Source organism: Kocuria sp. CPCC 205235 (assembly GCF_040980905.1).
Taxonomy (GTDB): Bacteria; Actinomycetota; Actinomycetes; order Actinomycetales; family Micrococcaceae; genus Kocuria; species Kocuria carniphila.
Genome location: NZ_JAVKPR010000001.1, coordinates 57,672 through 173,014, shown reverse-complemented (window position 1 = coordinate 173,014; position 115,343 = coordinate 57,672). Strand labels below are relative to the sequence as shown.

Below are 115,343 nucleotides of genomic sequence, written 5' to 3'. Positions count from 1 at the left end.
CCGAACTTTGCGCTGGATCCGTTCCACAAGGTGCTCCTTGCGGTCAGCATGATCGCGGCCGTGGCGCTGCCGGTGTACTTCTTCCTGCGGTCCTTCGGAGCCCAGGGCGACTTCGCCCTCCATTACGACTTCACCGGCGACGTGACCCGCGAAGGATCTCTCCAGGAAGCCGCCGTCATCCTCGTACTGCTGAGTCTGCTGACGATCGGTTGCGGAGTGCTGACGCGATACCCGCGGATCTTCAACTTCCCTGTGACCCTCACCCGGGAGAACGTGCAGCGCCAGTACAAGAACGCCGTCCAGATGCTGGTGTGGATCGTGGCCGGCATGGCGGCCATTTTGGCCATCATGGTGGGCGGCTGGCTCGGGATCCTCAGCGTGGACCTGATGTGGTTACCGCTCGCGGCCATGGGGATCGTCCTGATCGTGTTCATCCGGAGGATGATCTTGCTCCGCTGAAATCGTCGGGCCGGTTCAACCCCTCCGGCCCGACGACGCCGCTCAGCGCTTTTCCTTGCTCAGCCCACGTTTATTCGCGCGTCGCCAGGACCTCGGCGATCGCGTCAAGCGCTTCCTCATTCTGCAAGGAGGAGCGGTCGCCCAAGGTCTGCCCCTCGTAGAGCTGGGTCAAGAGGCGACGAGTAATCTTACCCGAACGAGTCTTGGGCAGATCCGGCACGGCGATGACCTCGCGGGGTTTGGCGATCGGGCCGATTTCCTGCGCCACATGGGCGCGGAGTTCTTCTCGAACCTCATCCGCGGACAGAGACTGCGCGTCCGCCGTGAGCACCACGTAGGCCAGAACGGCGTGTCCGGTGACGGGATCCTTGATGGGGGTCGCGCCGGCCTCGACCACGTGCGGGTGAGTCACCAGCGCGGACTCGATCTCGATGGTCGACAACCGGTGCCCGGACACGTTGATCACATCATCCACGCGACCCAGGATGTACAGGTCGCCCTCGTCATCGGTGCGCGCGCCGTCACCGGCGAGGAACCAGCCGCGCTCGCCGTAGGCCGACCAGTACGAGGACAGATAGCGCTGCGGATCGCCCCACACCGTGCGGGCCATGGACGGGCCGATCTTGTCGACCACGGCGAAGCCCTGCAGGTTGGGACCCACCTGCTCGCCGGACTCGTCGAGCACGCGCACCGAGATACCCGGGACGGCGCGCGTAGCACTTCCGGGCTTCAGGGAGGTGTGCGGAGCGGCGTCGTCGAACGTGCCGGGAGGCGCGAATTGCGGGTCGTGCGGACGCGGTGAGGCCACGCACGAGCCCGTCTCGGACTGCCACCACGTGTCCACGAACGGGACCTCGTCGCGGCCGACCTGTGCGCGCAGCCAACGCCACGCCTCGGGATTGATGGATTCGCCCACCGACCCGAGCAGGCGGATGGAGGAGAGGTTGTAGACCTGCGGCAGGCCCTTGGGGAAAGCGCCCATGAGCGAGCGGATCAGCGTGGGGGCGGTGTAGTAATTGGTCACGCCGTAGCGTTCGATGACCTCGAAATGGCGCCCGTAATCCGGGGTGTTGGGGGTGCCCTCGTAAATCACTTCGGACACGCCGTTGGCCAGCGGGCCGTAGATCTCGTAGGTGTGCGCGGTGACCCACGCGAGGTCGGCGGTGCACCAGTGAACGGTCGAATCCACCTTGGCCGGATCATTCACGGCGGAGAGCTCGTCCGGGCGTAGCGCGCCGTTGGCATCGGGCACGTCCGGGAGCAGATCGAACATCAGGGCGTGCGTGTACGCGGTCTGCACCAAGTACCCGCCCATCGTGTGCACCAGGCCCTTGGGCTTACCCGTGGTGCCGGAGGTGTAGATGATGAACAGGGGAGTCTCCGCGTCGAAGGCCTCGGGCTCGTGCACGTCCGAAACGTCCGCGGTCAGCTCGTGCCACCACACATCGCGGCCGCGAGTCCACGGCACGGTGTCCTCCTGCTTGGAACGCAGCCCGCGGGTTCCGCGCGGCAGATCCATGCGGCCGGGTCGCGAGGTGCGGCGCACCACGATCACGTGCTCGATGTCGTTCTTGCCGCTGCACGCCTGGTCCGCGTTGGTCTTCACGGGGACGACGGCGCCGCGCCGGTTCTGCCCGTCCGTGGTCACCAGCACCTTGGCGCCGGTGTCCTCCACGCGGAACTTGAGGGCCTCGGCGGAGAAGCCTCCGAACACGAGGGAGTGGATCGCGCCGATGCGCGCGCACGCGAGCGTGATGATGACCGTCTCGGGAATCACCGGGAGGTAGATGACCACGCGGTCGCCCTTCACTACACCGAGTTTCAGCAGCGCGTTGGCGGCCTTGGAGACCTCACGCTGCAGGTCCGCGTAGGTGTAGACCAGGCGATCCCCGGGTTCCCCCTCGAAGTACAGGGCCACGTGATTGCCGCGGCCGGCCTCCACATGGCGGTCCACGCAGTTATAGGAAACGTTGAGTTTGCCGCCCTCGAACCATGCGATCTCCGGGACGGAGAGGATGTCGTTGCCGTCATCGTCCGTGCCGATTTTCTGTGGCTTGTCGAAGCGGTGAGTCGTGTGCCACGGCTCCGCCCAGTCCAGACGGGTCGCCTGCTTGGCCCAGAACTCCTCGCGCGCCTCATCCGAGATCAGCGCGGGATTGGGCGTGGGCGAGTAAGGGTCTGAGAAGGAAGTAATCTCGATCAACTCCATCGTCTCCTGGCATTAGCACCTTGCACCGCACGGGTACCGGTTGCTGCGACGTCAACGAGCCAGGTCTCTCGGCCGCTCCGGATGGGAACCGTTCCATTCAACGTCTCTGGGGGGTGCGCTCGCAAATTGAGTCCGCGAGCGGTGCCTGAACATTTTTGGCAGAGGTTCGCACGTCAAAGGCGGCAATGAACATTCCTGGCAGAGGTTCGCACGTCAAAGGAGACCATGGACATTTTTGGCAGGGGGTCGCACTAAACACCGGGGTCCGGGCGTGAACCTCTGCCCCTAATGTCGACGGCCCGTGGGGAATGCCGGCCGCGCTCTCGATTACAGGACCAGTGCGACTACGGAACCAGTGCGACTACGGAACCATCGCGCTTACGGAAACACTGCGCCTACGGAACCACCGCACCTACGGAAACACCGCGCTTACAGAACCACCGCACCTACAGAACCCGAGGGCCCTACAGAACCCGCGGGGCCTCGATCAGCGGGCAGGTGTTCATGACCACTTTCACCCCGGCGGCCTTCGCCCGTTCGGCAGCGGCCTGATCGGTCACACCCAGCTGCATCCACACCGCTCCGGCACCAATGTCGATCGCCTGATCCACCACTTCACCCACGCGGCTGGAGTTCACGAAACAGTCGACCACGTCCACGTGCCCCGGGATGTCCTCGAGCGATCGATAGCCCGTCTCGCCATGTACGTCCTCGCCCGCCAGATTGACCGGGATGATCTGCTGCCCGAACTCGTCACGGATCCGGCGGGACACCGCAAACGCGGGTCGCGTGCGGTTGGTGGACAGCCCAACAATGGCCCACCGCCCCGGGGTCGCGAGTAGCTCGCGAATCAGGTCCGGATCGTTGACGTGGCGATCACTCATATGACCATCGTCTCACTGTGAATCAGCTCGGTCATTATGTTTCACGAGCCGCCGGAGGGGCCACGGAAACGGTACAGTGGGGCGCAGAACGATCATGAGTTCCGACGCACAGCCCTGGCTTGTCGGACGGCAACCCTCTCCCGTAGCGGGGTGCCCCAGGTGAGGATCGGGCCGCATGGCACACCGCATGTGGCAAGTACGGCGCCACACAAGCGCGCTGGACCCGCAGAGTAGGCCGCCGCAGGTGGTGCACGGGGCGCGGGTCGAGTTCGACCCAAAGGGGCACACATGAGCAAAAAGCGGATTTCCGTGAACGCCTTCGACATGACGTGCGTGGACCACCAGAGTTTCGGTCTGTGGCGTCATCCGCGGTCCAAGGCCACCGAGTACAACACCATCGAGTACTGGACCAACCTGGCCAAGACGCTGGAGAAGGGCAAATTCGACGCCCTGTTCCTGGCGGACGTGGTGGGTATCTACGACATCTACAAGAACTCCGCCGCGCCCTCCGTGTCGGACGGCGCGCAGGTTCCCGTGAACGATCCGTTCATGCAGATCTCCGCCATGGCCGCCGTGACCGAGCACCTGGGCTTCGGTGTGACCAGCGCGGTGACCTACGAGCAGCCCTACACCCTGGCCCGCAAGTACGCGACGCTCGATCACCTGACCAAGGGCCGCGTGGGCTTCAACGTGGTGACCTCGTACCTGCCCTCTGCCGCGGAGAACCAGGGTTTGCCGCGCCAGATCGAGCACGATACCCGCTACGAGATCGCCGAGGAATTCCTCGACGTCTGCTACAAGCTCTGGGAGGGTTCCTGGGAAGACGGCGCCGTGGTCAAGGACCGCGAGGCCGGCGTCTACGCTGACACCCAGAAGGTCCACCCGATTCAGCACTCGGGCAAGTACTTCACCGTTCCGGGTGCCGCGCTCACCGAGCCGTCCCCGCAGCGCACCCCGCTGATCTTCCAGGCCGGTGCGTCCTCGCGGGGCCAGGCGTTCGCCGGACGTCACGCGGAGGCCGTGTTCATCGGCGGCTTGCGTCCGGATCTCACCCGCTACGTCACGGACAAGATCCGCGAGCAGGCCGAGGAGCAGGGCCGCCACCGCGACGACGTCAAGATCTACGCGATGCTCTCCGTGGTCGTGGACGAGACCGAGGAGAAGGCCCAAGAGAAGTACCGGGAGTACCTCTCCTACGTGAACCTGGAGGCATCCCAGGCGATCATCGGCGGTTGGTCCGGCGTGGACCTGAGCCAGTTCGACGAGGACGAGGCCCTGAACTACATCAAGACCGACTCCATCCAGTCCTTCCTGACCCCGTTCACCCTGCAGTCCAAGGACAAGAAGTGGACCCGCGAGGAGATCGCCAAGCACTGTGCCCTGGGCGGCATGGGTGACGTGATCGTGGGATCGCCGGAATCCGTGGCCGATCAGCTCGAGACCTGGGTCGACGAGGGCGGCCTGGACGGCATCAACCTGGCCTACCACGTGAGCCCCGGGTCCTTCGAGGACTTCGTGGAGTACGTGGTTCCCGAGCTGCAGAAGCGCGGCCGCTACCGCACCGAGTACGAAGGCTCCACCCTGCGCGAGTCCCTCTACGGCGCCGGCCAGCCCCAGGTCATGGACACCCACCCCGCCGCGCAGTACCGCGGTGCGTACGCCGACAAGCCGTCCGTGGCGGACACCGCCGCTCGCGAGCTGGTGGGCTAACAGCCTCAAGAACGACGACGCCGCTGTCGCGACCTTTCGCTCGAAAAGGTCGCGGCAGCGGTGTCGTCGGTGTTAGAGCAAAGCCGACGTGAGGCGGCAGACGTTCTCGACGTACTTCTGCCGCATGGGGCGTTTGTTCCAGAGATCGAGGTCGAGCAGCGTGGAGGAGGCCTTGAACTCCTCTACCACTTCCTCCATGCGGTCGTGGAAACCCTGGTCCACGATCATCACGGACACCTCGAGGTCCAGGGCGAAGGACCGCTCGTCCATGTTGGAGGAACCGATCACGCTGATCAGGTCGTCCACGAGCACGAACTTGGCGTGCAGCACCGTGGGGGAGCTGTAGCGGTAAATCTTGACCCCGGCTTCGGCGAGCTCGGAGTAATAGGAGTTCTGGGCGTGGTGGGCCAAGAAATGATCCGAGGATTCACCCACGAAGATCTCCACGTCCACCCCGGACTGCGCCTCGGTGGTGAGCGCGTGCAGCAGGGATTCGTCCGGTACGAAGTACGGGCTGGAGATCACCACGCGCCGGTTGGCGTTGTAAATGAGGTGGTTGAACAGGCGCAAGTTGTTCTCGGTCTCGAACCCGGGTCCTGAGGGGACCACTTGCGCATACACGGGGCCTTCGACGTCCGTGAGGACCTCGGTGGCCTCGTCCAGGAGCAGGTCGTCGGTCTCCGAATACCAGTCGGAAACGAATACCGCGTTGAGCTCGGCAACCACGGGGCCGGAGCAGCGGATCATCAGATCCTTCCACTCCAGGCCGCGGCGGACGTTCTTCTTCTTGTTGTACGAGCGATGAATGATGTTCTGCGAACCCGTGTAGGCGATCGAACCGTCCACCACCAGGATCTTGCGGTGATTGCGCAGGTCGGGGCGCTGCCACTCACCTCGCCACGGGCGGATCGGCAGCATGCGTCGCCAGGGGATGCCGGAGGCGTTGAAACGGCGGACCAGTTCCGCGTAGCCGGGGTAGCCCAGCGAACCCACGTGATCGATCAGGATGCGCACCCTCACACCGCGTTCGTGGGCCCGAACGAGCGAATCCAGCAAGACCTGGGACACCCGATCCGTGGCCACGATGTAGAACTCGAAGTGCACGTAATCCGTGGCGCGGTCCACGTCACGGGCCATCTGCGCCATGGATTCATGGTTGTCCGTGAGGATGTCGAAGCCGTTGCCGCCCACCATGGGCAGTGCGCCCAACTGGTAGTTCAGCTTGGCGGTCGTGGTGACCCACTCGGGCAGGTGATGGAACTCCTCGCCCAGGGCGAAGTCCTCCGGGGTGTTCTCCCGAATGATGTCGTTCATCTTGGCCTGCTTCTCCATCCGCTTTCGCGGTAGACGGGAGGAACCAACGACCAGGAACAACAACAGCCCCGCGTAGGGCAGGAGGAAGATGGCCAGCAGCCACGCCAAGGCGACGGAGGGCCTGCGGTTATGCGGGATCCAGCCGAGCGCAACGATTCGGACCAGCAGGTCGATGACACCCAGGATCACCAGGATCCACTCTGGGACAGTGTCCGGGGAGAACAGTTCGTAGGGGGTCCAGGGGAACATCAGCCGGCTAACTCAGTTGCTTCAATGCGTCTCCGGGCGGACATGCACATACGTGGATTCGGAGCCGCCGCTCGGGCGCTCCTCAAAACCGTGCGTGAGAAGCAGCCGACATGCGGGCTGATTACCCCACGGCACGGAAGCGTTCACCGCGTTGACCTGGGAATTCTGGAAGGCCAGCTCGACCAAGTAGGGGAGCACCTCGCCCGCGTACCCCTGATTCTGTCGGTTCGGCACAACGGACCCGACGACCTCGAGTTCGTTGTCGATGGGCGGGCCCACAAAACCTGCCATGCCGATTATCTGACCCGATGCCGCGTCCACCATGGCAAACATCGAGTACATGGTCTCGGTGAAGAAATAGCTGCCGGCATCCAACGCGGTCTGAGCCCAGTCCTGATCCTCGGGAGTCGGAAACCCCTGGGCGAACTGTGGCAAGTCTGTTGATTCTGCGATCGACTCAAGCTCGTCCTGGGTGAACGGACGCAGCAAGAGACGCTCGGTACGAATCGATCGTTCCGGGCTGAGCTCTTCAAGAACCTCAGTCATGGTGTCTGTCCTTATGATCAACCGAAATACTTGGGCAGGGTGGCACTGTGGGCCTCTCGCAAGGCCTCCAGATCAACGGAGAACTCACCCTGGACGTCCAGGGCTCCGGACTCCGCGTCCACCACGCCGATGCGCGCGAACGGGTAGTTGCGCACGGTGCACATGTCCTTGAAGCGCACCTCTTCCGAACGCGGAACGGCCACTACGGTCCGCCCCTGGGACTCGGAGAACAGCAGCGTGAACGTGTCCACGCCGTCCCGATCGGCAACTTCCCCCAGGCCGATCCGTGCGCCCACGCCAAAGCGCAGGGCCATCTCCGACAGGGTCGCGGCCAAGCCACCCTCGGAAACATCGTGTGCTGCGTCAATCATGCCGTCCCGCGACATATTGACGAGCATGTCCCCCAGGATACGCTCCTGCTTCAGATCAACCGCGGGCGGTTGTCCGCCCAGGTGACCCCGCACGCGGGCCCACTCGGAACCGTCCAGTTCGTCAGCGGTCTCACCGAGCAGATAAATGGCCTGACCGTCCTCACGCCACCCGGACGGGGTGCGGCGAGCGACGTCGTCGAGCACGCCCAGCAAGGCGACCACCGGGGTGGGATTAATGGCGACGCCGCCGGTCTGGTTGTAGAGCGAGACGTTACCGCCCGTGACGGGCACGCCCAGTTCTTGGCAACCGTCGGACAGGCCACGCACGGCTTCGGCGAACTGCCACATGATGTCCGGGTCCTCGGGGGAGCCGAAGTTCAGGCAGTCCGAGACGGCCGCGGGGCGAGCTCCCGCGGTGGTCACGTTGCGGTAGGCCTGGGCGAGCGCGAGCTGCGCACCGGCGTACGGGTCCAGGCGGGTGTAGCGGCCGTTGCAGTCGGTGGACAGGGCCACGCCCAGGCCGGTTTCCTGATCAACGCGGATCACGCCGGCGTCATCGGGCATGGCCATGGCGGTGTTGCCCTGTACATAGCGGTCGTACTGGCTGGTGACCCAGTCCTTGGAGCACAGGTTGGGTGAGGCCATCAGTTCCAACACGGCCTGGCGCAGCTCCGCACCGGAGGGGCGGGAGGCGTCTTCGGGAGAGCCGGTGAAGTGGTTGGCCTGCAGCTGGTCCTGGGAGTCAGGGCGAGCGTAGGGACGTTCGTAGACCGGGCCGTCGTGGGCCACGGTGCGCGGATCCACATCAACGATCACTTCGCCCTGGTAGTCGATGATCAACCGGCCGGTGTCGGTGACCTCACCGATCCACGAGTACTCCACGTCCCACTTGGCCATGACCGCTTCGAAGACCTCGACCTTCTCCGGGGTCACCACGGCCATCATGCGTTCCTGCGATTCGGACATCAGGATCTCGCCCGGCGTCAGGGTGGGGTCGCGCAACAACACCTTGGTCAGGTCCACGCGCATGCCGCCGTCACCATTGGAGGCCAGCTCGGAGGTCGCGCAGGAAATACCCGCGGCACCGAGGTCCTGGATGCCCTCCACCAGGGAGCTCTTGAACAGCTCCAGGCAGCACTCGATCAGGACCTTCTCCGCGAACGGGTCCCCCACCTGCACAGCGGGGCGCTTGGAGGGCTTGGAATCGTCGAAGGACTCGGAAGCCAGCACGGAGGCGCCACCAATGCCGTCGCCGCCCGTGCGTGCACCGAACAGCACCACCTTGTTGCCCGTACCCGAGGCGTTGGCCAGGCGGATGTCCTCGTGGCGCATGACGCCCACGGCCAGGGCATTGACCAGCGGGTTGCCCTGGTAGCAGGGATCGAACTCCACCTCACCGCCGATATTGGGCAGACCCAGCGAGTTGCCGTAGCCGCCCACACCGGCCACCACGCCGTGCACCACGCGCTGGGTGTCCGGGTGGTCGATGGCGCCAAAGCGCAGCGGATCCATCACGGCCACCGGGCGGGCACCCATGGAAATGATGTCGCGGACAATGCCACCCACGCCGGTCGCTGCACCCTGGTACGGCTCCACGAAGGACGGGTGGTTGTGGGACTCGATCTTGAAGGTCACGGCCCAACCGTCACCGATGTCCGTGACGCCGGCGTTCTCGCCGATGCCCACCATGAGGTCCTTGCGCATCTCTTCCGTGACCTTGTCGCCGAACTGGCGCAGGTGCACCTTGGTGGACTTGTACGAGCAGTGCTCGGACCACATGACCGAGTACATGGCCAATTCGGCGGCGGTTGGGCGGCGGCCCAGGATCTCCTTGACCCGATCGAACTCGGATTCGGTCAACCCCAGCTCGGCCCAGGGCAGCTCGGTGTTCGGGGTGGCGGCGGCGTGCTCAACAGTGTCCAGATTGAAGTGAGTTTCGCTCATGTCGGTTACGAGAATCCCTTGCCGTGGTGGTGGGCGCGTACGGTGCGTTCCCGGCGCTCACACGAAGAATGTCTGATGAAGTTGGGGCCAGCCGGTCAGCGGGTCAGTGAACCATGAGGTCCACAGAAGGGCCGCCCGGTTGGCGGACGCTAGCGGGTCAGGCGCTCCAGAGCGGACACGAAGATGTCCAGGCCGTCGGTGCCGTGGCGCATGTCCACATCACCGGAACCGGAGAAGTCCGCACCGAAGCCGGGTTCCACGGCGTGCTCCGGGTGGGGCATGAGACCCACCACGTTGCCGCGTGCGTTGGTGATTCCCGCAATGTCGTTGCGTGAGCCGTTGGGGTTGCCGCCCACGTAGCGGAAAGCAACGCGGTTCTCGGCCTCGAGCTCGTCCAGGGTGCGTTGATCGGCCACGTACTGGCCGTCCTGGTTCTTGAGCGGTACCACGATGGTCTGACCCTGCTCGTAACGGCCGGTCCAGGCAGTATCCGCGTTCTCGATGCGCAGCGCCTGATCACGGCAGAGGAACTTCAACTGCTCGTTCTTGATCATGGAACCGGGCAGCAGGTGCGATTCGGTGAGTACCTGGAAACCGTTGCAAATGCCGAGGACGGGCAGAGCGGCGTCGGAATTGGCGGCGTCGATGATCTTGTCCATGAGCGGCGCGAAGCGCGCGATGGCGCCGGCGCGCAAGTAGTCCCCGTAGGAGAAGCCACCCGGCAGGATCACGGCGTCCACGTTCTGCAGGTCTTCGTCCGCGTACCAGAGCGGAACCGCGGTGCCGCCGGCGATCTGCACGGCGCGCATGGCGTCGCGGTCGTCCAGGGTGCCCGGGAAGGTGACCACGCCCACGCGGATGTCCTTCAACGCGGCGTTCGGCGCCGGCTGGGACAGATCCGCGATCAGGGGGGTCTGGTCGGCGGTCAGATTCTGGGCCACGATCAGTTCTCCTGGTCCAGCACCGACACGTTCACGACGTCCTCGATGACCGGGTTGGACAGCAGCTTCTCGGCGGCCTCGCGGGCCTGGGCGAGTACCTCGTCCGTTGCCTCACCGTCCACGGTGAGTTCGAAGCGGCGGCCCTGGCGGACCTCGCTGAATCCGTCCAGCCCAATGCGGGGCAGTTCGTTGGCGATCGCCTTGCCCTGCGGGTCAAGGATTTCCGGCTTGGGCATAACATCAACCACGATACGGGCCATTTCAACTCCTGAGATTCGAGCTAATCCTTGCCCATCCTATCGGTCTGCAAGCTCGACCATGGCAGCGTGTGAAGTGACGGGTCCCCGGACCGGTGACTGTTGGGTGCGGGGCCGTGTGACTCCGTCTCGTTCCGGGCTGATGGAGGTGCCGAAGTGGCCCGGCGGTCGGGGCTCTCCTACGATGGTCAGCACACTGATGTATGTGATGAGCGCGATGTGAGGAGCAGTCGGATGAATGCAATGCGGTGCAACGCGGTGTCGGTTAACGAGCTGTCACCCCGGTGCAATGGGTACGTGGATCTGCGCTCCTATGCGGTGGTCGGTGATGGTCGCACGGTTGCTCTGATCTCCCATGACGGATCCGTGGACTGGTACCCGATTCCTGATTTGGATTCGGCCCCCACTTTCGCGCGATTGCTGGATGCAGAGCACGGCGGATGTATCGAACTATGTCCGGACGAACGGTTCGAGGTCGAACGTGAGTATCTCTCGGGCACCAATATTCTGCAGACCACGTACACCACTCCCTCGGGGAGGGTGCAGGTCACCGACTCGTTGAACGTTGGTTCGACCGGGCGACTGCCCTGGAACGAACTCGCGCGGGCGGTGCAAGGCCTGGAGGGAACTGTTCCCATGCGATGGCGTGTGGCCCCGGGAACCATGCTCAACACGGTCTCTCCCTGGGTTGATGTCACAGCGGGCAAGCCCGTGCTGCGCACCAATCAGGTCTCGGTGGGGGTGTGCGGTGAACACGTGGGTGAGAGCACGATCGAGGAACAGCAGATGTCGGGATCCTTCCGAACCACCCCTGGTTCGCAGCACTTGCTCGCGGTGGTGGCCACGCACGGCGAACCCCTACGGCTACCGGCTCCACGTGAGATCCGCAAGAACCTTGACATGACTCGGGACACGTGGCGGCGGTGGGGGGATCTGCTCGACTACGACGGACCCTACGGTGAGGAAGTCCAACGCAGTGCCCTGGTGCTCAAATTATTGAGCCACAGTCCTTCAGGGTCCGTGGCAGCGGCCGCGACCACATCCCTGCCCGAGAACATGGCGGGCACCAAGAATTACGACTACCGCTTTGCCTGGATTCGTGACGCCACCTATTCCTTGCAATCTTTGTTGCAGCTCGGGGAGCAGGAGGACGTGCACGCCCAAGTGTCCTGGCTGCTTCGGCTGGTACGGGCCCAGGTGCCCCACCTACACGTGCTCAACCGTCTGGACGGCGAAGTCCCCGAAGCGCGCATGGAAGAGTACGACGTTCCAGGTTGGCGCGGTATCGGCCCGGTCGTGGCGGGCAATGAAGCGGCCGACCAACTACAACTGGGTGTCTACGGGGACGTGTTCGACGTGGCGCACCGCTACGTGGCAGGCGGTAACGTGCTGGACACGGCCACTGCCCGTATGTTGGCCGATCTCGCGGACGCGATCTGCGACGTGTGGCGGCGCCCCGATTCGGGGATGTGGGAACTGCCCGAACACCGCCATTACACAAGCTCCAAAATGGGGTGCTGGCACGGGTTGGATTGTGCCGTGCGGCTGGCGGAGGACGGTCACATCTCCGGCTGTGTGGATCGCTGGCGGGCCGAACAACAGCGCATCAGGACGTGGATCGACACCAAATGTTGGAATCCGGAACGGGGAGCATACGTCTGGTACCCGGGGACCGACGAGCTCGATGCGTCAGTACTGTTACACGCAATGACCGGCTTCGACCGCGGCCCGAAGATGGAATCGACCATTGCCGCACTCCGGCAAGAACTTGGTCGAGGGCCGTTGATGTACCGCTACAGCGGGATGGAGGCCGAGGAAGGCGCATTTGTCGCGTGTTCGTTCTGGACTGTCGCCGCGCTGACCGCCGTCGGTCAGCGCGAGCAGGCCGTGGAACTTATGGACCGCATGGTGGAGTTGTCCAACGATCTTGGTCTGTTCACGGAGATGATCGATCCCGAAGACTATTCGTTCCTGGGCAATTTTCCGCAGGCTTTGAGTCACCTGGCGGTGCTCAACGCGGCCCTTGCACTGCGTGACCAAGATGCAGAGTCCTGACCATCTCCCCGGGCCGTAGTTCTTGGCTGAACGGCAACCCCTGGCCAGACGGCGACCCCTGGTCGAGCCGCAATTATTGGTCGGGGCGGTGACGGCAGGCGATCCTCGATTCAGCTGAAACGGGCCATGACCCAGCCGTCGGTCACGGTGACCTCGGCCCGGGCCAGGTCCTTGGCCGGATCGTCAGCAATGCACCGCCCTGAGGCCAGGCTCAGTCGAGACCCCAGAAAACGGCCGTCCGGGGCGAACAGCCAATAGTGGTTGGGGCACTCAAAGCGTGTTGCACGGCCCGAGGACTCTCGACACACGGTGGCCCGTTGGTGAGGACACGTGTTGGACAGGACATGAAGGGCACCTGCGGCGTCACGGGTCACTAGAACAGGCCCTGTGCTGCAGCGAGCTGTCACGAAATCAAAGGATTGCGGTAGCGCCGACACCTCAACAATTCGTTCCCACGGCCCGGGTGACGTCGACTCGATCACTGTGAAACTCCCGGAGCGGCCGCGGGGCAGTCAGTAGGACGGGGTGGGGACTGGCTCTCGGCGGATTGAGAGGAGCAGGTTTCCGGGAGCAGGAGTTCGGTGACTACGAGTAACCGACGGCGCAGGTTGGCGGACCGCGCGGCAAAGTCCCGCTGGCGGCGTACGTACTCCGCCTTTCCTGCGGGAGTCTCGATGCGCACAGGCTCGTAACCCCACTCGCTCAGCTCGTACGGGGATGCCTCCATGTCCGTGCGGCGCACATCCCAGGCCAGCTCGAAGCAATCGGCCAACAGATCGGAATCCACGGCGGGCAGCAACTTGTACGCCCACTTGTAGAGGTCCATGTTGGCGTGCAGGCACCCGGGCTGTTCCATGCGGCGTTGCGTTTCGCGGGTTGGCTGCAGCTCGTTGCGGTCCACGGCCTGGGGCTGGAAGAACCGGAAGGCGTCGAAATGGGAGCAGCGGATCTTGTGCGATTCCACCACGTCGTTCGTGCCTTCCGCGCCCAGCCTCAGTCCCACGTACTCGTGACGCACACCGTTCTCCTGCGCCTTGTACGCCATGGCCCACTCGTGCAGACCGAAACAGTCGAACGTGCCGGTCTTGGCCACGGTGTTGGACAGCAGCTCTCGGGTGAAGCGAATGGCGGTCTCGCGCTTGGTCACAAAGCTTTCGCGATCCACGACGACGCCGCTCGCCCCCTCGGGTGCGCTCGCCTCCTGAAGTTCGGCCTTCGTGGCGGGGCGGTAGAACTTCCAATCCGCTCTGTCCTGGGCATCCAACAGGATGGTGCCGACCCCGGGGTGCCACCGCGTGAATTGGGCGGGGGAGAGGGTGTAGTACGTGAACAAGAAATCTTCCACGGGGTGCGCACGCCCCTCGTGCCGCCGGTTCAGAAACGGCTTGGTGAAACCGGAAATGCGCTGTTCGTGTGCTTGGGACGCCTCCAGCCATTCCTCACGGAACAGCGCTTTAGGCACGCGATGCTACTTCTGCCTGCGTGATCATGTACCGCATGGCTGTGTTGAGCTCGTGGACCTGTTCGGGCGTGATGCCCATGCGTTCCATCATGACTAGGGGTACTTCGGCAGCCTGGTCCTTGAGCGCCCGGCCTTCATCCGTGAGGGTCACGGCCAGCGCGCGCTCATTGTGGGGGTCGCGGCCGCGGCAGATCAATCCGCGAGCTTCCAATCGCTTCAGCAGCGGCGAGAGAGTGGCCGAATCCTGCATGAGTTCGGAACTCAGATCCTTCACGGTGCGGGGGCTGGAGCCCCACAAAGACAACATCACCAGGTACTGAGGATGGGTCAGTCCCAGGGGTTCGAGGATGGGGCGGTAACTCTGGACCACCATTCGAGATGCTACGGACAAGGAGAAACACAACTGGTTCCCCAGGGCCATCGGATCGTGCGGAGTGTTCTCGGAAAGGTTCTCACCAGGTTGGATGTCCATGTGTGCCTCTCCAGCGTTTACTTCTCTAGTCGATAGTTTGTGCACTAAAAGTGTAGGTCACGGGCCACTTGGATGGCAGCCCGTGACCTCAGTAAGTCTGAAGGTCTGAGAATCTCAGCGACCGGTTCCCCCGTACACGGTGGCCTCGTTATCCGCGTCCAAACCGAAAGCGGTGTGGATGGCGCGCACTGCGGTGTCCAACTTGCTGACATCGGTGATCACGGAGATCCGCACCTCAGAGGTCGAAATCATGTCCACGTTGATATCCGCGTTGGCCAGGGCCTCGAAGAACTTGAACGACACTCCGGTGTTCGTTTTCATTCCCGCGCCTACCAGGGAGATCTTACCCACCTGATCGTCATAATCGAGACTCGTGTAACCGATCTTTTCCTCTGCAGCGCGCAGAAGGTTCATGGCCAGGTCACCCTGGGACTCGTCCAGGGTGAAGGACAGGTCGGTCATGGGGCGATCCCCGGTGGAGACGTTCTGCACGATCATGTCCACATTGACCTTGGAATCCGCGAGCAGGCGGAAGATGCGGGACGCGATTCCAGGGCGGTCCGGGACACCCACCACGGTGATCTTGGCCTGGGTGCGGTCGTGTGCGATTCCGGAAATCAGCGGCTGTTCCAAGGGAATCTCCTTCTGCGGCGTGAAGTTTTCGTGGGGCGTGGGCATGACCCAGGTGCCTTCGTTATGGCTGAACGACGAGCGGACGTGCAAGGGCACGTTGAAGCGGCGCGCGTACTCCACGCAGCGCAGGTGCAGGATCTTGGCTCCGTTGGCGGCCAATTCCAGCATTTCCTCGGAAGACACCCGGTCGAGCTTTTGCGCCGAAGGAACGATGCGCGGATCGGCCGTGTACACGCCGTCCACGTCCGAATAGATTTCGCACACGTCCGCGTTGAGCGCGGCAGCCAGTGCGACGGCGGTGGTGTCGGAACCGCCACGACCGAGCGTGGTGATGTCTTTGGTCGAACGGTGCACGCCCTGGAAACCAGCGATGATCGCAATGTTTCCGGCGTCCAGTGCCTCGCGCACTCGGAAGGGGTTGACCTCCACGAGCTTGGCCGCACCGTGGTCACCGTCGGTGATCATGCCGGCCTGTGAGCCGGTGAAGGACTGGGCCGGTACGCCGACCTCGGAGATAGCCATGGCCAGCAGCGCCATGGAAATGCGTTCGCCTGCGGTCAGGAGCATATCCAGCTCGCGGGCCGGTGGCTTGCGGGCGACCTCGATGGCCAGATCCAGCAGGTCATCGGTGGTGTCGCCCATGGCGGAGACGACCACCACGACATCGTTGCCGGCGTTGCGGGTCTCGGCGACCCGGCGGGCAACTCGGCGGATTCCGTCGGCATCAGAAACCGAGGAACCACCGAACTTTTGGACAATGAGGCTCATACATTCCTCTCGGACTGCGCAAGAATCACGCGATCAAGTGGTTTGGCGTCCATGCTAACCGTTTGCGCAACCATGATCGTTTCGGAGTCCAATGAGGCGAAGCTGAGAAGTCAGTTCGCCTCCGCGATGACCGTGCGGCCCTCGAAGGCTCGCCCGAGAGTGACTTCGTCCGCATATTCCAGGTCGCCGCCCACTGGAAGACCCGAGGCCAAACGGGTGACCCGGATACCCAGGGTCTTGAGCATGCGGGACAAGTATGTGGCGGTGGCTTCACCTTCCAGGTTGGGGTCCGTAGCCAGCACGATCTCCTGGATTGTTTCGTCCGACAACCGCGTCATGAGTTCACGGATGCGCAACTGATCGGGGCCCACACCCTGGAGGGGTGAGATAGCCCCACCGAGCACGTGGTAGAGCCCGCGGTAACTGCGGGTGCGTTCAATGGCCATGACGTCTTTGGATTCCTCGACCACACAGATGACGGTGCGGTCGCGGCGAGCGTCGCGGCAGATGGCGCATTCTTCTTGTTCGGTCACGTTGCCGCACACCTGACAAAAGGACACGGACGTTTTGACCGTGGTGATGGCATCCACGAGCTGCTGGACCTCGTCCTTGTCAGCGTCGAGCAGGTGGAATGCGATGCGCTGTGCGGATTTGGGTCCTACTCCCGGGAGCCTTCCCAGCTCATCGATGAGGTCTTGGACCGCGCCTTCGTACACAGTTCTCCTTGGGGGATTCGGTTAGTTCGCTTGATGGGGGCGCTCTTCGATGAGCAGGCCCCCCAGAATTCGTTCAATCGCCGCGCGGCCATACAACGACGAGTCCTCGATGGACTCATCATCCGCACTCGGCGAGAAGTTCTCGTCGTCGTTGGTGTCCGAGGAGTCTTCGGTCTGGGGCGCTGAGGGGCGTTGCCGTGCCGCGGCAATTTCCGCCGCGTGGCGTTCCCTGAAGCTCGGCCGTTGATTGCGAGGGCTGCTGACCTGGGCAGGTGCTTGTTCGCGAGATCCGCTCGGGCGACGATCCGAAGTCTCATAGAGGTCAGCGGGCGGCTCGTCTTCCGGAGGAGGCGGGGGTTCATTGGGCGTCCAGTACTCGTTGTTGGGCTCGGATGGGTGCTCGGGAGCCTGAGCGAACTGCCGCCCGCCGGACGCTGACGGCCGATTCTGAACCGATGCCGATGCCGATGCCGATGTCTGAGCGGACTCCTGCCCGTCGGGGTCTGAGTCGGATTCCTGGGTTGTCTGCCGAATCCCGGAACCGGATGGCGAAGCGTCGCTCGTGTTCTCGGTGTTGGGAGCACGCCCCTGTTCCTGCCCAAGGCTGTCGACCGGTTGGGATTCGGCGGCCATGTCCTCACGGGTGTCCCCGGAAGTGTCCACGGACGACGTTTCAGGATTGGTGAGGTCAGCGTTATCAGAGCCAACATCTTCGCCCGTGCCAATGGTGAGGTCCGCAGGGGAGATGGGCGTCGGATCCGACGACTCGACTGAGGAATCTTCCACGACCGGAGCCGCTTTAGCTTCCCCCGTCTGAGCCTCATCAGCTTGATCCGAGGAGTCAGCATCTGATGTTGACTCGGCGGGCCTACCCTGCGGGATTTTCGCCACGGACCATGATGTCACGGGCTCTTCCGGAGAGGGCTCAGGTTCGGGCTGCGGGGTACTTTCACGGTCTTGCGGGGTGCGGCGGGAGGCTTGCTCTTGCTCTCCCTGATCGCGTCCCAGGTCATTGGACTGTTCGGTGGGCTGCTCCCCAGCCGTCTGCTGGGGCTCGGCCGCGGGCCGCCGGCGCTGCGCACCGAAACCTTCCTGCTCACGGAAGTATGCGGGCGGCTCGGTGGTGGACTGCTGTTCCTCGTGGCCCTGGTGGCCGTGGGGTCCCTCGTGAGTGCGGCGATCTTGGCCGCCACCCGCCTGGTCCGGCCTTCCCTGCCCATTGCTGGGTTGTCTGCCCCCACGGCCAGGGCCACCCGGTCCACTACCACCGGGATTCCCACCGCGCGTGGGGCCACCGGAACCGCCACCGCTTTGGCCTCCGCCGTGGGTATCGCCGGGACGCACTGCTTCGATGCGGCAGTCGATACCGAGCACGGAGTGGATGGCCGCGCGCACGTCGTTCTCGAAGCGCGGGAAGTTCAGCAGATCGCCCTCGGCATCGAAAGCGATGCGCAGGGTCTGACCGTCGAATGTCACGGGGGTGCCACGCATCGTGACCGTCCAGGCGACGCGACGGATCTCGGCCAGCGCGGACACGATTTCCGGCCAGGATGCGCGCAGCAACTCGATCTCCCCACCCTGGTCCGCGGAGGCATGAGTCTCCGCGCTCTGAGCTGGGGCAGTGTGGCCCTGAGCTCCGCCAGTTCCGCTGGGCGCCCCCGATGGGGCGGCACCACGGCTCTGGCCGGGTTCCTCCGAATCAGGGCGTGCCGGCGTGGTGTCTCGGTGTTCCGGTCCGTGATCGACCGGACCGTTGTCGTGGGCGGCATCTGGTTCGCCTGGGCCGGTCCGGCCGTCTGCAGGAGGCGTGTCGCTACCGGTCTCACGTTCGCGCTCTGGAACCGGCTCTGCGGCTGCCGGGTGTGAAGTTCCTTCCGGTTCCTCGGTGCCGTCCTGAGGATCCGTGGGCTCTTCGACAGTCGGGGCGTTCATGCCCGCCGACGGCGGAGCTTCAGTCGGTGGGGCTGCTGGCTGGGGCGCACGCTCAGGTGCGGTTTGGTGCTGTGGCGCGGGAGCGGCGTCGTCGGTGGGGACGTGCTGATCGGTCTCAGGGGCGCCCTGGCGAATACCGGCGCCGCGAGGAATGCTCAGGCGGCGCTCGAGGCGGTCCACGCGGGCTGTGATGCCGCGCGTGGTGTGGTCCGCGGAGGGCAGGAGAATGCGCGCACACAACAACTCGAGGTGAAGCTGAGGCGAAGTAGCCCCGGTCATCTCGTTGAGCGCGGTGTTAGTGATGTCCGCGGCGCGGGAGAGCTCTGCGGCCCCGAGCTGATTGGCCTGATTGCGCAAGCGATTGATCTGATCGGTGGGCATGCCGTGCAGGATGTTGGCGGCGGAATCCGGAACCGCGTTGACCACGACCAGGTCGCGGAAGCGTTCCAGGAGGTCCTCGACAAATCGACGCGGGTCCTGGCCGGTCTGAACCACGCGATCGATGGCGCTGAACACCGTGGCGGCGTCGCCGGCGGCGAAGGCATCCACGACGTCGTCGAGGAGGGCCGCGTGCGTGTAGCCGAGCAAGGCCACCGCGAGGTCGTAGGTCATGCCACGGTCATCGGAACCGGCCATGAGCTGGTCCAACACGGACAGCGAATCGCGAACGGAACCGCCGCCGGCGCGAACCACGAGGGACAGGACACCGGGCTCCGTGGCCACATGTTCCTGCTCGCTCAGCAGCTCCAGGTACTGCATGAGCGGCTCGGGAGGAACCAGCCGGAACGGGTAGTGGTGGGTACGCGAGCGAATGGTGGTGAGCACCTTGGACGGCTCGGTGGTCGCGAAGATGAACTTCACGTGCTCCGGAGGCTCTTCCACGATTTTCAGGAGTGCATTGAATCCCTCGCGCGTGACCATGTGCGCCTCATCGATGATGAAGATCTTGTAGCGATCCCGCACCGGAGCGAAAGTGGCGCGTTCGCGCAGGTCACGGGCATGATCCACGCCGCCGTGTGAGGCCGCGTCCATCTCGATGACGTCCAACGAGCCAGCGCCGTCGCGGGAGAGATCCCGGCAAGAATCGCAGTGCCCGCACGGCGTGGCCGTGGGGCCCTCGGCACAGTTGAGGCAGCGCGCGAGAATACGGGCCGACGTGGTCTTGCCGCAACCGCGGGGACCGGAGAACAAATAGGCGTGATTGACCCTGTTCTTGCGCAGGGCAGTCATGAGGGGCTCGGTCACATGTTCCTGACCGATGACATCCTCGAAGGTCTCCGGGCGATAGCGGCGGTACAGGGCGGTAGTCACGTATGAAACCTTAGCCGCGGTCACCGACAGGCACAGCGCGACCGCACGGTTGGGGAGTTAGAGACGAAAAGACCCCTCGCGCACCCGCCAGAGCCCATTTACCCTTGCTACCTTCCGGTCCTGGGGGAGTTCAACAGGATGACGCCACACGAGGGGCTGCCCATTACTTTAGCTCAACTGATGGCAGAGTTCTAAACCGACCGGGCGTCCATATCGGATCGCATGCTGTCGGTCGACGACGACGCCGCTCGGTCCGGATTTTGCCCTAGCTTCACCCTCGATTCGCATCAGGGCTTCGAGTTCCGCTATGCTGAGTGCCGCACGTTGCCCACGCGTTGGGGAATGTGCACGCCTGGAGGATTCGCCTAGCGGCCTATGGCGCACGCCTGGAACGCGTGTTGGGTTAACGCCCTCGGGGGTTCAAATCCCCCATCCTCCGCGTTGTGAGGTAGCCCCTGGCTAGTGGAAACACCGGTCAGGGGCTACTTTCATGTTCGGGGTGCCCTATTGATTTTCGGGGCTAGAGGCCGCCGAGTGAGGGAACGCACTCTAATCGACGTTTCGACCAGAATCCCCCGCGGCCTGCATCTTGACCGACGTTGAAACCAAGAATCGCTGGAATCCTGGCTCTACCGTCGATCATTCGGTGACCGCGGTCGAGTTCGCGACGATGAACGCAGGTGCATTGGTGGAACCGGGACCGTCTCCACGAGTCCTTGGACTACCGAACCCCGGCCGAGATCGAGAACGCCTATCGGCAAACCCACGAGAGCTCACCAGCACTCGAATAAACCACGGAACGAAACCCAGTGCGGTTCGGGGCGCTCATTCGTCATGATCGGTGGTTATGTTGCCGAGGTGCTGAGACATCTATTTCCAAGGTTCTGAGACTCAATACCCCATCCTCCGCGTAATGGAGTAGTCCTTGACCAGTGGAAACATTGGTCAGGGGCTATTTTCATTGCGGGAGTGTTGAAACGTGGGGCTCCCCTGGGCATGTGTCAAGGCGACACGGTCTCGGTGGGTTACCTATTGCCCGCGATCTGTCCAGGTTTTCCACACGGTTGGAATCCGAGCCAAATCCCCGCGGCTTGTTGCAATTCTTTCACTCCACTGCCTATACAGCAGTTCCCGGTCTAATGCTGCTGTGGTTTTCCAATGGTGTCCGAAATTAGCGGGAGCATCTTCGACTTTCGCGATTGCCGCAGCGCCCACACGTGCTTTGCGCTCCATCTGTTGGATGCTTCGGCTTGGCAGATGCGCAATACGGAGATCACTTGGCACTTCCCGGCCCAAGTCCAGGGCCGTGTGGTTTCCGTTGTCGATCCACACCCATCTGTGAGGTCTGAGGGCGACCTTTTTGGAGTTCGCATTGTCTTCGATTTGGACCTGCTCATTCGAATTCTCAAGATCAATGCCGGTCACGGTGAGCGGGTGGAGGTCCGTCAATTCAGCCTTTGCAACCGGGACACCTTCTAAGCTTCGCAGGTAATCCGCGACGGATGATTCCCTGGCGAACCAGAACTCATCTGCGTCGAACGGGATGACCCAATCGGCGCCTGCCTTACGCGCAAGATGAGCGAGGTAGGACATTTTTCGGCCTTGGTGATAAGCGTCCAGCGAGTCCGTGCCCACAAAGATCCGGGGGTCGTCGTCGGCTAATTTGGTGAGGGTCTCCCGCGTTCCATCAACGCTCAGATTGTCCACAACGATGATGCCGTCAATGCCTTGGGCGAGTAGATGCCTAATAGTATGGCCAACGATATCCGCCTCATTACGACACATGGAGACAGCCCAGACACTGCCGCGTTGAGTTCTGCTTCGGGGTAATCCAGGTACCTTGATATGCCGATTGACATTCAACTGTAGTAGGGCTCTTCACAGTTGAGGGTGTAGGAGTTGGGGCCTGAAGCCGCCGGTCTCGAGCAGACTGCGGGCGATGTAGTTGGTCAGGTTCCTGAACCCGAGTGCGCTGCCGCGCAGGTGCTCGAGTCGGCCGTTGATTGCCTCGGTCGGGCCGTTGCTGGTGCCGGGTCGGTCGAAGTAGGCGAGCACGTCTGCGGCGCGCTTCTTCAGGGTCCGGCCGAGCTTCGCGACCTCGACCAACGCCTTCGGAACGCCGGTGCCCAGGTCGGCGATGAGCTTGGTCATCAGCTTCTTGCCTGTGGCGCGGTCGGGCTCACGGTAGGCGGCGACCATGCGCTGGTAGATGCCCCAGGTCGCTTCGACCTCGACATGGGCGTCGTCGGCGAACAGCCGGTTGAGCCGGTCGATCTGTCGGTCGGTGAGCAGGCCGGCACCGGTGTGCAAGGTGCGACGGGACTTGTAGAGCGGGTCGTCTCGGTAGCCGCGGTGGCCGTGGACGGCGAGCTGGACCCGGCGGCGGCACTGGTCGAGTGCGTCACCGGCCAGGCGTACGACGTGGAAGGGATCCATCACCGCGACCGCGTCGGGGACCTCCTCGGCGGCGGCGGTCTTGAAGCCGGTGAACCCGTCCATCGCGACGACCTCGACCGCCTCGCGCCACGCTTCGGGGCGCTCGGCGAGCCAGGTCTTGAACGCCTGTTTGGAGCGGCCCTCGACCATGTCGAGCAGCCTGGCGGGGCCCGTGCCCTCACGTACCGGGGTGAGGTCGATGATCACGGTGACGTACTTGTCACCACGCCTGGTGTGGCGCCACACGTGCTCGTCGACCCCGAGGATGGTGACGCCGTCGAAGCGTTGTTCGTCGTCGATCAGGACTCGTCTGCCTTCGGCCAGCACGGCGTCGTTGGCGGTGTTCCACGCGACCCCGAGACCCTCGGCGACCCGAGCGATGGTGAGGTGTTGGACCACGATCCCTTCCAGTGCCCACCGCAGGCCGGTGCGGGTCAGCTTCGCCCGGGGCTCGGCTGCCCGGCTGGTGTCTTGGCGCCACACATGTCCGCAACCAGTGCAGCGGTAGCGGCGGATCGACACCAGCAGCGTGGTCGGCCGCCAGCCCAAGGGCACGTGGGCCAGCCGGCGGGTCACGGCGTCGCGCGGCGCACCCTGACAGCCACAGCGTCGGCACCAGCCCTCGCTGCCGTCATCGGCGTCGAGAACACGACAGGCCAGAACTACACGGTCGGGTTCGAGGTGCTGGCCGACGACTTCGAGTCCGAGGTCATCGAGTCGGCAGAACTTGGTCAGGTCGGGGCGCGCGAAGGTAGCGTCAGGCAAGTCGAGGTCTTCTGGATGGGTGGCGTAGGAACCTCCATCTTCAGGGGACCTCGACGTCTACCCCGACAGCACCCCGTCAATGGCCGTCACACCCTCAACTGTGAAGAGCCTGTAGTAGTCGCCTTCGAGCGAGGGCGCGTCGCAAAGATTCTCTAATGCTGGCCATCGGTTCAACCTGTCAAATGTGGGGAATGTCTTTACCGCTTCTTGGGCGTGAACGACGTGGTGCACTTCCAGATCGTGTTGCCCTGCTTCGCGGATACCTCCACAACCACCTTGCGTCCGGGTGTTGCACCGGCGATGGGGTACTTGATCGACGCGGTGCCCTTGGTGGAGGCGGTCGCGTACTTGGTGTTCGTGGTGGTCTTGTACTTGGCCTTGGTGGTGACCTTGGAACGTGCCCCCACCTTGGACACGTTCACGTACGTGTTCGTGTACTGGCGGGGCTGAGTCACGGACATGGTGGCCTTGCACGGCTTGACCACCGCGGCTTCGGCAGGTGCGGTGCCGACGGCAACGGTGCCGGAAGCCAAGAACAATGCAATGAGTCCGGTCGTCACAGAACGACGGAAGGATGATGCGGCAATCATGCGCGGATCCTTTGTTACGGGCGATAACTCTCCGAACTTGGAACCAATATTCCGCGTCAGGACGGCCCAGCCAGGCCGTGAGTCCCTCGCCGATCAGGGGGTGCTCACATCATAAGGACACTCGTGACCTGCCAGTAACTATTGTCACAAAATGACGCGCACGAGTTTTCCAGGCTGCCGAGGCTGCAGACGCCGCCGCGCCCAGTTCGGCGCACATCGTCACCGCACCGGGCCTCCCACGTTTAACAGCGCCGCGGCCGCGCTCGAAAGGAGCGTGGCCGCGGCGTCGTCGGCGGTGCTGTGAAGGCTACTTTTTGCCCGCCCGGAAACCCGCGATGTACGGGTCGTGGTCGGAGGAAGCGATCTCGTTCGCCACGTAGTAGTCGAGCGCGGTGGTGCGGTACTGGCTGTACTGCAGCAGCGGGGACTGGCCGGAGTTGATGTTCCAGGCGTCCGCGCCGGTCATGCGCTTCTTCAAGGACGGCGAGACCAGCATGTGGTCCAGCGAACCCACCTGGCCACCGAACACGTACGTGTAGTCGTCCTCCGTGGCCTGCGCGTAGCCGGCGCCGTAGAACTCCTGCATCGGGTCCTCCTGGGCGTAGGAATTGAAGTCACTCAACACGGCCACGTCCTCGGAGCCCGCGGCCTCGGTCAGCTCGGGAATCCAATCGACGACGGCGCTCGCTTGCGCCACGCGCGCGGCGTTCCAGGCTCCCTGGCCGTCGCCCGAGGCGCGGTTGGGGCCCGTACGAGGCGCGGAACCCTTGGACTTGAAGTGGTTGACCACCACGGTGGTGGGCGCGGCGCCGTGCTTGCCGCCGCCCTTGGTCGAGGTGAAGGTGGCGGCCAGGGGAGTGCGGGCGTTTTCGAAAGCGCCCCCTGCAACGGCCTCGGAACCGAGAGCCTGGGCTCGGCCCACCTGGGTGACCTGCTTGGGCTGATAAATGATGGCGTTGGTGATGAAGTCCTGATCGGCCACGGGCTGCAGCTCGGAGTCGGGCACGGACACTAAGTCCCACTTCTTGAACCCGGCGGCCTTGTTCAGCGCGGCGACGAGGTTCTGCAGGGCCTCGTCCTTGGGCTCACCGAGCTTCTCGGAGTTCTCCACTTCCATGAGGCCCACCACGGAGGCATCCAACTGGTTGATCGCGGAGACCGTCTTGGCCTGCTGGCGCTGGAAATCGGCCTGGTCGAACGCGCCGCGAACGTCGCAGTTCTGGGCCACGTTGTAGGTGCCGTCGGTCGAGTAGTTGCCGCCGCGGCAGCCCTTTTCCTGGCCCACGGTCGTGAAGTAGTTGAGCACGTTGAATGAGGCGATCCGCATCTGCCCGCCCACCGCCGACTTGGGATCGGCCGAGCCCGAGAAGCGCGCCGGTTCCTCACCCGGAACCACCGGGGAGGTCGACTGGAAGCGCCACTTGTCGAAGCGGTAATCCACAATGACCGGTTTGGTGATGCGAGCGGAATCGCCCACCGCCACGGGATCCTCACGGGTCAAATAGGGAACCTGACGGGGCTCCTGGGTCGGCGACGCCGCGAAGCCCCGGTTGGTGCCGTCATCGAGCGTGACCGAGATGGCACTGTTACGCTCCGCCTGAGCTTGCGCCTCCGCGCTGCCCGGCCGCGCGACCTGGGTCGGTTGCGCGGGAAGTTCCTTCCCCGCGGCCAGCCCGAGTTCGCCATAGCGACCCAGGCCGTAGGTATCCGCGACCTGGAACTTATCCTTGGGCTTGTACAGCATGGATTCAAGGTTCTCGCGGGTGGCGGCGGTGGAAGCCCAGTCATTGGTGGCGGGCTCCACCGCGGGGAGCTCCTCGGCCACCGGCGTGATCTCGATATTGCCTTCCAGCTGGGTAAGACCGCGATACTCCCCGGCTTCGCCCGTGACCTGGACCCTGTCGCCCACGGACACTGTGGACTGCGTGCTACCGGTGTAGACGAACACCCCGGTGGAGGCCTTGCTCATGTCCACCTTCCCACCGGAGCCGGGGGTCTGAATCACGAAACCACCCAGCGTGCCCGGATCGCCCGGGTACACAGCGGTCACGATCGAGGGTTCAGTCGTGACCGTCTGACCCTTGAGCGGGGTTTCGGCACCGGTGCCCTGAATCTCGGCGATGGACACGGTGTCGTTGGCGGGGATCGCGAACGCTGGCGCCGCGGCAATCCCACTGCACAGCAACATGGCTCCGGTGGAGGCGGCTGCTATCCGGATCCGCAACGAGGGCTTGGATGACTTAACGGGCATGGGTGATCTCCAGATTGTGGTGAAGGGTTATCGCTTGCCCGGAACCTTGACGTCCACCCACACCAGGCGGTGGTCGGAGGTCGGGAACGGGTAGTCGCCGGTCAGCTCGGAGCCGGGCTGGCCAGGTGCGGGCCAGAAAACTCCGGCATCCAGCAACGGCAGATTCTTGGACGGCAACGCGTAGTCCACGCGCAGATTGCCGGGAACGGGGTTGTCATTGAAATCGGCGGTGTCGCGCGCAGGATCTGACTCGTGCGCGAGGTTGGCGCCACCCTGGCGCTCGCTGGCCTCCGCTGCACCGTTCGAGGTCGGCAGCGGATCGCGGACTCGCGAGTTGTTCAGCAACTGGCCGATGGCACCCGGGAACGAATCGCCGTCGTTGGGGTCGGAGTTGTAGTCCCCCACGATCACGAAGCGCTCGCCGCGCGGCAGGCCACCGTGGTGCCCGGCGTCGTCGTAAATGTAGGAGGTGGTCTTGTTGCCCGTGACGTAGTCGGCCCAGAAGCGGATCTCGTCGTTGTTCTTGCGGCCGTTGCGGTCTTCGGGGCCGTCGAAGCTGGGTGGGGTGGGGTGTGCAGCCAGAACGTGCACGGTTTTATTGCCGACGCGCACGGGCACGTCCCAGTGGGACTTGGACGAAAGCCGCAGCTGCTCGGCCTGCTCACGCGTGTAGTAGTCGGTGGGCAGTTGGTTACTGGGCATGTCCTGCCAACGGAAATTCTGGAAGGTGCGCACCTGATCGTGGGCGATCGGATACTTGGAGTAGATCACCATGCCGTACTGGCCGGGGAACAGACCGAAGCCCCAAGCATCGTCGGGCCCGCCCGTCTGCCCGTCCTGGTTGAGATCCAGCCCGGACTGCACACCCGTATTGACCGGCGCCACGTAGTAGTAGGGGTAGTCCACCGGTACCTGACCGTTCTGCCCGACCGAAAGATAGTTGTTGCGGAACGCCTCCGCAGCCTGGCCACCGGGCACGTAGTCGAACTCGTTGACGAGCACCACGTCCGGGTTGTTGATCTGGATGACTTCCGCGATGTTCTTGGCCTGCTGATTGTCCGGCGTGGACAGGTCGCGCAGCAACTGCCCCGCCTCATTGCGGTTCAGGGACGCGTTGTACGTGGCCACGCGCAGCCCGTGCTTGTCGCCGGTCGCATTCGTGCTCTTCGACGACGACGCCGCTCGCCCACCTTCACCAGCCACGGCCGGTGCCGCGGCGCTCACGGCGAGAGCAACGGCGAGTGCACCCGCCGACGAAACGACAAGGGCGCGAGATCGAGCACGCATACGAACCTCCAGGTCAACACACAGTGACCTTGAGCATAAGCGCGATAAACGACCAGGTCGTGGCGGGGAAGTAAAAACTTGGTGGTGGCGGGCTGCTGTGTTGCGGAGTACTGGCGACGCGAGTCCCGGGGAGGGGTGAGTTCGCTGATCACCGTGAGGCTGATGTTCAGCCCATGCCTGACATGACCTGTTCACGATGACGGATGTCCGGCAGACTCGAAGCATGTCTTTCGGTCGTCGTGTCCATGCGCCCCCTGAGTTGGCGGAGCCAGCCTCGAATCCTGGGGATGTCGTGCTCAGGGTTGAACTTCTTGGAATAGAGCCAGTCATTTGGCGGCGCATCCGCGTGGGGCAGGATGCTCGATTGCCCGATCTCCACACGATCGTCAACGCCGCTATGGGGTGGCTGGATTGCCATTTGCACTCGTTCAGAGTTGAAGACAATGCGCCGTTCCTCACGAACATCGACTTGATCGAGGGTTCAGACGCGGGCATTCATGAGGGCTCCGTGCGCGTCAGCCAGGTGTTGCGCTCAGTCGGTGACGAGCTGATGTACGACTATGACTTCGGGGACGGTTGGGAACATCGAATTACTCTCGAGGAGATCCTGCCGAGCATTGAATCCACGGTGCCCCATGTGCTCGACGGGGCCCGGGCCTGCCCACCCGAGGATTGTGGAGGGATCCCCGGCTATGGCGAACTCTTGCGGGCTCGCCAGGCGACTAGCCCTGATGAGCATCAACGGATGCTGTTGGATTGGTGCCCACCGGGATGGGATCCGGAACGCTTCGACGTGGACCGGCATAACCGCGTGGTCAACGCGCTGATGAATCCGCAGCCACTGGACGATGTAAGGCCTGAGCTGATCGAGCTGATCGACTCATCTGCTACGCGGAAAGAACTACTCGTGACGTTGCAGATGACCGAATTCAGCCAACATCCGCCCACGGAACAAGAAATGGCCGACGCGGTTCGGCCGTTTCAACTGCTCCTGGACGCGGTTGATGACGGCGTCACGCTGAGTAAGGCGGGTTGGCTCCCACCCACCGTGGTCAAACGGCTGGCAACGACCCTGGGCGTGCCGTCGTGGATAGGTCAAAACAATAGAGAGCAACACACAAGACCAGTTCAGGACTACCGGCGGACCCTCACACACTTGGGGTTGCTGAAGGTCCGCAAAGGAGAGCTCAGTCGGACGCAGATCGGAAAGAAGCTGTCAGGCGACCCGCGTGAACTCTTCTTTTACATCGCCATGAAGTTGCCCCTGGGCCGGGACGATTTCGACCGTCACGCTGGGTGGTTGTGCCTACTCCACCGAGCCGCTGGTATACCCGATTCGACCTACGGCGACTGGGTAGCCGACCAGCTGATGCTGCTCGGCTGGGCCCCGCCGGGTGAGTCTCCAGTCTCCGCGTTCGAGGTGTATGAGGTCACCCGGGATACAGCATGCGCGCTTGGGCGGGATGCATGGGAGCTTTCGATTGTTTCCCAGGAAGGCTCCCTGGCTCTGGCTCAAGCCGCGCTGCTCCGCCCGGATGTTCTTAGATATTCAATATAATGATGGGTCTTCTGAACTCCAACCTCTCACCACTACTCATCAAGGTGTCTATCGCAGCAAGTGATGCTCGATACCTCTAGCCGGCTATTGTTCGCTATGCCAATATATTGATATGGGTCAGCCTGAATTTCACTACGTGGACCAACTTCCCCGCCGCCCGCAGAAGCCTGAGATGCGCCTCGTTGCAAAAGATGGTGTGCGGCTCCGCGAGATGGGCGGCGAATCGTGGCTGGAGGTGGACCCGAGCGCGATCAAAGCGATGGCCTACGAGGCGTTCAGCGATGTATCCCATTTCTTGCGGACCGATCATCTGGCACAGCTGCGGCGAATCCTGGACGACCCGGAGGCCTCACCCAATGACCGCTACGTGGCCCTGGACCTGTTGAAGAACGCCAACGTGTCCTCCGGGGGTGTTCTGCCCATGTGCCAGGACACCGGCACGGCGATCGTTGCGGCCAAGCGGGGTCACCGGGTGATCACTGACGGCAAGGACGCCGAGTACCTTTCGCACGGCATCTTTGACGCTTTCCAGGAGCTCAATCTGCGGTACTCCCAGATGACGCCGGTCTCCATGTGGGACGAGGTCAATACGGGAACCAATCTGCCTGCCCAGATAGAGGTTTCGCTGGGTGAAGGAGCGCAGTACGAGTTCCTCTTCATGGCCAAGGGTGGTGGGAGTGCCAATAAGTCCTTCCTCTACCAGGAGACCAAAGCGCTCCTGGATGAGCAGCGGATGCTGGACTTCCTGCGGGGGAAGATCGAAAGCCTGGGGACGACGGCCTGCCCGCCGTATCACTTGGCGGTTGTCATTGGTGGTACGTCCGCGGAGTTCGCGCTGAAGACCGCCAAGCTGGCCTCCGCCCACTACCTGGACACCCTGCCCGATCACGGTGAAGGCCTGGGCAGCGGTTACCGTGACGTGGATTTCGAGGAAAAGGTCTTCAAGCTGACCACTCAGTTGGGGCTCGGCGCGCAGTTCGGCGGCAAGTATTTCTGCCACGACGTGCGAGTCATCCGATTGTCACGACATGGCGGCTCGCTTCCCGTGGCACTCGCGGTATCTTGCTCGGCCGACCGCCAGGTGCTGGGGGAGATCACCGCGGACGGTGTCTTCCTCGAGCAACTCGAACGAGACCCTGCCCGGTTCATCCCGAACACGGGCCTGGAAGAACTGACCGGCTCGGAGGACGTGGTGGCCATCGACCTGGACACCTCGATGGGCGAGATTCGGCAGCGACTGAGCCAGTGCGACGTCGGCGCGCGAGTATCCCTGAACGGGACATTGATCGTGGCCCGCGATATTGCCCACGCGGAAATGCGCGCGAAACTCGAACGGGGCGAAGATCTGCCGGACTACATGCTTCAGCACCCCGTCTATTACGCCGGACCTGCAAAGACTCCCAGCGGAATGGCCTCGGGGTCGTTCGGGCCGACCACTGGTGGCCGGATGGACGGATACGTCGAAGATTTCCAGTCGCGGGGTGGTTCATTGGTGATGCTGGCAAAAGGCAACCGGTCCGCTTCCGTGACCCAATCGTGTGAACGCCATGGTGGCTTCTATTTGGGTTCGGTGGGCGGACCGGCTGCCCGGTTGGCTCAGGACTGCATCACGTCAGTCGAGGTGCTCGACTATGAACACCTGGGAATGGAAGCAGTCTTCAAGATCACTGTGGAAGATTTCCCCGCTTTTGTCGTTGTCGATGACAAGGGCAACGATTTCTTCCAGGATGGAGGTGCGACCGTTGTCCCCCTGGGTCGCACTCGGCTGGTAGATCACCCCTGATGTATCGGGCCTAGTCAAAGTCCGATGCGTACTTTTGGCGCTCATCGAGCTCTTCGGTCAGTTCCTCGACGCGATCCAGCGTGGCAGGATCTGCGCCCTCCGGGTTGGTGAGGTATTCGCGTTCGAGCTGCCGACATACCCGGCCGTGAAGGGCCAGTACCGTCATCAAGTCAAGGTCTGCCAGCTCGCTGGGGAACTGATCTGCTGGAGCCAGGAAGGTGCTGGCGGGGTCGAGTCGGCGGGAGTCAGTGGGCGCACTTTGGGGAGTGCTCGAGGGGGTCGTGGGAATGATGATTTCGCTCATGATGCACCTTCCTTGTGGGGCGCTGCTACCAGGCTCGTGTAAGTGCTCGATGCGCCTATGTCGACAGTTGCGTGATGGCGGGGGAGGTGGGCGGGAACCACGAATTGAACGGGTGGCCCGTTGCCCAGGGATACCGCGTTATCGACGGCATCGCGCAGCAACTCCAATCCAGCCGCGTCAACATGGCGCGTGGGGGTTGCGTCTACGGTGACGTGAATGCCGGGCGTGAGTTTGCGAGCCCGGCGGATGAGGGGCAGAAGAGCCGGCTGGCTAAACCTGGTCAGGCATCCTGCGGTGATGAGCCGGATATTTTTTCGGTCCATGTCGATCTGGACGGTTACAGAAATTTTATGGTCCACTCGTGCAGCCTTCCTCCATGTTAGGGGGTGGCCGCGGCTTGACCTACAGCTAAGCCTAATGGACTACCAGTGAGTAGGGAACGTTTTCCCAGATAAGCGGTAATTTGGAGGCAAAGTGTTAACGTTCAAAATGAGTGCGACCGGGCCCGCCGCCCATTTTTGCCACCAGCTCGGCGGCGAGGTCACGCAGCTTGATATTGCGGTGGTTGGAGGCTGCGGTGAGGATATCCACGGCCTCACCTTGCGAACATCGGTTCTGCCCCATGACGATCCCCACGGCAAGGTTGATCACCGTGCGGGAATTGATGGCGGCCGTCAGGTCTTTTTCTACGTCCCGCTGACTTTCCAACCTCAAAGCGAGACGCAGCGCGCTGGAGACGGCGGTGACATCTTGTTCGATCAGCTCGATCGCGGAGCCATCGAAGGCGCGCGGACGGGTCGCATAGACATCCAGCCCCGCAGCTGCGCCACTCTCGAGCTCCATGGGGATACCCAGGATGGAGTAGATCCCCATGTCGGCAGCAGCCTTCTCTTACTCGGGCCAGCGAGTGTCGGTTCGAGTGTCGGGCACGTACACCACCTGCTTGTCCCGGGCAGCGGTCAGGCAGGGGCCATCCCCGTGGTGGAGCTGGAGCTCATCGAGGTCTTCCAGGAGCTCGTGCGAAGAAGCCATTGGAGTGGTGCGCTTGGGGCGCAACAGGGTCACTGAGCAATAGACCTCGTTCCGGTTATCGGAAATAGTCCGGGCCAGGTTGACCGTGAAGGTGTTGAGAAATTCGGAGATTTTTTCACTGTCGAGCAGCAGTTGTTGGATCTGCTCGTGGGAGAGGTCGTCGGCCTCGCGGTTGGTCATGGACTGCTCCTTTGCAGCTGTGCCGAACTCCCCGAACGGATCGATTCGGGGCCAGAAGTTTCAGCCCAGTCTAGTCTTCCACGACCTCTTTGCCCTCAGGATCTTCCCGTTCAGCGGGAGTCGGCCCGTCAACCGGTGAGGTTCGACGGCGCAGGATATCGGCCGAGTACGGAGCCCGAGGGGGAGCCTGCTCTACGAGGAGTTCATTAGCGGCTTGGGCGAGGAGGTCGCGTTGGAGGCGCGGCAGGACCAAGGAGTGGTGGAGGAAGGCGTCCATCTCGAACTCGCTGATGCTCCCACCAATGCTGAAGAAGTACAGCCACAAGCGACCTTGGTCTATATTGGCTGCGCGCATGGTCGCCAATAACTGTCGTGCCTGTTCGTAGCCGACAGAAGCGTCATCGGACTCATATGATTTCACGGTGATTCGCCCTGCTTCTCCCAATCAGTAAAGATTTCGGAGGCCACGTCGATGACGCGGCGATTGCTGGTTCTCGCCCGTTCCAGCAAACGGGTGCGCGCTACATCCCGGTTCAGATGCTCCTGAGCCATGAGGACACCCGCAGCCAAACCGATGGTGTCCCGTGTGGTCAAGGCGTCCGTCAATGCTTTACTCAGTCGCACCGGAGTGTCGATGCTCTGCGCTGTGCCCAGCAGTGTGGCAGCGGCATCGGCCAGCAAACCTAGAAGGTGCACCTCTGTCTCGCCAAAGGCATGGGACTCTGCCGCGTAGACCTTCAAGGCACCAACATGACGTCCTCGGTAAATCATGGGGGAGCTCAGGATCGATCCGATCCCCATGGAGGACACGGCCCCGATCCAATCCGGCCAGCGGGTTTCGGTGGCGGTGTCGTCTACACGTTGGGGATCGCCGGTAGCCCATGCGCTCAAGCAGGGGCCTTGTCCCAATTCGTATTGCAGAGCGTCGACCGCCTCCACGGTGGGATCGGTGGAAGCACTGGATAGTCGCTTGCCGTCTTCATCGAGGAGGGAGAAGCCGGCGCCGGCTGCGGAGGGAACGGTCTGATGAGCGGCCCAAGCGAGTTTGCTCGCCGCGGAGGTGGCGTCCTTCTCGTTCAGGATCATCCCGGACAGGTGCGCGAAGATCCTACTGAGTTCAACGGGTGTGGAATCAAATGACATGATGTGCGCCGTTCTTTGGGTGGCCGGTCAGAGTGGGATGGCATCTGCCCCAAAGTGATATGTGAGTTCCCGGCCGAAGTCAGAAATCAGCTTATGAACCACTGTACTCGGGAAGTGCGGTTTCACTCGGGAAGGTGACAGGTGATTCTTAGAGTTCGAGCACCCGCGCGTGGATGACCGAGCGATGGTGGAGTGCGGTACGGAGGGCACGGTGAACGCCGTCCTCCAGGTAAAGCGTGCCGTTCCAGGAGACGACATGCGGGAAAAGGTCACCGAAAAAAGTGGAATCGGCGTCCAGGAGTTTTGACAGATCCAGCATGGACTGCGTGGTCACCAGGTCGGCGAGTCTCACTTGCTTGGGTGGAATTTTCGACCAGTCAGAGGGTGTGACCAGGCCGTGTTCGGGGTAGGGGCGTGAATCGCCCACGGCCTTGAAGATCATTGGTTCAGCCTAATGTGTTGCGCTCCTGCGATGAGGTGCGGTTCCGATGGGGGGACTTCTTACGAAACCACACTCAAGGCCGGTCGCGCCAAAGGCAACTGAACGGGGCGGAAGTTCTGATCGAACTGGGCGCCCAGGCCACGCTGGATGAACAGAACGGTCGCATCGGTCCGTTCCTTCTGAGCTCGCTCGCTCTCGGCGCCATGACTGCGGTCCGCTGTGGACGCGAGTGAACCGTGCACGAGCTGGGTGAGCTGGGCGGGATCGGTACGGGGGAGGTAGCCCTCGGACATGGCGCGTTCCAGGATGCCCACCAGGACCCCTTGGAGCTTGCCCACGTGCGCGCCCAGCTTGGCAAAATCCTCGGGTGCGAGCACGGTCTTCATCGCCTCGCCGGGGGGCAAATGACGGCGGCTCATGTCCTCGAGCTGTGCCCGTACGTAGATGCCCAACTGATCGATGGGATTGTCGGTCTCGGTCAGATCCCGCTCCAGATCCGCGACGAACCGTTCGGTCTCGTCCAGCGCATAGGCGACCAGCAGCTCACCCATGTCCGCGAAGTAGTTGTAGACGGCGGTGCGCCCCACGCCCGCGGTCTTTGCCACCTGGGTCATGGTCAGATCGGTGAGCCCTTGGGTGTAGAGCAGTTCTCCAAACGCGGTGAGGATCGAACGCTGAGTGCGCTCTCGCTGGGCGGCGTTACTGGAGGCTGTAATGCGGGGCATGATGACACCTTATCTGATTCTGTCAGTAAAGCGGGGAAGCTCTGACCTAGGCGGGTGACGGTCTGTCATTACATTCAACGGCACGGGGTGCCAGATGTAATCCAGGCGCAGCAATCTCACTGAGACCTTTCAGGAAACGTCCCGCTTGTGCCCCGAATGCCGACGACGCCGCGCTCGCTGGCCCCCAGCGCGGGGAACCGGTGCGCGCGGCGTCGTCGATCGTGGGAGTCAGGACTCGGCGGCGAGCCCGCCCTGCCACAGGGATTCGAACGGGAGGTGAGAATCGAGTCGGTGGCGGATGCCGGCGGAAACGAACGCCTTGGCGGTGCGAGCGGCGTCGATCTCGGACGCGCCCTTGGCCAGCTCGGCGGCAACCGCGGCGGCCAACGAGCAGCCCGCACCCGAGACCGGGACCTCGCCCACCTTGGGTTCACTGAGTACCTCGAGCTCGGAGCCGTCGTAGAAGACATCTACGGCGTCCGGGCCGGACAAACGCACGCCGCCCTTGGCCAGCACGGTGGCTCCGGAGGAATCGTGGATGCGCTTGGCGGCTTCCTTGAGGTCCTCCACGTTGTCGATCTCGTTCATGCCCGACAGCGACAACGATTCGAAGTGGTTGGGCGTCACGAACGTGGCCAACGGCAGCACCTCAGCCTTGAGTGCCTGGTCCGTGTCCAGGGCTGCCCCGGGCTCCTGACCCTTGCAGATCAGGACGGGATCCAGCACCAAGTGGCGCGGCTTGAGCTCCGTCATGGCCTTGGCCACGGTGTGAATGGTGTCCGGGGAGCCGAGCATGCCGATCTTGACGGCATCCAGGTCATACGCGGCAGAAATAGTCTGCAGTTGATTGGCCAGCGTTTCCTGGTCCACGGGAGTGACGCGGTGGGCCCAATCATTCTCGGGATCGAACGCGACAATGCAGGTCAGCGCCAGGGAGCCGAAAACGCCCAGCGAAGTGAAGGTCTTGATATCCGCAAGCGCGCCGGCTCCACCGGTGACTTCGGAACCGGCGATCGTCATGGCAACGGGAGGCTGCGGGCGGGAAAGTTTAGTCATGGGCATATTGTGCTCCTGTCATCCCCGTGCTCGCGAATTCAATGCAACAGGCGTAACCATTACACTGATCCACGACGCCGGGTGGCAGACGACGTCAGCACCAGTCCCCTTGATTTCGTGGAGAGTTTGTCGTGCCCAATTCCGCCACCCCGGTCAGCCGTGACGTTTCCGCAACCGCGGTCGCGGCCGACGCCGCCGGCCCCGCTTTTGCTCGCCGGCCCCGCACCTACTTCGACCTGATTCTGGCCGCCTACTGCGTAATCCTGGTGCTCTCCAACATCGGCGCGACCAAGGGCGTGGAGTTCGGTCCCATCATCACGGACGGCGGGTTCTTCCTGTTCCCCTTGGCCTACGTGCTGGGTGACGTGGTTTCCGAGGTCTATGGCTTCAGAGCTGCGCGGAAGGCCATCATCACGTCCTTCGTGTTCGGGGCGTTCTCCTCCGCGGTGTTCTGGATCGTGATCATCCTGCCGCCGGCCGAGTTCTACGAGAACCAGTCCGCCTTCGAGGCCGTGCTGGGCCCCGTTCCGTTGATTGTGGTCGGCTCATTGCTCGGTTACCTGGTGGGTCAGTTGCTCAACGCCTTTGTCATGGTCAGGATCAAGGCCAAGACCAAGGAGAAGCACCTGTGGGCCCGCCTGATCGGTTCCACCATGGTGGGGGAGCTGGTGGATACCATCATCTTCTGCTCGATCGCCGCGCCGATCATCGGCATCGACTCGTGGTCAGGGTTCTTCAACTACGTGATCGTGGGCTACGTGTACAAGTGCCTGGTGGAGGTGCTCATCATGCCCGTGACCTACGCGGTGATCGGATGGATCAAGCGCCGTGAGCCGAGCTATGGGCCGGTGCAGAACGGCGTCGAAACCCGAAACTAGCTCGCGGCCCTCCGCCGTTTCCCGATGCCTTACCGGGGAGCGGCCGGGCCAGAGACCGGGTCGTGAAACCCAGGGTTACCGCCAGTCAGTAGCCCAGGTAGGCGAGCTGCGCTGCGATCGAATGCTCGGCCGCCCGACGTACGCCGTCCGGGACATCCGCGTAAACGGCGTCCGTGATGGCGCCGAGGCTGGTGTTGCTACCCAAGTCATTGAGCACCGAGCGGACCTGATCCAGCCGCTCCAAGCGGTGCTCCGTGAGCTCCTCACAAATTTCCTGAATGTCGTGCAGGGGCCCGGCGTGGGCGGGTAGCACCATGGCACCCGAATGCTGCGCCAAGAGATTGAGCGAGCGGAGGTAATCGCCCAGAGAGCCGTCCGGGTGATCGATCATCGTGGAGCCGCGACCCAGGATCGTGTCACCGGTGATCACAGTTTCCGGCTCATCGTGCGGAATCCTGAAACACACGGAGTCCGAGGTGTGGCCCGGGGTCGCGATGACCTGGATGCGCATGCCCGCGGCCACAATGGTGTCCCCATCGCTGAGGGGCTCTCCGTCGCGGCAGTGCTCGGAAAGTACAGCGCGCACCGGAGCGCCGGTCAGCTTGTGCAACCGGTCGATACCGTCCGTGTGATCCCCGTGCCGGTGGGTGATCAGAATCAGCACCACGTTGCCCACATTCGCAATGGCCCGTAGATGTCCCAGGTCCTCGGGGCCCGGGTCCACGACTACGATGTCGCTGCCGGGCCACGAACCACGGCCCTGGGCCGAGGGGTGAGCGCCGTACGTGGGATGCTCCGGGTCTGAGCCGGGCGCGGACAGAATCCAGGTGTTGGTGCCGTCCAACGTCATAGGGCCCGGGTTGGGTGCCAGGATCACACCCGCGCACGCGCTGACCCGGCGCAACTCGCCGGGCTGGACGTGTGGTTGGTCCGGAACCATTTAAATTCGGTTCTCCTGCACGGCCGCGGCAATCGTGTCGAAAGCGGTGAGGGTGGTCAACAACATCCACGCATCCTGGGGGACCGGCCAGCTGGAAAGCTTGGTGGCCACCACGCGTGCAGGGCGGTTGATGTAGATCATCTGACCGTGGATACCCAGAGCCAGAATCACGTCCGAACCTTCCCGCGGAATCCAGAACTGATTGCGGTACATGCCTCCGGGCATGCGGGTGTCCGTGGGGGAGTCGGCGAAGACCTGGCGAGAATCCGGGGCACCGGCCATGGTGTCGTAGATCCATTCCGCGGGGGTGACCCGAGCGCCGGTCATGGAAACTCCGTCACCCAGGACCACACGGCCCACGCGGGCGATATCGCGCAGCGAGGCGGAAATACCACCGTCGAACATGCCGGTTCCGGTGCTGTCCACGCCAATGTTGGCGTCCTCTTCAGCGCCGATACGGCTCCACAGCATGCGGGACATCAACTGCTGCATGCGGGCACCGCCGGCTGCTTCGCAGACCCAACCAAGGACGTCGGTTTCTGCGGAACGGTACTCGAACACACCGCCGTGCTCGCGGACCTTCTTCAAGCCAAGCAGGAACTCGTACATGCTGCGTGGGCCCGGGTGTGTCCAGGGCTTCCAACCGATGGCTTCCTCGAGCTGGCGAACCTCGGCATCAGGATCCGTGTATTCCTCGGAGAAGCGCACGCCGGTACGCATGTCCAAGAGATTGCGCACCGTGGCACCGGCATATCCCGAATATGCCAACTGAGGCACATAAGCGGTCACGGGCGCATCCAAGTGCAGAAGACCCGAGCCCCACAGGGAGCCTGCCACCAGGGACACCAGGGACTTGCTCACGGACATCAGCAAATGCTTGGTGTTCGGAGCCATGCCGCTGGGGTATTGCTCGGCGAGGATCTTGCCGTCGTGCTCGACCAGCCAACCGTCCGTGTAGGTCCAGTCCATGACTTCGCCCACGGTGAGGAACCGGCCGTCGACCGTGACAAGGGGAAGGTTCTCCACGGGTGCGGGAGCACTCTCGAACGGGGCTGCCGGTGCCGCGGCGCGCGAAATGGCTGCGGTGGGCAGGATGTCCGCAATGTGCTGGAAGGACCACGCGAGTTGCTCGGGGGTCTGCCAGTTGTTGAGAGTGACTCCCATACCCGGGGAGCCGCTGGTCTCGCTGAGCAACCTAGGCCTTCAAACCTGCGGATCCTTTGGCCCCTGCTGGACGTACCAGGGGAGTCACGGTGTACATGTCACGGAAGGATTCGATCAAGTGCTTGGCTCGAATGCTCAGCGCGGTGCCATTGCCGGTGTCACGCTGCAACCGCCCGATCGAGACAATGATGCCCAAATCTGCGCCCTTCCAACGGAACTCGCCGGGACCGTAGATCCGCATGAAAAAGACTTCCGACGAGTTCTGAAGCTGGTGCCAGTCTAGCGCCGGGCGGCGGTAAACGAGGCCCCCGTCAGCATCCACGAAGTACTGGCCCGTGCGGGGTGCCTTGTCGATGCGTGCCACACCCGGAGAGATTTCCTTGACCACGGCCTGGCTCCACACATCAACGGCGGCCAGTTCAGCCCAGCGTTCGTTGATCTCGTCCACGTCAAGCTGCAGTTCTACGTCCATGTACTGCAGCAGGTGGAACAGGAACAGCGGAACGTCAGCGTAGGCGCCGGCGGTGACCTGGGTGATGGAGGTGGCCCCGGAAATCCGTGGATTCAGCTCGCCCAGGTACACGTCCTTGGTGTCCAGATCGATGAGCACGTCCACCTCGAAGAAGCCCATGTAGCCTTCCTCGCCCAGGCGGTCGCCCAACCGGCGGACCATGTCCGAGGCAATAGCTCGAGTCTCGTCGTCGAGCACGTCCGGGAACGTCTCGTTGCCGCACCAACCACCGCGGTAGGGGGTCAGCTCGGGGTACCCGGTCAGCTCCGTCATAAACGGGCCCACAATGGTCCCGGCATCGGTGCGAACCGCTTCCACCGCAACGGGGAAGTTGTTGATGCGCTTCATGACCTTGACCTCTTGGCCAACGATCTCGTCCTTGTGCTGGTCCCAGTCTTCTTCGGAATCGATGAAGAACGTGGTCTTGCCGGAATCGCCGTAGGCGGTCTGCACGACCAGATCCGTGCCGAGCTTGTTCTCGGTGGTTTCTTTCTTGAGCTCTTCCCACGAGTCCACCGTGGTGAGGATATTCGGAACCGAAGGCACACCCACCTCATTGCCGAGGCGCGTGGTGATCAACTTGGAGTCCAGCATTTCGCGCAATTCTGCCTTGGGCAGGATCAAGTCGTAGCCGAGCTCCTCGCAGATTTCCTCGGTTTCTTCGTTGAAGAACACCAAGGCGATCTTGGGGCGGGTGCCGCGCGGCGTGCGGGAATCGATGAGGGCTCGCACCTCATGATGGCGCAGAAGCCAGTTGTTGATGTCTTCGCCGGATTCGAATTCACGCGCGGGCTTGTTCTTGGGGGTGAAGATGCGCGGGTGCGCGCCGTCCCAGCCGTCGTAAAAGGAGATGTAGGAGAGGTTGCGCACCCAACGATCCAGTCCCAGAAGGTTGAACGGGGTGGCTCCCACGAAGAACACGGGTGTGTCGTTGACGCGGAAGAAGTGGCGCACCTCAGAGATGTTGCGCAGCACTCGACGTGTGGGTCCGGCCATGCTGGCCGGGACGTACTTGGCATCAACGCCCACGCCGTAGCCTCCGGCCGTGACCTCGTGGGATTCGTCCACGGATGCAGGCCGGCCGGGTACTACACCCTTGGCCGGCTGTTCGGCCTGCTCGCCCTCGCGGTGATCCACCAGAGAGAGTCCACCGGTGGGTGGTGCTTTGAATGCGCCGTCCACAGGCTCATTGGCAGGAGTGCCAGCGAGCGTTTCCCCTACACCCGATTCAGCCGCGTCCTGCGCTGGTGAGGGCGTGGAAGCCGAGCCCCCGCCGTCTTGGTCCTTGTTCTCGGTCATTCTGACCACCCCTTTGGATCGTTGTATTTCCCGTTTATACAGGTCCGTGATTGTGGCGCACAACACACGGAGGCGTGTCCCGTGAATTGCGAAGGAAGATTTCACAATTCGGGACCGCCTGAGCGTGATGAGCAGTAAGGTGATCATTGCAATTGATAGTAATTTCTGAGAGTTTCATCTCGGTATTCGAAATAATTCCCGTGATTGATGGCGTCCCGCGCTCCGGACACCACGTCCAGGATGAACCGCTCGTTGTGGATGGAAGCCAGGGTCGCGGCGTTGCGTTCCTTGGCCTTGAACAAATGGCGCAGGTATGCCCGAGTGTAGTGGGCGCACGTGTAGCACGGGCAGGTTTCGGAGATGGGTGTGAAGTCCCGGGCGAAACGGGCGTTGGTCAGGTTAAATCGTCCGGTGGGTGAGTAAACGGCCGAGGAGCGGGCCACGCGAGTAGGTGAAACACAGTCGAATGTGTCCACGCCGTTGTCAATGGCGGTGAAAATATCATCGGGTTCGGAAATTCCCAAAAGATGTTTCGGAGTATTTTCCGGCAACTCTTCCGTGCACCAACGAACAATTGTGCCCAACTGCTGTTTTTCCAATGCACCCCCAATTCCGAAGCCATCGAATCCCATGGTCGCAAGATCCCGGCATGCCTTGCGGCGCAGATCCTCGTACTGAGCGCCCTGGATGACTCCGAACAGCGCCTGGTACGGCTTGTGAGAGCGTTCTTCCGTCAGGCGCTCATGCTCGGCGATGCAGCGTAGGGCCCACAGCCGCGTCCGTTCCAAGGCTTCCTCCTGGTAGCCCCGGGAATTATGAAGCGTGGTGAGCTCATCAAAGGCGAACATGATGTCCGCGCCCAGGTTGTGCTGGATCTGCATGGAAATTTCCGGCGTGAAGCGGTGAAGGTCGCCGTTGATGTAAGAACGGAACCACACGCCGTCGTCATCAACGTTGGCCATGCGTTCCTGGCCCTTGGCGACGTCGTCGTCACCGAGCGGTTCTTTGACCGTGGACATGTCGATGACCTTGCCCAAGCCTGAACCTTGGGACATGACCTGGAAGCCACCCGAATCGGTGAAGGTGGGGCCGGGCCAGTTCATGAACTTACCGAGCCCGCCGGCGGCATCGAGAATGTCGTCGCCGGGCTGCAAGAACAGGTGATAGGCGTTCGCGAGCATGGCCTGAGCGCCCTCGTCCGCCATGGACTCCGGCAGTACGGCCTTGACCGCGGCTTGGGTGGCCACGGGGATGAACGCCGGTGTCTGGATGTCGCCGTGCGGAGTGTGGATAGTGCCGGTGCGGCCCTGGAACTGGCCCCCGTTACCTTCGATCTGTTCTGGCGAGGGGGATGAGCTGTCCCGCAGGCGGGTCTCGATCTCGAAGCTGAATGGAGCGCTGGATGTTTCGGTACTGGGCGTAGGCACCACACCATTGTGCCGGTTCCGGCGAGCTGCGAGAGAATGGGCCCGGTTCAACGTTCCAGACAGAAAGGTAGGCCGCACCCAGGTGAGCACGGTTGCCCAGTTTTTCGCCCTTCCGCCATCCCAGAGGGATCACATCCCGGCGGCGCGCATCGCGCTGTCCGTGGCCATACCCTTGTTGGTTTTGTTGGCCTTGGACCGGACGGACCTGGCGATCTACGCGGCGTTCGGCGCGTTCACCTCCATTTATGCGCGCAACGAACCAATCAGGGATCGCTTCAAGCACCAATCGCAGGCCGGTCTCATCCTGGTGGTGTGCGTGCTGTTGGGTGCGTTGCTGTCCAACCTGGGTGTCGCACAGGTTGTGACGCTGGGGATCACCGCAGTGGTCGCCGGCCTGGGCGCCCTGTTAGCGGCGTACTTGAATCTCAAACCGGCCGGATCATTGTTCTTCATCTTTGCCGTGGGTGCCGTGGGCTCTCTTCCGGATGCCGCACCAGTGTGGCTCGCTGCGCTGATTGCTGCGTTGTCCGCGGGGCTCTCCGTGGTGCTCGGGTTGGGCGCCAAGTGGGTAGGGGAAGGAATTCAGGGGCCCATCGCCCCGGTTCCCGCTCACCACGGACTGACCACCACTCAGCTGTGGTCCCACGCCGGTCGGTTTTTCCTGGCCACTTCCGTTGCCGGTGCCTTGGGCGTGATGAGCGGGATGTCCCACAGCTACTGGGCCATGGTTGCCGCCGCGGCCCCGATTGCCGCCCCGGATCTGAGCGCACGGCTGCAGCGCGGGGTGCACCGCATGGTCGGCACGCTGGGTGGTGTGGGTGTCACCGCGTTCCTGCTGTCGATGCAGTTGGAAACCTGGCACATCGTGGTGTTCGTGATCATCCTGCAGTTCCTGGCGGAGCTGTTCGTGGGGCGTAATTATTCGATTGCGCTGTTGTTCATCACCCCGCTGGCTCTGCTCATGACGCAGTTGGTGCACCCGGTGGAAACGGTGTCTCTGCTGCAGGCACGCGCGGTGGAAACCGTGATCGGTGCGGTATGCGGTTTGGCGGTCGTGTACTTCTTCCGGTCCCGTTCGGAGCGCGAAGCAGATACCCGAGCGGTCCCCCTGATTCGCCAGGCCACCAATGGTGAGGAACCGAGGGACTAGCCGCTCGTTCCAAAACATTCGAATGGAAAGCTCCTTTAATGACCCGGCACACCCTGAACACTGAACTGAACTGAACTGAACAACAGCGACAGCCTCACGGCCGACCGCGGCAGATGGTCGGTGTCCGGGACGAACCGGGCGATCATCGCAATTCTGGTGCTTGCCGCGATGATCCCTGCGGTGCAGGGGAACTGGCTGAATGCGCTCATCACGCTGCTCGTGGCAGCAGCTTGGTGGCTGACCTCTCGGATGGCCCGCTGGCGTGATTCATCGGATCGAGAGCGCGTGCAGACCTTCGAGCCCGCGGACGAGCGGGAGCGTGCGATGGAGCGCCAGGCGCTGTCGCAGACCGGGCGGATCGCTCCGTTGTCTCTCCTGGCTCAGTCCGTGGCCTTCTTCTACCTGGTGCCGCAGTACTGGTTCTACTCCGCGGGCACGCTGGTGGTCTTCGGGATCATTTGGTTCACCGCCGCTGCCCAGGCGGCGCGCAGCGCATAGGAAGCGCGGTGCTCCCCGGTGACATTTCTGGCACAAGTTCGCAGAAAACGCCGGGTTTCAGGCGCGTTCCTCTGTCCTAAATGTTCAGCTGCGATCCTCGACCTCAGATGTCCGAGGGCGAGTGCTTTCGGACGAGAAAGCGCGCGAAACGCAACCGAGCGGCGTCGTCGGTGAGGCTCAGCGACCCCAACCTGCGTGCGCGATGGCCTGGCGGATCAGATCCCCGCGGCCACCCTCGAACTCACCCTGGACCTCCTCGGACAGCGCTTCCTCAGGGGTCATCCACGACAACTGCAGTGCGTCCTGGCGAGGCTCGCATTCACCGCGCACGGGAATGATGTAACTCAATGCCACCGCGTGCTGACGGTCATCGGTTAGGCCCGTCTCGGACGGGGACGGGAAGAACTCGGAGACCGCGAACGGGACCGTGGAGGATGGCATCTGCGGGAACGCGAGCGAACCGAGATCCTTCTCGAGGTGCCGTAGCAGTGCCGCGCGTACCGTCTCGCGGTACATCACGCGTCCGGAGACGAACGTGCGCACCATGTGGCCCTCCGAGGTCCCCTGCAGGAGCAGGCCGATCTCGGAAATGCAGCCGAGAGGGTCCAAGCGCACGGGAATGGCCTGGATGTACACGATGGGCAGCAGCGATCGGGCGTGATCGAGATCCTCTTCGCTGAGCCAGCCTGGATTGGGGTCCGGAGTACGTACAGAACTCATACAGTGTTTCTACCGCAGCACACCCTTTTGGGCTATGCCGCGAGTCGGATTCACGGGGTGGTTCAGCGCACAGCCGAACCTCACGCGAGCAGGGCGGCGGCTTCCAGAACGGTCCATGCCTGTACTTGCGTGCCGAGTTCCACGGGGGCACCCACGCGCTGGGCCTCGTTGGCGTGGCGCGCCGGAACGGGAGAGAAGACGGCCACGGTCTCCCCCTCCTCCCGCCGGGAGCCGGGCTTGGAGAAATCCTCGTCGGGGTCGAATTCACGCCGACCCTCCCACAGCGCCCCGGCAGTCTCTTCAACCAGTTCACGAGCCAGGTCCCGTGCATCCGGGGCCAGCAGGGGCGACGACGCCGCTTCGCCCAGATAGCGCGCCAGGATCCCCATGAACAGGCCGCCATCCCCGCCGCCGTGAGCGCGCAGGACGGGCTTGTCATGTGGGCCTTCTTCGGTGAACTGCTGCGCCGCACCGTGGACGATGGCGGCGGCGCGGTCCAGCCACGACTGACGTTCAGCTGTGTCTTCGGTGATCTCTGCCAGTTCCAGCACGGCGCCGAGCACCGGTCCGGAGTTGTAGCTGTACAGCGCGCGATCCACGGAAGTGGTTTCCGTGCCGGAACCGGCGGCGACCAAGCGGATGCCGTCCAGGAAAGCCCCGCGGCCGTCATCCCACAGGGTGTCGAACAACCAGGTCAGTTGGTCGCGGGCTTCCGCCACGTGGTGGGTGCGCAGCAGCGCGAGTGCGGTAGGAGCCGTGGCGGCGGTGTTCTTGTAGTCGCGGGTGGTGTTCCACCACGTACCGCCGCCCAGGTTGTCGTCGCAACCCGATTGGAGGCGGGTCATGAGCGAACTGCCCGCGCTGAGTACATCTTTGCTGCACGCGCCAGTGGCTTGGAGGTCCTCTTCGCGCAAACGCCCCAGGGCGAGGGCGAGCCAGGCCATGTCGTCGAAGAACAGGTTGTTGGTGACCCTGCCACCGCTTCGGATGGCCATGCCGCGCAGCAGTCGGTGGGCGCGGGAACGGAGGCGGGCGGCGTCGTCATCACTGCCGGCTCGGCGCTCGCGGGCGGCGGCGTCGACCAACGCGTCGAGTAGGTGGGCCTGCCACCAGTAGTGCCACGGGCCCATGCGCGGGTGCGGGAAGGCCACGGCGCCCAGGTAGGTACCCGGCATGCCGAAGGCGCGGGAGCCGAACAGATGATCCACGGAGTGCGCTGCTTTGGCGGCGCGGTACGCAGGGGAATCGGACATGGAAGTGCTCCTGAGCCGGAAAACGGGACGGTGCGAGCCTATCGGCCTAGCCGAGCTGCGCTTGCAACTCCGGTTCGGCGATCTGCGAGACGAGCCACGGGCTGAACGCGAACGGGGCGCGCTGCACGGCGCCGGCCAGGTCCTGGGGTGAGGCCCACGCGTATTCGGCGACCTCGGACTCCACAGGCTCGGGTTCGAAATCGGTGATCGCCACGAACACCGGGCAGAACTCGTTCTCCACAATCCCGGACGCGTCCGTGGCGCGGTAGCTGAACTCCGGAATCACGGGGGCGATGTCGCGGATCTCCAAACCGAGTTCCTGCTGCGCGCGGCGCGCGATGGCCGCCTCAAAGGGCTCGTCCGGGCCCGGGTGACCGCAGAAGCTGTTGGTCCACACGCCCGGCCAGGTTTTCTTGCTCAGAGCCCGGCGGGTCACCAGGACCTCGCCCTTGGTGTTGAGCACGTGGCACGAGAACGCGAGGTGCAGTGGAGTGTCCTCCGTGTGGACCTCCGACTTGAGCGCGGTGCCGGTGGGCTGGTGCTGGTCATCCAGGAGCACCACGTGCTCCGCGGTGGTCTGCTGGGTCACGATGGGCCGCCTCAAAAGTGGTGTGTTAGGTTCCAGGCAATGGTAGCTGGCAGGTCTCACACGATATGAGGAAACGACGCACGGCACCGCCCCTGCCCATGGACCGCGGGGTGGGTCCCACACGGGTTCGGATGCCGGGGCCGGGCGCACCGGATCCGGTGCTTGTGTCCCTTGGTTCGCTGCCCGCGACCGCTGTTTCGTACGTGACGCAACGCTTCCCAGACAGTGCCGAGTGGTTCGCGGACGAGGTCACGGCAGGTCACGTTCGTTCCGACGACGGCGCGGTGGTCACACCGTCTTCGCCCTACGTTCCTGGCGCTTCGGTGTGGTTCCATCGCCCCATTCCCGACGACGACGCCGCTCCCGTCACCTTGGACGTGCTCTACGAGGACGAGTGGATCATCGCCGTGGACAAGCCGCACGGGCTGTGCAGTACCCCCAAGGGAGAAAACGTGCGTCGTAGCGCGGTGGTGGCCGGGCGAGTGCAGTTCGCCAACGATGAGATTTCCGCACTGCACAGGCTGGACCGTTCCACCGGCGGTGTCCTGTTGCTGTGCAAGCGGCGCGAGGACCGCGGGGCGTTCCACAAGATGTTCGAGGAGCGCTCGGTGTCCAAGACGTATTGGGCAGTGGCTTCGCTCAACGATCGCGTTGGTGCCGAGCCGGTGCGCGTGGAATCTCGGATCAACAAGACGCAGGGGGAGTTGCAGGCCCGCGAGGATCCGGGAGAGGTCAACGCGATCACGGATATCCGGTTGCTGACTTCCTTCTCGGATACGGCTGGTGAGTGGGGGCTCTACGAAGTGCGGCCACTGACCGGGCGTACCCACCAGATCCGTGTGCACATGACGTCATTAGGGCTGCCCTTGCGAGGGGACAAGCTGTACCCGGTGCCACGGGAGGATTTCGACGTGGAGGACCCGGACAACCCCATGCAGTTGATCGCGCGATCCATGACATTCGTGCACCCGATGACGGGGGAGCCGGTGACCATCAATTCACGGCTGACGCCGAGTAGCCATGCGGCGGTGGTTGGGTAGTTGATCTCGCGGCTGCATGGCATCGTCCGTACAAAGTAGAAGGGGGTTCTTCGCGGATGTTATCGATTCTGCTGGCTCTTACTTCTGCGGTTGCCTATGGCGCCAGTGATTTCGTCGGAGGGCTTGCCTCCCGATACTCGCGGGCAATGTCCGTGGTGCTTATTGCGTATCCAGTTTCGTTCATCATCTTTGCTGCGGCGGCACCGTTCGTAGGGCAGCCAATCGAACTGACTTCTCTCCTGTGGGGTGCGGCGTCCGGGGTCGTGATGGCCCTCGCGACCGTGTGGTTCTACTCGGCCATGGCACAGGGGCCGATGAACGTGATTTCGCCCCTGACGGCCGTCATCGTGACGGTGTTGCCCGTGGTGGTGGGACTATTCCTGGGCGAGCAGTTGAGCACGGGGTCCTTGATAGGCGTGGGGTTGGCGGTCGTTGCCGTCCTGCTGGTGAGTCGTGAGCCGCAGCTGCCCTACCCCGCCACACGGCCATTCACGGCGCGAATTGCGTGGCTCACAATCGGAACTGGCGTCGGCATGGCTTTGAGTTTCATCTTCACCAACCAGATCCCCGAAGGAACGGGACTGTGGCCACTCGTCGCGGCCAGGGGAGCTGCCTCGATGGCGATTATCTTGGCAGCTGTGGGATCTAAGCAGCTGGCCCTTCCGCATCGAAAAGCTCTCCTGCTCGCGCTCATGGTTGGTGGGTTTGATGTCATCGCCAACGGAGCAATGCTTTTCGCCTTCCAGGCTGGGTTACTTTCTATCGGCAGTGCACTGATCTCGCTCTATCCCGCCATCACGATCGCCCTTGCAATGCTGGTGCTGCGCGAGAAAACAAGCTTTCCGCAGGTTGTCGGATTGGTCTTGTCTGCCAGTGCGATTCTGACGATCTCGTTGACGCAATAAGCCGGGAGTGCCGGAGCTCGCCGGACAAAGGGCTCTCTTCTCGCGCGCCCGTCGAAATCTTGACGAGATTGTGAGGTTTTCGTGACACGAGCGTTAAGCCAGCGCGGGACTCTGAACGTAGCTTGACCGCCGATGAAACGGGGTCATGGATCTGGCCTACGGGCCCAATTTCGCCGGCGAGCGGCCGGTCATGTTCAGGGGGAAACATGGGTACAACATCACGGGCGGAGATCAGTAGCACGGTAGACGTGGAAAAGTCATTGAAGAGCCGATCCAGAAGGCTGGTCGGAATCGATGCCGCACGAGGGATAGCGTTGGTCGGATTGATGGCTATTCACATCCTGCCCGCCTGGAACGAGAACACGGGAGAGCCAACCCTGAGCTGGAGACTTTTCTCCGGCGATTCCGCCGCGCTGTTTGCTCTGCTAGCAGGCGTCGGTCTGGCGTTGACCTCGGGAGGGACGCACCCGCACGAGGGTAAGAAAATGATCGCCGATCGGATTGGTGTAGCTGTCCGAGCTGTGTTGATTACTGCTCTGGGTCTCTGGATCGGGACCTTGATGCCGGAAGACCCTCCCGCGTACAACATCCTCATTTACTACGGGGTGTTCTTCCTATTGGCCATACCCTTCTTGCATCTCCAAGCGAGAACACTCTTCGTATTTGGGGCGATCTTCGGGATCGGGGCACCTCTGCTCATGCAGAGCTTGCTCAACGACCTGCCAGCATGGAGTTCCTATAACCCAACACTGAGTACCGTTATGGCTGAACCCGCGGCCACGGCATCCCAGCTGTTGCTGACCGGGTCTTATCCTGCCCTGACCTACATGGCGTATTTGCTGGTCGGATTGGGTATCGGTCGTCTGAACCTGCGTAAGACGGAGAACCAGATCTGGCTCTTGGTCGTTGGCATTGGCGCGGCGATCTTTGCCCAGGCCACCTCCTATGTGCTGTTGTACGCGTTGGGTGGTTACCAGCGTTTGCTGGATGCCTCGCACATGGGTGAGGAAGAACTCGCTGAGGTTCTGATTTGGGGGCCAGATTCATTACCGACCTCAACGGTATGGTGGCTCTCCATTGCCACTCCACACAGCAATACCCCTCTGGCGATCGCGGCAAGTCTGGGTGTCAGCATGGCGGTACTCGGTGCCTTGTTGTTGATTGCCCGTAAGGCTGAAGCCTGGCTTCTGCCCCTCACAGCCATGGGGGTAATGACCCTTACCCTTTACACGGCCCACTTAGTGGCTCTGACGTTCGAGGCTCACTACGATCAGCCTTACTTGTGGTATGTCATCCATTTGGCAGTCGCTGCGGCATTCGCCGTGGTTTGGTATCTGAGTTTGGGACAAGGACCACTGGAACGAGTCATCGGACTAGCGGTCAAGGGCGCGCGGCGGATTGTGGTCGGAGGCAACCCCCGTGAGCAGGCCTAATCACGCGCACAATGCGTTAACTGTTTAGCCCTCGAACCAAGCGGCGTGGGAGATGAACCTGGAAGTTGGCGCCGCGACCGGGGCCCTCGCTCGCGGCCTCCACGGTTCCACCGTGGGCTTCTGCAATTGTTTTGCTGATCGCCAGGCCCAACCCGGAGCCACTTCGGTGGGCTTCTCTTCCAACGGGTGCGCGGTAGAAACGCTCAAAAATATGCGGAAGATCTTTCGTGCTGATGCCTTCCCCGGTGTCGGTGACGGAAAACGTGACGGTATCGGGGGTGCACGTAGTGCGGAGAATAACTTCTCCACCAGGAGAGGAATGCCGCACGGCATTTTCGAGCAAGTTTCCGAGGACTTGTTCCATACGAACGGAATCCATGGGAAAGTCGTCGAGTTCGAGTTCGCTGTCCTCCAGAGTTACCAGCACATTTTTCTTTGCGGCTACGGGTTCTACGGCGGCAGCAGCCAGAGCCGCCAGATGCTGAGGGTTTTGGGACGTGAATTGTAGTTGTGTCATTCCTTCTTCAGCTTCAGTGAGCAGACGGATGTCACGGGCCAATCTCTCCAAGCGGGTGATTTGGGCGTAGAGGATGCCCAGGGTGCGCTCGTCGAGTTCGACCACTCCGTCCTCAATTCCCTCTAGGTGCCCCTTGAAGCTGGCCAGTGGTGTTCGCATCTCGTGTGCAAGATCTGTGAGCATTTGTCGGCGGGTGGTGTCCACAGCCGCGAGTTTGGTCGCCATTTCATTGAATGATGAAGCTAAGGATTCGAATTCGGGGCCCAGCTTTGCTGACGTGACACGAACGTCGTAGTTTCCGGAAGCTACCTCCTGCGCGGCGTTACTGAAGGACCCGAGAGACCGACGAATGGCTCGGTAGAGGTAGTACGTGAGCATTCCGGCAATGTAGAGAGCCGGTAGTCCACCTATGGCTAGGGCAGTGAGGCTCACGGACCGGAATGCATCTTCCAGGTGTACTAATCCAGTGGCTTCGTCCGCGTGGCCCGATTCAAGCAGCTCGTGGTAGAACATGGTCGGGCCAATGAGCACTGCGACCACGACCACGATGGCCAATCCAACCAGTAGCACCGTGATCTGGGCCAGCATCAGACGAACCGTTAAAGATCCCCAAGAGCGGGATGTGGCAGTCGCGCTCGCCTCCATCAGCCGTCACCCATGCGATATCCGACTCCGCGCACGGTGCGAATGAACCGAGGGCTTGAAGCATCGTCACCGAGCTTCTTGCGGATTCTGCCGATGTGAACATCCACCAGGTGTGGATCACCTGTCCAGGCTGTGGCCCAGACACTCTCAACCATTTGCCGGCGGGAAATCACCTGATGTGGATGAGTGGCCAGAAGTGCAAGCAACTCGAATTCAGTCCGAGTGAGAAGGACTATTTCTTCGCGTAATAGGACGTCTCGAGTGGCTAGATCGACCTTCAAATCTCCAACGGTTAGTGATTTATCGCTCGATGGAGGGTTGGTAGGACCAGGCGCGGGTTGAGTCTGTGCTCGACGAAGCATGGCTTGGACGCGAGCGACAACTTCGCGAGGGCTGAATGGCTTCGTGACGTAGTCATCGGCACCGACCGAGAGCCCCACGATCTTGTCGACCTCATCATCTCGGGCGGTCAGCATGAGGACGTGACAGTTTGAGAATGAGCGCACCTGTCGGCATACTTCGATGCCATCTATGCCGGGAAGCCCAAGGTCAAGAACCATCACATCCGGTTTGAAGTCATTGACCGCATCAACGGCGGCGTTGCCATCATGACGAACAGTGATGTCCAGATCGGCTCTGAGCAGATAGCGTTCGAGCAGCTGCGCGAGGTCGACATCATCGTCGACCACCAGAACTCGGCCCTTTGAAAGTGGGGACATATGAGTTCCTTTCTGAATTGCTCACCGACTGCCGGGTGATAAAGCCCCAACTAATCGTGGGAAGGTTCACCCGTGAGTTGGTGATCCGTGTGGTTCACGATTTCCCTGACCAGTCGAACCATGTGGCCGTCGGGTACGGAGTAGATCACGTGTCGTCCGTCTTTCTTGGCGTCCACCAGCCCCGAGAAACGCAACTTGGCCAGATGCTGGGAGACTGCGGTTCTGGATGCCCCCGTTGTATCCACTAGCTCCGTCACCGTGTGGGGGCCTTGGGAAAGGTGCCACAACAGATGCAGACGCGTGGGCTCCGCAAGCATGCGCAACGTGGCCGCGGCACTGTCGAGTAATTGTGGCCCCGGAGTCACGGAGTGAATCAGAGAGGGTGTCTTCCGTGTGGACGAAGGATTCTCAGCGGCGGTGTTCACGAGTCCCATCATCCCTTACAGCGGAAATCTCTGCCTGATGAACGGGGCGGGGCCACGTGATGAAAGCTACCGTGGCACCCAGGGTCGCGATGAGCGTCAAAGTAACGGCCGCCCACCCGAGGCCAACTTGGGCTCCGATCCAGCCCGCAGCGGGGTAAGTAATGATGAAGCAGGCGTGGGACAACGAGAACTGGGCGGTGAACACATAAGGCCGAGTGTGTTCGTCGGATGCGTCGCGAAGCACTCTCGCGGAAGGGGTGAGGATCGTGGAGTTCGCTGCGCCCAGCACCACCCACAGGACCAATAGCGTGATCCACCCGGCGGGTGTCTCGATACGGAAGGACAATATCGACGCTGCGATCATTGCAATGGGAATCATCCCGGCGCCCGTGAGCATTACGGTTCGGGTCTCGAAGCGTTCCAGTAGGCGCGGTATGACGAGGGCTATGGCCATCGAGCCGATCCCGTAGGCACCCAAGGCGACTGCCAGGTCCGTCTCGGGGCGTCCTAGGGTCTCACGGACGTACACAACGGTATTTACCAGTACCAAGGCAGTCGGTGCAGCAACCGCCAAATTCAATGCCAAGAGTGACCGCAACCGAGGCGAGGCGAAGAAGATGCGCACTCCCAATGTCGTGCGGTGCCATACCGAGCCTTCGGCACTTGCTGCAGTACGGGAAAGGGGCAGCGCGGTCGTGGCCACCATGAGAGCGGATACAACGAATCCGGCTGCGGTGCCGATGAACAGTTCGTGGTAACTGAAAACAGTGAGCGCGATCGCTGCAGCTGCCGGACTGATCAATGATTCCAAGTCATAGGCCAAGCGCGATAAGGAAAGTGCGTTCGTATAGTCACGTTCCGCCGGCAGCACCGAAGGAATTACCGACTGGAATGCAGGTGTGAATGTCGCCGACGCAGCCTGCAAGAGGAACACCACGATGTAGATCTGCCACACCTCGGCGATGAATGGCAGGCACAGCGCCATGGCTGCCCGAACCAAATCCGCCCCGATCAAAACTGGTTTGGGAGGGAGCTTGGCCACCAGTGCATTGATCACTGGAGAGACTCCTACGTAGGCAATCATCTTGATGGTCAGGGCGGTGCCGAGCACTGCGCCTGAATGTGCCCCGGCCAGGTCGAAGGCCAACAAACCCAGGGCAACAGTGAGCAGACCGGTACCCAGCAAGGCCACCACCTGGGCCGTGAACAAGTGCCTGTAGGTGCGATTCCTCAAGACTGCGAGCAAGAGACTGACCTCATCTGTGCATATGTGCGTACGTGTGCACATTAAACGTACGACTGAGCTCCCGCCCTGTCAACGTCAAGGTGATGGGGGAAATCTCCCGGGAATGCGATTTTTCATTTACATGTAATCGATAACAACAACATAACGTCAATCTGTGTAGTATCAATGGTGGATCTTCCCCCAGCCACCTCCCGGTGGACGGTGCTCTTCTTTTTGAACCGCTTCTTTGACGCAGGGTTTCCGCGCGCAATTTCGTCTGGTCCTTAGATGACCCTGCGCGCTTCCCTGCGCCCGACGACGAAATGGCCCGATACTGATGTTCAAGTACCGCACCCCCAAACACGCCGCCCTCAAACAAAAATCGAGCAACCGACTGCTCGCATCGGCGACTGCCGCATGCATCATGATCGGCGGTCTGACGACCACAGTTCCCGCGAACGCCGCCCCCAACGACATCGTGTCTGTGTCTGCTTCAACCCGAGCAGCTGATGCACAGAACATGCTCAATCAAATCAATGCCCACCGTGCATCCAAGGGTTTGGCTCCGGTGAAGTATTCGGCGAGTCTGTCCGGCATCGCCCAGGGGCAGTCCAACCGACTTGTCCAGCAGGAAGTCATCAATCACAGCAATACCTTCATGACCGATCCGCGTGCCTCCGGTTACAACGCGGTGGGAGAAATCCACGCTCTTTCGTACCGGAACTCGGTTACTGACCTTGTGCAGTGGTGGAAAGGATCTCACGGCCATAACAAGGTGCTGACCGATCCGAAGATGAAGGTCATCGGTATTGGGCTGACTCACGTGGATGGTTCTCTGTCCCGCACCGGATCCGGGTGGCGACTGGTGGGCACCGTGGTGTCCTATGGATTCCCGCAAGGTAAGGGTCCGAAGGACGTATCCAGCACCGTGTCGGGAAGTCTTCTCGGAGGTGTCGCGACACAATCCAATAAAACGACCCCCTCGTACTCAACGGCCCCGCAAACCATCGGTGGTTACACCCTCAAGGGCGCTATCAAGGCTCGCCATAGTGCCCTGGGTGGAACCGGCGTGGTCGGAACCCCAACGATGAACGAACGTGGCGGTCTGATCAACGGCGGCGTTTACCAAAGCTTCCGCAATTCCCGAGGCGCGGTTCACAAGATTCTGTGGTCGCCTGCAACTGGCGCTCGCGCGGTCCTCGAGACTGGCGCGATTGGAAACGCTTGGAAGAAGGCCGGATACGAGCGCGGTTGGGGCTACCCCACCACGGACGAATACCGGGTCGGTACCGAGGTGCAGCAACGATTCTCCAACGGCTATGTGGCCCACTGGTCCTCGGTGACAGGTCGGACGTGGGTCACTCGCTGACCAATCAACTCAAGATTCGGAAAGAACGGGCCTCAGTTACGCTGTAGGTCCGTTCTTTTGTCCGGTTTACTAGCTCACGATGTCCCTTGAGGAGCCGCAGTGATCACAGCGCTCGTGATTACCGCGCTGTCCGGATATGGCCTCTACGTGGTGGGGTCGGAAGCCGGAGTGGGTGGATTCGCCTTTGTTCTGACCACCACTTTGGTGTCCTTCGGCGGAGCGTTTTTCGTCGGAGATAAGCTCCGTCAGGCACTCCCAGATTCGTTGTTCCACGTCAGTGATCGGATGAATCGGATCGTCAAAGCGCTGGGTGTTGACCACTTCAACCGTTTCCTGCATTTCATCCGGTGGAACCGCGTTGCACTCTCGCTGAGGCCTCCGCTCGGGACGCGCCGACCACCGGAAGAACTCCTTGCCTCTGTCAGGTCCAACGCTGTGGCGCACACGTGGGGAGCAGCAGTTCATCTGGTCGCCTCGTCAATCGCAGCCCTGGCCTCGCTGCCTGCCGCGCTCTGGATCTTTGGGCTCGGCCTACTCCTGCATGTGTATCCGGTCCTACTCCAGGTGCGAACCCACTGGCGGCTACAACGCCTTCAGGAGCTGTCCCGCAGTCGTTAGTTGTGGGGCGGCAGGTCTGCGCGATCCACGTGGTTCCGAGGCGGTTGCCTCACCTGGTGCTCCCGACATAACCGGTTCGCGTCACGAATCCTCGCCCTGGCACCTCGGGCACCACGCAATTTGCCGTAGGTGCTGGACCGCGGACGGATCGCAGGGCTCGGTAATGGATGGGGCGGCGTCGTCGATCTCGCCGCGCTTGAGGCGCGTGCCGCAGCGGCGGCACGGTTGGTCGTAGTGGCCGTAGGCCCAGAAGAGCGGGCGCCCGGTTGCAGGGTGGCCCACCGTGGAGCGCAGCGGGCGGTCGCGATTCAGGTTGAGCAGCTTGTGCGCCAGCTTCACGATCTCGGTGAGCTTTGCATCCGCAAGGGAACCGACGGGCGCCCAGGGGTTGGTGCGCGTCATGAACAGCACCTCCACCCGGTACACGTTGCCGATACCCGCGAGGTTCCTCTGGTCCATCAGTGCCGTGCCGATCGCGCGATCCGGTTGAGCCTGCAGCCTGCGCAGCGCTTCGTTCAGGTCCCAGTCGGGGCCAAGGATGTCCGGACCCAGATAGCCCACGAGTTCCTGGTCTTCGAGTCGCGTGGGTACCAGTCGTACGTCCTTCACGTCGTAACCAATCGCGTCCACGGCGGCCGTGCGCAGGATCGCGCGGATCGTGTGCGAACCCTGCCCGATCGACACGTCCGCGCTCAGCGGGGTGCGAGCCTCCGCGCGGGAGCGCACGCTGGCGTAGCGGCGGTACGGCTGCCGTCCCCGCTTCCCACGAGCCGCCGGGGACGTCCCGGCCGACGACGCCGCACGCGCCCCTGATCCGCGTTCCGCACCATCTCGAGGCGTCCCGGCCCGCTCGAACACCCGCCACGTTCCATCCATCATGAGGTGCGAGTGCAGGGTCAGTGCTTCGGCGCCGGCCTTCAGGTCGTCCGCATTGGGGGCCTCGGACAGCCGGATCAGAATGTGCTTACCCCGTGGCACCACGTCCACCACCGTGCGCCCGGACAGGTCAGTGGTCGCCAGCGCGGCCACGCGTAGATCCGAGGACTCCAGCACCTGCCCCTGCAGGGCCGCGCGCAGCATCTTGCACTGCCGGTAAACGGAATCACCCTCTGGCATGGGCGCTCACCCGCTCACCGGTGCGCGCATGCGGACCCCGCGCGGCGTCTGGTAGAAGCCTCCGGACAGCAGCCCCTCGCGAATCGCGGTCACCATTTCTACCGATGAGAGCACGGATTCACCGTTGACCTTCTCGACCACGAGCGAGTCCACGGCGCGACGCTGCACGAGTCCGGCCACGGCTTGGGCGGCCATGCGCAGCTCAGGCTCGGATGCCGTGAACGCGAGCGCGGTCTTGCCGCCACGTTCCAGGTACAGCACCAGGTCGCCGTCCACGAGCACCACGATGGCGCCGGCCTTTCGACCCGGGCGGTGCTTGGTCGAGGATTCCAAGGCCACGGCGTCCGGCCAGTCCAGTGCGGCACCGTACGGGTTGGCCGGGTCGGTGGCCGCCAGCGCGAGCACCTGCGGTTCTGGCGCACGCACCGAATCGTCCTCGGAAAAACTGCGCAAAATATCAACCGTTGCCGGCTGTGTGAATTGTGCTGCGCCCAGTCCTTCGATGAAGTAGCCGCGTCGCGCCCGGCCAGCATCCTCCAGGGCGCGCAGCACCTTGTAGACGGTCGCGAACCCTCCCGGTACGTCCTCCACGGCCACTGGGCCGCGCGTGAGAATTCCGTAGCGATCGAGCAACAGCTCGGCCTGCGCCTGAGCCCGCACCGTTGCGTTGAGCGGTTCAGGTCGCAGGACGGACCAGCGCCCGGCTGTGGTGCGTTCCTCCGAACCACCCTGGGCCCGCACCACGCGCCCGCCGGACTCCGCCCCGGAAACCCCCATGCCCGACGTCGCCCCCGGCCGGGACAGCCCACGCAGCCGGGCCGCGCCTCGTCGGCCGGCCGCGCGTGACCGGGCCGGTCGCTTGGGAGTCTTGTGCGAGGAATGCCCACCGGCCATCAGCGCGCGCACCGGCGCATACGTGTCATTAGTGATGAGCCCGGCCCACAACAGATTCCACAACGCGGTTCGCAGTTCGGGCATCCCTACAGTCAGCCCCGCTTGGGACAACGGCTTGATCAGCTGCCACGCGAAGTATGCGCCGCCGCTCTGCAGGACCGCGAGGACGTGCTTTTCCAGCTCGGAATCCAATTCGGAGGCTGCAACCTGCAGTTTCTCGATCGGCGGCAGGGACAGTTCCGCGGACTCCGCTAGATGGAAGGCGACCCAACCGTCTTCACCACCCAGCGATCCGGCACCGGAGAACAACACCTCACCCGTTGCCATGAGTTCATCAAGCATGCCGGGGCGGTAATCCACCACGCGCTGGGCCAACACGAGCGGTTCCCACGCAGAGGCCGGAATCGGGACCCCCGCGAGCTGATCGATCACGGTCAGCACGCCGTCCAGCCCGCGCAGCTGATGCCCCTTGACCGCATGCTGCCAAGCCGGCAGGAACTTGGCGTAAATGCTGGGCGCCACCGGTTCCACGTCTTCGCGCAACGCGGCGAGCGAGCGGCGTCGTAGGGTGCGCAGCACCTCGACATCGCACCATTCCGAGTCCGACGCCGCCGGGTCGCCACTCGGCCGGAACGCACCCTCGCTCACCCGGCGCTGTTTGCCCAAGGCCCGCAGCGCGGATTCGACCACGGCCGGACCCAGATGCAGTGCCGTAGCGGCCTCGACCACGCTGAACGGGCCGTGCGTGCGTGCGTAACGGGAGACCAGGTCGCCCACGGGGTCGGCCACGGGTTCCAGGAAGGTGAGCGGTACGCCCATGGGCAAAGGAATACCCAGGGCATCACGCATGCGGGCGGCATCTTCCACCGCGCAGTAGACCTCAGTGCCTCCCACGCGCATGATGATGGCGCGGTTGGTGCTGACCAACTGATCCAGCAGTGCCCTGGCGTTGGACTCGCTCAGGTGCTGGTCGTCGGTCTCCAACGATTCCTGTGGGCGCAAGCGCAGAGCGGCCTCGGTGGGCGTCATGGGGCCGAGCAGGCGCAGCAGGTCGGCCGCTCCCTCCACCCCTCGCAAGCGGCGATCCGGAGCCAGCCGCTGCAGTTGAGCCACCATCTGCTCGATGACCTCTTGATCCAACAGTTCCCGCAGCTCGGCCCGGCCCAACAGCTCGTTGAGCAGCGCCGGATCCAACGACAGCGCGGCGGCCTTGCGCTCGGCCAGCGGGGAATCGCCCTCATAGAGGAACTGCGCGACATATCCGAACAGCAGGGTGCGCGCGAAAGGAGAGGGGGTATCGGTGGTGGTCTCGACCATGCGTAGTTTCCGCCCGGCCAGCTCGCGCTGCAATCGAAGGAGCGCGGGCAAGTCATAGACGTCCTGCAGGCACTCACGCACGGTTTCCAGGATCACGGGGAACTGCGGATACTTGCGGGCCACGTCCAACAACTGCGCTGAGCGCTGGCGTTGCTGCCACAGCGGCGTGCGCTTGCCGGGATCGCTGCGGGGCAGCAGCAGGGCGCGGGCGGCGTTCTCGCGGAACCGGGACGCGAACAGCGCGGAACCGCCCACTTCCTCGGTCACGGTGTGTTCGAGTTCGTTCGGGTCGAAAAGGAACAGCTCCGCACCGGGCGGTTCCTCGTCCGTGGCGGGTACGCGCAGCACGATGCCGTCGTCACCGGCCTGGGACGCGGCGTCGAGACCCCAGCGTTCTTCCAGGCGAGCGCCCACGGCCAGGGCCCAGGGCGCGTGCACCGGCTTACCGAACGGGCTGTGCAGCACCACGCGCCAGTCGCCCAGCTCGTCGCGGAAGCGCTCGACCACCAGCGTGCGGTCGTCGGGGATGTGTTCGGTGGACTGCCGTTGCTCGTTTAGGTACGCGATGAGGTTGTCTTGCGCCCATTCGTCAAGCCCCGCGGCGGTCAGGCGTTCGCGGGCGGTCTCCTGCGACGCCCCTCCGATCTCGCGTGTAAAACTGCCGACGGCGCGCCCCAGTTCCATCGGCCGGCCCAGGCCGTCGCCGTGCCAGAAGGGCAGCTTGCCGGGGACACCCGGGGCAGGGGAGACCACCACTCGGTCGTGGGTGATGTCCTCGATCCGCCAGCTGGAGGCACCCAGGGCAATGATGTCCCCCACGCGGGATTCGTAGACCATCTCCTCGTCGAGTTCGCCCACGCGCTTGGGGTTCTTGCCGTCCTGATCACCCACCAGGAACACGGGGAACAGACCGCGGTCCGGGATGGTGCCGCCGGAGGTCACAGCCAACCGCAGTGCTCCAGGGCGTGCCTGCAAGGTGCCGGTTTCGCGGTCCCACACCACTCGAGGACGCAGATGGGCGAACTCGTCGGACGGGTAGCGCCCGGCGAGAAGATCCAGCACGGCGTCGTAGGCCGACCGCGGCAGATGACGGAACGGCGCGGAACGGCGGAGTGTGTCGAACCAAGCCTCCACATCCACGTCCTCGGCAGCCGCGGCGGAAATCGTGTGCTGGGCCAGGATGTCCAACGGATTGGCGGGGATCGCGAGCGGCTCCAACCGCCCGGCCAGCATCTGCTCGGAAATCACCGCAGCATCGCGCACGTCGCCGCGGTGCTTGGGGTACATGCGCCCGATCGAGATCTCCCCCACTTGGTGCCCTGCGCGCCCCACACGCTGCAAACCCGAGGACGCCGAGGGCGGTGACTCCACCTGGATCACCAGATCCACGTGTCCCATGTCGATACCCAGTTCCAAGGAGGAAGTCGCAACCACGCAACGCAGCCGACCCGTCTTGAGGTCCTCCTCGATCAAGCTGCGCTGGTCCTTGGACACCGAACCGTGGTGCGCGCGAGCCAGCACAGAGGTGGCGCCCTCGAAGCGGTTGTGCTGGCGGGAGATGTCCGCGAACTCGCCGGTGGTGTCGGCATCAGCGGCGGCAATCGATTCGGACTCGTCGGCCCCTTCCGAACCGGAGGGCGCGTTGTTGACCCGGAACTCGTGAATCTCGTTGAGCCGCGCGGTGAGCTTCTCGGCCAGCCCGCGCGAGTTCGCGAACACAATGGTGGAACGGTGCTGCTCCACCAGATCCACGATTCGTTCCTCCACGTGCGGCCAGATCGAAGCGGTCGCCTGGTAGTCGGAGGCCTCCAGATTCGCGTCGATGCTCGCCGAATCCACCGAGGACGGGGGCGCCGATGCCCCACCCAACGCCGTCATGTCCGGAATCGGCACGGACACCGTGAGATCCCAGTCCTTCTCGGACGGCGGCCGCACCACGCTCACCGGCTGAGAACCGCCCAGAAAACCGGCCACGGTGTCCACAGGCTCCACGGTCGCGGACAAGCCGATGCGCTGGACGGGTTCCTCCAGCAGGTCGTCGAGCCGCTCCAGGCTCACCGCAAGGTGCGCGCCACGTTTGGTGCCGGCCACCGCGTGCACCTCGTCGATGATCACGGTCTTCACGTGCCGCAGCGTCTCCCGCGCCTTGGACGTGAGCATCAGGTACAACGACTCAGGAGTGGTGATCAGGATGTCCGGCGGGTGGGCCAGCAGCGCTCGCCGGGTGGCTTGCGGAGTGTCACCGGAACGCACGCCCACGGAGATATCCGGAGGGGTAATCCCGGCGGCCTTGGCAGCCTGGGTGATCCCGATCAGCGGCGCACGGAGATTGCGCTCCACATCCACGCCCAGGGCCTTGAGCGGGGAAATGTAGAGCACCGTGGTGTGCTCCTCGGCCTTCGCCGGCGACGCCGCCCGCTTGGCTTTCGCGCGCAGGTCCACCTCGGTGCCAGGAAGGGGGTCCTGCCCTGTGCCGGGTGATTGTCGGGCGGCAGCCTTGGTTTCAGGGGTGCCCCCACCCGCTGAGTCGGATGCGGGGAGGCCGCCCCCGGAAGGCCCGGCAGCGGCGTCGTCGGTGGTGTCGGAGGGACGGGAGATGAGCTGGTCGATGGCCCACAGGAAGGCCGCGAGGGTCTTACCCGAGCCGGTGGGGGCGACCACCAGGGCGTGGCGGCCCGCCGCAATGGCCTCCCACGCGCCGCGCTGGGCGGCGGTGGGACCGCTGAATGCGGCGTCGAACCACGTGGCCGTCGCCGAGGAGAAGAGTTTTAGGGACGGGTCAAGACCCAAAACCACGCACCTGAAGTTGGTCGATCTTGGGGTTGCCGCAGGCCTCGCCGGGGTAGCTCAGGAGCAGGGACTGGTGGCTACCCGGCGGGTAGACGCGGAATCCGTCGGCCTGCTGAGGGTTGCACAGCTGGCCGATGGCCCCCGGCTGGGTGATTTTCAGAGGCGCGGAAGCGGACTGCCCAGGCTGCAGGGTGACTGCCGTGCCGGCCAGGGCACCGTCACGGGCTGCCGGGGCACCCACGGTGCCGCCGTTCTGGTCAACGAAAGACACACCCGGGTACCCGTGGAGCACGCACGGCTCGTTACCGGTGTTGGTGAGGTTCACGGAGGCGAGCACCGATCCCGCAGCGCCCTGATTGGGGGTCACGTTCCCGGACAGCTGGGACACGCTGCACGCGCCCGCCTGTGCGCCGGGCTTGCTCTGGCCGTCCGTGGCGGGCGGGGTGAACGGGGTTGCCGGGGGCATTCCCAATTCGGGGGCCGACGCCGTGCGCTCGGGTTCCGGAGCGGCGGGGCCTTCGGGTGCAGCTGCGGTTTCCTCGGGTGCTGCGACCGGCGTGTCTTCCGAGGTCTCGGACGCTTCCGCCGCCGACTCGGTGGGCTCAGGGCTAACCTGTGCGGACGGCGATTCCGAACGCGTCTCCGACGTCGTTGCCGAAGGTGACGCGGAGGGCGTGGCACTCACCGACGCGGACGGAGACTGCGTGGCTGATTGCTCGTCGGCGGCGGTGTCCCCACCGCCGCCACAAGCGGACAAGAACAACACGGCGGCCAGGCCGGTTGCGATCATGACGGGACGGGTACCGGTGCGGGTGCTCTGGGGGGCGAGCGTGATTCTCCTCATAGCAACAGTGTGCTACTTTTCCGGCCGAATAGCTGCACGCATCACCTGTGCCAGGTGAACACCTTCAGCACCGGTTCCCTGCGCGATCTGCGTACGGCACGAAAAGCCGTCCGCGAGCACAATGGTCCCGGGTTGAGCAGCGCGGATGCTCGGGAACAGCTCGCGCTCGCCGAGGGTCTGGGACACCTCGTAGTGACCGGGTTCGAAGCCCCAGTTACCGGCCAAGCCGCAGCAACCGCCACCCACCACGTTGCTGTTGACGCCCAACTTTTCGAGGACCTTCAGCTCGGGGGAGTAGTTGCCCATCGACTGTTCATGGCAGTGCACCTGGCACAGCGCCTGGCCGGGGCCCGCCTGGGTCTCCAGGGTCCCGAACGGCCAGTGCCCGCCGTCCTCGGCGTGCTGGGCGGTGAACTCACCCAGCGTAACCGTGAGGACCTGCACCTTGTGGGCGCGAGGGTCATCCGGCAGCAGCTCGGTGATGTCGTGCTGCAGCATCACGGTGCAGGACGGTTCCAGGCCAATGATGGGGTAGCCCGCCTCGAGGAGCGGCTCCATCACGTCCAGGGTCTGCCGCAGGGTCTTGCGGGTCATGTCCAACTGCCCGGTCGAGTGCCACGTCAGCCCGCAACACACGTTGCCCATGGGCATGAGCACGCGGTAGCCCATGGCCTCGAGCACCTCGATCGCCGCCTTACCGGGAGCATCGGCGGAGAAGTTGGTGAACGTGTCCGGCCACAGCACCACCGAGGGTTTGTCATCGGTCGCCGACGCCGCTCGGTGACCTCCGCGCGCAAGGTCGCGGGCGGCGTCGTCGCCCTTGCTGCGGGCCTTGTACCAGGAGGTGAGCGGGGCGTTGTTGAAGCGAATCATGCGGCGCTTGGGCTCGATGCCGCCGAGCTTCTTGGTGAGTTCCTCGACCGGGCGGAACCGCTCCAGGAAGTTGACCGCCCGCAGCGAGCCGGGGACCTTGGTCACGAGCTTCATGAGCCACGGCATCCACCCCATGGTCAGGTGCGCCATGGGGCGGCGGTCCTTGCCGATGAACGAGGTGAGGCCCTGGCGGAAGTGGTGGTGCAGGAATTCGGCCTTGTAGGTGGCCATGTCCACGTTGACCGGGCACTCGGTCGCGCACGCCTTGCACGAGAGGCACAGATCGAGAGCCTCGTAGGTCTCCTTGGACTTCCAGCCGTCCGTGATGGTTTCCCCGCGCAGCATTTCGGCGAGTGAGCGCATGCGGCCGCGGGTGGAGTGGACCTCGTCGTGGGTGGCTTGGAAGGACGGGCACATGGCACCCGCGTCCGAACGGCACGCACCCACGCCCACGCAGCGGTTGATCGCTTGGCCGAAGGAGCCGTTGTCGGAGGAGAACGCATGGACGGGAGTGAGCTCGAACGTGCGAGCGCCGGGGCCCGGGCGGATGCCCTGGTCGATGGGTTCCGGATCCACGAGCACGCCGGGGTTGAAGAAGTTCTCGGGGTCGAAAATCCGCTTGAACTCTGCAAAGGCCTGAAGGGCTTGAGGCGTGTAGATGGTGCTCAGCAGTTCCGAGCGGGCGCGGCCGTCACCGTGCTCGCCAGAGACCGAGCCGCCGTAGCGGTGCACGAGCTTTGCCGCGCGCTCGATGAATTCGCGGTAGAGAGCCACGCCCTCATCGGTGTTGAAGTCGAAGGAGATGCGGATGTGCACGCAGCCCTCACCGAAGTGACCGAACGGGATGCCGCGCAGGTTCATCTCGTCCAGCAGTTCGTAGAGGTCCTTGAGGTAGGCGCCCAGATGCTGCGGGGGAACCGCGGAGTCCTCCCAGCCGGGCCAGGCCTCGCCGCCGTCCGGGAGGCGGGTCACGATGCCCGCGCCGGCCTCGCGGATGCGCCACAGCGCGCGTGCCTCGGCGGGGTCGCTCACGACCACGGAATCCACCACGGTCTCCTCGACCAGTGCGGGGAGTTTCTGGGCCGCTGCGAAGGCTTCTTCTTGAGTGTCCGCGCCGACCTCACAGTAGAGCCAGCCGCCGCCCTCGGGGAGCTCGCCACCCGCGTTCTCCTGGCCCGGGCGAGTGCGCAGAGCGGTGAGGAGGTCCGAACCCATGCCCTCGATGGTTGTCACGCCCGGCACGCGGAACTTCGGTGCGGCGGTGGCTGCCTCGATCGCGTCCTTGAAGCCAAGCACGGCGAGCGCCGTGAACTTGGGCTTGGCCACGAGCTTGACCTTGAGCTGGGTGATGATGCCGCACGTGCCCTCGGTGCCGGAGAAGGCCTTGGCCACGTCAAAGCCGTTCTCGCCGAGCAAGTACTGGAGCCCGTAACCAGAGACCTGGCGCGGGAATTGACCCAGTTCGGTGCGCAGCATGGCCAGGTGCCGGTCGCGCAGTTGCTTGAGCTGCGAATCCAAGGCGGCGTCCGAGGTGCCGCCGGCCTCCAAGGTGACCTCGCGCCCGTCGGCGAGCATGACCGTGACCGCCACCAGGTTGGATGCGCTCGTGCCCCACGCGACCGAGTGGGAGCCGCACGCGTTGTTGGCCACCATGCCGCCCACCGTGCAGCGCGAGTGGGTGGAGGGGTCCGGGCCGTAGGTGAGGCCGAACTCGCTCGCCGCATCGCGCAGCTGATCGCAGATCACGCCGGGTTCGATCGTTGCCGTGCGCAGGTCCGGGTCGATCTCCAGGATGCGGTTGAAGTACCGGGAGGTGTCGATGACCAACCCGTCACCGATCGCGTTACCCGCCACCGAGGTTCCACCGCCGCGGGAGATGACCGGCCAGCCCTTGTCCTGGGCGGTGGCCAGCAGCTCGCGGATCTCCTCCACGGAGCGAGGTTCCGCCACGGCCTGGGGGAGCCTGCGGTAGATGGAAGCGTCGGACACGTACGCGGCACGAGTGGTCAGATCATCCCGGAGAGCAGTCATGGTCTAACTTTCGCGTACCCGCCCCCGGGATTCCAATTAGGTCACCTTTCTTCCGTGTCGCGGGGCGCTGCACAGACAACGACGCCGCTCGCGGACCTTCGTGGGGAAGGTGCGCGAGCGGCGTCGGCGGGATCTAAAGCTGGTGGCTCACCACTCCGGGGCGATGATGATCTCGGCGCCCTCGAGGTCCTCGTTCCATTCGACCTGACAGGTCAGTCGGGAGTTGTCGTGACGGGTGTCGTCGAGCATCTCCAGGAGGTCTTCTTCCTCCTCGTTGGTGCCGCCGGTCTTCACGAACGACTCCTGATCCAGGTACGAGTGGCACGTGGAGCACGAAGCGTTGCCGCCGCAGGTCGCCAGGATGGGGAATTTGTGACGGGTCAGGGCCTCCATGAGGGACTCGTAGTCCTTCCACTCGACGCCCTCGGTGCGCACGCCGTCGCGGTCGGTCACATTGATCTTGATGCTGCTCACTCGGGTGGACCTCCTACAGTTACGACCCGTTGTGGATTCTCAGAACTAGGGGCCATTCTACGGTCGCAGCGCCCGGCCGAGGCCAACGGTATTGCGAAGTGTGATCAGTCCCCCATGCGGCGCACGGTCAACGCCTGGGCCACGCGTCCGATCGGGCCGTTCTCGTCGAAGAGTTCGGAGTGGGTCAGGCCCACGCCACCGGGGCCGATTTCCACGTTGGTGTCCAGGCCCACCCATTCGGACACCGGTTCGCGGATCAGGTGGATGGACAGGTCCACGTTGGGGAAGGCCCACTTGCCGGGCTCCACGCGGGGTGCGATGCCGTTGGCGGTGTCGATGGCACTCACGAAGCGTGCGGTGTTCGACGATTCCTCGCCTTCTACCACCTGATGCTTGATGCGCAGCCACCCCGCGGCACTTCCGGGGCGAGGTTCGCGAGCCAGGTGAGCCTCCAACGTGGCGATGAAGCCACCGGCCCACGTCTCGGTCATGTCCACCGGCGGGCACTCCTTGACCGGAGGCAGGGGGCGGATCTCGCCGCCGGCCACGTCCTGGGTGTCCGAGGTCTTCAACCGCCACATGCTCAACCGGATGCAGTCGCGGCCGTCCGCGCTCATGGTGGCTTCGAGCAGTTCAATGGTCTTGCCCGGGCGCAGCACGCGCGTGTGTACCTCGATGTCACCGCCGGGGATGAAGCCCAGGATGTCGTAGGACAACCGCACCGGAATCACGTCTTCGCGCGGGTGGTTGCGTTCGATTTCATGGACCATCAAGCCCGACGACGCCGCCATGTGCTGTTCCAGCGGGCTCCACGCACCCTGCGTGTACACCGTGGTCCGGAAACTGTGGTCCCCGGTCCGCACGTAGTGGGCATCGGGGACGTCCTCCCCATTGGCGCCGAGGTGCTGGGGCTTGGGCTCGGTGGTCATGCTTGAAGTCCTCCTGCAAGGTGGTGTTTGTGTCCTGCATTACACCTTAGAGTCCTTCGCCGATTTCGCTGTGCACCCCGGTGCTCGAATCCATCAGTCGAGGACGGCAGCTACCGCTTCGATCTCGACCAATTGGTCGTCATAGCCGAGAACGGTGACGCCGAGCAGTGTGCTGGGAACGTCATGATCACCGAATGCGTCTCGCACTACTTCCCAAGCGGTCACCAGGTCTTCTTGGCGGGAGGAGGCGACGAGCACCCGGGTGCTGATCACATCGGTGATTCCGGCACCCGCTTCCCTTAAGGCGATCTTCATGTTGGAAATGCACTTCGCCGCCTGGACGGCGTAGTCACCGACCCCCGCGGTCGAGCCGTCTTCGTTGAGCGGACATGAACCGGCCAGGAAGATCAGACGCGAATCGGCGGGCGCGGTGGCGGCGTAAGCGTACTCGGCTGCGTTGGATAGTTTTGTTGAACGGATCAGGGAAACAGCTTTCGGCACGGAACTCTCGCTCCCTATTGGTGACATGTGGACTCGGCATACGGCGATCGGTTTCCGGTGGAAGCCGGAGGGACTATCTGCTGTCTGATCAACGGTACGGCCCACTGGATCGGAGGGGTTGCACGTTGATCGACGGTGACGCCAGAGATCCGGCGATTCTTGGTTCCAACGTCGACCAGAATGCAGCGGGCCGGGGGGCAGGGTCGTAGCGTCGATCAGGGTGCAGGGTGCAGGGTGCAGGGTGCAGGGTGCAGGGTGCAGGGTGCAGGGTGCAGGGTGCGTGGTGCAGGGTGCATGTGCCAAGGCTGTAGCGTCGATCGGCCTGCAGCTGCTGTCACCCCGGCGATGTGAACGTCGATGACACGGCACCGGAGCGGCGGTCAGACATTTGTGGCTGAGGATCGCACTGTTTGACCTGCTCCTACTGCGTACCTCGACCCAGAATGTTCGGGGGTGGGATTCTCTGCCGGAAATGTTCCAGGGGCCACGCGGTCGTCCGTAGTCACGCAGTCATCCGTGATGCTGCGCCTGATTCGAGCCCGGTTGCTGGTACGCCGACATGGAAATCGCCCGCTACCCCTGTTTGACTAGGGATAACGGGCGATTTCGACTGGCGGTGACGGAGGGATTTGAACCCTCGTTGGCTTTAACACCAAACATCATTTCGAGTGATGCACCTTCGGCCGCTCGGACACGTCACCAGCTCGAAGTACTTTACCGTCAGGTTCCACCGGGAACCAAACCGTACCGACTGGGGCTACTTGCGGTGGGCCTCGAAAAACTCCCGCAGCAGCGCGGCGCATTCTGCCTCACGGACTCCACCGGTGACTTGGACCCAGTGATTCAGGCGCGGTTCGCGGACCACGTCGAACACGGAACCGCAGGCGCCGGCCTTGGGGTCCCAGGCTCCGAGCACCAGCCGCGGCACCCGGGACAACACGATGGCCCCGGCGCACATGGCGCACGGTTCCAGGGTCACCACCAGAGTGCAGTCGTCGAGCCGCCACGATCCGGTGCGGGCGGCGGCGTCGCGCAGGGCGAGCACCTCGGCATGCGCGATGGGGTCGCCACAAGCCTCGCGGCGGTTGTAACCCCGCCCGACGACGTCCCCGCGAGAGTTCACGACCACCGCACCGATCGGGACATCACCGCTCGCTGCGGTGTGCTGGGCTTCTAACAAAGCCAGGCCCATCCAGCGTTCGTGCTGAATGGACCTGGCAGTGGGCGGTAACGCCATGTGTGACTTACCGGCGGCTGTTCTGCGCGAAGTACGCGGAGTTGGGAGCCTTGAACGCGGTGACGATCCACATGATGTTCACGACAATTGCGATGATCGAAATGACGATCAGCACGATGCCCAGACCGCCGAACATGAGCGCACCGAAAATCCCGAACAAGTAAGACAGGATCGACAGAGCAGCAAAGACGGTGCCCAGGATGCGGGCCCAGTTCTTGCCCTTGGCCAGGCCACGGTAGACCAGGAAGTACAGCAGCAGTGCGATCACGAGCCCGATGATGCTCCACACCGGATTGCTGCCGGTGCTGGCGAACGCCTCTGCCTGTTCAGAGCTCATACCCGATTCGCGGAGGTACGCCTCCATGTCGAACGTGGAGTTCGCAATAAGGCTCACGATCGTGTAAATCGCGTACAGCGCCGCGGACAACAGCGTCAGTTTGAGCAACTTGTCGAGCAGGCCCGGGCGATCCACCATGCCGGTGTACTGGTTCGGGTTGTACTCCGAGGTGCCGTACTTGCCACCCTGCTGGCCGTAGCCGGGCTGGGGTGCGCCCTGCGGGTCCTGGCCGGGGCCGGGCTGCACGTCGCCCGGCTGAACGCCGTGAGGTTGGGCGGGGTTGGGCATACCCGCGCCAGGCTGGTTGCCGTAGTCGGGGTTGCGGGGTTCGTTGGGTGTGGTGCTCATGGGGGAGTTCCCTTCGTCGAATCAGTGCGAGTGATGCGGGTGAATTATTCGTAACGCAGTGCGTTGATGGGATCCTGCCGTGCCGCGCGCATGGCAGGAATGGTGCCCGCCAGGAACGCGATGACCATCACCGACAAGATAATGATCGCGATTTGGATCGGGTCGAACAGGAACAGGCTCAGGCCCGGCAGGCCTTCCAACAGTCCGTTGGACAACACGGAACTGATGATTGAACCGGTGGCCACGCCCACGGCAGCGCCGATGGCCGAACCCAGGAAACCGATGAAGATGGCTTCGAGGGAGAACAAGCCGAAGACCTTGCCGCCGCTCATGCCCAGTGCCTTCATCAGACCGATCTCACGGGTTCGTTCCTGCACGGACATCAGCAGCGTATTCACGATGCCGAAGCCCGCAGCCAGCAGGGCGATGATCGCGAACGAGTTCAGGATCCACACGATGCCGTTGATGACCGCACGGAACATACCGAGCTGGTCCTCAACGGTCATGCCCATCATGTTCTCGTCCGCGAGCTGGGACTTGATCTGGCCGGCGTCATCGATGTTCTCGATGTTGGCCACGGCCATGAAGTAGCTGTCCGGTACGTCACGCGGAGAACCGGAGGTCTGGTAGTCGTAGAGCTTCTCGTTGAGACTCGAGGACGGCATGGGAGTCAGGGACGCACCCGCCAAGGACGCCTGCGAGATGCCCGAAATGGTGATCTCGAAGGTCTTGTCCTCACCGGCCATGTTGGTCATGACCACGTCCACGGTCTTGCCCACGGCGTCCTCGTTGGAATCGAAGCCCAGGTCTTCGACCCACGAGGCGGGGATGAGCATCTCGTCGTCCTCGCGTGCGGGGATCTCGCCGGCTTCGACTTGAACGCCCTCTGCATCGGAGGGCGCCCCCAGGCTCAGCTGGAACTTCTTTCCGTCGGCGGATTCGAGATACGTGGGGGACACCATGTACATCGGGTCCACTGACGTAACGCCGTCAATGTTCTCAATGGTTTCGATGTCATCGTTGCTCAGGCCGCTCGTGGAACCGAAGCCCGTTTGAATGCTTGATTCCTCCGGGTCGTATTCACGGGGGCCGTCATCTTGCGGTGCGGTCTGTTCGGCGACCTTTTGGACGTAGATCGACTTCTGGTCACCGAATCCGGCCACCGTCTTGTCGATGTAGTCGTTGACGCCGGTGCCCACACCGGAAGTGAGAGTCAGGGTGAACGCACCGATGAAGATGGCGATGACGGTCAGGATGGTTCGTGCTTTGGAACGGAACGTGTTTCCGATGGCCGTCCGCAGCAGATCGATAAACTTCACTCGGAGACTCCCTGCTGGTCGGTGGTGGACGGTTCGGCCCAGGGTGCGGCGTGGCGACCCGCGCGACGGGGGCGGCGTGCGGCCTCGGCGAGTTCGGCGGCGTCGGCCTCGCTGAGGGTGATCAGCTGGCCGGTTGCGGGTTCCTTCACGGTGACCGGACCGTTGTCCCCCTCTCCGGGCTTGGAGCGGCCGGAGAACATGTGGGTGGCTGCGGCCGGCGATGCGCTCTGGTCGATTTCACCGTCCACCAGGTAGATCTGGCGGGAGCATCGGGACGCGAGGTCGGGATCGTGGGTGACCACCACCAGGGTGATGCCCTTCTCCATATTCAGACCGAAGAGAATGTCCTCCACCACGTCCGAGGTGGCGGTATCCAAGTTGCCCGTGGGCTCGTCCGCGAAAATCACGGAGGGGTTGTTGATCAGCGCGCGAGCAATGACCACGCGCTGCTTCTGACCACCGGACAAATCCGTTGCCTTATTGGAGGCCTTGTCCGCCATTTCCAGCTGCTCAAGTGCTTCCATGCCGCGACGCTTGCGTTCTGCAGCGTGGACGCCGGCAATCTTGAGGGGGAGTGTCACGTTCTCCAGAACGGTTTGGTTGGGGGTGAGGAAGAACTGCTGGAACACGAAGCCGAACGCGGAGTTTCGCAATTCGTTGAGTTCCTTGGCGTCCAGGTCGCCAGTGGGCTGGCCCTTGAGCGCGACAACGCCGTGGGTGGGGGCATCGAGTAGGGCGAGCAAATGCATGAGGGTTGATTTGCCCGAACCGGACTTACCAACAACGGCTACGGACTCGCCCTCGTTGATCTGCAGGTTCACACCCTTGAGAGCGTCGAACCTGGTTTCCCCTCTGCCATATATCTTGACCAGATTCTCGGTTTCGAGGACCGGAGCCGTCATAAGAGGCTGTTCCTTTCGGGGGCTTCAGCTGATGTACCTAATGTGATTGAGTTCAAGTCTTTCGTATTGACGATAGGCCACGCATCCTACGACGGGTGGAAATTTCACACATGACATCGGGGGGCCCCGGCCCCGCCCCGGGCTGAAGTTCGGCCGCCGGTGCTAGTTTGACCGTATGCGAGTCACCGTTTTGGATCACCCCCTGGTAGCCCACAAGCTCAGCGTTCTGCGCGACAAGTCGACACCGTCTCCGGTGTTCCGGCAGCTGGTCGAAGAACTCGTCACGCTGCTCGCGTACGAGGCCACCCGCGAAGTGCGCGTGGAACCCATCACCATTCAGACCCCGGTGGCGGAAACCCAAGGCGTGGGGCTTTCTCGCCCCCGCCCGTTAGTGGTCCCCATCCTGCGTGCCGGCCTGGGCATGCTCGAGGGTATGACCCGGTTGATCCCCACCGCGGAGGTCGGGTTCCTGGGCATGGCCCGGGATGACACGACTCTGGACATCATCACGTACGCGGAGCGACTGCCCGAGGACCTGACCGGCCGTCAGGTGTACGTGCTGGATCCGATGCTGGCCACCGGTGGCACCCTGCGTGAGGCCATCAAGTTCCTGTACCGCCGTGGCGCGGAGCAGATCACCTGCGTGTGCTTGCTGGCCGCGCCGGAAGGTATCGCCAAGCTTGAAGAAGAACTGGGTGATGCCGAGGTGAACCTCGTGTTGGCCGCCATTGATGAACGGCTGGACGAGAACGCCTATATCGTGCCTGGCTTGGGAGATGCCGGGGACCGGCTGTACGGAGTGGTGGACTGAGGCTCCTGAGAAGCGGGAAATTTCAACTACGTGGTACCGAGCGTTCCGGGTTCTTGACACTGGACATTAAATCTGATTCAGACGCGTGAGGTCCGAATCCCAAACCTCCAAAAGCGCGGTTTTCTGCGCTTTTGGGGGATCGGTTGGCCTTGTGTGGCACCGATAGTAAGCCCCCTTCAAATGTGATTTGAGCTACATTTAAGGCCCGTAGTCTCATTATGTGAGAAATAAGCGGGTTTGTTACTTGCCAGTCCGCGTGTTGTCACACACGATGTTTAGTACGCCGCTTCCAGGAAACTCACGGATTCGGTGTCTCACGAGGCAGGGGATACTCACATGTCAGGTGCACCGGGCTACGTCCACATTTCTCAGCGGCATCGCTTGAGCGCCGCGCAGGCCGCCATGCGTTCGCGCGGGCCACATCGCGTGGCAGGTTCCGTCGAGGAATATCGCACTCTGCGCTCCATCACCGGTGATCAGTCGCAGGATTCACGCCTGGAGCGACATTCCGTAGCCGAACAGCAACCCACCGAGGCGCGCGGGTTCGTGATCTACGTGGGCGTGGACGAGCAGGCCGCCGCCGATCGCGGGATCAACCTGGTTCAGTTGGTGCAGGACGTGCGTCATCACATCAACCAGCTCGTTCCCGAGTCCGATTCCTACGCGGCCGTGGCGCTCGCTCCCATCAATGCAGAAGGCACCGATCTTGAGGTCGTGCGCAGCGCGTTGGGCGATCCCACCTGTGCGGATCCCGTGATCGAGCCCATGGTTCCGTTGCCCACTCCGGCGTCCGGTTCCACCATCGACCACCAGCGCGTGGGTGTGCTGATCGATCTGTCCCGCCGCGAGGTGTTCCTGGACGGAGACCTGCTCAACCTGACCCACCGCGAGTTCGAGCTGCTCAACTACCTTGTCGAGAACGGCACCCGCACCGTGGGGCGTCTCGAGCTGCTGGACAACCTCTGGGACGACGCCGAGGAAGTTCCCTCCGAGCGCACTATTGACGTTCACGTCCGGCGCTTGCGTTCCAAGCTCGGCCGTCTGGCCAACACGGTGCGCACCGTGCGCGGTCAGGGCTACCGCTTCTACGACCACCCCGAAGTGGTCGTGTGGGCAGCCCCCGAATACTCCATCTGACCTTTTCGCAGGTTCTCCACCGACGACGCCGCTCGCGCGCCCCACACGGGTGACCGAGCGGCGTCGGCGTGGTTAAGGAGCGAGGCGAGCGTGCCAGACTGGTGGGCATGGCACGCCACGATGTGAAGCACTTGGTGATCATGCGGCACGCGAAGGCGGATTACCCGCCCGGTGCGCTGGATCATGACCGGCCCTTGATGCCCCGCGGCGCTCGCGATGCCGCTGCGGCGGGGGAGTGGCTTGCGCAGCAGTACACCCCGGACATGATCATGGTGTCTTCGGCGCTGCGCACACGGCAGACCGTCACATGGGTGTGCAGCGAACTGAGGGAGAAAGCACCCACGCCGCAACTGGTGGACGAGCTGTACAACGCTCATGAAACCGCGATCATTGCCGCGATCAATCACGCCCCGGAAACCGTGCGGACGCTGTTGGTGGTTGCGCACATGCCCGGGGTGCTGGACACGGTGCTGCGCCTGGCCTCGCGCGATTCCGATGTGGACGCCATGATGGAGGTCTCCGGCGGCTTTCCGACATCGGGAATCGCCGTGCTGGAAGTCCCGGGGGATTGGGCAGAGCTGGATGGCGGCGATGCGCGCTTGGTCCACTTCGAGGTGCCGCGCGGCTGACATCCGAAGCGGATCTTTTCAGCCCAGCTCGGATTCGTACTCGGCCATGAGCGCTTCGTACGGCGGCCATTCCTTGGTGCTGATCTGACCGGTTTCCACCGTCTCAACCATGCGATCCAAGTAGTACTCCCAACCCGCGCCCACGTACTTCACCTCCATGCCCGGCGGTAGCGGCATGGCGAACTTCACGTGAGTGCCGCCCTCAGTTTCAGAGAATTGCACGTCCACCGTCCAGATCTGCGCGGGGTCCTCGTGGAGGTTGTGCACTCGCAGGTGGCGGGGCTTGTCGCACGCGACGATCACGTACGGTTCCGAACCGGCCTCTTCCTCGAAGGCCATGCTGACCTCTACCTCACCCGATGCCGGGTCTCCCGACCACGTGCCGAACCACAGAGCCAACCGGCCGGACACGGTGAAGGCATCCCATACCTCGTCGATGGGCGCGGGAACGTCGCGGGTCAGCACGATGTTCTCCGCGCCGTCAATGCTTTCCAGGGTTCCAGTGATCACGGGGCACTCCTGCGTACTTGGTGGGGCGGGCCGCCCCGTTCAATGATCAGACAACCACTCGGTGGGTGGGCTGTCGAGAGCTGTTCCGTGAATCAGCGCCGGGGCTCGCACGCCACGCCGTCACCGTCACCGTCGAGTCCTGGGCGGTACCCAGGCTGACCGGCGTGGAGCGGGGCGGCGCCGGCGGCTCGGGCGTCGGCGCATTTGGCGAAGTACACGTCATCAGGGGCGGCAGGGGCAGGGGGCGCAGAAGGTGCCGGAATTGGCGGTGCCGGAAACGCCGGGGCCTGCGAGGCAGGAGGCTCCACGGCCTCGGGTTCGCGAGAGGCCGGCTGCGCGTTTTCCGGAGCTGTCGGAGGTTCAGAGGGTTCCGGAACCGAGTGCTCAACGGTCAGTGGTTGATCCGGGCACTGAGTGAGCACCCGATCCATGGCCCGCTTCTCTGCGTCCGTGACCCACAGTTCGTAGCGCTGCTTCACGGCGATCTGCCGGGCCACGTACTCGCATCGAAATTCCTTGTTCGGCGGCAGCCAGGTGGCGGCGTCCCCGTCGCCCTTGGCGGAGTTGCTGGGGCCGTCCACGGCCAGGAGATTCAGCGGGTCGTTGGCGAACTGCGTGCGTCGGTCGGCGTCCAGGTTCTGAGCGCCCTTCTGCCACGCGTCGGACAGCGCCACCACGTGATCAACCTGCACGTCCGAACTCGTGTGGGTGGCCGATACGAAGTCCACGTAATCGCCGGTGAAGGGGCTGGTCAGATCGCCCGAGAGCACTTTGCATCCCTGGGTCCCGGGCGCAACGGCCACGTCCGTGAGATCACGACGGAGAATGTCGTTGCGGGTGTCGCACCCATTGCGGTCGGTATCGGCCCACCGCACACCGAACTGCTCGCGCGAGTAATCGGTCTTGGGCGCCCGACCCTTCACGAGCAGTTCCCCCAGGCCCGCCCGTACGGGGCTGCGGTTCGTTTCGTCTGCCTCAACCGCTTGGTCCTCCGGCGCGGCCTCCCGCATGGGGGTCTCCGCACGCGACGGTTCGCTGGGCTCGGGAACCGGAGCGAGCGGCGTCGTTGTCGAATCCGCCGACGACGCCGCGCTGGCCGCGGGTGCCGACGTGCTCTCCGCGGGGTTCGATGCGGGGGCCTCAACCGGGGCGCAACCGGTGAGCGCGCCGAGAAGCGCGAGGGCCCCGAGCGCGGCGGAGCGTAACGGGGAACGAGGGGAAGCAGCCACGAGAACAACACCTAAGAAATGGGGGAAGACAAGCAGAAAGCTCCACATCGGAACCGATGCGGAGCTTTTTCACTGGGTGCGCCCGGAGGGATTCGAACCCCCAACCTTCTGATCCGTAGTCAGATGCTCTATCCGTTGAGCTACGGGCGCATTTGCAACAACCGATGTGCTCGGCTGCAACGGGTAATAACTTACACCGGTCCCGCCCAAGTGCAAAATTCGATGTCCGTTACACCTGTGTGATGTAACGCTCATCTGGTGTTGCCGTTGCCGCGATAGACTCACTGGACACGCAAAACCCTGCCGGAGCTAGTCCCCCGGGATCAGATTCAACGATGCCGTTGAGAGCCTGATCGTCGGGCAGCAGCATCGCCGACCATGGGCGCGGCAAGACGGCCTCAACGAGGAGACATGTCAATGGCTGACAACACCACTGCAAGCACCGAATCCACCGGACTCAACCAGGCTGTGCGTGAAGCGCTCGACAACGCACCGACCACGCACCCGCGACTGCTGGAGTGGGTCCGTGAGATGGCCGAAATGACCCAACCGGACGCCATTCACTGGGCTGATGGTTCCGAAGAAGAGTGGAACAGGCTGACCACGGAACTCGTGGACGCCGGAACCTTCGTTCGGTTGGACGAGGAGAAGTTCCCCAACTCCTTCGCTGCTTTCTCCGACCCGGACGACGTTGCTCGTGTCGAAGAGCGCACCTTCATCTGCACCAAGACGCCCAAGGGTGCCGGTCCCACCAACAACTGGGAAGACCCCGCGGTCATGAAGGAAACCCTGGTGAAGAAGTTCACCGGTTCCATGCGCGGCCGCACCATGTACGTGATTCCGTTCGTCATGGGGAGCCTTGACGGGGAGGACCCCAAGTACGGCGTGGAAATCACCGACTCCGCCTATGTGGTGTGCTCCATGCGCATCATGGCCACCATTGGCACCCCCGTGCTGGACAAGATGACTCGCGACAACGCGTTCTTCGTGGAGGCCCTGCACTCCCTGGGTGCCCCGCTGGCGCCGGGCGAGGAAGATGTCCCCTGGCCCTGCAACCCGTCCAAGTACATTGTGCAGTTCCCCGAGGACCGCGCCATTTGGTCGTTTGGTTCCGGCTACGGCGGCAACGCGCTGCTCGGCAAGAAGTGCTACGCGCTGCGCATCGCTTCCGCGATTGCCCACGACGAGGGCTGGCTGGCGGAGCACATGCTCATCCTGAAGGTCACCGACCCCGAGGGCGATTCCCGCTTCATTGCCGCGGCGTTCCCGTCGGCTTGCGGTAAGACCAACTTCGCGATGTTGGAACCCACCATTGACGGCTGGAAGGCCGAGATGGTTGGTGACGACATCTCCTGGATCCGCTTCAGCAAGGACGGCCAGGCTCGCGTGGTCAACCCCGAGGCTGGTCTGTTCGGAGTTGCCCCGGGCACCGGTTGGTCCACCAACCCCAACGCCATGCGCGGTGTGGCACGGGGCAACACCATCTTCACCAACGTCGCGCTCACCGACGACGGTGGCGTGTGGTGGGAAGGGATGACGGACGAGGTGCCCGAGCACCTCACGGACTGGAAGGGCAATGACTGGACCCCGGAGTCCGGCCGCCCGGCCGCCCACCCCAACTCCCGTTTCTGCACTCCCATCAAGCAGGTCGACATCCTCGCGGACGAGTACGACGATCCGGAAGGTGTGCCCCTGTCGGCCATCATTTTCGGCGGTCGCCGTAAGACCACCGTGCCCCTGGTCTCCGAGTCCTTCGGCTGGGAACACGGCGTCTTCCAGGGCGCAACGCTGTCCTCCGAGACCACTGCCGCCGCAAAGGGCGCCGTGGGCGTGGTGCGCCGCGACCCGATGGCCATGCTTCCGTTCATCGGCTACAACGCCAATGATTACCTGGAGCACTGGCTGGACACCGGTGCCCGCGTGGGTGAGGATGCCATGCCCAAGATCTACTACGTGAACTGGTTCCGTCGCACCGCTGACGGTGGCTTCGCGTGGCCCGGCTTCGGTGAGAACTCGCGCGTGGTCAAGTGGATCGTCGAGCGCCTCAAGGGCACCGCCGGTGGCCAGGAGACCCCCGTGGGCATCGTGCCCACCAAGGAGGACCTGGACCTCAGCGGCTTGGACATCTCGGATGACGAGTTGAACGCCGCGTTGCGCGTCGACAAGGACGAGTGGCTGGGCGAGCTGCCGGGCATCGATGAGTGGTTCCACAAGCTGGGCGATGTTCCGGAGGTCATCCTGGAACAGCGGGCCGGCCTGGAGGAGCGCCTCAAGAGCTCCTGACCTGCCCGGACACACCCAGCCGGTAAGTGTCCCCATATGTAGTGACGCCGTGCACGCCATTCATGACTCGAGTGGCGTGCACGGCGTTTCCATGTGTGTTTTAGTTAGCTACTGTGCGGTCCGTTGGGGGAAATTCCGTCATGGAAGACAAGGAGACCGGCCGGAATAGCAGGGGAGAGGCTGTCCTTGGAAAACATTGTGCAGGTCACCGGTCTGACCAAGAATCACGCTCATTTACGGGCTCTCAAAGGCATTGATCTCACGGTGGGGGCCGGGGAGATCGTGGGCCTGGTGGGGGAAAACGGTGCGGGTAAATCCACGCTGATCTCGCTGCTCGCCGGTGCCGCGAGACCCGATAAAGGCGCCATGACCCTGTGTGGGGACAACTTCGCCCCGCAGAATGAACAGGACGCCCGTTCAGCGGGCGTGGGAGCTGTTCAGCAGCGCTTCACGATGAACGGTTCGCTGACGGTGGCCGAAGCCATTGCTGGACTCGGACACGGCGCGCAGGGAGAACGTGATGAGGTCCTGGAACGGGCACGAGAGGTGCTCCGAGACGCCGGCGTGGATCTTGATCCCGAAGCCCATATTTCCTCTCTGATGCGCGCCGAGAAGGCCCTGGTGGAGGTGCTGCGGGTGCGTATGGAGGATCCGCAGCTGGTGCTCATGGACGAGGTCGCCGCCACGTTCAACGACCATGAGGTGGCCACCGTTCACGCGATCACCCGCCAGTTGGCCCGCCAGGGCCGCGGCGTCATCTACATCACGCACCGCATCGATGAGGTGCGCTCCTTGGCCGACCGCGTCGTCGTCATGCGGGAAGGTGCGATCAAGGAGGAGTTCGTACCGCGAGAGGTCGGTGCGGACCAGATCGTCTTTTCCATGCTGGAACGCGCGCTACCCGAGCGGGATCGCCCGGGAGGGCACGACCACGATGACGAGGCACTGTCCGTTCGTGGCTTGAGCACCGACGGTGGTCTGAGCAACGTGGACCTCACACTGCGGCGCGGAGAGGTTCTTGGCCTCACGGGCCTGCGCCGGGCCGGCATGAACGAGCTCGTGGGCGCCCTGGTGGGTGTGCATCCCGGCCAGTACGAGCATCTGCAGGTCTCGGGACGGGACGTGAGCATCAGCTCCGCCCAGGACGCTGTGGAACTCGGGATCGGCTACCTGTCCGACAGCGATGACGAATTGAACGAGGCACACGAAGAGTCCGTGGCCCGCATGCTCCGTAACGACGACCCGGATCCGGACGCAGGCTTCATCCGGGAAGTCACCGCGTTGCGCGAGGTAGTTGCCCAGGTCAAGGCCCTGCACATCAAGACCCATGACATCCAAGGCCAGGTGGGCAAGCTGTCCGGCGGCGACCAGCAGAAGATCGCGCTGGCGCGTTGGATGAGCACGGACTGCGACATCCTGATCCTCAACCACCCCACGCGCGGGATCGATGTGGGGGCCAAGGGCGACATCTACGACATGCTCACGGATCTGACATCCAAGGGCACATCCGTGCTGCTGATCTCCTCGGAGATGTCCGAGCTGCTGCAGTGGTGTCACCGGATCCTGGTCATGCGCGAGGGTCAGATCGTCAGCGAGCAGACGAATGATCAGGCCACCGAAGACACCCTGATGGCCGCCGTGACCGGTCAGGAATTGCCCAGCCACGCCGTGCGCAAGCGTCACGTGGCCGACCACGCCCCGGCGGAGGCTCCCGCTCAGGACTGACGTTCGGTCGGAATGCGAGTAGCCATTGGGATTGCGAGTAGCCATGGAGCGTCTCGGCCAGCTGTGACCATGCGCCAGTCCAGTTCTAGCTCCAGTTGCCGACGCCGCTGCCTCGCGTCGATCGTGTCGCGTCGCCTTGCACTTTGTGGGCCCTTAGAACCCTCCGATGCGTCGGAGGTGTCGGTGGAACCTCTTTTGCGCGTTGGAAGGGTTCTAGCGGAGCGTGAGGTGTATCGCGCAATTCTTCAGAAACCTGCGGCCCGCGCTCTTGAGCACGGGCCGCAGGTTTCTCTGTGAGTGCTCCGGGTGGCTGAACCCGGGTTCACCAATTCTGGGGTGGATCAGACGGAAACGCGCTTGGACACCGTGTTGAGCTTGTGGCGCGCCAGGGCGAGGTTCGCGGTGTTGCGGTCCAGCACGAGGTACACGAACAGTCCGCTGGTCTCCTCGGTGTTGAGCACATTGATCAGGTGGTACTGGCTCTCGAGGGTGATCATGATGTCTTCGATCTCGCCGCGAAGGTTGATGTCCTTCATGGTGCGCAGCTTGGCGCGCACCACGTTGGAGTTGCCAGCTGCGGCAACGTTGAGGTCGAAGCCGGGGTTGCCGCCGGAGGCGAGCGCCATACCGCTGGAAATATCCACCACGGCCGCGCCCGTGGCGCCCTCGATGCTCAGCAGTTCCTGGATGGAGTTGTCCAACTGGGACATATCGATTGTCTCCCTACTAGATGTTTGTGGTGCGTCGACAGGCGTCTGGGTGGGCCGGTCTTCGGCACGTGTCTTGCGAGAAGGCCACAGTGAAAAGGCCATGACCTGAATCCCCCTACGTGAATTGGTTCTAGCCCGCTGTCGCACCCCTGGGCCCCCAAAGCCCGGGGGGTCACAGCTTTCCCAGTATAGGAGCGGGTCACTGGGCCACCCAGGGAAAAACACAAGTGTGGACCACGGCGCAATGAGGTGTCAGGCAAAGGGGGGACGGGCACGTGAGGTGGAATTTTCCACAGTAAGTAACAGTTATCCCTAGGTTGGCAGCGTTTAATGAATCCATCACCACAGAAGGGGCCGAATCGTGAAGCTGACTGCTTTTTCTGACATCGCCCTGCGCGTGCTCCTATTGATGGGCGGGCTGCCTGGGGGCACCCTGCTGTCAACTCAGCGGATCGCCGAGGGTGTCGGAGCCCCTTATCACCACGTGACCAAGACCGTGGCCAAACTGCGCTCCATGGGGCTGCTCGCCTCTCAGCGCGGGCGAGCCGGCGGAGTGATCCTGACGGAATCCGGACTTGCCGCGAGTCTGGGGTCCGTGCTGCGAGAGCTCGAGGCCAACACCGCCATTGTCGAGTGTGAAGCGGATGAGACTTCATGCCCGCTCAATCACGGGTGCAAGCTTCGCGGGGCCCTTGCCCGGGCACGGGAGGCCTTCTACCGCGAGTTGGACGGCGTCACCATCGCCGATCTCGTCAACGAGCGCCAGGTCGGCAGGGTGGCGGTCACCATCGGTCTGGTTCCGCCGAGTGACGCCTTCGCTTGAGAGCTACATTACTTGTATCTGGGATGCTAGATTTCATAGCGCAAGGTTTCCAACCTAAGGAGCAGCCGTGCTGTCCGAGAAGTCTCGTCCCGTTATTGAGCAAACCATTGGCGTGATCGCAGAGCGGATCCCCGCGATCACCCCCGAGTTCTACAAGTCCATGTTCAACGCCCGCCCCGATCTGTTGGACGGCATGTTCAGCCGGTCCAACCAGAAGAACGGTACGCAGCCCCAGGCGCTGGCCGGTTCCATTGCGGCCTTCGCGTCCCACCTGCTGAACAACCCGGATTCCTACCCGGACGAGGTACTCTCTCGCGTGGCTCACAAGCACGCGTCCCTGGGCCTGCTGCCCGAGGAGTACCCCACCGTTCACGAGCACCTGTTCGGGGCCATCGCCGCTGATCTCGGCGACGCCGCGACCCCCGAGGTCGTTGCCGCGTGGGACGAGGTCTACTGGCTCATGGCGGACGCCCTGATCAAGCTCGAAAAGGGCCTCTATGGTCAGCAGGCGAACGACGTAATGTTCGCGCCGTTCACGCTGATCTCCAAGGAAGACATCGCAGAAGGCGTTGTGGCCTTCGAGTTCGAACCCGCGGACGACACCCCGCTGACCCGCTCGATCCCCGGCCAGTACGTGACCATTCAGGTCAAGGTCAAGGACGGCATCCGTCAGCCTCGCCAGTTCACCCTGGTTCCTTCGCAGGAGGGTCACCGCCGCGTGGTGATCCGTAAGGATCCCCAGGGTGAGGTCACGCCCATCCTGCACGAGGACATCAACGAGGGCGACGTCCTCGAGATCTCCAATCCCTACGGTGATGTGGTCTTGGACGAAGGCCACGGTTCTCTCGTGCTGGCCTCCGCCGGGATCGGCACCACCCCGATCGTGGCGTTCCTGGATCGACTGGCCAAGGAAGATTCCCAGCGCAAGGTCACCGTGCTGCACGCGGACCACTCCAAGGATCGCTGGCCGGGTCGTCAGATCATGGAGCGCCTCGTGGACAGCTTGCCCAATGCCACGATGATCACCTGGATGGAGACCCCCGGAGATGGCGATTACGAGGGCTTCATGAACGTTTCGGAGGTGGACCTGGACGTCGATCAGGACACCACCGCGTTCATGTGCGGCCCCCTGCCCTTCATGAAGGGGTTGCGCTCGCAGCTCATCGAAAAGGGCGTTCCGGGCCGGAACATCCACTACGAAATCTTCGGTCCCGACCAGTGGATGCTCCACGACGAGGCCCGCAAGGCCGATTCCTGAGCCTCAGCTGGTTGTTCTGATACCTAGCATCACGGACTTCGGCGCCGCACGAGAATTCTCGTGCGGCGCCGTCGGCGTCAAGACAGTGGGCGCGAGCGTCAGCCCTGTCTTACCAGGCCAAGCGCGGTGTCACGCACGCGCTCCATGGTGGCGGTGTCCGGAGCCTCCACGTTCAGACGCAGGAACGGCTCGGTGTTGGAGGGGCGCAGATTGAACCACCAGCCCTCGCCCGGGTGCGTGAAGGTGGTGCCGTCCATGTCCTCGACCGTGACGGCCGGATCCTGCTCGGCGTAGTAGGCCCGCACGCGATCCACGGCGGCTGCTTTGTCCTCGATCTCGGAGTTGATCTCCCCGGAAGCGACGTACGGATCGTAGCGTTCCATTAGGTCGCTGAGCGTGCCCTGCTGCTCGCCGAGTGCGGCCAGCACGTGCATGGCCGCGAGCATCCCGGTGTCCGCGTTGTAGAAGTCCTTGAAGTAGTAGTGAGCGGAGTGCTCACCGCCGAACACGGCCTTCTCCGAAGCCATCACGGCCTTGATGAACGAGTGGCCCACGCGCGTGCGCACCGCGCGACCGCCACTGGCCTCCACCAGCTCCGGCACGGCCTTGGACGTAATCAAGTTGTGGATGACCACGGGCTGCTCGTTGCCCTCTGCCTGGGCGCGAGCGATCTCGCGCTCGGCCACGATGGCCGCAATCGCCGACGGCGACACGGGCTCGCCGCGCTCGTCCACCACGAAGCAACGGTCCGCGTCTCCGTCGAAGGCCAAACCGATGTCCGCACCGTGTTCACGCACGGCGGCCTGCAGGTCCACCAAGTTGGCGGGCTCGAGCGGATTGGCGGGGTGATTGGGGAAAGTGCCGTCCAATTCGAAGTAGAGGGGCACGATCGTCAGGGGGAGCGCCTCGAGCTCGGCATCGCCAAGGACGGCGGGGGTCGTGAGACCGGCCATGCCGTTGCCTGCGTCCACGACGACCTTGAGCGGACGGATCTCGCTGAGGTCCACCAGGTCACGGAGGTAACGGGCGTAGTCGGCCAGCACATCTCGGCTGGTTTCAGTGCCCTGCTGCTCGGCCTGCGGAATCTCACCCGAATCCAGGTACTGCTGCGCGAGGTCGCGGATCTCGTACAACCCGGTGTCCGAGGACACCGGGACGGCTCCAGCCATGGACATCTTGATGCCGTTGTAGGCGGCGGGATTGTGGCTCGCCGTGAAGGTCACGCCCGCGCAGTTGAGCGTGCCGCACGCGAAGTACAACTCGTCGGTGGAGATGTTGCCGATCTTGATCACATCCGCGCCGCGCATCATGGCGCCCTGCGCGAATGCATCGATGAACTCGGGGGATGAGGGTCGCATGTCACCGCCCACGGCCACGGTGGTTCCGGCCAGGTCGAGCACATCGACATAGGCCGCACCGGTGGCCCGCACGCTGTCCGCAGTGATGGTGGAGCCCACAATGCCGCGCACGTCGTAGGCCTTGAATGAGGAAGAAAGATCTATGGTCACAAGGCCGAATTCTACGTGAGACGTTCCAAGGAGCGGACGAGGTCCACACGAATCCTCAAGCGCTCTGTGGTTGGATGAACTGCATGGCAGAGTTCTTTCGGATGGACAATCCGATTCAGAATTACGCATGGGGCTCACGATCGGTTCTGGCCACCATGCAGGGTAGGCCTGTCCCCAGCGAGCAGCCGGAGGCCGAGCTGTGGATGGGTGCTCACCCTAGCGCGCCCTCCCGAATTGACATGGGCGAACACTCCCAGAGCCTTGCTGAAGTCCTACCCGATCTCCCGTTCCTGCTCAAGATTCTGGCCATTGCGGCGCCTCTCTCAATTCAGGTCCACCCCTCGACTCGGCAGGCACAAACGGGATTCTCGCGGGACAACGAGCGGCAGGTTCCGCTGGATTCTCCGAACCGTAATTACAAGGACGACCGCGCCAAGCCGGAAACTGTGGTGGCGCTCACCAGCATGTGGGTTCTCGCGGGGCAACAATCCGGTGCTGAACTGCGTGAACTTGCTCACGAACTGCGCCTGGACTGGCTCGCGTGGGCGGCCAATCAGCCCTCGGCGCTGCGGGCGGCACTGACCTTGTCGGGAGAGGATGCGGCGGATTCCATCCGGGCGTGTGTGCGTGCGGCCGCGCGGCTGCGCCGGACCCGGTTGGCGCACCTGCCCGAGGCCGATGACGACTACGTGACCCTGTGCCCCAAGGCCACGCCGCTGGAACGTGCGGTCTATCTGATCGAGTTGCTCGATCATCACTATCCGGGGGACCCGGGAATGCTCGTGGCCCTGTGCATGAACCTGGTGCATCTGTACCCGGGGCAGGCGATGCACACCCCGCCCCAGCAGTTGCATGCTTACATGTCCGGGACGGCCGTGGAGATCATGGGGTGTTCGGACAATGTGCTGCGCGCGGGTCTGACCGAGAAGCACATGGACGTACCCGAGCTGTTGTCCGTGTTGGCACCGCAACAAGCACCGATCGACATCCTGGATCCTGATTTCAGCCCGGACGGCTCGGTCGACTATCCCTTGTGGGATGCCAACCTGAGCCTGGTGGCATTCCAGGTGCATCGCAAGCATTCGCTTCGCCGTTGGATCAGGGGTACCTCCGTGGTGCTGGTGGCGGAGGGGCGTGTCACCGCGACGATCCCAGAACGGAGTGCCCGGACCCACGAAATCCCGGCGGGACATTCGTTGCTGTACTCCGGTGAACCCGGGTTCGTGGAGTTCGATGGCGAGGGTCTGGTGTTCGTGGTCACGGGCAGCGTGGCGCACTAACGCGGGAGACTCCACCCCTTAAGGGGTGCCCCGCGCTCCAGGGATGACGTTAAATGGGAAGTAGGCGTACTATTTAACTTCTCATCGGATTTGGAGACTCCCATGGATCGACGGATTGAACGAACGCGAAGAGCGGTGGTTGATGCCACCGTCGATCTGGTGTCCCGCCGTGGATCTCACGTGGGCATGACGGAAATTGCGCAGGCCGCGGGCGTGAGCCGCAAGGCCGTCTACGAAAATTTCGGGTCGCGGGACCAGGTCCTGTTGCAAACCACCGTGAATCTGCTGCGCGCTGAGTTGTCTTTGAAGAGCGCCACCCTCAGCGGCGAGGGTGATGTTCTGGAACGGCTTGCGCACACCGTGGCCGATCATATGATCGAGTACAGGGACTATTACACAGCGGTGCTCTCCGGTCCGGGGGGATACCTGGCCGGAAATGCGCTGGTGGTGCAACTTGCCGCCGCATGCCGCCAACTGCGTAATGAACAGCACCAGCCCAGCACATCCAATTTGCAGGACCGGTTCATGATTCACGGTCTGCTGGGTGTGTTGACGGAAGCACTGGTAGAACACGACAGCGCCGACCTGCACGCCGTGGTGTCACGGCTGTACAAAGAAATGGCGGCGCCACACCGACACTCGTAGAGAGGACCCGCCATGGCACAGGAATACAGACTCACGGGAGCCGACCGCCCCAACGTCCCGATTCCTTCGCTGAAGTGGGTCGACAAGGTGTGGAAGCGTCGCTTGGCGGTGGTGGGGGTCGTGGCACTGATCGCAGCCATCGCCGGGGTGTTGTTCAATGATCAACTCGCCCGCACCGGATTCTTCGACAGCGCCTGGCAATGGCCGGTGCTGCTCGCCGGAGCCGCAGCATCTCTGGGCGGTGTGCTCCTGTCGTTCATGCGCGTGGACCAGGTGCCTCGTGTGGGAATGATGGAAGAACGCGCCACCGGCTCCAAGGGTGTGCGTGCGAGTGCTCGCACCGGCAATTTGCCGCGGGACACCGCGCATCTAAGGGTCCAGGACTACATGGCCGTGGAAATGGTGCAGTACGGCTGGCCAATGATTCCGGCCCTGGTGGGAATGATTTTGATACTCATCGCGCTATGGACAGTGGCGCCCGCCGTGGTCATCGCCCTGCTGCTCGTAGCGGTGTGGGCCGCCATCCGAATCAACGGAACGGCCACGGCACGGAAGTACTACCGGCTACGGAAGGACTAACCCATGTCAGACATCACGATCATCGGCGGCCACGGAAAGGTGGCCCTGCAGCTCAGTCAGATTCTCACCGGCGACGGTCATCGCGTGAATTCCGTGATCCGTTCCGAATCACAGATTCAGGACGTGGAGGACACCGGTGCGAACGCCGTGGTGGCAGACGTGCAGAACCTCGACACGGAGGGTCTCACCGAATTGCTGACCGGCCAGGACGCCGTCGTGTGGTCCGCCGGAGCGGGTGGCGGGGACCCCGAGCGCACCTACGCCGTGGACCGCGATGCCGCCATTCGTTCCATGGACGCCGCCCAGGCCGCGGGCGTGAACCGCTACGTAATGGTTTCCTACATCGGAGCGGGACAGGACCACGGCATTCCCGAGGACGACTCGTTCTACGCGTACGCCCAGTCCAAGGCCGACGCGGATGATCATTTGCGCGCCAGCTCGCTCAAGTGGACCATTCTGGGTCCCGGCACCCTCACGGATGACGAGACCACCGGCATGATCACCCTCGAGCCCGGCCAGGACGACGACGCCGCCAACACAGCGCGAGGAAATGTCGCCTTGGTTGCCGCGGCAGCTCTGACCGCACCCGACACCACGGTCGGACGGAAGATCGATTTCGCCGATGGTGACACGGTAATCACCGAGGCGTTGGCGAACCTCTCCTAAGAGGCATCCGCCAGGAAATCACTCAATCCCAGGTCGCGCTGGGAGGGACCCCCGGGGTCGTTCTCCCAGCGTTGCCCACGGGACACCCGGCGCTGGTTAATCCGCCACCCTTGATCGGTGCGGACCCATTCGTCCAAGTAATCGCCGGAGGCCAGTGACCCGTCGTGACGCACGATGAGGTACTTGCTCCATGATCGCGCGCGTTCCCTGCCCGTCGAATCGGCAGGGAGCCGCGCGATCACCGTATCCGTGGTGAAGTGCGGGTGGTACGGAGCAACCCGTTCGATGCGGTCCGCAATTTCATCGCGTGACTGCGTGTAGTTACCGGGCGCGCCGAATTGGGCGTCGGCGGTGAAGACGAGTGGCAGTCGATCCCAGTCGCGGTTGTCGATGCAGTGCGCGTAGCGCGCCAGAACGTCGTGGATCTGTAACGCGTCATCGAGGGGGACGCGAACCCATCGTGCCGCGCTCACCGGACCTGCCCGTCGTTGCGGCGGATGCCCGCATCCGCAACCGATTGCTGGGCCCGGAGGATGGCGTCGTCGAAGTGCACGAATGTATAGGGCCCGGGCACGTATCCGCCACCCTGACGCCCCGGTTCGCGCAGCATGTTGCGGGCGTGGACCACACGGCGTGAGATCCGCCAACCGGCCGGAGTCCGGACCAGGGCGTCCACGACATCGGCACCGACAGCGCGCTGGTCGAAGGACACCATGATCAGGCGGCTCCATGTGACCGCAGTGTCGCCGTCAATGGGCTCAATCACGGAATTGAGTACGTGCACACTGCCGTACTGCGCCAATTGCGAGAGTTCGTAACCTTGCCGGATCCCCGCGGGGCCGGGCAGTGTTGTGGAGGGTGCCATGTCTTCCAGCGACTCGGGGGCCTCCGTGCCCGGGGACAGGATTTCGACGTCCTCCGTGACCACGTCCGCCAAATGATCCCACTCGCGGTTGTCGATCACGTGATTCAGGAAATGTAGGGTTTCCACAATCTCTAACCGATCCTGAGGGCTGAGCGAGGCGGCATGGGACATGGTTGGAGCGACCTTTCGGGAGTCCTGCAGAACACGCAGCAATGTGTTCTTTCAGAAGTATCTCCTAATCTGGGGTTATGGAGATGCCATCACTGCACCCGCGCCCCTCGGATGACCGCGAACGCGAAGAACTCGACCTGAACGAATCCTTGGCCATGACTGCCGTAATCCACGGCACCGTGCAAGGCGTGGGGTTCCGCTACTGGGCCTGGCGGCACGCCGAGAAGTTGGGTCTGGTGGGGCACGCGACCAACAACTCTGACGGCACCGTGACCATCGAGGTCGACGGCCCGCGCTGGGCCCTGCAGGAGTTGCTCAAGTCGCTGAACTCGAGTGACACCCCGGGGGTCGTGATGACCGTCGATGCACACTACGGTCCCGTCACCGGACGTTTCAGCGAGTTCACCCGGAACTGAACTGAACCCTGTTCACCTCGCGTAAATCTGTTGTTACTACGGTGATTGAACACCATCGGACCAGGGGGTTGAAACGATCATGAGCCAAGTGCCAGACCACGTGTTCCAGCAGCGCCGAGAGTTGGCGTCGCAAGCCATGGACACCGTGGAGGAACTGTTCCGGGTGGTCAGGGCCGCGCGGTCGGCTCAGCTGGATCGCATCAATCGGGTTCTGCCCCGCCACCGGTGGTCCGCGGTCAATCTGGTCGATTACGCGGCGGTGCGTAGCCAGGACGTGCGGCAGTTGCAGTCGGATCTTTCGGATCTGGGGCTTTCCTCTCTGGGCCGCATGGAGGCCGGTGTGGAGGACCATCTCAAGGCCGTGCTGTTGAGCCTGGCGGCCGTTGCCGAGCGCCCCGAACCCAATCTGGACATGCTGGACGTGGGTATCGAGCCCGGGGAAGGTCACGGCAGCGGTCAGGACATCCTGGAGCGCAATGCGGTGCAGTTGCTGGGCCGTAGTCCCGAGGACCGCGAAACCCGCATCATGGTCACGTTGCCTTCCGAGGCAGCCGCCGACGCCGCCCTGGTGCGGGACATGGTGGCCGCCGGGATGAACGTGGCGCGCGTGAACTGCGCCCACGACGGCCCCGAGGAATGGGCGCGCATGATCGATCACGTGCGCACGGCGGCGTCGGACTTGGGCAAGGACCTGCGTGTCTCGATGGATCTGGGCGGGCCCAAGGTGCGCACCGGACCGATCGAGCCGGGTCCGCGGGTCGAGAAGATCAAACCCGAGCGCGACGCCACGGGCCATGTGACCGAACGGGCCAGGCTCTGGCTGGGCACCTCACCCCACGACGACCTGATCCCGTCCGTCCCCGTGAGCCCCGCAACCTGGCTCTCGGAACGCACGGTGGGGGAGCGGATCCGATTGCGGGACGCTCGCGACTCGGGCCGTTCGCTACGTGTAATGGCAGTTGAGGACGGCGGCGTGCTGATGGAGTTCGCCAAGACCGTGTACTTCGCGACGGATCTGGTGCTCAAGGCCGGCAACGGTGACGAGGCCACCTTGGGCGAGCTGCCGGAGACCGAACAGGCGCTGCGGCTGAACATCGGGGACACTCTGCGCCTGGTGCGCAGCCTGGAACCGGTACCCGCGGTGACGCAGTCGCCGTTCACCATTGGCTGCACCCTTCCCGAGGCGTTCCAGGACGCCGCACCGGGAGACCGGGTCTGGCTGGACGATGGCAAGATCGGCGGCGTGGTGCGGACCGTGACCCCGGACAGCATGGACATCGAGGTGCTGCACACCGGCCCCAATGGTTCCAATCTCAAGGCCGAGAAGGGCATCAACTTCCCGGATACGGACCTGCAGATCCGTTCCCTCACCCCGCAGGACCGGAAGGACCTGGAGTTCGTGGCGCGCCACGCGGACATCGTGAACATGTCCTTTGTGCGTAGCCGCACGGACGTCACGGATCTGCTGGACGAACTCACCCGGTTGAAAGCCACCGAGGTGGATGTGACCCTCAAGATCGAGACGGTGGGCGGATTCGAACAGCTGCCCCAAATGCTGTTGGAGGTCATGCGCTGGAAGGACGCCGGGGTCATGATCGCCCGCGGTGACTTGGCAGTGGAGACCGGTTTCGAGCGTCTCGCGGAAGTTCAACAGGAAATCCTGTGGCTGTGCGAGGCCGCTCATGTGCCGGTCATCTGGGCCACCCAAGTGCTCGAAAGCCTGGCCAAGAAGGGCATTCCCTCCCGCGCGGAGGTCACGGACGCCGCAGAGGGTCAACGCGCCGAGTGCGTGATGCTCAACAAAGGCCCGTTCATCATTGAAACGATTGAGGCGCTGTCCTCGATCCTGGGGCGGATGTCCGGGCACGTGATCAAGAAAACGGACCTGCTGCGCAAACTGCACGCGTGGCGTGAATTCGTGAGTGCTTAGGCGGCCGCCCGGTGGGTGAGCCGTGGCGGGGAACGGTGGCGAGCGGCGTCGTCGGATAGCGAACAGCCCGCGCGGTGATCAGCGGGCTGTGGAATAGTTGACCCGAATGATCGGCGAGACCCGCCCCAACCCATGAGTAAGCCTTGAGGAGTGCACCGCTATGGACATGAACCCGCTGAATAAGGCCTTTGACGAGGACGGCAAGCCCAAGCCGGGCGTCAATAAATTCTTGAACCATGTGCTGCGCGCGCAGCGCCCCATGGTCATCAAGGCGCTGCAGCGTGAGCGCGAGCAGCACCCCAACGAGTCTCCGGAGCAGATCGCCAAGCGCCTGACCAAGACGTACCAGCGCACCGTGACCCTGGGCGGCGGGGCCGTGGGCGCAACCGCGATGGTCCCCGGTATCGGCACCATCGCTTCCCTGGGGCTGTCCTCGGTCGCCGTGGTCGGCTACCTCGAGGCCACCGCGTTGTACGCGCAGGCCATGGCGGAGTTGCACGGTGTGTTCCCGGACAACGAGGAGCAGAACCGCACGATGGTCATGGCTTTGATGCTCGGCGAGGACGGCAACCAGCTGATGAGCCAGATCCTGGCCAACTCCAGCCGCTCCAAGGGTCTCACCAACAAGTGGGGGCTCATGCTCGGTAAGGGTGACAGCGACAAGAAGTTCGATGCCGGTCGCACCATTCGCAACATGTTCGTCAAGCGTTTCCTGGCCAAGCAGACCGGCGCAGTGATGGGCCGTGCCCTGCCGTTCGGTATCGGTGCCGTGGTGGGTGGCGGCGCCAACTTGGCCATGTCCCGCCAGGTGATCAAGTCCGCCGAGGAAGCATTTGGCGAATTTCCCACGGAGTTCCCCGCTGCCCTCGATGACCGTGCCGAGTCCTTCAAGGACGGCACCAAGGTCAAGGAGCCGGAGTCGATCGAGAAGAAGTAGTTCGATCCACTGATCGCGCAACACGCCCCGGGGGCCCATCCATGGATGGGCCCCCGGGGCGTTCATGTTCCCGTCACACGCATTTCGTCAGCGGCTCAGAGCGGCTTTAGGCCTGCGCGTTACGGTGGCCGCGTGTTCACCCCAAGTGGCTCCCCCGGACAATCCTCCACTGACACGCTGTCCGAGCGTTCACGAACCACCCATCGCCTCCCCGAGCGACCCTTGATCTTCGCGCACCGCGGCTCATCAGAGGCGTTTTCCGAACTCACCCGTGCCGCCTACGTGCAGGCGTTGCTCGACGGCGCGGACGGGGTGGAATGCGATGTGCAGCTCACCCGCGACGGGCACCTGGTCCTGCACCACGACGCTCAATTGGGCCGCACCTCCAACGGCAACGGCCCCGTCTCGCAGCACACGCTGGCTCAGCTGCGGGCCTTGGACTTCACGTCATGGAAGGGTGTGCCGATCCCTTCGTCCCACGGCTCTGCGGACGAGCAGTTGCTGACCCTGGACGAGTTGCTGGACCTTTTGGAGGCCGCGGGGCGATCCATTGGCCTGGCGGTCGAAACCAAACACCCCAGCCCGTTCGGGCACGGCTTGGAAGAGGCCGTCCTGGTGCTGCTCATGCGCCGTGGCTGGGATCCGGAAACGGGGTGGCTGGGCAACATCAAGGTGTCGATCATGAGCTTCCACCCCGACGGCGTTCGCTACCTTCTGCAGTCCGTCTCACCGCGGCACGTGTGCCAGTTGGTCGCGGACACCACCGTGAGCACGGTGCGCCACAGCATGCGGGTCGGTCCCGCGGCGGCCATGGTCTATCGCGCCGGGATGCGCCTCGTGGTGCCCCCGGCGGTGCCGATCATCGCTCACGGTGAGGTGGAGCTGGCCGGGCCTGGGATCCAGTTCGTGCGTGACCACCTACACGAGGTGATCAACTGGCGGGCCAACGGCTCCGTGCTGCGGGTGTGGACGGTCGACTCGTTCGTGGACACGCACCTGTGCCTTGCCATCGGGGTGCAGCAGATCACGACCAACGTCCCTGCTGACGTGCTGCGCTGGGTGGGGGAAGCCACGGATGGGACGGCCACCACGGAGTCCACTGCCGCGTCGTGCCACCCAGCCATGGAGCCGACTGCGGCCAGTGGTCGGCATGCGCCCGTGCGGGCGAAAAGCCGAGGGCCACGCGTTGCTGGGAATCCCTTGTACGCGTAGCCCTCCGGCCGATCATGATCCCGCACTGCGTGGAGCTAGCCGAGGATCACACGTTCTTGCTCTGGATGCCCGTCCAAGAACTGCCCAGGGCACCCGTTGATCAGAGCCCCGTCTGTCCCGCTCCGTACGTTGCCTGTTCCTGCGTGAAACCTTCGAAGACCAGTTGATCGATCAGTCCGCTCCGGGAAAAGGACGAGGAATCGAGGTATTCCTGGGCCTTCTTCGCGGCTTGCTCGTTGTAGTCGATGCTCAAACTGTCGACCGCAGCGGCCGAATCTTCGGGCGAGAAATCCTCGAACTCCAGTTGCTCGATCAGGCCGCTGCGAGAAAACGCCGAATAATCGATGTAATCTTCAGCCTTTTTCTTGGCTTGCTCACCGTAGTCGACATCAAGAGAGTCAACCGCAAGAGTTGCGTCCTCGGGTGAGAACCCCTCGAACTCCAGCTGTTCGATCAGACCAGTTCGCGAAAAGGCCGAGTACTGCAGGTAACTCTCTGCCTTGTCCACGGCATTCTGCTGAGACAACGGCGTTGATCCAGAATCTTCATCCTGCTCGGTCTCGGCGGAATCCGCGCCTGTGTCCCCGAGGGGCTGATCGCTGGCGACAGCGCTTTCCTCGGGCGTGGGCTGCGGTGCTTCGGTCGGTTCAGCCGGTTCTTCGCTGGGGGCCTCTTCCGCCACCGCTGGGCCAGGAGCCTCGGTAACACTCTCCGTATTACTCTCCGTGGCAGCTTCCGAGGTGGCGGAAGGAGTTTCGACCGGATTCTCGGTCGCAGTGGCACTGGACGTCTCGTTGCTGACTGGCGCGGCATCGTCATTACCGCCACCGAAAAGAGCCGCACATCCAGCAAACAAAAGGATGACAAGTACAAGTAGGCCCAAACACCCTAGGGCCCATTTCTTCTTGCCCGTTTTCCGCGGCGGTGCCTGGCCATTCCCGTTGTGGTGGAACTGCTGGGTTTGCGAATCGTACTGGCCATTGTGCGGCCCCGGTTGATTCGGGGGGATCTGTGACATGACAGTCTCTTTCTCAGGGGGGTGACTTCATATTCACTATAGGAATCGGTGTGGACTGTGACGCAGCGCACGGTCATTGACGTCCGTGTCGCACCCTATATTTCACTTCGCGTAGCGATCCACGAGCTGCTCGGCCAAACCGGTGTACTGGCCGGGGGTCAGGCCCTTGAGCCGCTGCTCCGCAGCCTCCGACAAACCCAGCTCGCCGATGAACTCGCGCATGCGCTCGCCGTCCACGCGGTGGCCGCGAGTCAGGTCCTTGAGGCGCTCGTAGGGGTTGTCCATTCCCTCGCGTCCTGCGATGGCCTCGGCACGCATGGCGGTCTGGACGGCCTCGCCGAGTACCTCCCAGTTCTGGTCGAGGTCCTCGGCCAGCAGGTTCTCGGCCACGTCCAAGCGCTCCAGACCCTTGATCACATTGGAGATGGCGAGCATCGAGTGACCGAAGGCCACCCCGATGTTGCGCTGTGACGAGGAGTCCGTGAGGTCACGCTGCCAGCGAGAGGTCACCAGGGTGGCACCCAGGGTGTCCAGCAACGAGCAGGAGATCTCCGCGTTGGCCTCGGCGTTCTCGAAACGGATGGGGTTGACCTTGTGCGGCATGGTGGAGGAGCCGGTGGCACCCTCGACAGGGATCTGCTGGAAGTATCCGATGGAAATGTATGACCACACGTCCGTGCATAAGTTGTGCAGGATCCGGTTGAAGCGCGCGATGTCCGAGTAGAGCTCGGCCTGCCAGTCGTGGGATTCGATCTGAGTGGTCAGCGGGTTCCAGTCCAACCCCAGACCCTCCACGAAGGACTGGGAAATGGCCGGCCAGTCGGTGTCCGGGGCGGCAGCCACGTGGGCGGCGAATGTGCCGGTGGCGCCGTTGATCTTGCCCAGATATTCGGTCTGGGCAATGCGGTTCAGTTGCCGGTTCAGGCGGTGTGCGAAGACCGCGAGTTCCTTACCGAGCGTGGTGGGGGTCGCCGGCTGGCCGTGCGTGCGGGACAGCATGGGCGTCGCCTTGGCGTCCTGCGCCATGTCGCTGATCGCGGACACGAGCTTGCGGGCGGCGGGCAGCCAAGCATCTTCCACGGCGTCCTTGACGCTCAATGCGTAGGAGAGATTGTTGATGTCCTCGGAGGTGCACGCGAAGTGCACCAGCGCCTTGAGGTGCTCCAAACCCAACTCCGGCAGGCGACGCCCGATGTAGTACTCCACGGCCTTCACGTCGTGAACGGTCACGGCCTCGATCTCGGCCAGCTCCGCCACGGACTGCACATCGAAGTCGGTGACGATGGCCCGCAGGCCGTCCTTCTGCTCCTGACTCAGGGGCTCCAGACCAGGCAGCGCCCGTTGCTCACACAGGTGAATGAACCATTCGACCTCCACGTGCACGCGCTCGCGGTTGAGCGAGGCTTCCGAGAGGTAGTCGACCAGGATGCCGGCCTGGGGTCGGTAACGACCGTCCAAGGGTCCCAACGCGATGGGAGGGGTCTGCTGGCTCAGGGCCACGCGTCCGGAGGGGAGAGTGTGCGGAGTCTTCGACATGATCTTCATTCTTCCACGCCTCCGCGAGCGCGCCGGCTCGGTGTCCATCGACGACGACGCCGCGGCGCCCGTTCTCCACGGGCGGGCGGGTACGTGGGGCATCGGCTGCGCATCCACAATCCGGCCTGCTCGACCGGTCATGTCACGGGGCGGGTTCTAGCGTGAAGTTCTCTGCGGAATCCGCGCCTGGAAGGAAGTTGGCATGTCGTCATCGATTGCACCGAGCGGTCCGGGATCCTCCGGGTCCGGACCCACCGAGCCATCGGGGCCGTCGCCGGCGGGAATGGCAGGTCTCCTGTACGAGCGCATTGTCATGCTGGCCGGCTCCTACGATCGCACGGCGGATGAGCTGCTGGCGCTGACGGCACAACTCCGTGCGGCAGAGGCTGCGGAATGGAAAGGGCAGGCGGGACTGGCCTACCGGACACGGCTGGAGGAGCTGACCGCGGAGGTTCAGAGCGCCGCCCACGGGTACCGCACTGTTGCAGCCGAATTGCGCGCGGGTGCCGCGGGGCTTTCGGCTCAGATCGGAGCAGTTGAACAGTTCCTGGACCTGGGCACCCTTGGTGCCTCGGTGTTGGGGGTGCTGGCCCAGGCGGAACAATCGATTCCACAACACGGTCCCGCGGGACTGCAGCGATGAGTATCGACACGGAACGTGTGATCACGGGTCGCGCTGAAGATGTGCACGCGACGTTGTTCGGCACGGACTCCGGTGGCCGGCTACTCCTGGACCACCCCAACGTTCCGATCGACACTCGAGCGACCATCACGTCCGCCACCGAATCCATGCGGGTGAGTGGCGGCACCGCCCCGGGCGGCCTGGAGGTCAGCACCGAAGCCATCTCGGTAGCGGCCGGAGTCCTCTCCAGAGTGAACGAACGCGCCGGTGACGTGCTCCTGGGAACCACTGCTACAGATGTGGAGGTCGCGGCGTGGAGCATGACGGGACATCCGCTGCTCGTGGCCGCGGCGGCGTCGTCGGCGTTGACGAAGGCCGCGCTCGCGGCAGCTCAGGCGCGTATGACGCTGACGCAGCTGCACCTGGCGAGCGCGCAACAGCACTACGAAATGGTGGAAGCCAGCGTGGGGTCGTTGTTCGGGCCGGGCATCCTGACCATGCCGGGATGGAACCTCACGGGGTCTTCCATGAGCGGTCTCCGCACGACACTGGACGAATTCACCGACGCGGTGCAACGCGCGGACATTAGTACTCCCGCCGAATTCGCCACCAGGGTGCGGGTCACCTCCTTTGGGGTCGTGGTGGCCGGCGGCGGACCGGAAGGCACCAACGCGGTGATCCGTGGTGTGGGCCTGGATGACGTGCTCGACTCGAGCCTCCGTACCCCGTTGCCATCGGTGGTGCTGCGTCATTCGCGGGCCCACCGGGACCTCGGGGGCCAACCGGGCGATGAGTTCACACTGGGGCAGTACGCGCGAGTGTGGGCGGACGGGCTGCTGACGGGAGTCGGCGAGACCGAGGCCCACGTGGGTCCCGAGGAGGCGGCCGTGCAGGCTGAGTTGGGTGCGTCCTGGCCGGTGGTGCGCGCCGCCGTCAACGGACTCAGCGGCAGGTCAGGATTCGAATGGCTCACCGCCTATTCCACCGGTCGAAGTCTCTCTCCGGCCGAACGGCTGCTGTACCCGCTCGTACGCGGTCATGCAGTGCGTCCGAAGGCCAAGGAAACGATGACCGGTATTACGCCGCGCAACGCCTCCGACCACGGGATGGCCGGGTTGGCCAAGCGACCACTGCCCGCGGGCGTCGAATTCGACGGTGCGGTGCCCGTGACGGTGGCGGGGACGGCCGGGGCACTCAAGGACGCCAAGAACATCGTTGAGGATCGGGAGAACAGTACGGTCATGGTCCAAAAGTCCACTGATAGTTCGGGGCGGGCCGCGTTCTCCGTGGTGCTCACAGGCACGGAGGTGTGGCACGACGGCCAGGGGGTTCATGACATCGCCGGCATCGTCGAGGGCATGAAGGTGCAACCGCACGATTCGCTGGACGAACTACCTCCCGCACAGCGCGCGGTTCTCGAAGCGCTGAAGGATGCGGGGATCCGGCCGGGGGATTCCGTGGTGCTCACCGGTCACAGCCTGGGCGGTATCGATGCCGCGGGGCTGGCCTCGAACAGGGCCTTCCAGGAGCGGTACTCGGTGGCCGCTCTGACGACTTTCGGAGCACCCGTGGGTGGCTTCGAGTTCTCTCGGGACACCTCGGTCATGGCCGTTGAACACTCGGACGACATGGTGCCGCCGTTGGACGGGGTCGGGAATCCGGACGGCGAGAACCGCTCGACGGTCCGCGTGGACACGCAGTACAACGGCCAGTATTCGACCGTGGGAAGTCTCAGCGGAGTGGGTGCTCACGACATGTACGCGTACACACTGGGAGCCCAGGGGATCAGCAACTCGGGGCACGCTGCGGTGACGAAACACGAACAGGCATTGCGTGCCGCAATTCCTGCGGGAACTGACGCGAACACCGAAACCTACATATACGAAGCCACGGAAGAACACATTGTCCACAACCCGGAGGATCGGTAGCGAGAGTTAGCATTGGGCCTATGAGTAACGCCACGCCGTCAGCCGATTCTTCAGGCACCGAGCAGAACGCGGAGCGGATCATCCCCCGAACCGCGCTGGCTCAGCTTCCCGCGTACGCCGCCGGAAAGCCCGCTACCGAGATTCCCGGACTGGTGGCCTACAAGTTGGCGTCCAACGAGAACCCTTACGGGCCGGTACCGGCGGTGCGCCAGGCCCTGTACGATTTCGACCTGTTCAACCGCTACCCGGATCCCGCGGCCACCGTGCTGTGTGAAGCGCTCGCGGGCTACCTGTCGGTCCCCGCTGCAGACATCGTGGCCGGCGCGGGTAGCTTGGGCGCGCTGAACCAACTGCTGGCGGCGTTCGCGGGAACCGGCCAGGACGGCCAGCCGGACGAGGTCATCTACGCGTGGCGTTCCTTCGAGGCCTACCCGATCTCGGTGGGACTGGCCGGAGCGTTGAGCGTCCAGATCCCCAACCGCCCGGACGGTTCCCACGACCTTGAGGCCATGGCTGACGCGGTCACCGATCGCACCCGGGTGATCCTGCTGTGCACACCCAACAACCCCACCGGACCCAGCCTGCGTGCGGCGGACGTGCACGAGTTCTTGAAGCGAGTCCCCTCACGCGTGCTGGTGGTCATCGACGAGGCCTACTGGGAGTTCCAGCGTGCCGAGGGCCTGGTCAACGGCATCGACTTCTACCGGGAGTACCCCAACGTGGTGGCGCTGCGTACCCTGTCCAAGGCGCACGGACTGGCCGGGTTGCGCGTGGGGTACACGGTGTCCCAACCACACGTGACCCAGTACTTGCGGCAAGCCACCCCGGCCTTCAGCGTCACCCAGGTGGCCCAGTTGGCCGCGGTGGCGTCCATTGAAAACATTGACCAGGTCGACGAACGCGTCCAGCAGGTGGTCGACGAGCGCGAGCGTGTCCTGGCAGGTCTGGCGGAACTCGGGTGGCAGCACCCGGAAACCCAGGCCAACTTCGTGTGGCTGCCGCTGGGCGAACACAGTCAGGCCTTCAGCGAACTGTGCGATGCGCACGCGTTGTCGGTCCGGCGCTTCGGATCCGAGGGTGTGCGTGTGAGTTTCGGAGAAGCGGAGGCCAACACTCGATTGCTCGAGCTGTGCGCGCAGTTCCCGTACCCCAGCACCATGCCCATGAGCAGCACCAACTAGGCCACTCGGAAGGACAACCCAACCATGGCAGCAAAGATGCACCCCGGGACGGTCGAGAGCGCCGTGCCCAGGCTCCAGTTGCTCGACGAGCAAGGCACGGTCCACGAGGACCCCACCCTTTCCCCGTTCGTCAAAGATGTCGACACGGTGGAACTCAAGGGCCTGTACCGCTCCATGGCACTGGCACGGCGTGTGGACGAGGAAGCCACCTCATTGCAGCGTCAGGGCCAACTGGTGCTGTGGGTGCCGCTGCGCGGTCAGGAAGCGGCGCAGGTCGGATCCGCTTGGGCCACCGAACCCACCGACCGCATCTACCCGTCCTACCGCGAGCACGCCGTGGTCTTCCACCGCGGTGTGAAGCCCGGTGAGTTGCTGCAGCTGTTCCGCGGTCACACCGCCGGCGGCTGGGACCCCAACGAACATCACGTGAATCTCTACACCATGGTGCTGGCTTCTCAGGTGCCGCACGCGGTGGGTTACGCCATGGGCACAGCCCTGGACCGCAAGGCCGCCGAGGACGCGGGCGAGCAAGTGAGTGAGACACCGGAGGCCGTGGTTGCCTACTACGGAGACGGTGCGAGCACCGAGGGTGAGATCCACGAATCCATGGTTTTTGCAGCGTCCTACGACGCCCCCGTGCTGTTCTTCGTGCAGAACAACCAGTGGGCCATCTCGGTGCCGTTCTCCACGCAGTCCCGCGTGCCGCTGGCCACCCGCGCCGCCGGTTACGGTTTCGAGGGTCTGCGTGTGGACGGCAACGACATCCTGGCCGTGCTGGCCGCCACGCGCTACGCACTCGACAAGATCCGCCGCGGGGAAGGTCCCGTGATGATCGAGGCCGAGACCTATCGCATGGGCGCTCATACCACCGCGGACGACCCCACCAAGTACCGTCAGCGCGACGAGGAAGAACAGTGGGGCACACTGGACCCGCTCGAGCGGCTGGAGATGTTCCTGCGCGAAACCCACCACGTGGGTGATGAGTTCTTCGATTCGGTGACCAACGAGGGTCGTGAAATGGCGGACGAGTTGCGCGCGGACGTGCTGGCCATGGTGCCGCCCACCTTTGACGAATTCTTCGACAAGGCCTACGCGGACCCGCACTCGCTGATTGACGCGGAACGCGCCGAGTACCTGGATTACCAGGCAGGCTTCGCTCCGCAGGACGACCAGGATGACTCCGGCTCGGAAGGAGCTCACGCGTGAAGCAGCTGACCATTGCCAAAGCGATCAACGCGGGGTTGTCCCGGGCCATGGAGGAAAACCCCAAGGTCATGCTCATGGGCGAGGACATCGGTTCCCTTGGCGGCGTTTACCGCGTCACCGAGGGCCTCAAGGACCGCTACGGCGCCCACCGGGTACTGGACACACCCCTGGGTGAGGCGGGCATCGTTGGAACCGCCATCGGGCTGGCCGAACGCGGTTATCGGCCCGTGTGCGAGATCCAGTTCGACGGGTTCACGTTCCCCGCCTTCAACCAAATCACCACCCAGCTGGCCAAGATCCATGCCCGCTCAGACGGCAACCTGACCGTGCCCGTGACCATCCGCATCCCCTACGGCGGTGTGATCGGTTCGGTGGAGCACCACTCGGAGTCACCCGAAGCACTGTTCGCCCACACAGCGGGTCTGCGTATCCTGGCGCCTTCCAACGCGCAGGACGCCTACTGGATGTCACAGCAGGCCATCGAGTGCAATGACCCGGTCATCATCTTTGAACCAAAGCGCCGCTACTGGCTCAAGGGCGACGTGGACGAGAATCAGCCCACGGGCGATCCGTTCAGCGCCGCGGTGGTGCGTGAGGGGCAAGAGGCCACCATCGTCGCGTGGGGCCCGCTGGTCCCCGTGGCGCTCGCGGCCGCTGAGGCCGCACGGGAAGACGGCCGTAGCGTGGAGGTCATCGACCTGCGCAGCCTGTCTCCCATCGACTTCGATACCGTCACGGCATCCGTGCGGAAGACCGGTCGCCTGATCATCGCCCACGAGGCCCCCACATTCGGTGGACTGGGCGGGGAGATCGCCGCGCGCGTGACCGAGCGAGCGTTCTACTCATTGGAAGCCCCCGTGCTGCGCGTAGGTGCCTTCCACATGCCCTACCCGCCGGCTGCCGTTGAAGAGCATTACGTTCCGGACCTGGATCGCGTGTTGGAAGCACTCGACCGATCCTTCGCCTACTAATTATTCCTAAGTCACGAATCGCTCCTCGCGGGCGGTATCGCAGGAGGTAGAACTCATGTCCCAGGTTTTCACGTTGCCCGATGTGGGCGAGGGCCTGACCGAAGCCGAGATCCTGTCCTGGAAGGTGGCCGAGGGGCAGACCGTCACGGTCAACCAGGTGATCTGCGAAATCGAGACCGCCAAGTCCGTGGTGGAGCTCCCGTCCCCCTTCGCGGGAACCGTGCTCAGCATCATGGTGACCGAAGGCACCACGGTCGAGGTCGGAACGCCCATCATCACCGTGGGCGATTCCGAGTCCGCGCCGTCAGGCACACCGGATCCCGGGTACACGGGCTCTGCGCCCAAGGATGGTGTGGAGGGGGAACCCACGGCCGAACACCTCGGGCCCCGGGAAGAGTCCACGTCCGGGTCCGGGTGCAGCATGGACTCGAGCGAGTCCGGCCAGGCTCTCGTGGGCGCCGGTCCCAAGGCGGATCCCGTACGACGCCGCCAGCGCACCCGCACGGCCATGCGGATCGACGCCGAACAGCCCCAGGGGCTCGACGAGCAGGGCAAGCCCGCTCCGCAACAGGATCAGGAATCGGCCAAGGGCGGCGCGGCTCGCGTGGCAGCCGGCTGGGCGGATCGGTTCTCCAAGTCGGGCCTCGGCACCGCCGCCCAGGACCTGGCGGACAAGGCCGGAAAGTTCCGTGATCGCGGGGAGACGTGGTTGCGTTCTCTCGACGACACCGCACCCCAGCAGCAGGGCGCCGCCCAGGCCTCCATCCCGCGCCGCCCGAGCATGGCCAAACCGCCGGTGCGCAAGGCCGCCAAGGAAATGGGTATCGATCTGGCGGACGTGACCGCCACCGGCGAAGGTGGGCAGGTCACCAAGCGTGACCTGTTGGCCTACGCGGCCCACCTGCGCGAGGTGGAGGACGGCCCGGATACGTTCTGGACCTCGACCCACGCACCGGCTCGTTCCCGCGACGAACGCATCCCGGTCAAGGGCGTGCGCAAGGTCACGGCCCAGAACATGGTCCGTTCGGCTTTCAGCGCCCCGCATGTGTCGATCTTCGTGGACGTGGACGCCTCACGGACCATGGAGTTCATCAAGCGGCTCAAGACGTCCCCGCACTTCGAGGGGGTCAAGGTCACCCCGCTGTTGATCCTGGCCAAGGCCGTGATCTGGGCTGCCGCGCGCAACCCCCAGGTCAATGCCACGTGGACCGATTCCGAGATCATCATCAAGCGCTATATGAACCTGGGCATTGCGGCAGCCACTCCGCGCGGTCTGCTGGTACCCAACATCAAGGACGCGCAGGACCTCAACCTGCGGGAACTGGCCATCGCGTTGAACGAGCTGGCGCAGACGGCGCGCCAGGGTAAGACCCAACCCGGTGACATGCAGGGCGGCACGCTGTCCATCACGAACATCGGTGCGCTGGGCATCGACACGGGCACGCCCATCATCAACCCCGGCGAGGTGGCCATCGTGGCCTTCGGCACCATCAAGCAGAAGCCGTGGGTCGTGGACGGGGAAGTCATTCCGCGCTGGATCACCACCCTGGGTGGTTCCTTCGACCACCGCGTGGTGGACGGTGATCTCTCCGCCCGGTTCATGGCGGATGTCGCCAGAATCCTCGAGGAACCGGCGCTGCTGCTCGACTAGGTTCACGGCACCGGGCCTGTCTGCTCGGCACGGAAACAGCCCTGGACATGGCCGGGTGCCAGTGCGGTGCGTTGCAACCACCGATGGGCCGTCACCGGGCCAATGAGTTTGAACCCTCGTTCCCGGAACAACCCGGAGAGCCTGCGGGAATCCGGCGTGCTGTCGGGTAGATCGAGGGAGCGCAGCGGGGGACCGGTGGGCGGGGGCACCTGCGCCTCGGTCAACAGTTCCACCCAGTCTGCGATCACCCAGTCCTCGCACCCCTGGGCGTTGTGGATCACGGCCTCGATCTTGGCGCGGTTGCGGATGAGTTCCGGATTGAGCAGGAGGTCCTCCACATCGTCGACGTCGAGCCGGGCAACCTTGGCCGGTTCGAGATCCGCCATGTACAGGTACCACGAGGGGTGCCTGCCGGACTGTGACCAACGGGCGAGGCCCGAATCGAAGAGCTCGATACTCAAGGCCTGGAAGTACTCCGTGGCGGTGCGCGGTGCCACCGCCCATTCGTGGTCGTGATCGATCAGGGCGCCGGGGGTCGCCACGGCCCATGGGCATCGTGACTTCCCGTCCGCGCACCCGATGGCTGCGAACGCCGCGTGCGGGTGATCCTCCGGGTCGGAAGGGTCGGAAGGGTCGAACGGGTCGAGCGGGTTGGATGGGCTGAGCTGGGAATCGGTACGTGTCTCCATACGCCACACGCTAGGCATTGGCGGGCTGGGACCGAGCCCTGAATGTTCAGCATCTGGAGAAACTCCCGCCCCCGTCGTCGGGCGCGGGATCCGTGCAGTACGCTCGCCGCGGCGTCGTCGCGGGGGCGCGAAGCCGGTAAGACTTATGCCGACGTCGCACGGATGGGTGAGCGACGCGCGTAGCCTGCGCGGCGTCGTCGGCGGTGCTAGAAGCGCGAGACCTCGCCGGTGACGTCCGCGATCTCGATCGCAATCGGATCTTCATCTTCGTCATCATTGTCGTGCACGATGAACACCGCGGTGGGATCGCCCTTGGGGAACGCCCGGATCGTGACCACACCGCACTGGGCGTGGTTGAGGACCTCGGCCACCTGCTCGGTGGTGGCCGCCATGACCTTGGGAGGCAGGGGGTGGCCGCGCTCGTCCAGGATGTCCACCCGCACACCCCGATCGCGGGCGGTGCGGGTGATTTCCAGGATGTAGGGCGTGGCAATGGAACGACCGCGAATGGTGTCCCGCAATTGCGCCTCGGTGAGTCGGAACTGGTTGATGTCGTACTCGGTCACTTCGGAAGGATCGTGAGCTATCCGCTCGAGCAGGCCACCCGCGAGCCGGCGAACGTCCTGCACCCGCTGGTACGAGGCATTCTTGGAGTCCTGCTCGGCCTCGTCATTACTGCGGGCGGTGAGCAGCATGCGGCGGATCTCCCGCTTCCGTTGGTTGAACCGTAAGAACTCCTGGTAACCCACCCAGGTCGCGACGAACAGACCCAGGGCCATGACCGTGTAGCTCTCCGTGGGGACCACACTGTCACGGACCACGATCCACCGTCGGAGGGACATAATCGTGATGACCACCCACAGCAACACCGCCCACCAGAACCGCTGCCGCAGACACAATGCAAAGATCATGACCGTGAAACCCATGGCGAACCAGGGCATTTGCCCGGCAATGGGTACCGCAACGGTTGCTTTGTACCCCTGCTCTGCGGCAAGCATGAACAACAGTACGGCGGCCATTGTGGACAGCAGAGGCATCTGTTGGGTGGCCCACCGTGGGACCGCTACGATCAACGCTGCCCCCGCGTAGAACACCAGGGAGAGAACCATCGCGTCCGGGTCCCTGGCCGAATCCACCTTCGTGACGCCGATGACGAAGGAGACGCCAAAACCCAAGAGGGCCAGCACGGTCAGAAATTTCGGACTGATCCCGGCACTGTTCATGACAGCGCGTCCTTGGGCCACGTGAGGATCACGGCGGTTCCACGGCCGGGGGAGGACCGCAGTTCGACGTCCCCGCCGACCGTTTCGATGTTCTCCACGATGGACACCCGAACCCCTAGGCGTTGGGTGTCCACGTCGTGGAGAGCGAAGCCGCGGCCCTCGTCACGAATCGTGAAACGCAGGTAGAAACCTTCGGGGTTGATGGGGGTCGGCGGGCACTGGCCACCGTCCATGGACACGTAGGTCACCTCGGTGCCGGAGTGCCGGGCACTGTTGGAGACCGCCTCGGTGATGGCCTGGGTGAGTCCCTGTGCCACGAATGTCGGGACGAATACTCGGGGCTCACCCACGGGGCGGATGTGGGAGCGAAGATTGCTGAACCGCACGCGTGAGCGCCACGGCGACAGCGATTCCATGAGCTCGTCCATGAGCACGTGCACCATGGTGGTGGTCTTGCCCGACGACCGATCGTTCTCGTCGTCAAGGACTTCCAGCGCACGGGAGGCCAACTCGCGGGTGCGTTTGGCCAGGGGCCCTTCCGCGCGTGAGGCGTCCAGAAGAGCGGCCATCACGTTGTCGTGGATCAACCGGTCCATACGTTCCTGGTCCGCGGTTTCGGAGCGGCTACGCGTGAGAGCCAGCTCCTGGGAGAGCGCCTCGGTGTAGTCCTGATCCAGATTCTCCACTGCCCGTTTGGAGATCACGACCACCAGGATCGAGACGAGCCCGTAGCAGATCCGGAGGAACATCACGGTTCCCAGTGATTCGGAGCGCGAGTCCACGGGGATCAACTGGGCCATGATCAGCCCGTAGGCCAGTTCGATGCACAGCTGGTACACCAGTGCGGCCCAGGGGCTCCAGGCCAGCGCGATACTGATCAGGCTCACAATGATGAACCCACTGATCCAGGGGTACTGCAGCAAAACCCCGCCTTTCCAGGCCAGGGGCATGGTCAAGACGCCTAAACCCACCACCGCTGCCAGCGTGAGCAGGATCCACGGTTGGGCCGAATGCATGATGCCGAACACCACGAGCAAGGCGGAGATCACCAGGATCGCCGCCAGGAACACGGTGTACCAGGGGGCGAAAGCGGCTTGTTGCTGCTGCAGAATGGGCAGCGCCTCGACGAACAGGGACACCGCAAGTATCGCGATGCCGATCATCCACAGCCAGTAGGCACGGTACGAATTGAGACCGAGTTCTTGGGGGGACGTGGTGGCTAAGAACTTTTTCCGCCGGAGTCGAGTGGGAACTTTACGGTAGGTTCCACTACGGCTCGATCGGGGGGCGACGTGTTTGTTCATTCCGCACCTTGGGTCAACGGCGCGGGATCGCTACAAGTGCTTTTCTGCGGTGGTGATGTCCGCTTCCGGCTCGACCAGACCGTCTTCGATGGCGCGGATACGCAGATCGATCTTGGTGGGAGCGGGTCGGCCGATACGCGCGTACTTCTCACGGATGCGGTCGATGTTTGTCTTCACAGCGGACTGCTTGATCCCCATGCGGCGGGCCACCTGAACCTGGGCGAAGCCGGAGGCGTACAAGCGAAGCGTCTCTTGTTCGCGCGGGGACAGAGCAGCGCGGGAGAACTCCACGTCACCGTCGATCGCGGCGGCCAGTTCCTTGGTGATCACCGGCTTCCCGTCAGCGATGTTGCGTGCTTCTTCGATGGCGTGCTCGAGCGGTTCCGACTTACGGACCAGTCCCAGTGCGCCGGCGCGCAACGACTCACGGATCAGCGCGGCGTTCTCACCGATGCTGAAGATCAGCACCTTCATTCCCGCACTGCGGAGGCGTTCCACATTGCTCGCGGGACGCGAACGGTCCGCGAGCGAAAGGTCCAACAGGACGACGTCGCACTCGATCCTTTTCGCCCCGTGCGCGGTGAGTGCCGGGTTCTCAGGATCGCGGCCCAACTGATCCAGCAGGGTGGACACGGAGTCCGAAGAGCCCACGAGTTTGACGTCCGCTTGCGATGTCATGGACACCAGGCGTACGCCTTCGCGAACCACCTCATGATCGTCGACGATGGCGACAAGAGTGGATGGCATGGGCTTAGACCTCCAAGTACTCCCCAGGGTGATCCCGACCCCCGGAACCCCCTACAGATGGGAGTCTAGCTGTTAATGACATTCGAATTGGTCCAGGCGTCGACTTTACGGTGATAACGCATGCCCCACATGCCGCCCAGGATAGCCGCGACGAGGTCAAGGATAACGACCGCTGCCAGAGCCACCAGCCCCCAACCCACGATCGGCCCGATCACGGACTGCGCGGCCAGGCTGTGCGGGGCCAACCCCACCGTGTCGGCCCAGAGCAGCGCGGCCACGGACGCAATGGCTCGCGCCAGCAGGGACCACAGCCACACGCTGACACCCTGGGCCACGCCCGAGAAGCGTGCCATGCGGCCGGCCACGTAGCCGCCCGCGAGCAGTGCAAGGAACTCGACCACGGCGAACACGGCCAGCGCCAACCAACCGGCGGTGTCCTGTGGATTGAGCAACCCATGGTCCAGGGCTCGGCCGATCCCGTTGGTCGTTTCAATGCCCCACTGGGGGCCGAACAGGCCGGAGGCCACCAGGAGCACACCGCTCACGGACAGGGCGGCCAGCCAGCCGAAGAGACCGGGGAGCAACTGCATGCCGCCGAAACGCTTCTTCTGCGCGCCTCGCACGTCTTCCGTGGTCAGTCTCTTGGCGGATCCGGCGCCCTGAGCGGGAACCGCCGGTCGCACGGAATCCCACGCGGCGGTTGCGGTCACGCGCTCGTCCTGCGGGGTCAGGTGCTCATCGCCGATGGGTTCCATGACCCCTGTCTCAGGATCCGGGCGGTGCAACCGGCCGGAGGCCACGCCGGAACGGAAGGACCCGGCGGCGTCGGCGTGGGGGAGTGGCCTGGTCTTCTCCGCGTCCGTGGCCTCGATCGGAGCGGTGTGCTGATCGGTCCAGGGTGCGTTGCCGTTGTCCAGAGGGTCACGTGAAGCGGAAGATGGCGACATGGGGGCTCGATTCGTCCATGGGAGTGGCGGTATCAACTGAGCGAAGTCTATCGATTCAGCCGTGTCACGGGCGGGGACCTGGCCGAACGTGAACGAGTCACCGGCTGTGAGGGCCACCACGGGAACGGGTAACCTCGAAACCATGGCTAGCGAGACCTCCCGAGATTTTTTGGCAACCCGTCCGTGGACCCGGAGCTACAGCCCCGATGTCCCGCGAGACCTCAACCTCCCCGACACTTCACTGATCCACATGCTCGAGAAGTCCGTGGCGCGCCACGGTGGCAAGACCGCCCTGGAATTCTTCGGAGCGGGCATGACCTATGCGGAACTGGGCGACCAGGTCCAGCGCGCGGCAGAGGGGCTGCGCCTCATGGGCGTGGAGGCCGGCGACCGCGTGGCGATCGTCTTGCCCAACTGCCCACAACACATCGTGGCCTACTACGCGGTGATGCGACTGGGCGCGATCGTGGTGGAACACAATCCGCTCTACACCGCACCCGAACTCCGTCATCAGTTCGAGGACCACGGCGCTCGCGTGGCCGTCGTGTGGGACAAGATCGCCTCGCGCATCACGTCCATGCCCAAGGACCTCAACATCGAGCACATCGTGTCCGTGGACATCACCGCGGCCATGCCCCTGGTCATGCGCACCGCCCTCAAGCTGCCCGTCAAGAAGCTCAAGCAGCAACGGGCAGAACTCACCGAGGCAGCCCCCGGTACCGTGCCGTGGCGCAAGTTGATCAGCGCCGATCCCATCCGTGCGGACCACCGGCGCCCCTCGGCCACGGATGTTGCCCTGCTGCAGTACACCTCGGGCACCACGGGCACCCCCAAGGGTGCGATGCTCACGCACCGGAACCTCGAATCCAACGCGGTCATGGGCCAGCACTGGCTCGGCACCACGTCCCACGAGGTGGTCTATGGTGTTCTGCCCTTGTTCCACGCGTTCGGACTGACACTGGGCATGACGTTCGCCATGTCCCTGGGTGCCAAGCTCGTGCTGTTTCCCACCGTGCGCGCAGACTTGATCCTCAAGGCCATGAAGAAGTCCATGCCCACCGTACTTCCGGCCGTGCCGCCGGTGTATCAGAAAGTTTTGGATGCGGCGCAGGAGCAGGGCAAGGACCTGTCCGGTATCCGTGTGGCGGTTTCAGGCGCCATGACTCTGCCGGTTCCACTGGTCAAGACGTGGGAGGATGCCACGGGCGGAATGCTCATCGAGGGTTATGGCCTGACCGAGTGCTCGCCCCTGGTGTCCTGCAATCCCTTGAGTGATCTCCGCGAGGCGGGCTCCATCGGAATCCCCTTCCCCAGCACCGACATTCGACTGGTGGACCCGGAAACCTGCAAGGACGTGGCCTTGGGCGAGGAAGGCGAATTGTGGGTCAAGGGCCCCCAGGTCACCCAGGGGTACTGGAAGCGCCCGGAAGAGACGGCCACGCTGCTCACCGAGGACGGCTGGTTGCGCACCGGGGACATCGTGACCGTGGACGAACGGGGGTTCCTGCGCGTGGTGGATCGGATCAAGGAGGTCATCATCACCGGTGGCTTCAACGTGGCACCCACCGAAGTGGAAACCGCCCTCAAGCTTCATGATTCCGTGGAGGACGCCGCGGTGGTCGGTATCCCCAACGACAACGGCAACGAATCTGTGGTGGCCGCCGTGATGCTGGCCCCCGGCGTCACCCTCAACGAGGATGAGCTGCGCGAACACTGCTACGACAAGGTCACCCGGTACAAGGTGCCCCGCCGCATCGTGGCCATGGACGAACTGCCGCGCACCATGCTGGGCAAGACGTTGCGCCGCGCGGTCAAGGACAAGATCATTGACGAGAAGTTGCTGGACCGCTGAATCCGGCGGGCTCGGCCGGGTCCACGCTCTCAAGCAGCCCCGGCCACCCACGATCGACGACGCCGCCGCGAGACTCTCGCGGCGGCGTCGCCATTCCTTGTTCGGCCCCGACGCGGCCTCTGCGCAGCTGCGGGCCCTGTGGCTCGTTAGGCGGGATCGCTGTCGGCGGGATCCTTGATGCTGTCGTAGGGAATGCGACGGATCGAGCGGATGTCGCCCAGGCCGGCCCACTCGTCGTGACCCAGCCGGGCGATGGGATCAAGCCCACGTGCGTCCGGGCCGCGCTCACCGAGCGCGTGCGCGGCCACCGCCACGTGGCGGACCTGGCCGAAGACCACGTAGCCGTTGCCCACCTTCAGGGGTTCGCCGTGCAGTGTGCATTCCATGCTGGCCGGGGATTCCGCGACCCGCGGGGCGGCAACCGTGCGGGCCGGTTCCCGGGTGAGACCCACGGCGTCGAACTCGCTGATCTCGGGCGGATAGTCGGTGCCCGTGGCATTGATCTTCTCGAAGAGCTCCACGGGGGTGTGATTGACCACGAACTCCCGGGTCTCCACGACGTTGCGCAGCGTGTCCTTCACCCCGGTGGAGACGAACTGGATGATGGTCGGATCGGAAGACACCATGATGAAGTACGAGTGGGGCGAGAGATTGTCCACGCCTGCGGCCGAGCGCGTGGAAATCCACGCGATGGGGCGGGGGATCACCAACGACTTCACAATGCTCGCCCACGAGCCGCTGGCATTCGGGGCGAGCTCTTCCTTGGTCTGAGGTGTCCGATCCGTCATGGTCTCCATTGCATCACGCAGTTGGGCAGTACTGCAGAAAGGCGGCCAACACAGGACGGCGATGCTCTGCAAAACGGCTATGGAGCGCGGTAGGGCAAATTATGTGCGATCAATAACTATTGACATTCACAACGATTGACGATTCCATGGTTTGCACGTGACAACCGTCGCAGTGCTGCGCTCCCCCCGGGGGGCTGAGGAGGAAAACCGTGAACCTTGGAATTGGCACGTGGCCCGCCCGCCGCGTCATGGTCCGTCCGGACGCGACCGCTCTGGTGTTCGAGGGGCAATCCGTGACCTATCGGGAGTTCGAACTCCGCGTGCGCAAGCTGGCCAACGCGCTGCGTGATTCCGGGGTGCGGCACGGTGACCGGGTGGCGTACGTGGGGTTCAATCACCCGTCACTGCTGGAAACCTTTTTCGCGGCCGGATTGCTGGGTGCCGCGGCGGTACTGATCAATCCTCGATTGCGGCGGGCCGAGGTGGACTACATCCTGCGCGACTCCGGTGCCACCACGGTGGCCTTCGGGCAGGACCAGCGCGAGAACGCCGTCTCACTGGAATCGGAGCTCACGGATGTGCGCACGTGGTTGAGCGTGGACGGGGGCGGCTCAGGGCAGGACTTCGATGATTTCCTGCAGTCCGGCGGTGAAGATGTCATCGACGAGCAGCTCGACCTCGACGAACTGGCGCTGATCATGTACACCTCGGGCACCACGGGCAAGCCCAAGGGTGCGATGCTGAGCCATAACAATCTGTTCTACCAATACGTCAACGCCCTGATCGGCCAGGATCTGCGCCAGGACGAGGTGCACCTGGCGGTAGCGCCGCTGTTCCACATTGCCGGGCTCAACATGATGGCCCCTCCCACGTTCATGCTGGGTGGCACGATCATCATTCAGCGCCAGTTCCGCGCACCGGACGTGCTGCGTGAGATCCAGGATTCCCGGGTGACGTCCTCCTTCATGGTCCCGGCGATGCTGGATTCGCTGTCACACGCGGAGGGATTCGACTCCGCGGACTTCTCCTCCGTGCGCGCGTTCATGGTCGGAGGATCACCCCTGCCCGAGCGCATGTTGCGCACCTGGGCCGAGTTGGACGTGGCCGTGATGCAGGGTTTCGGCATGACCGAGACCGCTCCCGGGGTGCGGATGCTCGAACCGCGCGACGGTGTGAGCAAGTTGGGCTCCGCAGGCAGGCAGCACTTCTTCACGGAATCCAAGCTCGTGGATCCGCTCGGCGAGACCGTGGCAGTGGGGCAACCCGGGGAAGTCATTGTCCGAGGCCCCAATGTGATGAGTGGGTACTGGAACAAGCCGGAGGAAACCACTAAGGCCCTGGAGGGTGGCTGGTACCACTCCGGTGACATTGCGGTGGAGGACGAGGACGGTTACTTGTTCATCAAGGACCGCATCAAGGACATGTACATTTCCGGCGGTGAGAATGTGTACCCTGCCGAGGTGGAGAACGCCCTGTTGGATGTCCCGGGAGTGCAGGAGGCTGCGGTCATTGGCGTTCCGGACGAGAAGTGGGGCGAGAGCGGCAGGGCCTTCGTGGTGCTCTTCCCGGATGTGCCGAACCTGACGGGACAGGACATCAGGGATCAACTCAAGGAGCGGCTGGCCAGTTACAAACTGCCGGCCACGGTCGACGTGGTGGACGAGCTGCCCCGCACGACCACCGGCAAGATCCAGAAGCACGTTTTGCGCGAACGCACCTGAGCGGGTTTGCGGCAAAGTGTGGCATGCACCGCAGAAATTCGGTTGATTTTATAGAAACATGTTCCTAATCTGCCCGATTGTAGATACTATTCTAATGAAACAATGTCGGGAAGAAGCGGGACCTCATGGAGCTTCGACAACTGAACTACTTCATAGCCGTGGCCGAAGAACGTCATTTCGGTCGCGCGGCCAAGCGGCTGCACATGGCCCAGCCGCCGCTGTCACAGCAGATCCGGCAACTCGAGGAACAACTGGGCGTCAAGCTGCTGGACCGCACCACACGCCGCGTTGACCTCACCGCGGCAGGCCAGGAATTGCTGGACCGTGGCCGGAAGATCGTCAACGAGGTCGAAACCCTCAAGGCGGACGTGTACCAGGTCGGCAACGGCGCCACCGGTGTGCTGCGCGTGGGTTTCTCTGGTTCGGCCACCTACGGCGTGATGCCCAAGATCGTGCGCCACGTCAAGCAGGCATTGCCCGGGTTGTCCATGACACTGCAGGGCGAGATGCTCACCCCAGCCATGGAAGCCGGGCTGCGTGATCACACCCTGGACGCCGCCATGTTGCGCCCGCCGGTGGCTTCGGCGGAAATTGAGTACCGGGTCGTGGCCCGCGAGAAGCTCGTGGTGGCCCTGCCCTCGCACAGCCCGCTGGCCACCGGACGTCCCGTGGCCATCAATGAACTACAGGAACAGCCCTTCATCACCTACCCGCCGGAATCGGTGATGTACCGGATGGTCTCGGAGCTGTGCCGCCACGGCGGTTTCCAGCTCCGCATCGGTCAGGTGGCCAAGGAAACCTCCACCATGCTGTCCTTCGTGGCAGCCGGCGGGGGAGTGGCCGTGGTACCCCGGGCCGTGTGTTCCTTCCATCTCGAGGGCGTGGTCTACGCGCCCCTCGAAGATTCCCCCGATAGTGAGCTTGCGGTGGCGTGGCGTCGGGAAGACCGCTCCACCCTGTTGCACAACTTTGTGAACCTCGTGATGGATGTCAGCGAGGCAAACCCTGGCACGAAAGGCCAAGCATGAAAATCACCCGCATCGAGGCGGTCCCTTATTCCATTCCCTACATTCACCCCCTGCACTTTGCATCGGGTTCGGTGGACGAGGCCGATCACGTGTTGGTGCGCGTGCACACGGACGAGGGAATCGTGGGTGTGGCCGACACCCCGCCGCGTCCGTACACCTACGGTGAGACGCAGAAGTCCATCGTTGCGGTGGTCGAGGACATCTTCTCGCCCCAGCTCGCGGGCCTGGACATCTTTGCCCGTGACCGGATGCAGACCATCATGGACCGCACGGTGCACAACCAGACGGCCAAGGGTGCGGTGGACATCGCCGTGTGGGACGTGATCGGCAAGTACCTGAACCAGCCGGTGTCTTCGCTGCTCGGAGGCTTCACCGATCACATGACCGTCTCGCACATGCTCGGTTTCAAGCCGGCGCAGGAGCTGCTGCAGATCGCCCTGGAGTTCCGCGAGAAACACGGCATCAACACTTTCAAGCTCAAGACGGGCCGCCACCCCATTTCCCTGGACATCGAGGCCGCGCGCGTGATGCGCGAGGGCCTCGGCCCCGAGGCGCACCTCTACATGGATGCCAACCGTGGCTGGTCCGCGAACGAATCCGCTGAAGTGCTGCGACAGACCGCGGATCTCGGTATGGAGTTCTTGGAGGAACCCGACGACGCTCGCGAAGTTCTCGGACGACGTCGCCTGGTCACTAACTCGCCCATTCCGATCGCCGCGGACGAATCGGCACCGGACCTGGGCACCGCAGCCCGCGAGATCCTGACCGGTGGTGCGAATTTCCTGGCGATCAAGACCGCGCGGTCCGGTTTCACCGAGGCCACCAAGATCCTGGGCATGGCCCAGGGCATGGGCATTGACGTGTACGTGGGCAATCAGATCGACACCCAGGTGGGCACGATTGCCTCGGTGACCTTCGGTGCCGCGTTCGCGCACACTTCCAAGCGTGCAGGTGAGCTGTCCAACTACTTGGACATGGCCGACGACCTGTTGGCGGAGCCGCTGAGCATCGAGGACGGCAAGATCTTCGTCCGCGACGTCCCCGGCGTGGGCACCGCGATTGACGAGGACAAGCTCGCGCACTACCGCAGCAACTGAGTTTCAGCCGGGCCGCGCGCGGCCCGGCGAAATCCCGCCCGCACGCAGGCCGAACCATTCGGCGCATCGGTCCCCGAGCGGCGTCGTGGGCGAACAAGTACAACCCAACACGTGAGGAGAACACCGTGAAGTACCTGGTTCACATGGACGTCAACATTCCCACCGATCTGCCGGCCGACGAGGTCGCCGAGATCAAGGCCACCGAGAAGGCCTACTCGCAAGAGCTGCAGCGCTCGGGCAAGTGGCCCGAGATCTGGCGCGTCGTGGGCGAGTACGCCAACTACTCGGTCTTCGATGTGGAGTCCAACGGCGAACTGCACGACATCCTGCAGAACCTGCCGCTGTTCCCGTACATGGACATCACCGTGATTCCGCTGGCCAAGCACCCCTCCGACGTCAAGTAACCGCGACGCACGGGAATCCCCGTTGCGCCCATCTACGGATGTGCGCGGCGGGGATTATTCGTTGTCGCGGTAGCGCGCGGCAAGCTCGCTGCGGGAGCGAATGCCGAACTTCGTATAAATCCTGGTCAGGTGGTACTGAACTGTTTTCTCGGCAATGAACAGTTGGCTCGCGACCTCTTTGTTCGTGGAACCACCGGCCACGAGCTCGGCCACCGCGGTTTCCTATGGCGTGAGTTGTACCCGTTCGCGTTGCACCGCCGCGAGCACCGGATCCGCAGGATCCGGACCCGGGCCCTGGTCCACGCCGGTGGCCTTGAGTTCGCGGTCGCAGCGCTGCACGTAGGTGTGCGCCCAGCATCTCGTAGAGATCCCGTGCCGCGCGCAACACGGAGGAGGCCAACCGGCGCTTACCGGCCCGGCGCATGGACTGGCCGAAGGCAAAGCTGATGCGCGCGTGAAGGTACGGGCGGTTGAGCGTGCGCAGCTCGTGGAGCGCGTCCTCGAAGTAATCCCGGGCGGTGTCCGCATCCCCCTGGGCTGCCAACAGTCGGCCGCGAGCCCACTTGAGCCGCGCCTGATCCGACGGAATGTGTTCGGCACGGTGGATGGCCTCGAACTCGTCCAGGAACTGCTGGGCCCGCTCCAACTTGTTGGTCATCACCAAGGCGTTGACGTAGGTGTCCTGCCAGGACCAGAACGAGACGCGGGTATTGGTCCTTGGATCGAGCTCGGCCACGCGGGTCATGCATTCCAAGGAACCCTCGTAATCCCCGCGGGCCTCGTGGAAGCGCGCCTTGGCCAGCAACGACGGAACGGACATGCACAGGAAGCTGTCCGCTGGAACCGCAGCCAGGGAGACGTAATGCCGGGCCGGCTGCCAGTCGCCGCGCATCGAATACAGCTCCGCAGCCGTCCAATAGAGCAGCGGACGCAGCATATCCATCTGGGCCGTCTCCAGCTGCGGGGCGGCCCGGGAGATGGTCGCCGCGGCGGCATCCCAGTGGCCGAGGACCAACTGGGTGCGAGCCAACCACGCCTCGGACCAGAGCGAGATGCGCAGTGAACCTCCGCGGAACTTGGTGGG

Annotated in this window: 103 protein-coding genes, 3 tRNA genes, 1 other RNA gene, 1 pseudogene and 2 riboswitches (1 of these 110 only partly in view); of the genes and pseudogenes, 41 read left to right on the top strand and 67 right to left on the bottom strand. The window is 63.6% G+C overall.

The genetic code is table 11. The annotated features are described in order from the left end of the window. Positions 1–459 carry the 3' portion of a hypothetical protein gene (locus RF638_RS00820; RefSeq protein WP_129700923.1) on the top strand. 99 nt of this gene lie to the left of the window's left edge, so 459 of the gene's 558 nt are visible here — the last part of the coding sequence; its start codon lies off the left edge, out of view; it ends in the stop codon at positions 457–459. Positions 460–529: 70 nt separating this feature from the next. Here the strand turns inward: RF638_RS00820 and RF638_RS00815 are convergent, their stop codons facing one another. Then, the gene (locus RF638_RS00815) at positions 530–2,668 is read right to left on the bottom strand and encodes an AMP-binding protein (RefSeq protein WP_368841227.1); all 2,139 of its coding nucleotides are present in this window, start codon (positions 2,666–2,668) and stop codon (positions 530–532) included. Beyond that, positions 2,662–2,756: riboswitch (SAM riboswitch) on the bottom strand. Its footprint overlaps the gene before it by 7 nt. Before the next feature lie 376 nt (positions 2,757–3,132). Further along, positions 3,133–3,552 carry a CoA-binding protein gene (locus RF638_RS00810; RefSeq protein WP_129700927.1) on the bottom strand — a complete coding sequence of 140 codons (420 nt, stop codon included), beginning with the start codon at positions 3,550–3,552 and terminating at the stop codon, positions 3,133–3,135. Between the two features lie 90 nt (positions 3,553–3,642). Then, positions 3,643–3,757: riboswitch (SAM riboswitch) on the top strand. An 83-nt stretch (positions 3,758–3,840) separates the two neighbouring features. Between RF638_RS00810 and RF638_RS00805 the strand changes: the two genes are divergently transcribed. Next, a complete protein-coding gene (locus RF638_RS00805) occupies positions 3,841–5,262 on the top strand; it encodes an LLM class flavin-dependent oxidoreductase (protein ID WP_095796226.1) in 1,422 nt (473 codons plus the stop codon). 72 nt (positions 5,263–5,334) lie between these two features. Here RF638_RS00805 and cls read toward each other — a convergent pair whose 3' ends face one another. The 5 genes from cls to purS all read right to left on the bottom strand — a co-directional run bounded on the left by cls (position 5,335) and on the right by purS (position 10,887). Further along, a complete protein-coding gene (gene cls, locus RF638_RS00800; RefSeq protein WP_368841226.1) occupies positions 5,335–6,825 on the bottom strand; it encodes a cardiolipin synthase in 1,491 nt (496 codons plus the stop codon). 21 nt (positions 6,826–6,846) lie between these two features. After that, a complete protein-coding gene (locus RF638_RS00795; RefSeq protein ID WP_095796228.1) occupies positions 6,847–7,371 on the bottom strand; it encodes a GNAT family N-acetyltransferase in 525 nt (174 codons plus the stop codon). A 17-nt stretch (positions 7,372–7,388) separates the two neighbouring features. Continuing rightward, positions 7,389–9,686: a phosphoribosylformylglycinamidine synthase subunit PurL gene (gene purL / locus RF638_RS00790; protein ID WP_095796229.1), complete on the bottom strand. Its 2,298-nt coding sequence runs from the start codon at positions 9,684–9,686 to the stop codon at positions 7,389–7,391. Positions 9,687–9,835: 149 nt separating this feature from the next. Continuing rightward, positions 9,836–10,627: a phosphoribosylformylglycinamidine synthase subunit PurQ gene (gene purQ / locus RF638_RS00785; RefSeq protein ID WP_129700933.1), complete on the bottom strand. Its 792-nt coding sequence runs from the start codon at positions 10,625–10,627 to the stop codon at positions 9,836–9,838. Positions 10,628–10,629: 2 nt separating this feature from the next. Beyond that, positions 10,630–10,887, bottom strand: coding sequence for a phosphoribosylformylglycinamidine synthase subunit PurS (gene purS, locus RF638_RS00780; protein WP_016997403.1), 258 nt, complete (start codon positions 10,885–10,887; stop codon positions 10,630–10,632). Positions 10,888–11,181: 294 nt separating this feature from the next. On the opposite strand from purS, the gene RF638_RS00775 reads away from it, so the two are divergent. Next, positions 11,182–12,939 (top strand): glycoside hydrolase family 15 protein, encoded by a 1,758-nt coding sequence (locus RF638_RS00775; RefSeq protein WP_368841225.1) that lies wholly within the window; start codon positions 11,182–11,184, stop codon positions 12,937–12,939. 110 nt (positions 12,940–13,049) lie between these two features. Here RF638_RS00775 and RF638_RS00770 read toward each other — a convergent pair whose 3' ends face one another. The 7 genes from RF638_RS00770 to ffs all read right to left on the bottom strand — a co-directional run bounded on the left by RF638_RS00770 (position 13,050) and on the right by ffs (position 20,394). Continuing rightward, positions 13,050–13,421, bottom strand: coding sequence for a Rieske 2Fe-2S domain-containing protein (locus RF638_RS00770; protein WP_095796233.1), 372 nt, complete (start codon positions 13,419–13,421; stop codon positions 13,050–13,052). After that, the gene (locus RF638_RS00765) at positions 13,418–14,401 is read right to left on the bottom strand and encodes a 3-methyladenine DNA glycosylase (protein ID WP_368841224.1); all 984 of its coding nucleotides are present in this window, start codon (positions 14,399–14,401) and stop codon (positions 13,418–13,420) included. The genes RF638_RS00770 and RF638_RS00765 overlap by 4 nt, the downstream gene beginning before the upstream one ends. Further along, positions 14,394–14,873 (bottom strand): MarR family winged helix-turn-helix transcriptional regulator, encoded by a 480-nt coding sequence (locus RF638_RS00760; RefSeq protein ID WP_095796234.1) that lies wholly within the window; start codon positions 14,871–14,873, stop codon positions 14,394–14,396. The genes RF638_RS00765 and RF638_RS00760 overlap by 8 nt, the downstream gene beginning before the upstream one ends. A 114-nt stretch (positions 14,874–14,987) precedes the next feature. Then, on the bottom strand, positions 14,988–16,274 hold the full coding sequence (locus tag RF638_RS00755) for an aspartate kinase (RefSeq protein ID WP_095796235.1): 1,287 nt from the start codon (positions 16,272–16,274) through the stop codon (positions 14,988–14,990). Positions 16,275–16,384: 110 nt separating this feature from the next. Beyond that, positions 16,385–16,990, bottom strand: coding sequence for a recombination mediator RecR (recR, locus tag RF638_RS00750; protein WP_095796236.1), 606 nt, complete (start codon positions 16,988–16,990; stop codon positions 16,385–16,387). Positions 16,991–17,011: 21 nt separating this feature from the next. Continuing rightward, complete coding sequence (locus RF638_RS00745; RefSeq protein WP_315276987.1) at positions 17,012–20,233, bottom strand: DNA polymerase III subunit gamma and tau; 3,222 nt, start codon at positions 20,231–20,233, stop codon at positions 17,012–17,014. Between the two features lie 64 nt (positions 20,234–20,297). Beyond that, positions 20,298–20,394, bottom strand: an RNA gene (gene ffs / locus RF638_RS00740) — signal recognition particle sRNA small type. Positions 20,395–20,587: 193 nt separating this feature from the next. Here ffs and RF638_RS00735 point away from each other — a divergent pair. Both RF638_RS00735 and RF638_RS00730 read left to right on the top strand, forming a co-directional pair. Then, positions 20,588–20,672 (top strand) — tRNA-Ser (locus tag RF638_RS00735). 204 nt (positions 20,673–20,876) lie between these two features. After that, positions 20,877–21,024, top strand: a pseudogene (locus tag RF638_RS00730) (IS3 family transposase); the annotation flags it as partial. A 238-nt stretch (positions 21,025–21,262) separates the two neighbouring features. Here the strand turns inward: RF638_RS00730 and RF638_RS00725 are convergent. From RF638_RS00725 to RF638_RS00705, 5 genes are all read right to left on the bottom strand, one after another. Then, positions 21,263–22,018, bottom strand: a complete 756-nt coding sequence (locus RF638_RS00725) for a glycosyltransferase family 2 protein (protein WP_315280328.1) — start codon at positions 22,016–22,018, stop codon at positions 21,263–21,265. A 93-nt stretch (positions 22,019–22,111) separates the two neighbouring features. Then, a complete protein-coding gene (locus RF638_RS00720; RefSeq protein WP_064846867.1) occupies positions 22,112–23,434 on the bottom strand; it encodes an ISL3 family transposase in 1,323 nt (440 codons plus the stop codon). Between the two features lie 197 nt (positions 23,435–23,631). Continuing rightward, positions 23,632–24,024 carry a hypothetical protein gene (locus tag RF638_RS00715; RefSeq protein ID WP_129700940.1) on the bottom strand — a complete coding sequence of 131 codons (393 nt, stop codon included), beginning with the start codon at positions 24,022–24,024 and terminating at the stop codon, positions 23,632–23,634. Between the two features lie 307 nt (positions 24,025–24,331). Further along, positions 24,332–26,275, bottom strand: coding sequence for an ExeM/NucH family extracellular endonuclease (locus RF638_RS00710; protein ID WP_368841223.1), 1,944 nt, complete (start codon positions 26,273–26,275; stop codon positions 24,332–24,334). Positions 26,276–26,302: 27 nt separating this feature from the next. Beyond that, positions 26,303–27,562: an endonuclease/exonuclease/phosphatase family protein gene (locus RF638_RS00705; RefSeq protein ID WP_254049199.1), complete on the bottom strand. Its 1,260-nt coding sequence runs from the start codon at positions 27,560–27,562 to the stop codon at positions 26,303–26,305. Between the two features lie 223 nt (positions 27,563–27,785). Between RF638_RS00705 and RF638_RS00700 the strand changes: the two genes are divergently transcribed. Next, complete coding sequence (locus RF638_RS00700) at positions 27,786–29,120, top strand: plasmid pRiA4b ORF-3 family protein (protein ID WP_165189323.1); 1,335 nt, start codon at positions 27,786–27,788, stop codon at positions 29,118–29,120. Between the two features lie 172 nt (positions 29,121–29,292). Continuing rightward, positions 29,293–30,903: a FumA C-terminus/TtdB family hydratase beta subunit gene (locus tag RF638_RS00695; protein WP_368841222.1), complete on the top strand. Its 1,611-nt coding sequence runs from the start codon at positions 29,293–29,295 to the stop codon at positions 30,901–30,903. A gap of 10 nt (positions 30,904–30,913) precedes the next feature. Here RF638_RS00695 and RF638_RS00690 read toward each other — a convergent pair whose 3' ends face one another. From RF638_RS00690 to RF638_RS00650, 9 genes are all read right to left on the bottom strand, one after another. Then, entirely contained in the window at positions 30,914–31,207 is a 294-nt protein-coding gene (locus RF638_RS00690; protein ID WP_368841221.1) for a hypothetical protein, read from the bottom strand. Then, positions 31,204–31,566, bottom strand: a complete 363-nt coding sequence (locus tag RF638_RS00685; protein ID WP_368841220.1) for a hypothetical protein — start codon at positions 31,564–31,566, stop codon at positions 31,204–31,206. The genes RF638_RS00690 and RF638_RS00685 overlap by 4 nt, the downstream gene beginning before the upstream one ends. 118 nt (positions 31,567–31,684) lie before the next feature. Beyond that, entirely contained in the window at positions 31,685–32,080 is a 396-nt protein-coding gene (locus tag RF638_RS00680) for an ANTAR domain-containing protein (protein WP_368841219.1), read from the bottom strand. 18 nt (positions 32,081–32,098) lie between these two features. Beyond that, positions 32,099–32,419: a hypothetical protein gene (locus RF638_RS00675; protein ID WP_368841218.1), complete on the bottom strand. Its 321-nt coding sequence runs from the start codon at positions 32,417–32,419 to the stop codon at positions 32,099–32,101. A 70-nt stretch (positions 32,420–32,489) separates the two neighbouring features. After that, positions 32,490–32,840, bottom strand: a complete 351-nt coding sequence (locus RF638_RS00670; protein WP_368841217.1) for a hypothetical protein — start codon at positions 32,838–32,840, stop codon at positions 32,490–32,492. Beyond that, positions 32,837–33,562, bottom strand: a complete 726-nt coding sequence (locus RF638_RS00665; protein WP_368841216.1) for a GAF and ANTAR domain-containing protein — start codon at positions 33,560–33,562, stop codon at positions 32,837–32,839. Before RF638_RS00665 ends, RF638_RS00670 begins: the two co-directional genes overlap by 4 nt. 148 nt (positions 33,563–33,710) lie before the next feature. Then, positions 33,711–34,004, bottom strand: a complete 294-nt coding sequence (locus RF638_RS00660; RefSeq protein ID WP_016997782.1) for a type II toxin-antitoxin system VapB family antitoxin — start codon at positions 34,002–34,004, stop codon at positions 33,711–33,713. Between the two features lie 59 nt (positions 34,005–34,063). Next, positions 34,064–34,729, bottom strand: coding sequence for a TetR/AcrR family transcriptional regulator (locus RF638_RS00655; protein ID WP_368841215.1), 666 nt, complete (start codon positions 34,727–34,729; stop codon positions 34,064–34,066). Between the two features lie 228 nt (positions 34,730–34,957). Beyond that, positions 34,958–35,785, bottom strand: a complete 828-nt coding sequence (locus tag RF638_RS00650) for a hydroxymethylpyrimidine/phosphomethylpyrimidine kinase (RefSeq protein WP_368841214.1) — start codon at positions 35,783–35,785, stop codon at positions 34,958–34,960. Between the two features lie 131 nt (positions 35,786–35,916). On the opposite strand from RF638_RS00650, the gene RF638_RS00645 reads away from it, so the two are divergent. Beyond that, entirely contained in the window at positions 35,917–36,663 is a 747-nt protein-coding gene (locus RF638_RS00645; RefSeq protein WP_344224901.1) for a queuosine precursor transporter, read from the top strand. Between the two features lie 85 nt (positions 36,664–36,748). Here the strand turns inward: RF638_RS00645 and RF638_RS00640 are convergent, their stop codons facing one another. From RF638_RS00640 to tgt, 4 genes are all read right to left on the bottom strand, one after another. Then, a complete protein-coding gene (locus RF638_RS00640; protein WP_344224903.1) occupies positions 36,749–37,603 on the bottom strand; it encodes an MBL fold metallo-hydrolase in 855 nt (284 codons plus the stop codon). Then, positions 37,604–38,797 (bottom strand): serine hydrolase domain-containing protein, encoded by a 1,194-nt coding sequence (locus RF638_RS00635; RefSeq protein WP_368841213.1) that lies wholly within the window; start codon positions 38,795–38,797, stop codon positions 37,604–37,606. It abuts the gene before it with no gap. 1 nt (position 38,798) lies between these two features. Beyond that, positions 38,799–40,577: a biotin carboxylase gene (locus tag RF638_RS00630; protein WP_368841212.1), complete on the bottom strand. Its 1,779-nt coding sequence runs from the start codon at positions 40,575–40,577 to the stop codon at positions 38,799–38,801. Positions 40,578–40,720: 143 nt separating this feature from the next. After that, entirely contained in the window at positions 40,721–42,004 is a 1,284-nt protein-coding gene (gene tgt, locus RF638_RS00625; protein WP_368841211.1) for a tRNA guanosine(34) transglycosylase Tgt, read from the bottom strand. 82 nt (positions 42,005–42,086) lie between these two features. Between tgt and RF638_RS00620 the strand changes: the two genes are divergently transcribed. Together RF638_RS00620 and RF638_RS00615 are read left to right on the top strand one after the other, a co-directional pair. Next, positions 42,087–43,154 carry an FUSC family protein gene (locus tag RF638_RS00620; protein WP_368841210.1) on the top strand — a complete coding sequence of 356 codons (1,068 nt, stop codon included), beginning with the start codon at positions 42,087–42,089 and terminating at the stop codon, positions 43,152–43,154. Between the two features lie 120 nt (positions 43,155–43,274). Beyond that, entirely contained in the window at positions 43,275–43,652 is a 378-nt protein-coding gene (locus RF638_RS00615; RefSeq protein ID WP_368841209.1) for a hypothetical protein, read from the top strand. A 177-nt stretch (positions 43,653–43,829) separates the two neighbouring features. Here the strand turns inward: RF638_RS00615 and RF638_RS00610 are convergent, their stop codons facing one another. From RF638_RS00610 to idi, 3 genes are all read right to left on the bottom strand, one after another. Continuing rightward, positions 43,830–44,372 (bottom strand): NUDIX hydrolase family protein, encoded by a 543-nt coding sequence (locus tag RF638_RS00610; protein WP_344224910.1) that lies wholly within the window; start codon positions 44,370–44,372, stop codon positions 43,830–43,832. A gap of 80 nt (positions 44,373–44,452) precedes the next feature. Next, entirely contained in the window at positions 44,453–45,625 is a 1,173-nt protein-coding gene (locus RF638_RS00605; protein ID WP_344224911.1) for a glycoside hydrolase family 76 protein, read from the bottom strand. 46 nt (positions 45,626–45,671) lie between these two features. After that, positions 45,672–46,214 carry an isopentenyl-diphosphate Delta-isomerase gene (idi, locus tag RF638_RS00600; RefSeq protein WP_344224912.1) on the bottom strand — a complete coding sequence of 181 codons (543 nt, stop codon included), beginning with the start codon at positions 46,212–46,214 and terminating at the stop codon, positions 45,672–45,674. 65 nt (positions 46,215–46,279) lie between these two features. Here idi and RF638_RS00595 point away from each other — a divergent pair, with 65 nt between their 5' ends. The 3 genes from RF638_RS00595 (at position 46,280) to RF638_RS00585 (ending at position 49,592) form a co-directional block, all read left to right on the top strand. Continuing rightward, a complete protein-coding gene (locus RF638_RS00595) occupies positions 46,280–47,254 on the top strand; it encodes a pseudouridine synthase (RefSeq protein WP_368841208.1) in 975 nt (324 codons plus the stop codon). Between the two features lie 56 nt (positions 47,255–47,310). Beyond that, complete coding sequence (locus RF638_RS00590) at positions 47,311–48,159, top strand: EamA family transporter (RefSeq protein ID WP_368841207.1); 849 nt, start codon at positions 47,311–47,313, stop codon at positions 48,157–48,159. 248 nt (positions 48,160–48,407) lie between these two features. Next, on the top strand, positions 48,408–49,592 hold the full coding sequence (locus RF638_RS00585; protein ID WP_368841206.1) for a heparan-alpha-glucosaminide N-acetyltransferase domain-containing protein: 1,185 nt from the start codon (positions 48,408–48,410) through the stop codon (positions 49,590–49,592). A gap of 16 nt (positions 49,593–49,608) precedes the next feature. Here RF638_RS00585 and RF638_RS00580 read toward each other — a convergent pair whose 3' ends face one another. From RF638_RS00580 to RF638_RS00565, 4 genes are all read right to left on the bottom strand, one after another. Beyond that, entirely contained in the window at positions 49,609–50,487 is an 879-nt protein-coding gene (locus RF638_RS00580; RefSeq protein WP_368841205.1) for an ATP-binding protein, read from the bottom strand. A 266-nt stretch (positions 50,488–50,753) separates the two neighbouring features. Then, positions 50,754–51,473 carry a response regulator gene (locus RF638_RS00575; RefSeq protein WP_368841204.1) on the bottom strand — a complete coding sequence of 240 codons (720 nt, stop codon included), beginning with the start codon at positions 51,471–51,473 and terminating at the stop codon, positions 50,754–50,756. A gap of 50 nt (positions 51,474–51,523) precedes the next feature. Then, positions 51,524–51,907 (bottom strand): ArsR/SmtB family transcription factor, encoded by a 384-nt coding sequence (locus RF638_RS00570; RefSeq protein WP_368841272.1) that lies wholly within the window; start codon positions 51,905–51,907, stop codon positions 51,524–51,526. Further along, a complete protein-coding gene (locus RF638_RS00565) occupies positions 51,882–53,132 on the bottom strand; it encodes an MFS transporter (protein ID WP_368841203.1) in 1,251 nt (416 codons plus the stop codon). Before RF638_RS00565 ends, RF638_RS00570 begins: the two co-directional genes overlap by 26 nt. A gap of 328 nt (positions 53,133–53,460) precedes the next feature. Between RF638_RS00565 and RF638_RS00560 the strand changes: the two genes are divergently transcribed. Then, positions 53,461–54,492: a CAP domain-containing protein gene (locus tag RF638_RS00560; protein WP_368841202.1), complete on the top strand. Its 1,032-nt coding sequence runs from the start codon at positions 53,461–53,463 to the stop codon at positions 54,490–54,492. A 99-nt stretch (positions 54,493–54,591) separates the two neighbouring features. Beyond that, positions 54,592–55,110: a hypothetical protein gene (locus tag RF638_RS00555; RefSeq protein WP_368841201.1), complete on the top strand. Its 519-nt coding sequence runs from the start codon at positions 54,592–54,594 to the stop codon at positions 55,108–55,110. An 81-nt stretch (positions 55,111–55,191) separates the two neighbouring features. Here RF638_RS00555 and RF638_RS00550 read toward each other — a convergent pair whose 3' ends face one another. From RF638_RS00550 to RF638_RS00495, 12 genes are all read right to left on the bottom strand, one after another. Beyond that, a complete protein-coding gene (locus RF638_RS00550) occupies positions 55,192–56,226 on the bottom strand; it encodes a DNA-formamidopyrimidine glycosylase family protein (RefSeq protein WP_368841200.1) in 1,035 nt (344 codons plus the stop codon). A gap of 6 nt (positions 56,227–56,232) precedes the next feature. Beyond that, positions 56,233–61,227: an ATP-dependent helicase gene (locus RF638_RS00545; protein WP_368841271.1), complete on the bottom strand. Its 4,995-nt coding sequence runs from the start codon at positions 61,225–61,227 to the stop codon at positions 56,233–56,235. Then, a complete protein-coding gene (locus tag RF638_RS00540) occupies positions 61,217–62,071 on the bottom strand; it encodes a DUF4232 domain-containing protein (RefSeq protein ID WP_368841199.1) in 855 nt (284 codons plus the stop codon). Before RF638_RS00540 ends, RF638_RS00545 begins: the two co-directional genes overlap by 11 nt. Before the next feature lie 12 nt (positions 62,072–62,083). Further along, on the bottom strand, positions 62,084–64,975 hold the full coding sequence (locus RF638_RS00535; RefSeq protein ID WP_368841198.1) for an FAD-binding and (Fe-S)-binding domain-containing protein: 2,892 nt from the start codon (positions 64,973–64,975) through the stop codon (positions 62,084–62,086). Positions 64,976–65,122: 147 nt separating this feature from the next. After that, entirely contained in the window at positions 65,123–65,449 is a 327-nt protein-coding gene (locus tag RF638_RS00530; protein WP_016996927.1) for a 2Fe-2S iron-sulfur cluster-binding protein, read from the bottom strand. 104 nt (positions 65,450–65,553) lie between these two features. After that, positions 65,554–66,378, bottom strand: coding sequence for a thioesterase family protein (locus RF638_RS00525; RefSeq protein WP_129700979.1), 825 nt, complete (start codon positions 66,376–66,378; stop codon positions 65,554–65,556). Positions 66,379–66,471: 93 nt separating this feature from the next. Then, on the bottom strand, positions 66,472–66,879 hold the full coding sequence (locus RF638_RS00520) for a RidA family protein (protein ID WP_095796262.1): 408 nt from the start codon (positions 66,877–66,879) through the stop codon (positions 66,472–66,474). A gap of 611 nt (positions 66,880–67,490) precedes the next feature. Continuing rightward, positions 67,491–67,580: transfer RNA gene (locus tag RF638_RS00515), tRNA-Ser, on the bottom strand. Between the two features lie 56 nt (positions 67,581–67,636). Beyond that, the gene (gene tadA, locus RF638_RS00510; RefSeq protein WP_095796263.1) at positions 67,637–68,116 is read right to left on the bottom strand and encodes a tRNA adenosine(34) deaminase TadA; all 480 of its coding nucleotides are present in this window, start codon (positions 68,114–68,116) and stop codon (positions 67,637–67,639) included. A 7-nt stretch (positions 68,117–68,123) separates the two neighbouring features. Next, positions 68,124–68,801 (bottom strand): hypothetical protein, encoded by a 678-nt coding sequence (locus tag RF638_RS00505; RefSeq protein ID WP_095796264.1) that lies wholly within the window; start codon positions 68,799–68,801, stop codon positions 68,124–68,126. A gap of 44 nt (positions 68,802–68,845) precedes the next feature. Continuing rightward, complete coding sequence (locus tag RF638_RS00500; protein WP_259914372.1) at positions 68,846–70,120, bottom strand: ABC transporter permease; 1,275 nt, start codon at positions 70,118–70,120, stop codon at positions 68,846–68,848. Next, complete coding sequence (locus tag RF638_RS00495; protein WP_259914370.1) at positions 70,117–71,022, bottom strand: ABC transporter ATP-binding protein; 906 nt, start codon at positions 71,020–71,022, stop codon at positions 70,117–70,119. The genes RF638_RS00500 and RF638_RS00495 overlap by 4 nt, the downstream gene beginning before the upstream one ends. A gap of 175 nt (positions 71,023–71,197) precedes the next feature. On the opposite strand from RF638_RS00495, the gene upp reads away from it, so the two are divergent. The 3 genes from upp to RF638_RS00480 all read left to right on the top strand — a co-directional run bounded on the left by upp (position 71,198) and on the right by RF638_RS00480 (position 73,599). Next, the gene (gene upp / locus RF638_RS00490) at positions 71,198–71,833 is read left to right on the top strand and encodes a uracil phosphoribosyltransferase (RefSeq protein WP_095796267.1); all 636 of its coding nucleotides are present in this window, start codon (positions 71,198–71,200) and stop codon (positions 71,831–71,833) included. Positions 71,834–72,169: 336 nt separating this feature from the next. Next, the gene (locus tag RF638_RS00485; RefSeq protein WP_095796268.1) at positions 72,170–72,970 is read left to right on the top strand and encodes a winged helix-turn-helix domain-containing protein; all 801 of its coding nucleotides are present in this window, start codon (positions 72,170–72,172) and stop codon (positions 72,968–72,970) included. A 107-nt stretch (positions 72,971–73,077) separates the two neighbouring features. Beyond that, positions 73,078–73,599, top strand: coding sequence for a histidine phosphatase family protein (locus tag RF638_RS00480; RefSeq protein WP_368841197.1), 522 nt, complete (start codon positions 73,078–73,080; stop codon positions 73,597–73,599). An 18-nt stretch (positions 73,600–73,617) separates the two neighbouring features. On the opposite strand, the gene RF638_RS00475 is transcribed toward RF638_RS00480, so the two are convergent. The 3 genes from RF638_RS00475 to RF638_RS00465 form a co-directional block, all read right to left on the bottom strand. Continuing rightward, positions 73,618–74,109 carry an SRPBCC domain-containing protein gene (locus RF638_RS00475; RefSeq protein ID WP_095796270.1) on the bottom strand — a complete coding sequence of 164 codons (492 nt, stop codon included), beginning with the start codon at positions 74,107–74,109 and terminating at the stop codon, positions 73,618–73,620. 92 nt (positions 74,110–74,201) lie between these two features. Then, positions 74,202–75,338, bottom strand: coding sequence for a DUF1524 domain-containing protein (locus RF638_RS00470; RefSeq protein ID WP_238662994.1), 1,137 nt, complete (start codon positions 75,336–75,338; stop codon positions 74,202–74,204). Positions 75,339–75,415: 77 nt separating this feature from the next. Beyond that, positions 75,416–75,488 (bottom strand) — tRNA-Arg (locus RF638_RS00465). A gap of 267 nt (positions 75,489–75,755) precedes the next feature. Between RF638_RS00465 and RF638_RS00460 the strand changes: the two genes are divergently transcribed. Both RF638_RS00460 and RF638_RS00455 read left to right on the top strand, forming a co-directional pair. Next, positions 75,756–77,621, top strand: a complete 1,866-nt coding sequence (locus tag RF638_RS00460; protein ID WP_315278439.1) for a phosphoenolpyruvate carboxykinase (GTP) — start codon at positions 75,756–75,758, stop codon at positions 77,619–77,621. A 186-nt stretch (positions 77,622–77,807) separates the two neighbouring features. Then, complete coding sequence (locus tag RF638_RS00455; RefSeq protein WP_129699522.1) at positions 77,808–79,346, top strand: sugar ABC transporter ATP-binding protein; 1,539 nt, start codon at positions 77,808–77,810, stop codon at positions 79,344–79,346. A 341-nt stretch (positions 79,347–79,687) separates the two neighbouring features. Here the strand turns inward: RF638_RS00455 and RF638_RS00450 are convergent, their stop codons facing one another. Next, positions 79,688–80,056 carry a hypothetical protein gene (locus tag RF638_RS00450; protein ID WP_095796274.1) on the bottom strand — a complete coding sequence of 123 codons (369 nt, stop codon included), beginning with the start codon at positions 80,054–80,056 and terminating at the stop codon, positions 79,688–79,690. 361 nt (positions 80,057–80,417) lie between these two features. On the opposite strand from RF638_RS00450, the gene RF638_RS00445 reads away from it, so the two are divergent. Next, complete coding sequence (locus RF638_RS00445; protein ID WP_095796275.1) at positions 80,418–80,879, top strand: Rrf2 family transcriptional regulator; 462 nt, start codon at positions 80,418–80,420, stop codon at positions 80,877–80,879. A 67-nt stretch (positions 80,880–80,946) separates the two neighbouring features. Continuing rightward, the gene (locus tag RF638_RS00440) at positions 80,947–82,137 is read left to right on the top strand and encodes a globin domain-containing protein (protein WP_259914323.1); all 1,191 of its coding nucleotides are present in this window, start codon (positions 80,947–80,949) and stop codon (positions 82,135–82,137) included. Between the two features lie 98 nt (positions 82,138–82,235). Here the strand turns inward: RF638_RS00440 and RF638_RS00435 are convergent, their stop codons facing one another. After that, positions 82,236–83,645 carry a phosphomannomutase/phosphoglucomutase gene (locus tag RF638_RS00435; protein WP_238662995.1) on the bottom strand — a complete coding sequence of 470 codons (1,410 nt, stop codon included), beginning with the start codon at positions 83,643–83,645 and terminating at the stop codon, positions 82,236–82,238. An 83-nt stretch (positions 83,646–83,728) separates the two neighbouring features. Here RF638_RS00435 and manA point away from each other — a divergent pair, with 83 nt between their 5' ends. The 4 genes from manA (at position 83,729) to RF638_RS00415 (ending at position 86,815) form a co-directional block, all read left to right on the top strand. Next, positions 83,729–84,925: a mannose-6-phosphate isomerase, class I gene (manA, locus tag RF638_RS00430; protein WP_129699525.1), complete on the top strand. Its 1,197-nt coding sequence runs from the start codon at positions 83,729–83,731 to the stop codon at positions 84,923–84,925. 135 nt (positions 84,926–85,060) lie between these two features. After that, positions 85,061–85,570, top strand: a complete 510-nt coding sequence (locus tag RF638_RS00425; RefSeq protein ID WP_158222888.1) for a TetR/AcrR family transcriptional regulator — start codon at positions 85,061–85,063, stop codon at positions 85,568–85,570. Between the two features lie 12 nt (positions 85,571–85,582). Continuing rightward, entirely contained in the window at positions 85,583–86,149 is a 567-nt protein-coding gene (locus RF638_RS00420; protein WP_095796280.1) for a hypothetical protein, read from the top strand. A gap of 3 nt (positions 86,150–86,152) precedes the next feature. Further along, positions 86,153–86,815 carry an SDR family oxidoreductase gene (locus tag RF638_RS00415; RefSeq protein ID WP_095796281.1) on the top strand — a complete coding sequence of 221 codons (663 nt, stop codon included), beginning with the start codon at positions 86,153–86,155 and terminating at the stop codon, positions 86,813–86,815. On the opposite strand, the gene RF638_RS00410 is transcribed toward RF638_RS00415, so the two are convergent. Continuing rightward, entirely contained in the window at positions 86,812–87,288 is a 477-nt protein-coding gene (locus tag RF638_RS00410) for a nuclear transport factor 2 family protein (protein ID WP_165189170.1), read from the bottom strand. The genes RF638_RS00415 and RF638_RS00410 overlap by 4 nt on opposite strands. Then, entirely contained in the window at positions 87,285–87,851 is a 567-nt protein-coding gene (locus RF638_RS00405; protein WP_368841196.1) for a nuclear transport factor 2 family protein, read from the bottom strand. Before RF638_RS00405 ends, RF638_RS00410 begins: the two co-directional genes overlap by 4 nt. 77 nt (positions 87,852–87,928) lie before the next feature. On the opposite strand from RF638_RS00405, the gene RF638_RS00400 reads away from it, so the two are divergent. From RF638_RS00400 to RF638_RS00385, 4 genes are all read left to right on the top strand, one after another. Further along, on the top strand, positions 87,929–88,267 hold the full coding sequence (locus RF638_RS00400; RefSeq protein ID WP_368841195.1) for an acylphosphatase: 339 nt from the start codon (positions 87,929–87,931) through the stop codon (positions 88,265–88,267). Positions 88,268–88,346: 79 nt separating this feature from the next. Beyond that, a complete protein-coding gene (locus RF638_RS00395; protein ID WP_368841194.1) occupies positions 88,347–90,197 on the top strand; it encodes a pyruvate kinase in 1,851 nt (616 codons plus the stop codon). A gap of 160 nt (positions 90,198–90,357) precedes the next feature. Beyond that, positions 90,358–91,134, top strand: a complete 777-nt coding sequence (locus tag RF638_RS00390; protein WP_095796285.1) for a di- and tripeptidase — start codon at positions 90,358–90,360, stop codon at positions 91,132–91,134. Positions 91,135–91,356: 222 nt separating this feature from the next. Then, positions 91,357–92,346 (top strand): glycerophosphodiester phosphodiesterase family protein, encoded by a 990-nt coding sequence (locus RF638_RS00385; RefSeq protein WP_238663017.1) that lies wholly within the window; start codon positions 91,357–91,359, stop codon positions 92,344–92,346. A 100-nt stretch (positions 92,347–92,446) separates the two neighbouring features. Here the strand turns inward: RF638_RS00385 and RF638_RS00380 are convergent, their stop codons facing one another. Then, positions 92,447–93,364: an Ltp family lipoprotein gene (locus RF638_RS00380; RefSeq protein WP_129699531.1), complete on the bottom strand. Its 918-nt coding sequence runs from the start codon at positions 93,362–93,364 to the stop codon at positions 92,447–92,449. A 102-nt stretch (positions 93,365–93,466) separates the two neighbouring features. After that, on the bottom strand, positions 93,467–94,900 hold the full coding sequence (gene purB, locus RF638_RS00375; RefSeq protein ID WP_193554288.1) for an adenylosuccinate lyase: 1,434 nt from the start codon (positions 94,898–94,900) through the stop codon (positions 93,467–93,469). Between the two features lie 202 nt (positions 94,901–95,102). On the opposite strand from purB, the gene RF638_RS00370 reads away from it, so the two are divergent. The 6 genes from RF638_RS00370 to RF638_RS00345 are packed head-to-tail and all read left to right on the top strand — an operon-like array spanning position 95,103 to position 102,459. After that, positions 95,103–95,543 carry a hypothetical protein gene (locus RF638_RS00370; protein ID WP_095796289.1) on the top strand — a complete coding sequence of 147 codons (441 nt, stop codon included), beginning with the start codon at positions 95,103–95,105 and terminating at the stop codon, positions 95,541–95,543. Next, positions 95,540–97,450 carry a hypothetical protein gene (locus RF638_RS00365; RefSeq protein ID WP_368841193.1) on the top strand — a complete coding sequence of 637 codons (1,911 nt, stop codon included), beginning with the start codon at positions 95,540–95,542 and terminating at the stop codon, positions 97,448–97,450. Before RF638_RS00370 ends, RF638_RS00365 begins: the two co-directional genes overlap by 4 nt. 20 nt (positions 97,451–97,470) lie before the next feature. Beyond that, on the top strand, positions 97,471–98,631 hold the full coding sequence (locus RF638_RS00360) for a histidinol-phosphate transaminase (protein ID WP_129699534.1): 1,161 nt from the start codon (positions 97,471–97,473) through the stop codon (positions 98,629–98,631). A 24-nt stretch (positions 98,632–98,655) separates the two neighbouring features. Beyond that, a complete protein-coding gene (locus tag RF638_RS00355) occupies positions 98,656–99,837 on the top strand; it encodes a thiamine pyrophosphate-dependent enzyme (RefSeq protein ID WP_368841192.1) in 1,182 nt (393 codons plus the stop codon). Beyond that, positions 99,834–100,808, top strand: a complete 975-nt coding sequence (locus tag RF638_RS00350; protein WP_129699535.1) for an alpha-ketoacid dehydrogenase subunit beta — start codon at positions 99,834–99,836, stop codon at positions 100,806–100,808. The genes RF638_RS00355 and RF638_RS00350 overlap by 4 nt, the downstream gene beginning before the upstream one ends. A 55-nt stretch (positions 100,809–100,863) precedes the next feature. Beyond that, positions 100,864–102,459 carry a dihydrolipoamide acetyltransferase family protein gene (locus RF638_RS00345; RefSeq protein ID WP_368841191.1) on the top strand — a complete coding sequence of 532 codons (1,596 nt, stop codon included), beginning with the start codon at positions 100,864–100,866 and terminating at the stop codon, positions 102,457–102,459. A 2-nt stretch (positions 102,460–102,461) separates the two neighbouring features. On the opposite strand, the gene RF638_RS00340 is transcribed toward RF638_RS00345, so the two are convergent. From RF638_RS00340 to RF638_RS00320, 5 genes are all read right to left on the bottom strand, one after another. After that, positions 102,462–103,148, bottom strand: a complete 687-nt coding sequence (locus RF638_RS00340; protein ID WP_368841190.1) for a DNA-3-methyladenine glycosylase I — start codon at positions 103,146–103,148, stop codon at positions 102,462–102,464. Between the two features lie 206 nt (positions 103,149–103,354). Then, positions 103,355–104,371, bottom strand: coding sequence for a hypothetical protein (locus RF638_RS00335; protein WP_095796295.1), 1,017 nt, complete (start codon positions 104,369–104,371; stop codon positions 103,355–103,357). Further along, the gene (locus tag RF638_RS00330) at positions 104,368–105,675 is read right to left on the bottom strand and encodes an ATP-binding protein (RefSeq protein WP_315278403.1); all 1,308 of its coding nucleotides are present in this window, start codon (positions 105,673–105,675) and stop codon (positions 104,368–104,370) included. The genes RF638_RS00335 and RF638_RS00330 overlap by 4 nt, the downstream gene beginning before the upstream one ends. A gap of 30 nt (positions 105,676–105,705) precedes the next feature. After that, positions 105,706–106,422, bottom strand: coding sequence for a response regulator transcription factor (locus RF638_RS00325; protein WP_129699540.1), 717 nt, complete (start codon positions 106,420–106,422; stop codon positions 105,706–105,708). Between the two features lie 65 nt (positions 106,423–106,487). After that, positions 106,488–107,369: a hypothetical protein gene (locus RF638_RS00320; protein WP_368841189.1), complete on the bottom strand. Its 882-nt coding sequence runs from the start codon at positions 107,367–107,369 to the stop codon at positions 106,488–106,490. A gap of 142 nt (positions 107,370–107,511) precedes the next feature. On the opposite strand from RF638_RS00320, the gene RF638_RS00315 reads away from it, so the two are divergent. Beyond that, positions 107,512–109,221, top strand: coding sequence for a long-chain-fatty-acid--CoA ligase (locus RF638_RS00315; RefSeq protein WP_368841188.1), 1,710 nt, complete (start codon positions 107,512–107,514; stop codon positions 109,219–109,221). Positions 109,222–109,367: 146 nt separating this feature from the next. Here the strand turns inward: RF638_RS00315 and RF638_RS00310 are convergent, their stop codons facing one another. Then, positions 109,368–110,009, bottom strand: coding sequence for a flavin reductase family protein (locus RF638_RS00310; protein WP_368841187.1), 642 nt, complete (start codon positions 110,007–110,009; stop codon positions 109,368–109,370). A gap of 209 nt (positions 110,010–110,218) precedes the next feature. Here RF638_RS00310 and RF638_RS00305 point away from each other — a divergent pair, with 209 nt between their 5' ends. From RF638_RS00305 to catC, 4 genes are all read left to right on the top strand, one after another. Then, on the top strand, positions 110,219–111,730 hold the full coding sequence (locus tag RF638_RS00305) for a long-chain fatty acid--CoA ligase (RefSeq protein ID WP_368841186.1): 1,512 nt from the start codon (positions 110,219–110,221) through the stop codon (positions 111,728–111,730). Between the two features lie 125 nt (positions 111,731–111,855). After that, positions 111,856–112,758, top strand: a complete 903-nt coding sequence (locus tag RF638_RS00300; RefSeq protein WP_368841185.1) for a LysR substrate-binding domain-containing protein — start codon at positions 111,856–111,858, stop codon at positions 112,756–112,758. Then, a complete protein-coding gene (locus RF638_RS00295) occupies positions 112,755–113,855 on the top strand; it encodes a mandelate racemase/muconate lactonizing enzyme family protein (protein WP_368841184.1) in 1,101 nt (366 codons plus the stop codon). The genes RF638_RS00300 and RF638_RS00295 overlap by 4 nt, the downstream gene beginning before the upstream one ends. 125 nt (positions 113,856–113,980) lie before the next feature. Further along, a complete protein-coding gene (gene catC, locus RF638_RS00290) occupies positions 113,981–114,259 on the top strand; it encodes a muconolactone Delta-isomerase (protein WP_303382149.1) in 279 nt (92 codons plus the stop codon). A gap of 54 nt (positions 114,260–114,313) precedes the next feature. Here catC and RF638_RS00285 read toward each other — a convergent pair whose 3' ends face one another. Further along, positions 114,314–114,460 carry a response regulator transcription factor gene (locus RF638_RS00285; RefSeq protein WP_368841270.1) on the bottom strand — a complete coding sequence of 49 codons (147 nt, stop codon included), beginning with the start codon at positions 114,458–114,460 and terminating at the stop codon, positions 114,314–114,316. Between the last annotated feature and the right edge of the window lie 883 nt (positions 114,461–115,343).

Bases quoted from the DNA above. Each gene is read 5' to 3' on its own strand.
- RF638_RS00815 (WP_368841227.1), bottom strand. From the start codon at position 2,668: ATGGAGTTGATCGAGATTACTTCCTTCTCAGACCCTTACTCGCCCACG.
- RF638_RS00810 (WP_129700927.1), bottom strand. From the start codon at position 3,552: ATGAGTGATCGCCACGTCAACGATCCGGACCTGATTCGCGAGCTACTC.
- RF638_RS00805 (WP_095796226.1), top strand. From the start codon at position 3,841: ATGAGCAAAAAGCGGATTTCCGTGAACGCCTTCGACATGACGTGCGTG.
- cls (WP_368841226.1), bottom strand. From the start codon at position 6,825: ATGTTCCCCTGGACCCCCTACGAACTGTTCTCCCCGGACACTGTCCCA.
- RF638_RS00795 (WP_095796228.1), bottom strand. From the start codon at position 7,371: ATGACTGAGGTTCTTGAAGAGCTCAGCCCGGAACGATCGATTCGTACC.
- purL (WP_095796229.1), bottom strand. From the start codon at position 9,686: ATGAGCGAAACTCACTTCAATCTGGACACTGTTGAGCACGCCGCCGCC.
- purS (WP_016997403.1), bottom strand. From the start codon at position 10,887: ATGGCCCGTATCGTGGTTGATGTTATGCCCAAGCCGGAAATCCTTGAC.
- RF638_RS00760 (WP_095796234.1), bottom strand. From the start codon at position 14,873: ATGGACATCCAACCTGGTGAGAACCTTTCCGAGAACACTCCGCACGAT.
- RF638_RS00755 (WP_095796235.1), bottom strand. From the start codon at position 16,274: ATGAGCCTCATTGTCCAAAAGTTCGGTGGTTCCTCGGTTTCTGATGCC.
- RF638_RS00725 (WP_315280328.1), bottom strand. From the start codon at position 22,018: ATGTGTCGTAATGAGGCGGATATCGTTGGCCATACTATTAGGCATCTA.
- RF638_RS00715 (WP_129700940.1), bottom strand. From the start codon at position 24,024: ATGATTGCCGCATCATCCTTCCGTCGTTCTGTGACGACCGGACTCATT.
- RF638_RS00710 (WP_368841223.1), bottom strand. From the start codon at position 26,275: ATGCCCGTTAAGTCATCCAAGCCCTCGTTGCGGATCCGGATAGCAGCC.
- RF638_RS00705 (WP_254049199.1), bottom strand. From the start codon at position 27,562: ATGCGTGCTCGATCTCGCGCCCTTGTCGTTTCGTCGGCGGGTGCACTC.
- RF638_RS00700 (WP_165189323.1), top strand. From the start codon at position 27,786: ATGTCTTTCGGTCGTCGTGTCCATGCGCCCCCTGAGTTGGCGGAGCCA.
- RF638_RS00695 (WP_368841222.1), top strand. From the start codon at position 29,293: ATGCGCCTCGTTGCAAAAGATGGTGTGCGGCTCCGCGAGATGGGCGGC.
- RF638_RS00690 (WP_368841221.1), bottom strand. From the start codon at position 31,207: ATGAGCGAAATCATCATTCCCACGACCCCCTCGAGCACTCCCCAAAGT.
- RF638_RS00680 (WP_368841219.1), bottom strand. From the start codon at position 32,080: ATGGGGATCTACTCCATCCTGGGTATCCCCATGGAGCTCGAGAGTGGC.
- RF638_RS00675 (WP_368841218.1), bottom strand. From the start codon at position 32,419: ATGACCAACCGCGAGGCCGACGACCTCTCCCACGAGCAGATCCAACAA.
- RF638_RS00665 (WP_368841216.1), bottom strand. From the start codon at position 33,562: ATGTCATTTGATTCCACACCCGTTGAACTCAGTAGGATCTTCGCGCAC.
- RF638_RS00660 (WP_016997782.1), bottom strand. From the start codon at position 34,004: ATGATCTTCAAGGCCGTGGGCGATTCACGCCCCTACCCCGAACACGGC.
- RF638_RS00655 (WP_368841215.1), bottom strand. From the start codon at position 34,729: ATGCCCCGCATTACAGCCTCCAGTAACGCCGCCCAGCGAGAGCGCACT.
- RF638_RS00650 (WP_368841214.1), bottom strand. From the start codon at position 35,785: ATGACTAAACTTTCCCGCCCGCAGCCTCCCGTTGCCATGACGATCGCC.
- RF638_RS00640 (WP_344224903.1), bottom strand. From the start codon at position 37,603: ATGGTTCCGGACCAACCACACGTCCAGCCCGGCGAGTTGCGCCGGGTC.
- RF638_RS00630 (WP_368841212.1), bottom strand. From the start codon at position 40,577: ATGACCGAGAACAAGGACCAAGACGGCGGGGGCTCGGCTTCCACGCCC.
- RF638_RS00610 (WP_344224910.1), bottom strand. From the start codon at position 44,372: ATGAGTTCTGTACGTACTCCGGACCCCAATCCAGGCTGGCTCAGCGAA.
- RF638_RS00605 (WP_344224911.1), bottom strand. From the start codon at position 45,625: ATGTCCGATTCCCCTGCGTACCGCGCCGCCAAAGCAGCGCACTCCGTG.
- RF638_RS00595 (WP_368841208.1), top strand. From the start codon at position 46,280: ATGAGGAAACGACGCACGGCACCGCCCCTGCCCATGGACCGCGGGGTG.
- RF638_RS00590 (WP_368841207.1), top strand. From the start codon at position 47,311: ATGTTATCGATTCTGCTGGCTCTTACTTCTGCGGTTGCCTATGGCGCC.
- RF638_RS00580 (WP_368841205.1), bottom strand. From the start codon at position 50,487: ATGCTCACGTACTACCTCTACCGAGCCATTCGTCGGTCTCTCGGGTCC.
- RF638_RS00575 (WP_368841204.1), bottom strand. From the start codon at position 51,473: ATGTCCCCACTTTCAAAGGGCCGAGTTCTGGTGGTCGACGATGATGTC.
- RF638_RS00570 (WP_368841272.1), bottom strand. From the start codon at position 51,907: ATGGGACTCGTGAACACCGCCGCTGAGAATCCTTCGTCCACACGGAAG.
- RF638_RS00560 (WP_368841202.1), top strand. From the start codon at position 53,461: ATGTTCAAGTACCGCACCCCCAAACACGCCGCCCTCAAACAAAAATCG.
- RF638_RS00550 (WP_368841200.1), bottom strand. From the start codon at position 56,226: ATGCCAGAGGGTGATTCCGTTTACCGGCAGTGCAAGATGCTGCGCGCG.
- RF638_RS00540 (WP_368841199.1), bottom strand. From the start codon at position 62,071: ATGAGGAGAATCACGCTCGCCCCCCAGAGCACCCGCACCGGTACCCGT.
- RF638_RS00535 (WP_368841198.1), bottom strand. From the start codon at position 64,975: ATGACTGCTCTCCGGGATGATCTGACCACTCGTGCCGCGTACGTGTCC.
- RF638_RS00525 (WP_129700979.1), bottom strand. From the start codon at position 66,378: ATGACCACCGAGCCCAAGCCCCAGCACCTCGGCGCCAATGGGGAGGAC.
- tadA (WP_095796263.1), bottom strand. From the start codon at position 68,116: ATGGCGTTACCGCCCACTGCCAGGTCCATTCAGCACGAACGCTGGATG.
- RF638_RS00505 (WP_095796264.1), bottom strand. From the start codon at position 68,801: ATGAGCACCACACCCAACGAACCCCGCAACCCCGACTACGGCAACCAG.
- RF638_RS00495 (WP_259914370.1), bottom strand. From the start codon at position 71,022: ATGACGGCTCCGGTCCTCGAAACCGAGAATCTGGTCAAGATATATGGC.
- upp (WP_095796267.1), top strand. From the start codon at position 71,198: ATGCGAGTCACCGTTTTGGATCACCCCCTGGTAGCCCACAAGCTCAGC.
- RF638_RS00485 (WP_095796268.1), top strand. From the start codon at position 72,170: ATGTCAGGTGCACCGGGCTACGTCCACATTTCTCAGCGGCATCGCTTG.
- RF638_RS00480 (WP_368841197.1), top strand. From the start codon at position 73,078: ATGGCACGCCACGATGTGAAGCACTTGGTGATCATGCGGCACGCGAAG.
- RF638_RS00460 (WP_315278439.1), top strand. From the start codon at position 75,756: ATGGCTGACAACACCACTGCAAGCACCGAATCCACCGGACTCAACCAG.
- RF638_RS00450 (WP_095796274.1), bottom strand. From the start codon at position 80,056: ATGTCCCAGTTGGACAACTCCATCCAGGAACTGCTGAGCATCGAGGGC.
- manA (WP_129699525.1), top strand. From the start codon at position 83,729: ATGGCAGAGTTCTTTCGGATGGACAATCCGATTCAGAATTACGCATGG.
- RF638_RS00420 (WP_095796280.1), top strand. From the start codon at position 85,583: ATGGCACAGGAATACAGACTCACGGGAGCCGACCGCCCCAACGTCCCG.
- RF638_RS00415 (WP_095796281.1), top strand. From the start codon at position 86,153: ATGTCAGACATCACGATCATCGGCGGCCACGGAAAGGTGGCCCTGCAG.
- RF638_RS00405 (WP_368841196.1), bottom strand. From the start codon at position 87,851: ATGTCCCATGCCGCCTCGCTCAGCCCTCAGGATCGGTTAGAGATTGTG.
- RF638_RS00400 (WP_368841195.1), top strand. From the start codon at position 87,929: ATGGAGATGCCATCACTGCACCCGCGCCCCTCGGATGACCGCGAACGC.
- RF638_RS00395 (WP_368841194.1), top strand. From the start codon at position 88,347: ATGAGCCAAGTGCCAGACCACGTGTTCCAGCAGCGCCGAGAGTTGGCG.
- RF638_RS00390 (WP_095796285.1), top strand. From the start codon at position 90,358: ATGGACATGAACCCGCTGAATAAGGCCTTTGACGAGGACGGCAAGCCC.
- RF638_RS00380 (WP_129699531.1), bottom strand. From the start codon at position 93,364: ATGTCACAGATCCCCCCGAATCAACCGGGGCCGCACAATGGCCAGTAC.
- purB (WP_193554288.1), bottom strand. From the start codon at position 94,900: ATGTCGAAGACTCCGCACACTCTCCCCTCCGGACGCGTGGCCCTGAGC.
- RF638_RS00370 (WP_095796289.1), top strand. From the start codon at position 95,103: ATGTCGTCATCGATTGCACCGAGCGGTCCGGGATCCTCCGGGTCCGGA.
- RF638_RS00365 (WP_368841193.1), top strand. From the start codon at position 95,540: ATGAGTATCGACACGGAACGTGTGATCACGGGTCGCGCTGAAGATGTG.
- RF638_RS00360 (WP_129699534.1), top strand. From the start codon at position 97,471: ATGAGTAACGCCACGCCGTCAGCCGATTCTTCAGGCACCGAGCAGAAC.
- RF638_RS00355 (WP_368841192.1), top strand. From the start codon at position 98,656: ATGGCAGCAAAGATGCACCCCGGGACGGTCGAGAGCGCCGTGCCCAGG.
- RF638_RS00345 (WP_368841191.1), top strand. From the start codon at position 100,864: ATGTCCCAGGTTTTCACGTTGCCCGATGTGGGCGAGGGCCTGACCGAA.
- RF638_RS00340 (WP_368841190.1), bottom strand. From the start codon at position 103,148: ATGGAGACACGTACCGATTCCCAGCTCAGCCCATCCAACCCGCTCGAC.
- RF638_RS00335 (WP_095796295.1), bottom strand. From the start codon at position 104,371: ATGAACAGTGCCGGGATCAGTCCGAAATTTCTGACCGTGCTGGCCCTC.
- RF638_RS00330 (WP_315278403.1), bottom strand. From the start codon at position 105,675: ATGAACAAACACGTCGCCCCCCGATCGAGCCGTAGTGGAACCTACCGT.
- RF638_RS00325 (WP_129699540.1), bottom strand. From the start codon at position 106,422: ATGCCATCCACTCTTGTCGCCATCGTCGACGATCATGAGGTGGTTCGC.
- RF638_RS00320 (WP_368841189.1), bottom strand. From the start codon at position 107,369: ATGTCGCCATCTTCCGCTTCACGTGACCCTCTGGACAACGGCAACGCA.
- RF638_RS00315 (WP_368841188.1), top strand. From the start codon at position 107,512: ATGGCTAGCGAGACCTCCCGAGATTTTTTGGCAACCCGTCCGTGGACC.
- RF638_RS00310 (WP_368841187.1), bottom strand. From the start codon at position 110,009: ATGACGGATCGGACACCTCAGACCAAGGAAGAGCTCGCCCCGAATGCC.
- RF638_RS00300 (WP_368841185.1), top strand. From the start codon at position 111,856: ATGGAGCTTCGACAACTGAACTACTTCATAGCCGTGGCCGAAGAACGT.
- RF638_RS00295 (WP_368841184.1), top strand. From the start codon at position 112,755: ATGAAAATCACCCGCATCGAGGCGGTCCCTTATTCCATTCCCTACATT.